The organism is Nocardioides sp. zg-1228 (assembly GCF_017086465.1).
Lineage (GTDB): Bacteria > Actinomycetota > Actinomycetes > Propionibacteriales > Nocardioidaceae > Nocardioides.
In genome coordinates this window covers 2,887,420-3,002,762 of record NZ_CP070961.1, presented here as the reverse complement: position 1 = coordinate 3,002,762, position 115,343 = coordinate 2,887,420, and the positions used below count along the sequence as shown (strand labels likewise).

The 115,343-nt window shown below is 70.4% G+C and carries 105 protein-coding genes, 1 other RNA gene, 2 pseudogenes and 1 riboswitch (2 of these 109 only partly in view); of the genes and pseudogenes, 74 read left to right on the top strand and 34 right to left on the bottom strand.

The genetic code is table 11. The features are described 5' to 3' along the window. On the top strand, positions 1-54 hold the final stretch of the coding sequence (gene pruA, locus JX575_RS14450; RefSeq protein ID WP_186340618.1) for an L-glutamate gamma-semialdehyde dehydrogenase. The gene continues 1,575 nt to the left of window position 1, outside the view; 54 of the gene's 1,629 nt are visible here — the last part of the coding sequence; the start codon falls outside the window, past its left edge; the stop codon is at positions 52-54. Between the two features lie 37 nt (positions 55-91). Further along, on the top strand, positions 92-343 hold the full coding sequence (locus JX575_RS14445) for a hypothetical protein (RefSeq protein WP_186340619.1): 252 nt from the start codon (positions 92-94) through the stop codon (positions 341-343). Here JX575_RS14445 and JX575_RS14440 read toward each other — a convergent pair. Then, positions 336-836, bottom strand: coding sequence for a hypothetical protein (locus tag JX575_RS14440; protein ID WP_241005173.1), 501 nt, complete (start codon positions 834-836; stop codon positions 336-338). The genes JX575_RS14445 and JX575_RS14440 overlap by 8 nt on opposite strands. Before the next feature lie 138 nt (positions 837-974). Then, positions 975-1,448, bottom strand: coding sequence for a DUF2505 domain-containing protein (locus tag JX575_RS14435; protein WP_186340620.1), 474 nt, complete (start codon positions 1,446-1,448; stop codon positions 975-977). Positions 1,449-1,629: 181 nt separating this feature from the next. On the opposite strand from JX575_RS14435, the gene JX575_RS14430 reads away from it, so the two are divergent. Next, on the top strand, positions 1,630-6,501 hold the full coding sequence (locus tag JX575_RS14430) for an NAD-glutamate dehydrogenase (protein WP_186340621.1): 4,872 nt from the start codon (positions 1,630-1,632) through the stop codon (positions 6,499-6,501). Positions 6,502-6,549: 48 nt separating this feature from the next. Here the strand turns inward: JX575_RS14430 and JX575_RS14425 are convergent, their stop codons facing one another. Further along, a complete protein-coding gene (locus tag JX575_RS14425; RefSeq protein WP_186340622.1) occupies positions 6,550-7,320 on the bottom strand; it encodes a sulfite exporter TauE/SafE family protein in 771 nt (256 codons plus the stop codon). Then, positions 7,317-8,024 (bottom strand): FCD domain-containing protein, encoded by a 708-nt coding sequence (locus JX575_RS14420; protein WP_186340623.1) that lies wholly within the window; start codon positions 8,022-8,024, stop codon positions 7,317-7,319. Before JX575_RS14420 ends, JX575_RS14425 begins: the two co-directional genes overlap by 4 nt. 121 nt (positions 8,025-8,145) lie before the next feature. On the opposite strand from JX575_RS14420, the gene JX575_RS14415 reads away from it, so the two are divergent. From JX575_RS14415 to JX575_RS14405, 3 genes are all read left to right on the top strand, one after another. Beyond that, positions 8,146-9,465: an SLC13 family permease gene (locus JX575_RS14415; protein ID WP_186340624.1), complete on the top strand. Its 1,320-nt coding sequence runs from the start codon at positions 8,146-8,148 to the stop codon at positions 9,463-9,465. Positions 9,466-9,473: 8 nt separating this feature from the next. Further along, positions 9,474-10,670, top strand: coding sequence for a CoA transferase (locus tag JX575_RS14410; RefSeq protein WP_186340625.1), 1,197 nt, complete (start codon positions 9,474-9,476; stop codon positions 10,668-10,670). A gap of 154 nt (positions 10,671-10,824) precedes the next feature. Continuing rightward, positions 10,825-11,724, top strand: a complete 900-nt coding sequence (locus JX575_RS14405; RefSeq protein WP_186340626.1) for an alpha/beta hydrolase — start codon at positions 10,825-10,827, stop codon at positions 11,722-11,724. Between the two features lie 44 nt (positions 11,725-11,768). Here JX575_RS14405 and JX575_RS14400 read toward each other — a convergent pair whose 3' ends face one another. After that, positions 11,769-12,755, bottom strand: a complete 987-nt coding sequence (locus tag JX575_RS14400; protein ID WP_186340627.1) for a Ku protein — start codon at positions 12,753-12,755, stop codon at positions 11,769-11,771. A 91-nt stretch (positions 12,756-12,846) separates the two neighbouring features. Between JX575_RS14400 and ligD (JX575_RS14395) the strand changes: the two genes are divergently transcribed. The 4 genes from ligD (JX575_RS14395) to JX575_RS14380 all read left to right on the top strand — a co-directional run bounded on the left by ligD (JX575_RS14395) (position 12,847) and on the right by JX575_RS14380 (position 16,315). Next, a complete protein-coding gene (gene ligD / locus JX575_RS14395) occupies positions 12,847-13,779 on the top strand; it encodes a non-homologous end-joining DNA ligase (RefSeq protein WP_186341213.1) in 933 nt (310 codons plus the stop codon). Continuing rightward, positions 13,776-14,678 carry a non-homologous end-joining DNA ligase gene (ligD, locus tag JX575_RS14390; protein ID WP_186340628.1) on the top strand — a complete coding sequence of 301 codons (903 nt, stop codon included), beginning with the start codon at positions 13,776-13,778 and terminating at the stop codon, positions 14,676-14,678. Before ligD (JX575_RS14395) ends, ligD (JX575_RS14390) begins: the two co-directional genes overlap by 4 nt. 76 nt (positions 14,679-14,754) lie before the next feature. Continuing rightward, positions 14,755-15,447 (top strand): response regulator transcription factor, encoded by a 693-nt coding sequence (locus JX575_RS14385; RefSeq protein ID WP_186340629.1) that lies wholly within the window; start codon positions 14,755-14,757, stop codon positions 15,445-15,447. Positions 15,448-15,469: 22 nt separating this feature from the next. Further along, positions 15,470-16,315, top strand: a complete 846-nt coding sequence (locus JX575_RS14380; RefSeq protein WP_186340630.1) for an FAD/NAD(P)-binding oxidoreductase — start codon at positions 15,470-15,472, stop codon at positions 16,313-16,315. A gap of 27 nt (positions 16,316-16,342) precedes the next feature. Here the strand turns inward: JX575_RS14380 and JX575_RS14375 are convergent, their stop codons facing one another. The 4 genes from JX575_RS14375 to JX575_RS14360 all read right to left on the bottom strand — a co-directional run bounded on the left by JX575_RS14375 (position 16,343) and on the right by JX575_RS14360 (position 18,233). Beyond that, complete coding sequence (locus JX575_RS14375) at positions 16,343-16,849, bottom strand: DUF1269 domain-containing protein (protein ID WP_186340631.1); 507 nt, start codon at positions 16,847-16,849, stop codon at positions 16,343-16,345. A 174-nt stretch (positions 16,850-17,023) separates the two neighbouring features. Then, positions 17,024-17,548: a DUF3995 domain-containing protein gene (locus JX575_RS14370; RefSeq protein ID WP_186340632.1), complete on the bottom strand. Its 525-nt coding sequence runs from the start codon at positions 17,546-17,548 to the stop codon at positions 17,024-17,026. Between the two features lie 70 nt (positions 17,549-17,618). Further along, on the bottom strand, positions 17,619-18,026 hold the full coding sequence (locus JX575_RS14365; protein ID WP_186340633.1) for a DUF3224 domain-containing protein: 408 nt from the start codon (positions 18,024-18,026) through the stop codon (positions 17,619-17,621). Between the two features lie 63 nt (positions 18,027-18,089). Then, positions 18,090-18,233 carry a hypothetical protein gene (locus JX575_RS14360; RefSeq protein WP_206054407.1) on the bottom strand — a complete coding sequence of 48 codons (144 nt, stop codon included), beginning with the start codon at positions 18,231-18,233 and terminating at the stop codon, positions 18,090-18,092. A gap of 194 nt (positions 18,234-18,427) precedes the next feature. Between JX575_RS14360 and JX575_RS14355 the strand changes: the two genes are divergently transcribed. The 3 genes from JX575_RS14355 (at position 18,428) to JX575_RS14345 (ending at position 20,402) form a co-directional block, all read left to right on the top strand. Beyond that, the gene (locus JX575_RS14355) at positions 18,428-18,784 is read left to right on the top strand and encodes a YciI family protein (RefSeq protein WP_186340634.1); all 357 of its coding nucleotides are present in this window, start codon (positions 18,428-18,430) and stop codon (positions 18,782-18,784) included. Continuing rightward, the gene (locus JX575_RS14350; RefSeq protein ID WP_186340635.1) at positions 18,781-20,034 is read left to right on the top strand and encodes a sigma-70 family RNA polymerase sigma factor; all 1,254 of its coding nucleotides are present in this window, start codon (positions 18,781-18,783) and stop codon (positions 20,032-20,034) included. The genes JX575_RS14355 and JX575_RS14350 overlap by 4 nt, the downstream gene beginning before the upstream one ends. Positions 20,035-20,147: 113 nt before the next feature. Next, a complete protein-coding gene (locus JX575_RS14345) occupies positions 20,148-20,402 on the top strand; it encodes a hypothetical protein (protein ID WP_186340636.1) in 255 nt (84 codons plus the stop codon). A gap of 53 nt (positions 20,403-20,455) precedes the next feature. Here the strand turns inward: JX575_RS14345 and JX575_RS14340 are convergent, their stop codons facing one another. The 3 genes from JX575_RS14340 to JX575_RS14330 are packed head-to-tail and all read right to left on the bottom strand — an operon-like array spanning position 20,456 to position 23,609. Next, positions 20,456-21,361 carry an NAD-dependent epimerase/dehydratase family protein gene (locus JX575_RS14340; RefSeq protein ID WP_186340637.1) on the bottom strand — a complete coding sequence of 302 codons (906 nt, stop codon included), beginning with the start codon at positions 21,359-21,361 and terminating at the stop codon, positions 20,456-20,458. Next, positions 21,358-22,302: a bile acid:sodium symporter family protein gene (locus JX575_RS14335; RefSeq protein WP_186340638.1), complete on the bottom strand. Its 945-nt coding sequence runs from the start codon at positions 22,300-22,302 to the stop codon at positions 21,358-21,360. The genes JX575_RS14340 and JX575_RS14335 overlap by 4 nt, the downstream gene beginning before the upstream one ends. After that, positions 22,299-23,609, bottom strand: a complete 1,311-nt coding sequence (locus tag JX575_RS14330) for an NAD(P)/FAD-dependent oxidoreductase (RefSeq protein ID WP_206054406.1) — start codon at positions 23,607-23,609, stop codon at positions 22,299-22,301. Before JX575_RS14330 ends, JX575_RS14335 begins: the two co-directional genes overlap by 4 nt. 180 nt (positions 23,610-23,789) lie before the next feature. Here JX575_RS14330 and JX575_RS14325 point away from each other — a divergent pair, with 180 nt between their 5' ends. The 6 genes from JX575_RS14325 to JX575_RS14300 all read left to right on the top strand — a co-directional run bounded on the left by JX575_RS14325 (position 23,790) and on the right by JX575_RS14300 (position 28,177). Then, entirely contained in the window at positions 23,790-24,131 is a 342-nt protein-coding gene (locus JX575_RS14325; protein WP_186340639.1) for a hypothetical protein, read from the top strand. 144 nt (positions 24,132-24,275) lie between these two features. Further along, on the top strand, positions 24,276-24,545 hold the full coding sequence (locus JX575_RS14320; RefSeq protein WP_186340640.1) for a hypothetical protein: 270 nt from the start codon (positions 24,276-24,278) through the stop codon (positions 24,543-24,545). A 65-nt stretch (positions 24,546-24,610) separates the two neighbouring features. Further along, entirely contained in the window at positions 24,611-25,660 is a 1,050-nt protein-coding gene (locus JX575_RS14315) for a hypothetical protein (RefSeq protein ID WP_186340641.1), read from the top strand. Positions 25,661-25,690: 30 nt separating this feature from the next. Then, complete coding sequence (locus tag JX575_RS14310) at positions 25,691-26,320, top strand: hypothetical protein (RefSeq protein ID WP_186340642.1); 630 nt, start codon at positions 25,691-25,693, stop codon at positions 26,318-26,320. A gap of 505 nt (positions 26,321-26,825) precedes the next feature. Then, a complete protein-coding gene (locus JX575_RS14305; protein WP_186340643.1) occupies positions 26,826-27,044 on the top strand; it encodes a hypothetical protein in 219 nt (72 codons plus the stop codon). Then, the gene (locus tag JX575_RS14300; protein WP_186340644.1) at positions 27,041-28,177 is read left to right on the top strand and encodes a hypothetical protein; all 1,137 of its coding nucleotides are present in this window, start codon (positions 27,041-27,043) and stop codon (positions 28,175-28,177) included. The genes JX575_RS14305 and JX575_RS14300 overlap by 4 nt, the downstream gene beginning before the upstream one ends. Positions 28,178-28,340: 163 nt before the next feature. Here the strand turns inward: JX575_RS14300 and JX575_RS14295 are convergent, their stop codons facing one another. Next, positions 28,341-28,637 carry a hypothetical protein gene (locus JX575_RS14295; RefSeq protein WP_186340645.1) on the bottom strand — a complete coding sequence of 99 codons (297 nt, stop codon included), beginning with the start codon at positions 28,635-28,637 and terminating at the stop codon, positions 28,341-28,343. Between the two features lie 250 nt (positions 28,638-28,887). Then, the gene (locus JX575_RS14290; RefSeq protein WP_186340646.1) at positions 28,888-29,586 is read right to left on the bottom strand and encodes a hypothetical protein; all 699 of its coding nucleotides are present in this window, start codon (positions 29,584-29,586) and stop codon (positions 28,888-28,890) included. A 744-nt stretch (positions 29,587-30,330) separates the two neighbouring features. Here JX575_RS14290 and JX575_RS14285 point away from each other — a divergent pair. After that, positions 30,331-31,534: pseudogene (locus JX575_RS14285) on the top strand (IS3 family transposase). Positions 31,535-31,619: 85 nt separating this feature from the next. On the opposite strand, the gene JX575_RS14280 reads toward JX575_RS14285, so the two are convergent. The 3 genes from JX575_RS14280 to JX575_RS14270 form a co-directional block, all read right to left on the bottom strand. After that, a complete protein-coding gene (locus JX575_RS14280; RefSeq protein ID WP_186340647.1) occupies positions 31,620-32,081 on the bottom strand; it encodes a hypothetical protein in 462 nt (153 codons plus the stop codon). 451 nt (positions 32,082-32,532) lie between these two features. Next, positions 32,533-33,888 (bottom strand): hypothetical protein, encoded by a 1,356-nt coding sequence (locus JX575_RS14275; protein WP_186340648.1) that lies wholly within the window; start codon positions 33,886-33,888, stop codon positions 32,533-32,535. Positions 33,889-34,573: 685 nt separating this feature from the next. Further along, positions 34,574-35,200, bottom strand: coding sequence for a hypothetical protein (locus tag JX575_RS14270; protein ID WP_186340649.1), 627 nt, complete (start codon positions 35,198-35,200; stop codon positions 34,574-34,576). 881 nt (positions 35,201-36,081) lie between these two features. Here JX575_RS14270 and JX575_RS14260 point away from each other — a divergent pair. Genes JX575_RS14260 through JX575_RS14230 form a run of 7 tightly spaced genes read left to right on the top strand, consistent with a single transcriptional unit; the run spans position 36,082 to position 39,919 of the window. Further along, positions 36,082-36,591, top strand: a complete 510-nt coding sequence (locus tag JX575_RS14260) for an ATPase, T2SS/T4P/T4SS family (RefSeq protein WP_241005172.1) — start codon at positions 36,082-36,084, stop codon at positions 36,589-36,591. Beyond that, a complete protein-coding gene (locus JX575_RS14255) occupies positions 36,591-37,445 on the top strand; it encodes a type II secretion system F family protein (RefSeq protein ID WP_186340650.1) in 855 nt (284 codons plus the stop codon). Before JX575_RS14260 ends, JX575_RS14255 begins: the two co-directional genes overlap by 1 nt. Beyond that, positions 37,442-38,383, top strand: a complete 942-nt coding sequence (locus JX575_RS14250; protein ID WP_186340651.1) for a type II secretion system F family protein — start codon at positions 37,442-37,444, stop codon at positions 38,381-38,383. The genes JX575_RS14255 and JX575_RS14250 overlap by 4 nt, the downstream gene beginning before the upstream one ends. Positions 38,384-38,406: 23 nt before the next feature. Continuing rightward, positions 38,407-38,613, top strand: a complete 207-nt coding sequence (locus tag JX575_RS14245; RefSeq protein WP_186340652.1) for a hypothetical protein — start codon at positions 38,407-38,409, stop codon at positions 38,611-38,613. Positions 38,614-38,620: 7 nt separating this feature from the next. Then, positions 38,621-39,016, top strand: coding sequence for a TadE/TadG family type IV pilus assembly protein (locus tag JX575_RS14240; protein WP_186340653.1), 396 nt, complete (start codon positions 38,621-38,623; stop codon positions 39,014-39,016). After that, the gene (locus tag JX575_RS14235) at positions 39,013-39,483 is read left to right on the top strand and encodes a hypothetical protein (protein WP_186340654.1); all 471 of its coding nucleotides are present in this window, start codon (positions 39,013-39,015) and stop codon (positions 39,481-39,483) included. Before JX575_RS14240 ends, JX575_RS14235 begins: the two co-directional genes overlap by 4 nt. Continuing rightward, a complete protein-coding gene (locus JX575_RS14230) occupies positions 39,476-39,919 on the top strand; it encodes a Tad domain-containing protein (RefSeq protein ID WP_186340655.1) in 444 nt (147 codons plus the stop codon). Before JX575_RS14235 ends, JX575_RS14230 begins: the two co-directional genes overlap by 8 nt. Before the next feature lie 30 nt (positions 39,920-39,949). On the opposite strand, the gene JX575_RS14225 is transcribed toward JX575_RS14230, so the two are convergent. After that, positions 39,950-40,600, bottom strand: coding sequence for a response regulator transcription factor (locus JX575_RS14225; RefSeq protein ID WP_206054650.1), 651 nt, complete (start codon positions 40,598-40,600; stop codon positions 39,950-39,952). Between the two features lie 2 nt (positions 40,601-40,602). Further along, positions 40,603-41,811, bottom strand: coding sequence for a histidine kinase (locus JX575_RS14220; protein ID WP_186340657.1), 1,209 nt, complete (start codon positions 41,809-41,811; stop codon positions 40,603-40,605). A 109-nt stretch (positions 41,812-41,920) separates the two neighbouring features. On the opposite strand from JX575_RS14220, the gene JX575_RS14215 reads away from it, so the two are divergent. The 13 genes from JX575_RS14215 to JX575_RS14155 all read left to right on the top strand — a co-directional run bounded on the left by JX575_RS14215 (position 41,921) and on the right by JX575_RS14155 (position 57,979). After that, positions 41,921-42,658, top strand: coding sequence for an ABC transporter ATP-binding protein (locus JX575_RS14215; RefSeq protein ID WP_186340658.1), 738 nt, complete (start codon positions 41,921-41,923; stop codon positions 42,656-42,658). Then, complete coding sequence (locus tag JX575_RS14210; RefSeq protein WP_186340659.1) at positions 42,655-44,586, top strand: FtsX-like permease family protein; 1,932 nt, start codon at positions 42,655-42,657, stop codon at positions 44,584-44,586. Before JX575_RS14215 ends, JX575_RS14210 begins: the two co-directional genes overlap by 4 nt. 199 nt (positions 44,587-44,785) lie before the next feature. Continuing rightward, positions 44,786-46,966: a glycogen debranching protein GlgX gene (gene glgX / locus JX575_RS14205; protein ID WP_222129517.1), complete on the top strand. Its 2,181-nt coding sequence runs from the start codon at positions 44,786-44,788 to the stop codon at positions 46,964-46,966. Next, a complete protein-coding gene (treY, locus tag JX575_RS14200) occupies positions 46,963-49,308 on the top strand; it encodes a malto-oligosyltrehalose synthase (protein ID WP_186340660.1) in 2,346 nt (781 codons plus the stop codon). Before glgX ends, treY begins: the two co-directional genes overlap by 4 nt. Before the next feature lies 1 nt (position 49,309). Then, positions 49,310-51,073, top strand: coding sequence for a malto-oligosyltrehalose trehalohydrolase (treZ, locus tag JX575_RS14195; RefSeq protein WP_186340661.1), 1,764 nt, complete (start codon positions 49,310-49,312; stop codon positions 51,071-51,073). 45 nt (positions 51,074-51,118) lie between these two features. Then, positions 51,119-51,895: a hypothetical protein gene (locus JX575_RS14190; RefSeq protein WP_186340662.1), complete on the top strand. Its 777-nt coding sequence runs from the start codon at positions 51,119-51,121 to the stop codon at positions 51,893-51,895. A gap of 123 nt (positions 51,896-52,018) precedes the next feature. Beyond that, positions 52,019-53,134, top strand: a complete 1,116-nt coding sequence (gene prfB, locus JX575_RS14185) for a peptide chain release factor 2 (RefSeq protein WP_186340663.1) — start codon at positions 52,019-52,021, stop codon at positions 53,132-53,134. A gap of 7 nt (positions 53,135-53,141) precedes the next feature. Continuing rightward, positions 53,142-53,444, top strand: coding sequence for a hypothetical protein (locus JX575_RS14180; protein ID WP_186340664.1), 303 nt, complete (start codon positions 53,142-53,144; stop codon positions 53,442-53,444). Between the two features lie 123 nt (positions 53,445-53,567). Further along, a complete protein-coding gene (gene ftsE, locus JX575_RS14175; RefSeq protein WP_186340665.1) occupies positions 53,568-54,257 on the top strand; it encodes a cell division ATP-binding protein FtsE in 690 nt (229 codons plus the stop codon). Positions 54,258-54,312: 55 nt separating this feature from the next. Continuing rightward, positions 54,313-55,221: a permease-like cell division protein FtsX gene (ftsX, locus tag JX575_RS14170; RefSeq protein WP_186340666.1), complete on the top strand. Its 909-nt coding sequence runs from the start codon at positions 54,313-54,315 to the stop codon at positions 55,219-55,221. 87 nt (positions 55,222-55,308) lie between these two features. Beyond that, entirely contained in the window at positions 55,309-56,574 is a 1,266-nt protein-coding gene (locus JX575_RS14165; RefSeq protein WP_186340667.1) for a M23 family metallopeptidase, read from the top strand. Positions 56,575-56,616: 42 nt separating this feature from the next. After that, a complete protein-coding gene (gene smpB / locus JX575_RS14160; protein WP_179617930.1) occupies positions 56,617-57,096 on the top strand; it encodes an SsrA-binding protein SmpB in 480 nt (159 codons plus the stop codon). A 7-nt stretch (positions 57,097-57,103) separates the two neighbouring features. Beyond that, positions 57,104-57,979 carry an amidohydrolase family protein gene (locus tag JX575_RS14155; protein ID WP_186340668.1) on the top strand — a complete coding sequence of 292 codons (876 nt, stop codon included), beginning with the start codon at positions 57,104-57,106 and terminating at the stop codon, positions 57,977-57,979. A gap of 7 nt (positions 57,980-57,986) precedes the next feature. Here the strand turns inward: JX575_RS14155 and crcB are convergent, their stop codons facing one another. The 3 genes from crcB to JX575_RS14140 all read right to left on the bottom strand — a co-directional run bounded on the left by crcB (position 57,987) and on the right by JX575_RS14140 (position 62,342). Beyond that, positions 57,987-58,367 carry a fluoride efflux transporter CrcB gene (gene crcB, locus JX575_RS14150; RefSeq protein ID WP_186340669.1) on the bottom strand — a complete coding sequence of 127 codons (381 nt, stop codon included), beginning with the start codon at positions 58,365-58,367 and terminating at the stop codon, positions 57,987-57,989. Continuing rightward, complete coding sequence (locus JX575_RS14145; RefSeq protein WP_186340670.1) at positions 58,364-58,807, bottom strand: CrcB family protein; 444 nt, start codon at positions 58,805-58,807, stop codon at positions 58,364-58,366. Before JX575_RS14145 ends, crcB begins: the two co-directional genes overlap by 4 nt. An 88-nt stretch (positions 58,808-58,895) precedes the next feature. Then, the gene (locus JX575_RS14140; RefSeq protein ID WP_186340671.1) at positions 58,896-62,342 is read right to left on the bottom strand and encodes an FUSC family protein; all 3,447 of its coding nucleotides are present in this window, start codon (positions 62,340-62,342) and stop codon (positions 58,896-58,898) included. Positions 62,343-62,527: 185 nt separating this feature from the next. Here JX575_RS14140 and JX575_RS14135 point away from each other — a divergent pair, with 185 nt between their 5' ends. From JX575_RS14135 to ssrA, 13 genes and pseudogenes are all read left to right on the top strand, one after another. Further along, complete coding sequence (locus JX575_RS14135) at positions 62,528-62,833, top strand: urease subunit gamma (protein WP_186340672.1); 306 nt, start codon at positions 62,528-62,530, stop codon at positions 62,831-62,833. Continuing rightward, complete coding sequence (locus tag JX575_RS14130; protein ID WP_186340673.1) at positions 62,830-63,723, top strand: cobalamin biosynthesis protein CbiX; 894 nt, start codon at positions 62,830-62,832, stop codon at positions 63,721-63,723. Before JX575_RS14135 ends, JX575_RS14130 begins: the two co-directional genes overlap by 4 nt. A gap of 128 nt (positions 63,724-63,851) precedes the next feature. Continuing rightward, positions 63,852-64,160, top strand: a pseudogene (locus JX575_RS14125) (urease subunit beta); the annotation flags it as partial. A 112-nt stretch (positions 64,161-64,272) separates the two neighbouring features. After that, complete coding sequence (ureC, locus tag JX575_RS14120; protein ID WP_186340675.1) at positions 64,273-65,997, top strand: urease subunit alpha; 1,725 nt, start codon at positions 64,273-64,275, stop codon at positions 65,995-65,997. Positions 65,998-66,004: 7 nt separating this feature from the next. Continuing rightward, the gene (locus JX575_RS14115; protein ID WP_186340676.1) at positions 66,005-66,703 is read left to right on the top strand and encodes an urease accessory UreF family protein; all 699 of its coding nucleotides are present in this window, start codon (positions 66,005-66,007) and stop codon (positions 66,701-66,703) included. Positions 66,704-66,807: 104 nt separating this feature from the next. Beyond that, entirely contained in the window at positions 66,808-67,443 is a 636-nt protein-coding gene (ureG, locus tag JX575_RS14110) for an urease accessory protein UreG (protein WP_186340677.1), read from the top strand. Beyond that, positions 67,440-68,453, top strand: coding sequence for an urease accessory protein UreD (locus JX575_RS14105; RefSeq protein ID WP_186340678.1), 1,014 nt, complete (start codon positions 67,440-67,442; stop codon positions 68,451-68,453). Before ureG ends, JX575_RS14105 begins: the two co-directional genes overlap by 4 nt. Before the next feature lie 77 nt (positions 68,454-68,530). Next, positions 68,531-69,463: an urea transporter gene (locus JX575_RS14100; protein ID WP_186340679.1), complete on the top strand. Its 933-nt coding sequence runs from the start codon at positions 68,531-68,533 to the stop codon at positions 69,461-69,463. A gap of 116 nt (positions 69,464-69,579) precedes the next feature. Beyond that, positions 69,580-70,395 carry a hypothetical protein gene (locus JX575_RS14095; RefSeq protein ID WP_186340680.1) on the top strand — a complete coding sequence of 272 codons (816 nt, stop codon included), beginning with the start codon at positions 69,580-69,582 and terminating at the stop codon, positions 70,393-70,395. Continuing rightward, entirely contained in the window at positions 70,392-72,485 is a 2,094-nt protein-coding gene (locus JX575_RS14090) for a YhgE/Pip domain-containing protein (RefSeq protein ID WP_186340681.1), read from the top strand. The genes JX575_RS14095 and JX575_RS14090 overlap by 4 nt, the downstream gene beginning before the upstream one ends. A 261-nt stretch (positions 72,486-72,746) precedes the next feature. Next, on the top strand, positions 72,747-73,682 hold the full coding sequence (locus JX575_RS14085; protein WP_241005171.1) for an ROK family protein: 936 nt from the start codon (positions 72,747-72,749) through the stop codon (positions 73,680-73,682). 74 nt (positions 73,683-73,756) lie between these two features. Next, a complete protein-coding gene (locus tag JX575_RS14080) occupies positions 73,757-75,160 on the top strand; it encodes a hemolysin family protein (protein WP_186340682.1) in 1,404 nt (467 codons plus the stop codon). Positions 75,161-75,229: 69 nt separating this feature from the next. Continuing rightward, positions 75,230-75,600, top strand: a transfer-messenger RNA (tmRNA) gene (gene ssrA / locus JX575_RS14075). A 142-nt stretch (positions 75,601-75,742) separates the two neighbouring features. Here the strand turns inward: ssrA and JX575_RS14070 are convergent. Both JX575_RS14070 and JX575_RS14065 read right to left on the bottom strand, forming a co-directional pair. Then, positions 75,743-77,659, bottom strand: a complete 1,917-nt coding sequence (locus tag JX575_RS14070) for a transposase (RefSeq protein WP_206054405.1) — start codon at positions 77,657-77,659, stop codon at positions 75,743-75,745. A gap of 92 nt (positions 77,660-77,751) precedes the next feature. After that, entirely contained in the window at positions 77,752-79,809 is a 2,058-nt protein-coding gene (locus JX575_RS14065) for a hypothetical protein (protein WP_186340684.1), read from the bottom strand. A gap of 181 nt (positions 79,810-79,990) precedes the next feature. Between JX575_RS14065 and JX575_RS14060 the strand changes: the two genes are divergently transcribed. The 8 genes from JX575_RS14060 to JX575_RS14025 all read left to right on the top strand — a co-directional run bounded on the left by JX575_RS14060 (position 79,991) and on the right by JX575_RS14025 (position 93,637). Next, complete coding sequence (locus JX575_RS14060) at positions 79,991-80,416, top strand: hypothetical protein (RefSeq protein WP_186340685.1); 426 nt, start codon at positions 79,991-79,993, stop codon at positions 80,414-80,416. A gap of 381 nt (positions 80,417-80,797) precedes the next feature. Next, positions 80,798-82,543, top strand: coding sequence for a class I SAM-dependent DNA methyltransferase (locus tag JX575_RS14055; protein WP_186340686.1), 1,746 nt, complete (start codon positions 80,798-80,800; stop codon positions 82,541-82,543). Between the two features lie 47 nt (positions 82,544-82,590). After that, positions 82,591-83,751 carry a restriction endonuclease subunit S gene (locus tag JX575_RS14050; RefSeq protein WP_186340687.1) on the top strand — a complete coding sequence of 387 codons (1,161 nt, stop codon included), beginning with the start codon at positions 82,591-82,593 and terminating at the stop codon, positions 83,749-83,751. 20 nt (positions 83,752-83,771) lie between these two features. Then, positions 83,772-86,876, top strand: a complete 3,105-nt coding sequence (locus tag JX575_RS14045) for a DEAD/DEAH box helicase family protein (RefSeq protein ID WP_241005170.1) — start codon at positions 83,772-83,774, stop codon at positions 86,874-86,876. Between the two features lie 238 nt (positions 86,877-87,114). Further along, positions 87,115-89,067, top strand: coding sequence for a hypothetical protein (locus JX575_RS14040; RefSeq protein ID WP_186340688.1), 1,953 nt, complete (start codon positions 87,115-87,117; stop codon positions 89,065-89,067). Further along, positions 89,021-89,566 carry a hypothetical protein gene (locus JX575_RS14035; RefSeq protein ID WP_186340689.1) on the top strand — a complete coding sequence of 182 codons (546 nt, stop codon included), beginning with the start codon at positions 89,021-89,023 and terminating at the stop codon, positions 89,564-89,566. The genes JX575_RS14040 and JX575_RS14035 overlap by 47 nt, the downstream gene beginning before the upstream one ends. 408 nt (positions 89,567-89,974) lie before the next feature. Continuing rightward, on the top strand, positions 89,975-91,123 hold the full coding sequence (locus tag JX575_RS14030) for an AbiH family protein (protein ID WP_186340690.1): 1,149 nt from the start codon (positions 89,975-89,977) through the stop codon (positions 91,121-91,123). A gap of 414 nt (positions 91,124-91,537) precedes the next feature. Then, positions 91,538-93,637, top strand: a complete 2,100-nt coding sequence (locus JX575_RS14025) for a DUF262 and DUF1524 domain-containing protein (RefSeq protein WP_186340691.1) — start codon at positions 91,538-91,540, stop codon at positions 93,635-93,637. A gap of 57 nt (positions 93,638-93,694) precedes the next feature. On the opposite strand, the gene JX575_RS14020 is transcribed toward JX575_RS14025, so the two are convergent. The 3 genes from JX575_RS14020 to JX575_RS14010 all read right to left on the bottom strand — a co-directional run bounded on the left by JX575_RS14020 (position 93,695) and on the right by JX575_RS14010 (position 98,622). Continuing rightward, positions 93,695-96,154, bottom strand: a complete 2,460-nt coding sequence (locus JX575_RS14020) for a preprotein translocase subunit SecA (RefSeq protein ID WP_186340692.1) — start codon at positions 96,152-96,154, stop codon at positions 93,695-93,697. 451 nt (positions 96,155-96,605) lie between these two features. Further along, the gene (locus JX575_RS14015; protein WP_186340693.1) at positions 96,606-97,325 is read right to left on the bottom strand and encodes a transporter substrate-binding domain-containing protein; all 720 of its coding nucleotides are present in this window, start codon (positions 97,323-97,325) and stop codon (positions 96,606-96,608) included. A 274-nt stretch (positions 97,326-97,599) separates the two neighbouring features. After that, positions 97,600-98,622: a WYL domain-containing protein gene (locus JX575_RS14010; RefSeq protein WP_186340694.1), complete on the bottom strand. Its 1,023-nt coding sequence runs from the start codon at positions 98,620-98,622 to the stop codon at positions 97,600-97,602. Between the two features lie 127 nt (positions 98,623-98,749). Here JX575_RS14010 and JX575_RS14005 point away from each other — a divergent pair, with 127 nt between their 5' ends. The 3 genes from JX575_RS14005 (at position 98,750) to JX575_RS13995 (ending at position 100,723) form a co-directional block, all read left to right on the top strand. Then, on the top strand, positions 98,750-99,145 hold the full coding sequence (locus JX575_RS14005) for a RidA family protein (protein ID WP_186341219.1): 396 nt from the start codon (positions 98,750-98,752) through the stop codon (positions 99,143-99,145). 114 nt (positions 99,146-99,259) lie between these two features. Continuing rightward, positions 99,260-99,934, top strand: coding sequence for a DUF6629 family protein (locus JX575_RS14000; protein WP_186340695.1), 675 nt, complete (start codon positions 99,260-99,262; stop codon positions 99,932-99,934). Between the two features lie 126 nt (positions 99,935-100,060). Beyond that, positions 100,061-100,723, top strand: a complete 663-nt coding sequence (locus JX575_RS13995) for a fasciclin domain-containing protein (protein WP_186340696.1) — start codon at positions 100,061-100,063, stop codon at positions 100,721-100,723. 125 nt (positions 100,724-100,848) lie between these two features. Here JX575_RS13995 and JX575_RS13990 read toward each other — a convergent pair whose 3' ends face one another. Continuing rightward, positions 100,849-101,298 carry a MarR family transcriptional regulator gene (locus tag JX575_RS13990; RefSeq protein ID WP_241005169.1) on the bottom strand — a complete coding sequence of 150 codons (450 nt, stop codon included), beginning with the start codon at positions 101,296-101,298 and terminating at the stop codon, positions 100,849-100,851. A 41-nt stretch (positions 101,299-101,339) separates the two neighbouring features. Here JX575_RS13990 and JX575_RS13985 point away from each other — a divergent pair, with 41 nt between their 5' ends. After that, complete coding sequence (locus JX575_RS13985; protein WP_206054404.1) at positions 101,340-101,768, top strand: organic hydroperoxide resistance protein; 429 nt, start codon at positions 101,340-101,342, stop codon at positions 101,766-101,768. Between the two features lie 23 nt (positions 101,769-101,791). Here the strand turns inward: JX575_RS13985 and JX575_RS13980 are convergent, their stop codons facing one another. The 3 genes from JX575_RS13980 to JX575_RS13970 all read right to left on the bottom strand — a co-directional run bounded on the left by JX575_RS13980 (position 101,792) and on the right by JX575_RS13970 (position 103,861). Continuing rightward, positions 101,792-102,307 (bottom strand): putative immunity protein, encoded by a 516-nt coding sequence (locus JX575_RS13980; RefSeq protein WP_186340698.1) that lies wholly within the window; start codon positions 102,305-102,307, stop codon positions 101,792-101,794. 14 nt (positions 102,308-102,321) lie between these two features. After that, positions 102,322-103,017, bottom strand: a complete 696-nt coding sequence (locus JX575_RS13975) for an excalibur calcium-binding domain-containing protein (protein WP_206054403.1) — start codon at positions 103,015-103,017, stop codon at positions 102,322-102,324. A 220-nt stretch (positions 103,018-103,237) separates the two neighbouring features. Then, on the bottom strand, positions 103,238-103,861 hold the full coding sequence (locus JX575_RS13970) for an MSMEG_6728 family protein (RefSeq protein WP_186340699.1): 624 nt from the start codon (positions 103,859-103,861) through the stop codon (positions 103,238-103,240). Between the two features lie 199 nt (positions 103,862-104,060). Here JX575_RS13970 and JX575_RS13965 point away from each other — a divergent pair, with 199 nt between their 5' ends. Next, complete coding sequence (locus JX575_RS13965) at positions 104,061-104,474, top strand: HIT family protein (RefSeq protein ID WP_186340700.1); 414 nt, start codon at positions 104,061-104,063, stop codon at positions 104,472-104,474. A 17-nt stretch (positions 104,475-104,491) separates the two neighbouring features. Here the strand turns inward: JX575_RS13965 and JX575_RS13960 are convergent, their stop codons facing one another. Beyond that, complete coding sequence (locus JX575_RS13960; protein WP_241005168.1) at positions 104,492-105,904, bottom strand: MFS transporter; 1,413 nt, start codon at positions 105,902-105,904, stop codon at positions 104,492-104,494. A 122-nt stretch (positions 105,905-106,026) separates the two neighbouring features. On the opposite strand from JX575_RS13960, the gene JX575_RS13955 reads away from it, so the two are divergent. Next, positions 106,027-106,437, top strand: coding sequence for a helix-turn-helix domain-containing protein (locus tag JX575_RS13955; protein ID WP_241005167.1), 411 nt, complete (start codon positions 106,027-106,029; stop codon positions 106,435-106,437). Positions 106,438-106,458: 21 nt separating this feature from the next. On the opposite strand, the gene JX575_RS13950 is transcribed toward JX575_RS13955, so the two are convergent. Continuing rightward, positions 106,459-107,511, bottom strand: coding sequence for a phosphatase PAP2 family protein (locus JX575_RS13950; RefSeq protein ID WP_186340702.1), 1,053 nt, complete (start codon positions 107,509-107,511; stop codon positions 106,459-106,461). 133 nt (positions 107,512-107,644) lie between these two features. On the opposite strand from JX575_RS13950, the gene fabG reads away from it, so the two are divergent. From fabG to JX575_RS13935, 3 genes are all read left to right on the top strand, one after another. Further along, a complete protein-coding gene (gene fabG / locus JX575_RS13945) occupies positions 107,645-108,412 on the top strand; it encodes a 3-oxoacyl-ACP reductase FabG (protein WP_186340703.1) in 768 nt (255 codons plus the stop codon). 108 nt (positions 108,413-108,520) lie between these two features. Then, positions 108,521-108,714, top strand: a riboswitch (cyclic di-AMP (ydaO/yuaA leader). Positions 108,715-108,717: 3 nt separating this feature from the next. Beyond that, positions 108,718-109,347 (top strand): C40 family peptidase, encoded by a 630-nt coding sequence (locus tag JX575_RS13940; protein ID WP_186340704.1) that lies wholly within the window; start codon positions 108,718-108,720, stop codon positions 109,345-109,347. 155 nt (positions 109,348-109,502) lie between these two features. Next, positions 109,503-110,525, top strand: a complete 1,023-nt coding sequence (locus tag JX575_RS13935) for a DUF3048 domain-containing protein (RefSeq protein ID WP_206054402.1) — start codon at positions 109,503-109,505, stop codon at positions 110,523-110,525. Here JX575_RS13935 and JX575_RS13930 read toward each other — a convergent pair. Continuing rightward, positions 110,509-111,159, bottom strand: coding sequence for a TetR/AcrR family transcriptional regulator (locus tag JX575_RS13930; protein ID WP_186340706.1), 651 nt, complete (start codon positions 111,157-111,159; stop codon positions 110,509-110,511). The genes JX575_RS13935 and JX575_RS13930 overlap by 17 nt on opposite strands. A 121-nt stretch (positions 111,160-111,280) precedes the next feature. On the opposite strand from JX575_RS13930, the gene JX575_RS13925 reads away from it, so the two are divergent. From JX575_RS13925 to JX575_RS13910, 4 genes are all read left to right on the top strand, one after another. Beyond that, positions 111,281-111,835 carry a YqgE/AlgH family protein gene (locus tag JX575_RS13925; RefSeq protein ID WP_186340707.1) on the top strand — a complete coding sequence of 185 codons (555 nt, stop codon included), beginning with the start codon at positions 111,281-111,283 and terminating at the stop codon, positions 111,833-111,835. Between the two features lie 116 nt (positions 111,836-111,951). Continuing rightward, complete coding sequence (locus tag JX575_RS13920) at positions 111,952-113,313, top strand: hypothetical protein (protein WP_186340708.1); 1,362 nt, start codon at positions 111,952-111,954, stop codon at positions 113,311-113,313. Positions 113,314-113,324: 11 nt separating this feature from the next. After that, positions 113,325-113,609 (top strand): DUF3039 domain-containing protein, encoded by a 285-nt coding sequence (locus JX575_RS13915; protein WP_186340709.1) that lies wholly within the window; start codon positions 113,325-113,327, stop codon positions 113,607-113,609. Positions 113,610-113,629: 20 nt separating this feature from the next. Continuing rightward, positions 113,630-115,343: the 5' portion of a DEAD/DEAH box helicase gene (locus JX575_RS13910; RefSeq protein WP_222129562.1), read on the top strand. Its footprint extends 41 nt past the window's final position; the window shows 1,714 of its 1,755 coding nt (coding positions 1-1,714); the start codon lies at positions 113,630-113,632; its stop codon lies off the right edge, out of view.

Genomic DNA, 115,343 nt, shown 5'->3' with positions numbered 1-115,343 from the left:
ATCAAGGAGACCTTCGTGCCTCCGACCGACCACCGCTACCCCCACCAGGGCTGACGTCCCGGCCCTCGGCCGGATGGGGGAGGATGGGGGCGTGCTCGTCCCCGTCCTCCCGCTCCGTCCCCTGTGGCACATGGGGGCGCTCCACCCCTACGAGCAGGCGCTGACGCTGCTGCTGGCGTTCGGCCCGTTCCTGCTGCTCGGCCTGGTGGTGTGGCGGCGGCGCCGCGAGGACGACCGGGCGAGCGCCCGGAGGTCCGAGGGGGTCGACGCCGAGGGTCCTGGGCCCGAGGCCCCCGCTCACCCCGAGTCGACCACCGCCGCGGCGGACGAGCGACTCAGCTGAAGACCGGGACGGCCAGTCCCGCCAGGTCCCGGTGCTCGGCGTCGCTCGGCTCGGCGCGCCCGGTGCCCACCAGGGCCACCCGCCGGTCCGACCAGTCCGGGAGCGCTCGGCCCAGGAGAGCCTCGACCACCCGTCGCACCTCCGCGAGGCCCGCGTCGGTGGGACCGGCGGCGTCGAGGTGCGCGACCAGGTCGGCGTGGTGCAGCGTCGCCTCGACCGCCAGGGTGCTCGCGAGGTCGTCGGCGCGCAGCGCGTGCCCCTGCGTCGCCAGCACCGTCGCGACCGGCAGGGAGCCGACGGCGCGCCGGGCTGCGGCCGCGGCCTCGAGGTAGCGCCCGCGCAGGTCGGCGAAGCCGTCCAGGCCGGCCTCGACCCGCGTGGCGCGCCGGCTGCGCTCGTCGGCCTCCGGGTCGGCTCCCCCACGACCGCCAGTAGCCGACCGCGTCGCAGTCGGGCGCGCGTCCCGCCGGTGTGTGGGCCGCGACGAGGCCACGCACGGCGTCGGCGTGCAGGTGCCACACCAGGTCGCGCACGGCCCATCCCCGGCATCCGGTCGGCGCCCAGCCGTCCTCCTCGCCCAACCCGCCGACGACGCCGGCCAGGGCGTCGTACGACTCGGCGAGCAGGTCGTTCACCGGGACGCGAGCCACTCGACGCCCGTGCGGTGCTCGGCGTCGAGCGCCTTGAGGAGCAGGTCGCCGACGAGCCCCTCGATCTTGCCGCCGACCAGCGGCAGGCGCACGGTGACCTCGAGGTCGACCCGCTGGGTGGTGCGCCCGCCCGACTCGGTGAGCGTCGCCGTGCCGGACATCTCGCCCGGCTTGCCCGGGATCGTGACCTCGATGTCGGCGCGCTCGGGGGAGCGCCAGGTCTCCACCTGCACGATGCGGATCTCGTCGCCGACCAGCTTGGTGGCGAACGACGGCAGGCCGGAGGCGGACTGCACCTGGTCGAGGGTCACCACCCCTCCCTCGACCACGACGCTGCCCCGCACGACCTTCATCCGCTCGAGCACCCGCTCGCGGAACGCCGGGTCGGTGAGCATCGCCCACACCTCGTCGAGCGGGGCGTCGTAGGTGATGTCCTTGACCACGCGCTTGCCCATCTGTGGGTCCTCCGGAGTGTTCGTGCGGGCGGTCGGGACGGGCGTCCCGACCGGTGACCCATCATGGCCGACCAGTCGCGACGCGGCGAGGACGGTGACGTCCGTGCCCGTGGAAGGCTCGCGAGTGCGGCGCCACGGACCCGTGTTGTGACGGTCACATCGCGCGTCCTAGGGTCGATGCGTGGCCACGCCTGAGGAGACCAAGGACCAGCAGCTCAAAGCGGCGACGGCGGACCGTCCGGAGTGGGGCGACCTGCTCCGGGCCTACTACCGCCACGTCGCTCCGGAGGAGGTCGCCGAGCGGTCCCCGGACGACCTGCTCGGCGCCGTGGCGTCGCACCGCGAGCTCGCCTCGGCGCGACCGCAGGGCACCGCCGCCGTGCGCGTGGTGACCCCCACGATCGCCGGCTCCGGCTGGTCGGCGTCGGGCCGCTCCGTCGTCGAGGTGGTCACCGACGACATGCCCTTCCTCGTGGACTCCGTGACGATGGAGCTCAACCGCCTCGGGCACACCGTGTACGCGGTGGTCCACCCCCAGCTGGCCGTCGAGCGCGACATCACCGGCGCGCTCCAGCACGTGCACGCCCACGAGCCCCGGGCCGCGAGCAGCGACACCACGGAGGCTCCCGAGGCCACCGAGTCGTGGATGCACCTCGAGATCGACCGCACCGACGACGAGGAGGCCGCCGAGATCACCGAGGCGCTGCAGCGGGTCCTCCGCGACGTGCGCGAGTCGGTCGAGGACTGGCAGAAGATGCACGCCCAGGCCCTCGCCGTGGTCACCGAGCTCGACCAGGCGCCGCCGCCGCTGCCCGCGGAGGAGCTGCGTCAGGGCCGCGACTTCCTCACCTGGCTGGCCGACGACCACTTCACCTTCCTGGGCTACCGGGAGTATCGGCTCGAGGCCGAGGAGGGCGCGCCCGAGGAATGCGGGCTCCGGGCCGTGCCGGGCTCCGGGCTGGGCATCCTGCGCCACGACCAGGACCTGTCGACGTCGTTCGCCAAGCTGCCCCCGCTGGTCAAGGCCAAGGCTAGGGAGAAGAGGCTGCTGGTGCTGGCGAAGGCCAACTCGCGCGCCACCGTGCACCGTCCGGCCTACCTCGACTACGTCGGGGTGAAGACGTTCGGCCCCGACGGCGAGGTGGTCGGCGAGCGCCGCTTCCTCGGCCTGTTCTCCAGCGCCGCCTACACCGAGTCGGTCACCCGCATCCCGGTGCTTCGCGAGAAGGTCACCGAGGTGATGCGCCACGCCGGCTTCGACCCGCGCAGCCACGCCGGCAAGGCGCTGATGGACACCTTGGAGAACTACCCCCGCGACGAGCTCTTCCACACCTCGCCCGACGAGCTGGCCCCGGTCGCGCAGGACGTGATGAGCGCCCGCGAGCGCCGCCAGCTGCGCGCGTTCGTGCGCCGCGACACCTACGGGCGCTACGTGTCGGTCCTCGTCTACCTCCCGCGCGACCGCTACAACACGGCCGTGCGGGAGCGGTTCTCCGAGATCCTGCGCGAGCAGCTCGGCGGCGAGCACGTCGAGTTCACCGCCCGGGTCAACGAGTCGACGACCGCGCGGGTGCACTTCGTGGTGCACCCGCCCAAGGGCGCGCAGGTGCCCGAGATCGACGTGCCCGACCTCGAGCGGCGGCTGATGGAGGCCTCGCGCTCGTGGCGCGACGACTTCGTGGCGGCCGTGGTCGCCGAGTACGGCGTCGACGAGGGGTCGACGCTGGCGCGGGCGTGGTCCGAGGCGTTCCCCGAGGCCTACAAGGAGGACTACCAGCCCCAGCGCGCCTCGGCCGACCTCGGGCGCATCGAGGCCATCCAGGGCGAGGAGGGCATCGACCTCGCGCTCTTCGACCAGGACGAGGTCCGCGGCACCTACCGGCGAGGCGAGTCGCGGCTCAAGGTCTTCCGCGTGGGCGAGCCCCTGTCGCTGAGCGCGATGCTGCCGATGCTCACCTCGATGGGCGTCGAGGTCGTCGACGAGCGGCCCTACGAGCTCAGCGGGCTCGCGCGCCCGTCGTTCATCTACGAGTTCGGCCTGCGCCACGGCCGGGTGCTGGCCCCCCGCGAGCGAGCGCTGTTCGCGGAGGCGCTGCGCGCGGTGTGGGACGGCTACAACGAGATCGACGGCTTCAACCGGCTCGTGCTCGCGGCCGGGCTGACCTGGCGCCAGGCCACCGTGCTGCGCGCCTACGCGAAGTACCTCAAGCAGGGCAACTCGCCCTTCGCGCTCGACTACATCGAGGAGGCGCTGCGCAGCAACGTCGACATCACCCGCCTGCTCGTCGAGCTCTTCGAGGCGCGCTTCGACCCCGGCCGCGACGGCCGGGCGCTCGAGCACGACGCGGAGGCGCGCGTGGCGAAGGTGGAGGCGGTGGAGGAGCGGCTGGCCAGGGCCCTCGACGACGTCGTCAGCCTCGACCACGACCGCATCCTGCGCTCCTACCGCACGCTGATCCGCGCGACGCTGCGCACCAACTTCTTCCAGCGCTCCGCCGACGGCGACGTGCACCCCTACATCTCGTTCAAGCTCGAGCCGTCGGCCATCCCCGAGCTGCCCGAGCCGCGACCGCGCTTCGAGATCTTCGTCTACAGCCCGCGCGTCGAGGGCTCCCACCTGCGCTTCGGCGCCGTCGCGCGCGGCGGCCTGCGCTGGTCGGACCGTCGCGACGACTTCCGCACCGAGGTGCTGGGCCTGGTCAAGGCGCAGATGGTGAAGAACACCGTGATCGTCCCGGTGGGGGCCAAGGGCGCGTTCTTCTGCAAGCAGCTCCCCGACCCCTCCGACCGCGACGCGTGGCTGGCCGAGGGCGTGGCCTGCTACCGCATGTTCATCTCGGGCCTGCTCGACATCACCGACAACCTCGTCGACGGCCGGCCCGTGCCGCCCCGCGAGGTGGTGCGCCACGACGGCGACGATTCCTACCTCGTCGTCGCGGCTGACAAGGGCACCGCGACGTTCTCCGACATCGCCAACGGCGTGGCCAAGGACTACGGCTTCTGGCTGGGCGACGCCTTCGCCTCCGGCGGGTCGGTGGGCTACGACCACAAGGCGATGGGCATCACCGCCCGCGGCGCGTGGGTCTCGGTCCAGCGCCACTTCCGCGAGATGGGCGTCGACTGCCAGACCGAGGACTTCACCGCGGTGGGCATCGGCGACATGTCCGGCGACGTCTTCGGCAACGGCATGCTCTGCTCCGAGCACACCCGGCTGGTGGCGGCGTTCGACCACCGCGACATCTTCATCGACCCCTCGCCCGACGCCGCGACGTCGTACGCCGAGCGGCGCCGGCTCTTCGAGCTGCCGCGGTCGAGCTGGCGCGACTACGACACCTCCCTCATCTCCGAGGGCGGCGGGGTGTGGCCCCGCTCGGCCAAGTCGATCCCGGTGTCGGCGCAGGTGCGCCAGGTGCTCGGGCTGGGCGCCGACGTCACCGCGCTCACCCCCGCCGAGCTGATGAAGGCGATCCTGCTCGCGCCGGTCGACCTGCTCTGGAACGGCGGCATCGGCACCTACGTGAAGTCCTCGGAGGAGACCAACGCCGACGCCGGCGACAAGGCCAACGACGCGATCCGCGTCAACGGCGAGGACCTGCGGGCCCGCTGCGTGGGGGAGGGCGGCAACCTCGGCTTCACCCAGCTCGGTCGCGTGGAGTACGCCCGGTTCGGCGTCAACGGCGACGGCGGGCGGATCAACACCGACTTCATCGACAACTCCGCCGGCGTCGACACCTCCGACCACGAGGTCAACATCAAGATCCTGCTCGACCGCGTGGTGCGCGCGGGTGCGATGGACGAGGACGCGCGCAACACGCTCCTCGCCGCGATGACCGACGAGGTCGGCGAGCTGGTCCTGCGCGACAACTACGAGCAGAACCTCGCGCTCGCCAACGCCCAGGCGCACGCGCCGTCGCTGCTGCACGTGCACGAGGAGTGGATGCGCGCGCTCGAGCGCCGCGGCGTGCTCAACCGCGAGCTCGAGGGGCTGCCCAGCACTCGTCAGGTCCGCCGCCGCCTCGACCGCAAGCAGGCGCTGTCGACGCCCGAGCTCTCGGTGCTGCTGGCGTGGACGAAGATCGTGCTGGCCGAGGAGCTCATCGACTCCGACCTGCCCGACGACCCCTACCTGCGCGAGGACCTGCTGGGCTACTTCCCGAGGCAGATGCTGCCCGACCTCGAGGCGGCCATCGAGGACCACCCCCTGCGGCGCGAGATCATCGTGACCCAGGTGGTCAACGACCTGGTCAACGGCGCCGGCATGACGTTCTGGCCGCGGCTCCAGGGCGAGACCGGCGCGAGCCCGGCCGACCTGACCCGTGCCAACTTCGTCGCGCGCGAGATCTTCGGCTCGCTGCCGCTGCGCCAGGAGATCGCGGCGCTCGACAACCAGGTGCCCGCCGAGCGGCAGACCCGGATGCGCATCGAGATGCGCACCCTCGTCGAGCGCGCGTCGCGCTGGCTGGTCACCAACCGGCGGCCCCCGCTCGACTCGAGGGCCACGGTCGAGTTCTTCCGCGAGCGCGTGCAGACGGTCATGGCCGCGCTGCCGGAGATCATGAGCGGGCGCGAGCTCGACGACTACCAGGCCCGGGAGAAGCGGCTGACCGACCAGGGCGTCCCCGCCGACCTGGCGTCCCGGGTGGCGGTGCTGGCCTCGGCCTACGCGCTGCTCGGCATCGTGGAGACCGCCGACCGGCTCGACCTCGACCCCGTCGAGGTGGCCCGGGTGCACTTCGCCCTGGGCGAGCGACTGGGGCTGCCGGCCATGGTGGAGCGGATCTTCGGCCTGCCTCGCGACGACCGGTGGCAGACGATGGCGCGGGCCGCGGTGCGCGACGACCTCTACGGTGTGCACCAGCAGCTCACGGCGCAGGTGCTGGAGTCGACCGACGCCGCCGACCCGGCGCCGGCCCGGGTGGCGGCGTGGGAGGAGGCCGACGCGCAGCTGGTCGGGCGGGCGGCCAAGACGCTCGAGGAGATCTGCCGCGAGGAGAGCGCCGAGCTGGCGCGCCTGTCCGTCGGCCTGCGGGTGGTGCGGGGCCTGCTGTCCTGAGGGGCGGCCCCGGGCCCGGCTGTGCGCCGGGCCCGGGCCGGCCAGGACTCAGAACAGCAGGAGCGCCGCCACCACGCCCGCCGCGACGACGGCACCACGGAAGACCGCGTCGGGCAGCTTGCGACCGATGCGCGCGCCGACGTAGCCGCCGACCAGCGAGCCGGCCGCGAGCAGCACCACGACGTCCCAGCGCGGGTCGGCCACGACGGCGAAGATGGCGCCCGCGACGATGTTGCCGACCATCAGCGACAGGGTCTTCAGCCCGTTGACGACGCGCAGCTCGAGGTCGGTGCCGATGCCGAGCACCGCGACCATCATCACCCCCGCGCCGGCGCCGAAGTATCCGCCGTAGACGCCCGTGATCGTGGCGAAGACGGTGGTCAGGGGCGACATGTGACGGCGCTCGGCCAGGGCGACGCCGTGGCGTGTCTCGTGGCGCGCCCGCAGCCAGGCGGCGATCCGCGGCTGGATGCCGACGAGCAGGCAGGTGAAGAGGATCAGGTAGGGCACGATCGCCTCGAAGACGCCGGGTGGCAGTCCGATCAGGAGCGCGGCGCCGAGGATCGCGCCGAGGCCGCAGACGACCATGATCACGTACGCCACGCGACCCGCCTCGCGCACCTCCTGCCGGTAGCCGACGACCCCGCCGAGCCCTCCGGGGATGAGCCCCATGGTGTTGGAGACGTTGGCGACGACCGGGGGCAGCCCGAGGCCGACGAGGACGGGGAAGCTGAGCAGCGACGCGACCCCGACGGTGGACGACAGGACGCCGGCGGCGAGCCCGGTCGCCACGACCAGGACCAGCTCCGCGGGACTCACTGCTGCTCGCGGAGGAGCGCGACGTCGCTGACCAGCGCCACGTGCGCGTGCATCGCCTCGGCCGCGCCGGCCGCGTCCTGCGCACGGATCGCCTCGGCGATCGCGCGGTGGCCGGCCAGCGAGTCCTGGGGGCGGCCCGGCTGGCCGAGCGACTCCAGCCGCGTCTCCTCGACCAGGTCGCCGATCTCGTCCATCAGCCGGGCCAGGAGCAGGGAGTGCGACGCGGCGGTGACCGCGCCGTGGAAGCGCTCGTCGCCCTCCACGCCGCGCCCGCCGGCCTCGATGTCGGCGGCCATCGCGTCGAGGGCGTCGTCGATGCGCGCGAGGTCGTCGTCGGTACGACGCACGGCGGCGAGCGCGGCGATCTTGGTCTCGAGGGCGTCGCGGGTCTCGATGATCTCGGGCAGCCGGTCGGCGTGGCTGCGGATCGCGTCGACGATGCGGCGCGTCGTGCGGTGCCCGGCGGTGACGACGGTGCCGTCGCCGTGGCGCACCTCGACCACGCCGATCACCTCCAGCGCGACGAGCGCCTGGCTGAGCGTGGCGCGGCTGACGCCGAGGCGCTGGGCCAGCTCGCGCTCGGGGGGCAGCCGGTCGCCCGCCGTCAGCCCGTTGTCGTCGATCCAGGCCGAGATCTGCCCGGCGACCTGCTCGTAGAGCCGCGTACGGAGCAGGCGCTGGGGGAAGGAGGACGACTCGGACATGTCTCCAGCCTATTGACGATCCGGCTCATTGTCCTATTGGCTAGGCCACTGCGCCGCGCTGTGACCAGGGCCACCCCCCGAGGCCCCGCCGTGCCGGCCCTCTACTCGGAAGGGGACCGCAATGGGTCCGGAATGGATTGCGATCATCGCGCTGGTCGCGTTGTTCGTGGTCGGCACGGTGCTGCCGATCAACATGGGCGCGCTGGCCTACGTGGCCGCGTGGTTCGTCGGCATGTACGCCCTCGACCTCGACGAGAAGGAGATCCTGGCCGGCGTCAGCGGCGACCTGATCCTGACGCTGATCGGCGTCACCTACCTGTTCGCCATCGCCCGCAACAACGGCACCGTCGACCTGATCGTGCGCACGGCCGTGCGCGCCGTCGGCGGACGCGTGGCGCTGATCCCGTGGGTGATGTTCGCCGTCACCGGCGTCCTCACCGGCATCGGCGCGGTCAGCCCCGCCGCGTGCGCGATCATCGGCCCGATCGCGCTGGGCTTCGCCGGGCGCTACGGCATCAGCCCGCTGATGATGGGCATGTTCGTCGTGCACGGCGCCCAGGCCGGCGGCTTCTCGCCGATCAGCATCTACGGCGTCATCACCAACTCGGTGATGGAGGACGCCGGCCTGCCCTCGAGCGAGATCACCGTCTTCCTCGCCAGCCTGGTCGTCAACACGGTGATGGCCGCGATCCTCTTCGTGGTCCTCGGCGGCCGCAAGCTGATGGCGCTGCGGATCGACCCGGACGACGACGACACGCTCGACGACGACCTGCACCGCGGCGGAGTCACGGTGCCGGCGCGGGGGATGGGCGCGACCGCCCCGGTCGGCACCCAGGCCCAGGGCGTGCGCCGCGACCAGGTGCTCACCCTGGTCGCGTTCGTCGGGGTGGCCCTGGTCGCCCTCGTCTTCGACAAGAACATCGGCTTCGTCGCCATCACGGCCGCGGTCATCCTCGCGATGCTCTCGCCCAACGAGCACAAGGACGCCATCCGCCAGGTGGCCTGGCCCACCGTGCTCCTCGTCGCCGGCGTCAGCACCTACGCCACGATCCTCACCACCGCCGGCTCGCCGGAGTTCGTCGGCAGCTGGGCCGCCGGCCTCGGTGCGGCCGCCATCGGTGCCCTCGTCCTCTGCTACGTCGGCGGCGTCGTGTCGGCGTTCGCCTCCTCGACCGCGCTGCTGCCGGTCATCATCCCGATCGCCGTGCCCCTCATCGCCGACGGCGGCATCAACGCGGCGATGTTCGTCGCGGCCCTCGCCGTCGCCTCGACCATCGTCGACGTCAGCCCGTTCTCGACCAACGGTGCGCTCATGCTCGCCAACAAGCCCGACACGATCGAGGAGCCGGTCTACTACAAGCAGATCCTGACCTACGCCGTGATCGTCACCCTGGCCGGGCCGCTGCTCGTCTGGGCCGCCCTCGTCCTCCCCGGATGGTGAACCCCGACATGACCGACGCGACCGCATCCCCGACCGGCCCGCTCTCCGACCTCCTGGTCGTCGACCTCACCCGCGCGCTCGCCGGCCCGCACGCCACCCAGATGCTCGGCGACCTCGGCGCGCGGGTGATCAAGGTCGAGGCGCCCGGCAGCGGCGACGACACCCGCGGCTGGGGACCGCCGTTCGTCGGCGAGCCCGACGCGCGCCAGTCGACCTACTTCCTCTGCACCAACCGCAACAAGGAGTCGATCGCGCTCGACCTCAAGGACGACGTCGACACGGACGTGCTGGTCGGCCTCGTCGAGCGCGCCGACGTGCTGGTCGAGAACTTCCGCACCGGCGTGCTGGAGCGCCTCGGCCTCGGCATCGAGGAGCTGATGCGCCGCAACCCGCGGCTCGTGGTGCTCTCCATCACCGGCTTCGGCCACGACGGTCCCGAGGGAGGTCGCGCCGGCTACGACCAGATCGCCCAGGGCGAGGCGGGCCTGATGTCGCTCACCGGGTCGGGTCCCGACGACCCGCAGCGCGTCGGCGTGCCCATCGCCGACCTGCTGTCGGGGATGTACGGCGCCTACGGCGTGCTCGCCGCGCTCCACGAGCGCGAGCGCACCGGCAAGGGCACGGTCGTGCGTACGTCGCTGCTCGCGTCGGTCGTGGGGGTGCACGCCTTCCAGGGCACCCGCTGGACCGTGGCCGGCGAGGTCGGGCGCGCCCAGGGCAACCACCACCCCTCGATCGCCCCCTACGGCCTGTTCCACTGCCGTGACGGCGCGGTGCAGATCGCGCTGGGCAGCGAGGGGCTGTGGAGGCGGTTCTGCGAGGGCTTCGGGCTCGACCCCGAGGCCGAGGGGATGGCCACCAACGGCGAGCGGGTCGCCCGCCGCGAGGAGGTCATCGAGGTGGTCGAGCGGGCCTTCGCCGACTGGGACGCCGAGCCCCTGCTCGCCCGCCTCGCCGAGGTCGGCGTGCCGGCGGGCAAGGTGCGCACGCTCGACGAGGTCTATGTGTGGGACCAGGTCGCCAGTCAGGGACTGCTCGTCGACGTCGAGCACCCCACGCTCGGCGACATCACCCTGCCCGGCCCGCCGCTGCGGTTCTTCGACGCCGAAGGCACCGAGGTCACCCGGCGCGACCACGTCGCCCCTCCGCTGCTCGACCAGCACGCCGACGAGATCCGCTCGTGGATCGGCGGGGGCGGCGCGTGACGCCGGACCCGTCGAGTGGGCGCGTCCTGACCACGCATCGGGGCCGAGTGGGCGCGTCCTGACCACGCATCGGGGCCGAGTGGGCGCGTCCTGACCACGCATCGGGGTCGAGTGGGCGCGTCCTGACCGCGGAGCACCTGTGCGACGATCCGGCATGACCTCCCCGGCTGAGCTGCTGACCCTGCCCGACGGGCGACGGCTGGAGTACCTCACCGGCGGCGCCCCCGACGGACTCGCGCTCGTCCACCACTCCGGCACCCCGAGTGCCGCGGTCGTCGACCCGTCCCTGTGGGACGCCGCCGGGCGAGCCGGCCTCCGGCTGGTCACGTGCTCACGCCCGGGATACGGCGCCTCCACCCCCCGGCCCGCGCCGGAGGGATGGCCGGTGCCGCTCGTCGCCGACGCCGACGACACCGCGGCCCTGCTCGACCACCTCGGGATCGACGAGTTCGTCACGCTCGGCCACTCCGGCGGCGGGCCGCGCGCCCTGGCGTGCGCGGCGACCATGCCGCAGCGGTGCCGGTCGGTGGCCCTCCTCGCGGGCGTCGCCCCGTTCGACGCCGCCGGGCTCGACTGGAGCGCCGGCATGGGTCCGGAGAACGTCCGCGACTTCGCGGCCGCGGCGTCCGGTCGCGAGGCCTACCTCCCGATCGCGACCGAGCAGGCCGCCGAGCTGGGCGCCGTGACGGCCGACGACATCGTCGCCGCCTTCGGTGGCCTGGTCGACGAGGTCGACGCCGCTGCCCTGACGGGCGGGTTCGCCGGGTACGTCGCCGCATCCTTCCGCCACGCCATGGCGCAGGGACCCGGTGGCATGGTGGAGGACACCCTGCAGATCGTGCGGCCGTGGGGCTTCGACGTCGCCGAGGTCACCGTGCCCACCTCGGTCTGGCAGGGCGCCCACGACAAGATGGTGCCCTTCGAGCACGGTCGCTGGCTCGCGGCCGCGATCCCCGGCGCACGGGCGCACCTGTTCGACGACGAGGGACACATCTCGCTGGTCGCGAGGTTCGAGGAGATCCTCGCCGACCTGCGCGACCTCGCGAGCGCCTGACGGCCCCGGCCCCTGACGGCCCGGCCCTCGGCCTGAGGGGAGGGTCAGCTGGCCTTCCTGGCCTGCTTCTTCGCCGCGGTCTTCTTGGTCGTGCTCTTCGTGGCGCTCGACTTCTTCGCCGCCGCCTTCTTGGCGGGCGCCTTCTTGGCCGAGGGCTTCTTCGCGGCGCTCTTCCTCGCCGGCTTCTCGTCCTCGTCGGCATCGGCGTCAGAGGAGTCGGAGTCGTCGGACGAGGCGGCGTCCTCGCCGCGGGCGCTCTTGGCGGCGGCGACCGACTTCTGCAGCGCGGCCAGGAGGTCGACGACCTCGCCGGAGGTCTTGGTGGAGGTCTCGGTGCGCTTGATCTCCCCACCCTCGATCTTCGACTTCACGAGCGCCTCGACGGCGCCGGCGTAGTCGTCCTCGAACTCGGTGGCGTCGAAGTCGCCCGACAGCGTCTCGACGAGCATGTGGGCCATCTTGACCTCCTGCGGCTTGGCGTCGTCGACCTCGACCTTGAAGTCGGGGGTGCGCACCTCGTCGGGCCACATCATCGTCTGGAGCACGATGACCTCCCCGGCCTCGGTCTCGCGCACCCGCAGCACCGCGATGGTGGTGCGCTGGCGCAGCGCGACGGTCACCACCGCCATCCGGTCGGCGTCCTTGAGGGCCTGGCGCAGCAGGGCGTAGGGCTTGGCGCCGGCGCCCTCGGGCTCGAGGTAGTAGGACTTCTCGAACAGCAGTGGGTCGATCTGCTCGCGGGGCACGAACTTCTCCACCGCGATCTCCCGCGACGACGTCGAGGGCAGCTCGGCCATGTCGTCGTCGGTGAGGATGACCATCTCGCCGTCCTCGGTCTCGTAGCCCTTGGCGATGTCGGCGTAGGCCACCTCCTCGCCGTCGAGGGAGCAGACCCGCTGGTACTTGATCCGGCCGCCGTCCTTGGCGTGCACCTGCCGGAAGGACACGTCGTGGCTCTCCGTGGCGGCGTAGAGCTTGACCGGGACACTGACCAGGCCGAAGGAGACGGCACCCTTCCAGATCGCACGCATGCACCGACGATAGCCGCCGCCACGGACGGTCGTCTCCCCTCGCGGGGTGCCGCCCGCGCGCCCTGGTGCCAGACTGCACCCCGTGCGCCCGATGCTCGCCAGCAAGACCGACCGCGTGCCCGTGGGGGCCGAGTGGCTGCACGAGGTCAAGTGGGACGGCGTACGCGTGCTCGTCGACGTCCGCGACGGCGGCGTGCGGATGACCAGCCGCAACGACAACGACGTCACCCCGGCCTGGCCCGACCTGGCCGTCTCGCCGCTCGGCGACCGCGACGTCCTCGTAGACGGCGAGGTGATCGCCCTCAACGAGCGCGGCGTCCCCGACTTCCGGGTGCTCCAGCACCGCATGCACGTGCGCAACAGCCGGGAGGTGGCCCGCCTCGTCACGGCGGTGCCGGCCACGCTGATGGTCTTCGACCTCCTGCGCCTCGACGGCGACGACCTCACCTCCCGGCCGCTGGAGGAGAGGCGGGCACTGCTCGAGGGGCTGCCGCTGGCCGACTCGGCGTGGCAGGTCCCGGCGTCGTACGACGACGGCGACATGCTCTTCGAGGCCACCCTGCAGCAGGGCCTGGAGGGGGTGGTGAGCAAGCGGCGCTCGTCGCGCTACCGCTTCGGCGCCCGCAGCGAGGACTGGCGCAAGCTCGCCCACCGCCACCGTGGCTCGTTCGTCGTCGGTGGCTGGCGCCCCCAGGTCGGCACGACCGACCGACTCGCGGCCCTGCTCGTCGGCGAGCAGACGCCCGACGGCCTGCTCTACCGCGGACGGGTGGGCAGCGGCATCGCCGGCGCCACCAGCGCTCGGCTCGCCGGACTGCTCGCCCCGCTCGCGACCGGGACGTCGCCGTTCGCCGACGAGGTGCCGCGGGTCGACGCGGCCGGCACGTTCTGGGTGGAGCCGCGGGTCGTGGTGGACGTCGACACCCACGGGCTGGGCTACGACCGGCTGCGCCAGCCGTCGTTCCAGGGCGTGCGCGACGACGTGACGCCCGAGGACCTCGCCCGAGGGGAGCGGCAGGCGTGAGCGAGGTGCAGGTCGACGTGGAGGGCCGCACGCTCACCATCAGCAACCTCGACAAGGTGCTCTACCCGCGCACCGGCACGACGAAGGGGGAGGTGCTCAACTACTACGCGCAGGTCTCCCCGGTCCTGCTGCCGCACCTGCGCGACCGCGCCGTCACCCGCATCCGCTGGCCGCACGGCGTCGAGGGATCGAGCTTCTTCGAGAAGAACGCGCCCTCCCGCACGCCGTCGTGGGTGCGCACGCACGAGGTGCCGACCACGGGCTCGCGCTCGGGCAAGGGCGACGGCACCATCCGCTTCCCGATCTGCGACGACCTCGCCACCCTCACCTGGCTGGCCAACCTCGCCGCCCTCGAGCTGCACGTCCACCAGTGGACCGTCGACGCGAGGGGCCGGCCGCGCAACCCCGACCGGCTCGTCATCGACCTCGACCCCGGCGAGCCCGCAGGGCTCCACGAGTGCGCGCAGGTGGCGCTGCTGGTGCGCGACGCGCTGGCCGAGCGCGACCTCGGCTGCACGCCCGTCCTCAGCGGGAGCAAAGGGCTGCACCTCTACGCCCCGCTGCCCACCGGCCGCGGCAGTCTCGACAGCGACGGCACGACGGCCCTGGCCAAGGAGGTCGCCGAGGAGCTGATGAGGGAGCACCCCGGGCAGGTCACGAGCGTGATGACCAAGGCCAAGCGGCCGGGCAAGGTGTTCCTCGACTGGTCGCAGAACTCCGGCTCCAAGACGACCATCTCCCCCTACTCGCTGCGCGGCCGGGAGCGACCCACCGTCGCGGCGCCGCTGACCTGGGCGGAGGTCGAGGAGGGGGCCGCCGACGACCTCGCGCTCGAGCAGCTCTCGATGGACGAGGTGCTCCGCCGGGTCGCCGAGCTGGGCGACGTCTTCGAGGCCTGACACCCCCAGGGGTGAGGCGGACCACGGCCGTCCGATTCGCCCCACCGTTTGCTGGAAGCGCCTCTATGCTCTCGCCATGGCTCACGACGTGCTGGTGGTGGAGGACGAGGAAGACATCGCCGTCCCCCTCATGCGCACGCTCGAGCGTGAGGGCTACGAGGTCAACCGGGTGTCCGTGGGCTCCGAGGCCGTGTCGTTCGCGGTGGGCGCGGGTCCGGCGCTCGTGATCCTCGACCTGGGCCTGCCCGACATGGACGGCATCGACGTATGCCGCCAGATGCGCTCGGGCGGCTACCTCGGCGGCATCATCATGGTGACCGCCCGCGCCGGCGAGCTCGACCGCGTCGTCGGGCTCGACGTCGGTGCCGACGACTACCTCGCCAAGCCGTTCGGCCTCGCCGAGCTCCTCGCGCGGGTGCGGGCCCTGCTGCGCCGCAGCGGCGGCGCGCCGGCGCACGACGCCACGACCGTCACCACGTCCTCGGGCCTGCGCATCGACGCGGGCTCGCGCCGCGTGCACCTGGGCGAGCGCGAGATCGCGCTGACCGCCAAGGAGTTCGACGTCCTCGCCGTCCTCGCCACCCACCACGACAAGGTCGTGTCGCGGGAGACGCTGATGACCGAGGTGTGGGACCAGAACTGGTACGGCTCGACCAAGACCCTCGACGTCACGATCGGGCGCCTGCGCAGCAAGCTGGAGGCCGCCGCGGCCGGCGAGAAGGTCGTCGCGATCCGCGGGGTCGGCTTCCGCCTCGAGACCGGCACCTGACACCCCGGGCTAGCGTGGCAGGGTGCCCGACACCCCCCAGCACCACGACGTCCTGATCGTCGGCGGCGGCAACGCCGGCATCTCGCTCGCCGCCCGCCTGCTGCGTGACGGGGCCCCCGACGTCGCCGTGGTCGAGTCCCGCCCGGTGCACCGCTACCGCCCGCTCCTCAACTACGTCGGCGGTGGCGAGGCGACCATGGCGTCGCTCTCCCGCCCGGCGGATCGGGTCGTGCCCGAGGGTTGCACGGCGCTGCGCGACGAGGTCGTCGCGGTCGACCCGTCCGGGCCGTCGGTGGAGACCCGCTCGGGTCGCCGCCTCACCGGCACGACGCTGGTGGTGTGCCCCGGTCTCGACGAGGACTGGGACGCGACCCCCGGCCTGCGCGAGGCGTACGCCAGCGGGTGGGCGGCCTCGACGTTCGACGACGACACCGCCGCGGGGGTCTGGCCGGCGCTGCGCGGGGTGCGGTCGGGGCGCGTCGTGTTCACGGTCCCGCCCGAGCCGGCGCCGTGTGGCGCGACCGCGCTCAAGCCGCTCTTCATGGCCTGCGACCACTGGCGCCGCGTGGGCGTGCTGCCCTACGTCGACGTCTCGGGGGGAGCCCTGCGCAAGCAGGTCGCCGTGCTGGCGCCCAACCTCCTCGCCGCCCGCACCGGGGGGCCGATGGCGCACTACGACGGCTACACCGTCATGCCGATCACGACCGCGCGGCGCCGGCTCATGCTCGTCGAGGTGGACCGCGACGGCCGACCGCGGCCGAGCGTGCCGTTCCCCGACCTCACCGTGCCGCGGGCGGTGACCTGGTGGGTGGACCGGTACGCCCTTCCGCAGGTCTACTGGCGCCGCATCCTGCGCGGCCGCGTCTGAGGCGACGCGGCCGCGTGCCCGGGTCGCTCAGGCGTCCTGGTGGTCGTCCTCGACCGCCGCGCGGAGCTTGGCCTCCTCCTCGGCGGACAGGTTGGTCTCGATCAGCTCGCCGCGGATGCCCTCCTCGCGCAGGGAGCTGTGGACGCGGTCGATCACGGCGTCCGAGCTGAGCACGAAGAGCGCCGAGGTGCCCGGCGTGACCTTGGAGCGGACGTCCTTGATGAACTTGTCGTCGATGCCGATGTCGGTCAGGGCGCCGATGAGGGCGCCGGTGGCGGCGCCGACGGCGAGGCCGATCAGCGGGATGAAGAAGATGATCCCGAAGAGCAGGCCCCAGAACATCCCGCCCAACAGTCCCGGGCCCCACAGGTCGTTGGCCTGGCGCGTGCGGGGGCGCTTCTTCCCCTCGGGCCACGACACGGTGGCGGCGTCGAGCACCGTGATGAGCTCCTGGCGTTGGAGCTTGAACAACGCCTTCTCCGCCTGCTCGGCGCCTTCCGGGGTGTCGAACTTCCACACGGTCAAGGTGGCCATGTCTGCTCCTCCGAGTTCGGTCCAGTGAGTCGGCCACGGGTCGTGGTCGCGATCCCGACGCTATGTGCGGCCGACGGGGGGGAACAGGGGCCAACGACACGGGTCCCCGCGCGCTCGTGCGGAGGCGGTGCCGGTCGGGTGGCGTACGCGTCCCGGGGGCTGGTCGGGCCGGTGTCAGCCGGTGTCGGTGGACGGGCGCGGCCGGCGCCCGGCACGGGCCGGGCCGGCGGTGCGAGCGGCGTGCGCGCACAGCAGGCCGCCGATGACGAACCACGGCTCGACGGCGACCAGGAGGTAGGGCGGCATGGGCCCGTCGGGCACCAGCAGGAGCAGGGACAGCAGCCCGATCGCGCCTCGGACGAGCAGCAGGACGGCCGTGACCTGCAGGACGCGGCGCCAGCCGGGGACGTGCGTACGAGGTCGCAGCGCGAGCCAGCCGCACAGGAGGGCGCCGAGCACCGAGGCGACGGTGACGCCCCAGTTGTAGGCGGAGAACCAGGTCGTCCCGAGCGCGGCGTCGGCGGCCCCGCTCTCGGCGCCGAGACCGCCACGGCCCCCGAACGCCCAGTAGAGGTGCGGCGCGGCGAACAGCAGCGCCCACAGCGCCAGCGCGCCGTGGGCCGTGCGGGCGGCCCGCTCGTCGACCGGCTGCGGGGCGGCGCCGGACCCGGCCGGTGTCGCGATGGGCTTCCTCGTCACTCGACCATGATCGCGACGGGGGTGCTCGCAGACCATCGATATTGCAGCCGCGGGGTCGGGGGCGGCGTCGCTAGCCCAGATCGTAGGACAGCCAGATGCGGTGCACCCCGGTGTCGTCCACGGTGATCCCGCCGGTCCCCGAGATCGCGCTGAGCTCGCCCGAGCCGCTGGACGGCACGATGGCGAGGTGCTCGGCGGTGCGGTCGGTGCCGGAGGTGCTGGCGGAGTGGACGAAGTTGAAGGCCCCGCTCCGCTCGCCCAGCGATCCCTCGAACGCCTCGACCGCGACGTAGGTGCCGACACCGGTCGTGTCGTCGAACACCGAGGTGAAGACGGTGGCGGAGCGGCCGGAGAGCTCACCGGCGAACTCCTTCAGCATCACCGCCACACCGATGGGCAGCCGCGCGGTGATCGCCGGCTCCGGACTGATCGAGGCGGGCTGGAACTCCGCCACCGTGAAGGTCGCTTCGGCACGCATCGCGCGAGACTAGTGCCGTGGCTGCCGGGCACGCACCTGCTTTCCGGGGGCTGGTGCGACGGGTCACCGCGATGCGGCGCCCCGCTGGACGACACGCCACCACCGGCGACGGGCGAGCCTCGTTCGTTCGGCGTGCTCGGCTGCGCGGATGTGGTCCTGCGCGATGGCGAGGAACATCTCGGGATAGGCATCTCGGAACGGCGGCATCAGGGGTACTCCTTCGGGTCGTCCGGATCCGCTGTCGCCGGAACCGGGTCTACTCGTCCGACGAGGACCGAGGCGCCACCATCGACAGACCGGTCGACGACCTGCCGATCCCACCCGGGTCCTGTCGATCGTGGCGCCGGCGGTTCGTCGTAGGAGTAGACAGACCCCGGAGAGAGCACGAGAGGACGCGCGCGATGGCGAAGTACATGATCCTGATCTACGGCGACCAGCAGCAGTGGGACGAGATGACGCCCGAGGGGCAAGAGGCTCTCTACGCGGCGCACGCGGCCTTCGCGGCGTCAGCGGGGCCCCGGATCCTCGACAGTGCCGAGCTCCAGCCCCCACCCATGTCGACGACGGTGCGCTCGGATGCCGGCGGTCGGATCGTCACGACGGACGGGCCCTTCCTCGAGACCAAGGAGGTCCTCGGCGGCTACTACGTCCTCGAGGCCGCCGACCTCGACGAGGTGCTCGCGCTGGTCCCCGGGCTGCACGAGGTGCATGCCCACCACAGCGGCGTCGAGATCCGCCCGCTGGTGGACCACGGATGAGCGGTGAGGTCCTCGCTGCGCTCGCTGACGCGCACCGCACCGACTGGGCCCGGATCCTCGCGACCACGGCCCGGGTGACGGGGGACCTCGGCCTCGCGGAGGAGTGCACGCAGGACGCCTACGCCCGCGCGCTGGAGACGTGGTCGCAGTCGGGCGTTCCGTCGCGGCCGGCCGCCTGGCTGACGCAGGTCGCCCGCAACCGGGCGCTCGACATCGTGCGGCGCGACTCCGTGTGGCGGCGTTCGCTGCCGCAGCTGGTGCAGAGCGCGTCGGTGCCGGGCCCGGAGGACGGTCTCGACGACGACCGGCTGCGGCTCATCTTCACCTGCTGCCACCCTGCGCTCGCTCGGGAGGCCCAGGTCGCGCTGACGCTGCGGCTGGTCTGCGGGATGTCCACCGTCGAGGTGGCCCGGGCCTTCCTCGTGCAGGAGTCGACGATGGCCGCACGGATCACGCGGGCGAAGAAGAAGATCGCGGTGGCCGCGATCCCCTACCGGGTGCCGACCCCCGACCACCTGCCCGAACGCGTCGGAGCCGTCCTCGAGGTGGTGCACCTGATCTTCACCACCGGGCACACAGCACCCGTCGGGACCCAGCTCGTGCGTCACGACCTGGTCGACAACGCCATCGGTCTCGCCAGGTTGCTGCGCACGCTCATGCCGAACGACCCGGACGCCGCCGCCCTGCTCGCCCTCTTCCTCGTCAACGACGCGCGGCGTGCGACACGGGTGGGACCCGAGGGCCGGCTCCGCGTCCTGTCCGAGCAGGATCGGTCGCAGTGGGACCGGGCCGCGATCGCGGAGGGCACGCGCCTGCTGAGCGCGGCGCTCCGGAGCGGCCCCCCGTCCCGCTACGCCCTGGAGGCAGCCGTGGCGGCGGTCCACGCCGAGGCGCCGACGTGGGAGGCGACGGACTGGGGGGAGATCGTCGACCTCTACGACGTCATGCTCCGCCGCTTCCCCTCCGCCGTCGTCGCGCTGAACCGTGCCGTGGCCGTCGGCCTCCGGGACGGCCCGCGAGCCGGGCTCGAGGCGCTCCGGCCGCTGATGGACGAGCCGGCACTGGCGACGTACGGCGGATACCTCAGCGCCGCGCGGGCCCACTTCCTCCTGAGCCTCGGCAGCCACCGGAAGGCGCTCGAGGCGTACGAGGAGGCGTTGGCGCTCACCGACAACGAGGCGGAGCGTCGATTCCTCGCCGGGCGGCTCGAGGAGGCGCGGCACGGCCCCACGACCGCGCAGGACCGGTGACGACCCGGTCCGCGACGACCTTTCGGGCCGCGGTCAAGTCATAGGGTTCGTCAGCAGACGCCGATGAGTTCCACAGCGGCGAGCCGATCCTGGTCGTGGCGTGCATGGCGTGGGTGAACGCCGGACCGGGCAACGACCTCGTCATCGCCGAGGCCGAGTCCGGCGACCGCGACGGCGCTGAGATGGGCACCCCGGAGTGCGGCACGTACCGCGCGGTCGTGAACGGCGGCCGGGGCGACGACACGATCAAGGGCACCCCGGGGGACGACCACCTGGACGGCGACCGCGGCCGCGACGCCACCGACGGCCGCGGCGGGCGCGACACCTGCGACGCCGAGCGCCGGGTGCGATGCGACCGTCGCACCTGACTGGCACGGCCCTCTGCCCGTACGCAGCCAGGGACGCTGTGCGGACCGGGTGGTCAGGATGACCGCCGAGCGGCCCTCCATTCGTCGAACGCCTCGCGCGACGTCCTGGTCGGGGTGTACCCGAACACCGCCTTCAGGCGCGTGTTGTCGAGCACCGGGCGATACTGCAGGAACCGCGTCTGCTCCGGTCCGTACGGGGAGAGGCCGACTCGCGACGCCACGGCGAGCGCGCCCCGCAGGACCGGCTCGGGGACGGTCAGCACCGGCTTGCCGAGCAGTCCGGCGATCTCGGTGATCGTCAGCGCGCCGTCGCCCGCGACGTTGAAGACGCCGGTGACCGACCCGGTCACGGCCCGCTGGATGATCGCGACGACGTCCTCGTCCCAGATGAACACGAACGGCGACTCCGACCCGCGGATCCGCAGCAGCCGCCTGCGCTCGAACAGCGCGGTGATCTGGTTGTCGACCGACCGCCCGAGGATGGTGCCGATGCGCAGCACGACCTGCTCCAGGGAGGGGTAGGACGCGAGCATCTCCTCGACCAGCCGCTTGTGGTGGCTGTAGGCGAACTCCTCGTTGCCGCGGACGGGCTGGTCCTCGGTGATCCAGGCCGGGTTGTCCGCGTGGTAGCCGTACGCGGCCCCGCTGGAGGAGACGACCACGCGCCGCACCCCGGCGGCGACACAGGCGTCGAGGACGTGGCGCGTCCCGGTGACGTCGACGGCGTGCTCGAGCTCGCGGGTGGAGCCCGGGCCGGGGGTGACGATCGACGCGAGGTGGACGACCACCTCCGGCCGCTCGGCCGAGATGACCTGCGAGACCTGCTCCGCCGAGGTCACGTCCATGACCACGCTCGGTGGCCGCAGGTCGGTGCTCACCACCTCGTGTCCGGCCGCGGCCAGCCCGCGCACGACCGACGAGCCGAGGAACCCGCCGCCTCCGGTGACCAGGACCTTCATGCGGTCACCTCCGCCGAGGTCGTGGCGGGTGCCGTGCCGCGGACCCGCCGCCAGGCGACGGCGACGGTGAGCCCGGCGATGATGTCCCAGATGCCCCACCAGGCCGCGACCAGCGCCATGCCCCCGAGGCCGTCGAAGTAGGTGAACACCAGCAGCAGACCGAGCCCGGCGTTGCGGATGCCGACCTCGAAGGTCATCGCCCGGACGCTGCCGTCGGGCAGGCGGGCGCCCTTGCCGACGGCGTACCCGAGCGCCAGGGCGAGCGCGTCGTGCAGGAACACCGCGATCAGCACGACCCCGATGTAGTCGACGAAGACGTCCCAGTTGTTGGCGACGCCGATGACGATGATCCCGGCGAGCGCGACGTAGGACAGCGGTCCGACGATGCGGTGCCCGACCGCCGCGATCCGGGGCCACAGCCGGGCGATGGTGATGCCGAGGGCGAAGGGGACCCCGATGACCAGCCCCACCTCGACGAGCATGTCGCTCGCCGAGAGCGAGATGTCCTCGAGGATCGCCTTGCCCGTGGGGTGCAGGCCGCCCCAGAACGCGACGTTGAGCGGCATCAGGAAGATCGCGAGCACGTTGCCGACCGCGGTCATCGACACCGACAGCGCGACGTCGCCGCCGGAGCGGTGGGTGAGGATGTTCGAGACGTTCCCCGGCGGGCAGCAGGCCACGAGGATCAGCCCGAGTGCGAGTGAGGCGCGCAGGTCGAGCACCAGCGTGAGCAGGAAGGTGATCGCCGGCAGTGCGAGGAACTGGACGAGCACGCCGACGGTGATAGCGAACGGGCGCCTGAGCGCGACCGCGAAGTCCTCGAGCCTCGTGTCCAGCGCGATACCGAAGAGGATCGCGCCGATGACGATCTTCAACGTCGTCAGCGAGCCCTCCTCGAAGACGATCCTGATGGTGTCGACGTCGGTGGCCATGGGGGTCATGCCTGGAGCCTCTCGATCTCGGCGCGCACCGCGGAGCGGTAGGCGTCCTTGTTGACGTAGTAGGACATCCGCTCCAGTCCGAGGTAGCGGTATCCGCCCGAGAGGTCCGGCCGGGGCCCGCCGACGCGGGCCTCGAAGTCGCGTGCGGCGGCCGGGTTGTCGCTGCGCGCGCGCAGGTACGCCGCCACGAGCTCGGCCTGCTCGTAGCGTCCCTGCCAGCCGATGCCGGAGGCCTCGATCATGCCGAGCACGAAGAGGTCGGGGTCCTCCTGCGTGAAGATGTTGAGGTAGAGGTCCGGCGCGCTCCCTCGGCCCTCCCAGCGCAGCAGCGCGGGGTCCAGGAACGGGTAGTGCAGGTGGTAGCCGGTGGCCAGCACGATCACGTCGTACGCGCTCGTGCTGCCGTCGACGAACTCGACCTCCCCTCCGGCGAACCGGCGGACGTCCGGCCGGACGGCCAGGTCGCCGTGGCCGAGGTGGTGCAGCACCAGCGAGTTCACGATCGGGTGCGACTCGTAGATCTTGTAGTCGGGCCTGGGGAAGCCGAACTTCACCGGGTCACCGGTGAACAGCTTGAGCACGCGGGAGTCGATCGCCTGCTTGATCCGCGGCGGCAGCGGCCTGCCCTGGTTGAGGGTGTCCGCGGGCTTGCCGAACAGGTACTTCGGGACGAAGTAGTAGCCGCGCCGCACCGACATGTCCACCGAGGCCGCGTGGTGGACCGCGTCGACGGCGATGTCGCACCCGGAGTTGCCGGCGCCGATGATCAGCACCCGCTTGCCCGCGAGCACCGTAGGCGACTTGTAGGCGCTGGTGTGGAACATCTCGCCGTCGAAGGATCCCGCGAACGCCGGCACCGACGGCTCGCTGAGCGTCCCGTTGGCGGCGATCACGCCGGCGTGGCGGCGTTCGACGGTCCCCGCCGGACCCGTGGAGACCACCGTCCAGGAGCCGTCGCCGGTCGGCCGCGCGGAGACGACCTCGGTGCCGAACGCGAAGCCGTCGGTCAGCGAGTAGGTCTCGGCGAAGTTGCGGAAGTAGCCGAGCAGCTCGCGGTGCGAGGGGTAGTCGGCGACGTCGGCGCGCATCGGGTGCTCGGCGAACTGCGTGGTGGTCTTCGACGAGATCAGGTGCGCGGACTCGTAGACGGTGCTCCGCGGCCCGCCGATGTCCCAGAGTCCGCCGACGCCGGACGCCAGCTCGTAGCCCGACCAGGGGATGCCGGCCTTCTGGAGGTTACGGGCGGCGGCCAGGCCCGAAGGGCCGGCCCCGATCACGGCGTAGGTGTCGCGGGTGTCGTGGGTCACGCCGGGCATGATGTCGGCATGCGCCCCGTGCTCGCCACTCCGGGGCGACACGCGCACCCTCCACGCCGACAGCCCGCGTGAGGGCTGCTCTCCACAGATTGGTCCAGACCTCTGTTTTGCGCCCGCTCGGTGCGGGTAGTTTCCGAGTGCCGGCAACCTTCTCGGGATGGGGGCACCACCATGACGCTGGCGCGTCCAGACACCGCAGACAACAGCATGGTCGAGGCCCTCGACGCCCGCGTGCGCGAGCAGGTGCGGCGCGAGGGTGTCGACCCGCAGCGCGAGCCGGCCGTCGTGCGCCGCATCGCCGAGGACGTGGTGCGCGCCCACGACGAGCTCAGCCTCACCGGAGCGGTGGCCCCGATCGCCGACGACGGTGCGGTGGTCGGCGAGCTGGTCGCCCGGCTCTCCGGCTTCGGCCCGCTCCAGCCCTATCTCGACGACCCCGAGGTGGAGGAGGTGTGGATCAACGACCCGACAATGATCCGTAACAGGTGGCCTCATGTTGCTCGACTGGGCTAGCCCGGGTCACGGATCCGTGCTGCATCGTGCTGCAGCGGTGATGACTTCTGCGGCATCGTGCGGGAACTTTGCGGCGACCCTCCCGCCGACGCCGAGCGGCGTGCTCACCTTGCTCCATCGAACCGCAACCGAAGGAGCCACGCCATGACCATCATCGCCGCCGTACCCACCGCCACTGTCACCACCACTGGACCCGCCGAGGCCGTCGCCGCGGTGCCCAAGATGGCCGGTTACCTCACGCTGGCTGCGGCCGCTGAGCGGACCGGCCGCACGCCCTGGGCCGTTCGCGAGCTCGTTGAGGGCGGCCAGCTCGCCGTGGCCGCCTTCAACGGCCGCCCCTACGTCGAGGGACAGGCGCTTGATCGGGTCAGCGGCGGGGTGTCGCGGCTCAACGGGAAGCGCGTAGGGCCGTAGGCTGCCTCGCACGAGGATGCTCAGCCCACGGGGAGTCGGCTGACGTCCGCAGACCGGGGGAACTCATGCCGACCAACTCGTTTCGCCTGTTCGTTGTCAGCCTGCACGACGACCGCATCGGCGACAGGCAGCCATTCCGTGCCGCGCAAGAGCGGCCGACCAAGGAGGAGATCCCTGAGGATGAGCGCAAGGGGCGTACGAAGTACAAGATGGTGACCCCGGACAAGGTCGACTATCTGCAGGTCGCCATGGACGAGGTCAACGATCACCCCCAGGACAAGGCGTTCGTCTTCGGGAAGAAGACCTCGGACGAGGGCGACGATCTCGAGGACGGTTCCGAGGCCGCCACCGTCGTGGGGCACGCGCTGCGTTGGACTCAGGCGACCGGCATGTCGACCCTCAGGTTGTGGTTTGAAGCAGGGCCGACCAGTGAGGACGGGGTTGTGGTCGACCTGAGCGGCGAGACCAGTGACCTTGAGCTGAAGGGCCGCGCAACCCTTCATCCCTACCGTGCGGTTCTCGTCGCGCCAGACGACGACGACGCACGCTTCGCCCTCTTGGCGGTCGAGAAGCGTGGGCGTAGTTGCCCGAAGGACCAGGTCATCCGCGCCCTGCACGAGACAGGAGGGAGCGCGTGGCGGCTGCGGGTGATCGCCGGGGCGGCCGAGCGTGCGTCCGTGCTGGAGTACATCGATCGTTCCGGTGTTCGCGCGGTCACCTTCACAGAGTTCGGGTACAAGAAGGACGGCCAGAAGGCTCCTCCGACGCTCAAGAAGCTTCGGGTCGCCGAGATCGACGACGGCTTCGTCGAGGAGATCAAGGACACCGTCCGCGAGTGGGTCATGTCGACTTGGAGTGGTGGCGGGGCGGCTGCAGCCGGCAACTTGAAGTCAGTCATCATCACCGAAGAGGTAGACATCGCGTTCAACGACGTCACTGTCGAATTCGATGATGACCAGCTGCAGCGCTCCTACAAGCCCACCTCAGACTTCGATCAGTTCAGCTACTGGCTGGGCAAGGACGTGGTAGCCGATACCGCATTCTTCAGCAAGGCCGAGAAGGCCGCTGCCGATCTCTTGCCGGAGCTGCCTGGCGTGATCGACGATGGCGAGTAGGCTGACGCTCTAGCGGAGGGGTGGACCAGAATGCTCGATCGGTTCGATGTACGCACGGTGATGCAAGACCACTCCCGCTCGATGACCAACTACAACACTGGCCGTGTTGACGTCGCGGCCAAGGTCGTCCTGTGGGGTCTGCCGATCCTTGTCGGCGTACTCGCGGTCTACAACGACTACCGACTCGAGAACCCCACGGCCTTCGTGCCCGCCACTAGCCTGTTGGCCGGCATTCTGTTCGGTGCCGTCGGGCAGTTGATCTCAATCCGCGCACGGATCGCCGACTCGGTTACCTTGTCGCAAAACACGCGACTCAGGTCTCACTTCCGCGAATCCGTCAGCGGGATGCTGCTTGCTGCCCTCTCCGCGATGATCGTCTCGCTCTTGTTGGGGGCCCTCATCCTGATGCCAGCGACCTCGGCCGCTCATCCTGTGGCGTGGCCGCGCGCCGGGATCGCGGTGACGGCGATCGTTGCGACCATGGGGACGTACATGGTGCTGCTGTTCATCATCAGCACTCGTCGTCTCTACGCCAGCTACCTCGAGGCCTTCGAGAACGGTCGTGCCCTACCAAAGCGCTCTGCTATGCCCCCCGTCGTGTCGACTACCGACGTGCCGGCAGCGGTGGAGCAGCCCAAGCGAGCCCGCGCGGCTGGGTGACAGGCCCTAAATCCTCCCACTCCGGCGCACGGCGTCAGCTCGCTTCACGAGCTCCATGTGGTCGCGTCGGAACCATCGCCGACCATGGTGTAGTTCGTTGGGTAGTTTGCCGGCGTGAACGCGGTAGTCCACGCCCGATCGCCCTAGGCCGAGCACCGCGGCCGCCTCGTCGGAGTTGAGCCACTCGTGCTCCTGGTCCGGCGGCTGGGGCACCTTCCGCGGCTTCGGCAAAGGCGGGGCCTTAGGCAACCTGGGGGCTGCCCGACGGTCGCGAAGCGCTTCGACCTCGGTGCGGCTCAGGGACGGCCGGCGGCCCTGGCGAGGGGTGAGGTCGCCCCGCCGCACCATCTTCGGGATGGCCGAGACGTGCACCCCGAGGATCTGCGCGGCCTCGCGCCCGGTGATCCACTCCGACATGGGCGGCACGCTAGCGCGGAACGCACCGACGGTGGACCTGTGGATAACCCCTGCCGACGTGTCGGAGGTTGCCTGTACGGTCCGCCTCATGAGCGACCACACAGCCCCCAGCGGCAAGCCCCCGAACCTCTCCATAAGCCTCGACGTCGACGGCTCCCTCACATGGGCTGAGCTCTTCTGGTTCGTCGACCAGGCCCGCAAGGCCGGCGTGGACCCGTCCGACGACGTGATGTTCCGCTACGACGACCACCAGGAGTTCGCAGGCTTCGAGTGCTTCATCTTTCCTGAGGGCCTCGCCAGCTCATGAGGTCCCAGCAGCTCGAAGCCCGAGTGCTGCACCTTGTGGAGCAGGTACTTGCTGGGAGTCGGGTTGAAGACGACCGCGTCGAGTGCAAAGGGGTTTGGCCAACGGACCACAGAAAGGCCGCACGCCAGATTGCAGGTCTTGCGAACGCGGCTGCGGGTGAGGCGATCCTCTGGATCGTGGGTCTAGATGAAGACTCGTCCCGCCTCGTCGAATCGGGCTCCGTGGAACCGTCGTCATGGTGGGGCCAGGTGTTCAAGGTTTTCGCCGGAGTTGCCCCGGAGCCCCGTTGGTTGCACGTCCCCGTAGCGGAGCACGGCTCGGTGACCGCCGTGCTGTTCGACACCTCGCGCGCGCCGTATGTGGTCACTACCGACGGCCGCGGCGGAGTTCATCGCGAGATCCCTTGGAGGACTTCAGGCTCAACGCGGAGCGCGCACCGGAGCGAGATCCTGCGAGCTGTCGTCGGAGAGGCACAGGTGCCCCAGATCGAGCCGATCTCGGGGCACTGCAGGATCACGCACGAAGCGCTCAAACACGACGGATCGATGAAGGCGGAGCTCAGTATCAACCTGAAGGTCGAGGCGTACGTCGAAGCGAGTCAGTCCGTCACGTTGCCCGAACATCGTTGGGACCTCCGTGTCCGGGTTGGAGGCCACAAACTCCCGTTAGAAGGGGAGATCCAGGGCCCGCGGGAGTACCTAGGCCGCGGCGAAGGATTTCTAGAACGGATCTCCGGTGGTCGGTACGGCCCTATCGGGTCAATCGTTGCGATCCCGGGCTCAGGCCTCACGGTCGCTGGATCTGAGCGTATAACTATGCAGCTCCACTCGCGTTTCATGTGCGACGACCCTGACCTTCTAGCGACAATCCAGCGTGCGCAGCGGCTTCATGTGGAGGCCGACTTCCCGATTGCGTTGTCTGGCCGCGGCGCCAGGTTCAGCCAGTCGTTGCGCCGAGCAAGCCGCAGTGCGATGGACGGCGGTCGTCCTCTTGACGTCGACATTCGGATAGGCGAGTTCACGCACGACGGAACCGAGCACCCAGAGACCTACTACGGCACGTATCGGAGCAACGTGGCTGGGTACCAGAAGCCGGAGCCAGGGGAGGACCCTCGCGCGCTTCTCGATAAGTAACCTTGACGGTTCACACGGGCGCCAAGCGGCGCTGCTGCTGGGTGGCGGTGCATCGACGGCCACTAGGGCGGCCCGGATCGTCTTGGCCACCCCAGACGGTTCAGGCTGGGCAGTGGGGGAGATGTGGGTGAGTCACGAATGCTGGCGCCCGTCTAGGGTCGGGCTATGCCGTCGTCTGGGCCGACGTGGCGGCGTCGTGGATCAGCCCAGCGCCCTTGATGAGGTCGCGCTCGAGGTCGGACCTACCGCACAGCTCGACAAAGTCGCACGAGATGAGGCCGGCGCTCACCGCGATCAGCTTGTCGATGCCAGCACTGAAGTCGCCGTTCACGCGCGCGGTGCAGTCCTTGACGGCCTCCTTCTGCAGAGCCATCAGCCTGTCGAGGAACTGTCGGAACTGCGCTGACTCGTCGATGACCGCCGACTCCAGCTCGGACGCGATCGCGTCGGCGCGCTCCATGGTCGACTGGCAGGCGGTCGACTCGACCGGCGTGGGGTCCGCTGTCGGCTCAGCACTCGCTGACTCCTGGCTGGCGGCGTTGGGGGCGCTCGAGCTGCAGCCGACTAGGAGCACCGAGGCAGCGAGGAATCCGATGCCCCGCATGATCCCCGTCATGACTCCGAGCACAGGCGGCGAAACTGCTTCCGATGGCGGATCGTCGACGCGAAACGGCTGAGTTCGGCGGGGCCGCCTTGCCTTCGCGTCGACCTCAGCGGAACCGGATGACGCGGGAGGTCGATCCAGTGCGGTCGCTGTTGCCAGTCGTGACGGCACGCACGGCGGTCCGGCGCCCCGAGTACCGGGCCTTCACTACGACCTTGCCCGAGTCGTTGGTCATCGTGGAGTCGAGCGTGCGCCAAGAGCCGTTCCGCTTCGCCTGCAGCTTCACGTCCGCGTAGGTGGTGCCGAAGTAGCCAGCAGGGCGCTCGTCCTGGGAGGTAATGACGAAGCGCACGACCTGCCCCTTTGCCGGCCGCCTCGGCTTCGCCTTCAATCGCGTGCGCGTCTGGGGCAGGCGGAACGTGACGGTCGACTGCATCGCGGAGATCGGTACGTATGTGTAATCCGGGCCTCTCATCTCGCCCGAGCCTCGTAGCGTGTAGGTGCCGGGCAGGTTGGGTGAGTCGCACAAAAGGATTGAGCCGACGCCGGTGCGCGACTCTCCGTAGATGTACGCGCTGGAGGTGACGTTGCCGTCGGGTCCGACGAGCTCGACGTCCATGTTCCAGTAGGGGCCGTAGCCAGCTGGCAGGGCAGCTGAGTACGTGAAGTCGTGGGTGGCGCAGGAGTCGTAGAGGACCCCGCCTGCCATCGTTAGGGTCACCTCGTTGGCGGCGTGAGCTGGCGTCGCGGCGGCCAAGGGTGCAAGCAAGACAGCGAGAGCGGAACCGAGAACTGTGTAGCGCATGCGCCAACGCTACGTTGGGCGGCCCACGACGCAACCCAAGATCAGCAGGACCAACGCCGTGCGCTCCCATACGGGGCGCTCGATCCACCCTGTGAAGCTTCTTTTCTCGGCCATGTCCGGACCCTAGACCTCGCGAGACGGCGCCGGTGGCTTCCGCTGGCCTTTCCGACCGTCCATTCGCGCCTGAGTAGTCCGTGCACCTGCGGTCAGGGTGCCGTCGGGTCGCGGTAGGTCATAGCGGGTTCCTCCTTCGGGTTGGGATGCTGGGTGAGTTGTTCGTGAGGTCTCGGAGGAGATCGCGAGGGTCGGGTTCGTCCGGTCGGCGGCCGTCCGGTTCAAGCCCATGGGCCAGGCGGGCGGTCACGATCGCTTCGTGCTGCTCGCGCCAGCCGTAGAGCCGACGCGCCGCGAACCACGCGCGCCGAGCCACGCGGGCGCCCGGATCGAGGAGCGTGAGTGGCATGACGTCGCCGGCACCATCGATGCGGGTGCGGCGCCTAGCCACGACCGGCCGCCTTCACCCGGTGCGGCCGCCAACGCGCTTCCGCTGCTCGCCGGGCCCTGGCCTCGGTGAGCGATGGGAGGGTCTCGCCGGTCTCGTCGGGCAGCGCCAGTTGGGAGAGAAGTCGCCCCAGCACGACCTGTTGCTGCCGGAGCTCGACCAGCGCAGGATGGGGGACTGCTGCACGGATAGGTGACATCTGATCTGTGGTGCCGAGGGGTGCCGCTGGAAGGATGTGCGCTGTGCCGAAGCCGTACCCCAAAGAGTTCCGCGACGACGTCGTCCGCGTCGCCAGGAACCGTGAGCCGGGTGTCCACCTCAAGCAGATCGCAGCCGACTTCGGCATCAGCGAGTCGTGCTTGGCGAATTGGATGAAGACCGCCGACGTCGAGGACGGGGTCAAGTCGGGCGCTACTGCAGCGCAGTCGACAACCGAGCGGGAGCTGCGCAAGCGGGTCCGGCTGCTCGAGCAGGAGAACGAGGTCCTGCGTCGCGCTGCTGCCTATCTCTCTCAGGCCAACCTTCCGGGAAAATGATGTACCCGCTCGTCCGCGAGCTGGCCGCCAAGGACGCCCCCATCAGGGTTCCTGTGACGGTGACGTGCCGGGTCCTCAAGATCGCTCGCCAGCCCTACTACCGCTGGCTGAACGCACCGGTCACTGATGCCGAGCTTGTCGAGGCCTACCGCGCGACGCACTGTTCGACGCCCACCGTGACGACCCCGAGTTCGGCTACCGCTTCCTGGTCGACGAGGCACGCGACGCTGGCGAGTCGATGGCCGAGCGGACAGCGTGGCGGATCTGCTCACAACTTGGCTGGTGGTCAGCTTTCGGGAGGCCCAAGCGGGGCAAGGCGAAGAAGCCCGGCTCGCCGGTCCACGACGACCTGTGCGCCGTCGTCGACAAGCACGGCGTGATCCGCCACGAGTTCAAGGCTAATGCTCCGAACGAGTTGTGGCTCTCCGACATTACGGAGCACCGCACGAGCGAAGGCAAGCTCTACGTCTGCGCGGTCAAGGACGTCTACTCCAACCGGATCGTGGGCTACTCGATCGACTCCCGGATGAAGTCGCGGCTGGCAGTGGCGGCACTGAACAACGCCGTCGCAAGACGTGGCGTGGTCGCCGGTTGCGTGGTCCACACGGATAGAGGATCGCAATTTCGAAGCAGGAGATTCGTCCGCGCCCTCAACCGTCACGACATGGTCGGATCCATGGGCCGCGTCGGCGCAGCGCGCGACAACGCCGCCATGGAGAGCTTCTTCGCGCTGTTGCAGAAGAACGTCCTGAACCGCCGTACCTGGACCACCCGTGAGGAACTCCGGATCGCGATCGTGACCTGGATCGAACGGACCTACCACCGACGCCGGCGGCAGGCAGGCCTCGGACGATTGACCCCTATCGAGTTCGAGACCATCATGACCACGCCAGCCACTCAGACTGCGTGACCCAACCTGTCACCCGATCGTGCAGCAGTCCCGAACTCGTACCAGATCGCCTGACTCGAGCACGCAATCCGCGGACCGCGACCGCTCAGATGCCTACTTGCTGACGAATGAGTGCGGCCGTGATGTCGGCGAGGACCTCTGAGGGCACGCCGCGCAGCAGGCGGCCCGCCTTTCGAAGTGCGCCGGCGTCGTCCTCGTCGCCCACTCGTTCCGCGGCTTGAGCAAGCAGGTCCACCAAGGCGTCCGCACTTGACTCCTCGTCCGGCCACAGGCCTGTCTTGCGCCGCCCACGCTCGGTCAGGCCGGTGACCCAAATGGTGGGGTCGCCGGCCAGCGGCGCCGAACCTTGCGTCTCGATATACCCAGCCTGCTCCAAGCCAATGAGGGCCCGCACCAGCTCCCGCTCGCTCAAGCCCGCGGCCTCTTGGAACTCTTCGAGCTGGGTGTCGGCGTCCTCCGGCGAGTCGCTCTCCAGAATGCGCGCCGCAGCTAGCAGGGCTGGGAAATCCCGATCGTTCCAGCGGTCCGGCAGCAGCTCATGGGTCATGTGCCGACGGTAGCTGTTGATGCTGCAAGCGTGGCTGGCCGCAACGTGACAACCGCCAACTGCCCTAATGGCGGTGACACGCCGACCGAGGGGGCCGCCGATCTGGGCACGGCCCTCATCGCGTACGCCGACGCGCGAGCGCACCGGATGCAGACCGAAGGAGATAGATAGTTCCGCCCGCCAGGCGGCACTCCCGGGCGGGCCCACGACCGTGCTGCGTCTAGCGCGCCTTGTGGGCCATCCGGAGTACCGCGTCCTGGCGTCGCTTCGTTGTCGGGATCTTCGACAGCGCCGTCATCCGGCCACTCTCGGCCGACCGCACCACGTACCTGGCGGCCCCAGGGCGCGCCGAACTGATGGCCTTCGCGACCCAACGGCCCGACTTTGACTTCGCCATGGTGACCCCCTCGTGGATCTAGTGTGCTCCCTTTGCCGGGCTTTGCAAGGGAGGCTACGACTCGCCACCGACAGGGCGCATGAGACCGAGCCAGAACAGGATTGCGGCTTGGACTGTTGCTAGCGCGCCCAGGCCGGTGGAGAGGACATCCTCGTTCGGGTTCCATGCGACCAGGACTCCGGCGCACCAAAGAGAGACGGCGGAACAGAAACTGGCGAGGCGGGGAGCCATGAGAACCCGCGAGACCAGCTGGTGCTCGCTGCTGCGGGCGAGCAGCGCCATGAAGAGTGCAGGGAAGCTGAAGACGAGGCCGGCCAGCGTGCCGCTGCCACCGTCCTGGCTCAATCGGTCGCTGAGCGGTGCGGCTGCAAAACTCGCTCCGACAAGCAGTGCGATGCCAAGCAGCACCCCGAGCGTCACCTGGTTAAGCAGTCCCGCAGTGGTGGGAGCGAACCGCACCTGCGCTTGTGCTTGCCACCAAAGGTGCTCGAACCTCCCGTTGATGTGAGAGGTCGAGTCGCTGGGAGCTGCCTCGCTCTCGCGAACAACCTGCTCGGACGCCGAATCCCAGATGGCCGCCCGGAGTCGGCTGATCGTCAGGTTCGCTGGAGCGTGCAACTCGAGGTGCCATGAAGCGGCGCCCGCGGAACCTCGCGCATCGACGATGAGCGTCGTCCGCCCTACCCACGGGTCGATACGCTCAGATGACGTCGAAACCCGGTCATCGTCGTAACTCACCTTCACGACTGTTCGCTCACCAACCCAGGCGCGCGGAATCTCGACGACGAGCAAGAAGCCTTCGGCAAGACTCTTGGCCAACGCCGCGACAGCCTCGGCCTCATCTGCGGCGTTCGGGTCAGCGTCATGATTGAACGCATCACTTGCCAGTAGCTCGTCCAGTTCGGCTTGGACGTGTTCAGCCGACTCAGCGAAGACGATTGTCCGCACCAGTTCCCGAACCCGGGCGGAGGCGGGAGCGCCGCCCAGCGTGCTTAGGCCGGCAAGCATCAGTTCCGCCGCCAGGTTTCCGTTGCGCTCGGTTTCCCACACAACGAGCGACTCGTCCGCCGGCCCTGTCACATCCAGACGTTTGATCGGTCGCTTGTGTAGCGTCGTCAGCGGAAGCGCCACCCGCTCGCCGGTGATTGCGATCGCCCACTCTTGCGGTGGCGTCAAGTCCCAGCTGATGCGCCGACGCGTCTCGCCAGTGGGCTGGAAAGCCAACGACTCGACCCGCCGGTGAATCCAGACCTGGGGGAGAAGCAGGGCTCGGAGCGCCCGTGCGCCCACCGTGAGCCCATCATCGAGCGGCACCGCATCCGCCAGTCCTCGGCTTTCGGCTGAATCGCCTCGGTCAACGTGCCGGCACACGCGTCCCCCAGTGATCGACTCAAACCAGGCGTGCACCATCGTCCCCCTTCTTGCGCCGCCGCTGCGGGCAGCAGTGTCTCAGTAACGCCCCGTTACCGGGGGGAACGTGCGGCTTACTGAGGAGACGTGCGGCAGTGGTTTATCGAGTTGCGGTCAACATCCGCGAGTTCAGTCCTGCTGCTGGCTGCGAGGCCGACTAGGGGCACCGAGCACTAGCGCCCGTCGCCTCCGGACCGGCGCGTGTTCCTCGTTGGTGGGCAGCCGCCGAAGTCCCGTCTCTCGCTCCGCCACGTTGATCGGCGGGGGGTCTTGGTGACTTGCAGCAAGTCATTCGCTGGTCGGCGCGGGTTCGAGCATTCGGCGATCTGCCCGAGGCCGATGAGGCGTGGCCCAGCTCGACGACGGAGCAGACACGCCCGCGACGAGCAGCAGCCGCGCTGGCCCCGGTCTACGACGATGACGGCTACGACACTGACCTCTTGGGGGCCAGCGCGTAGACGTTCGCCCGTCGCCTGCGAAGGCTGACCCACGCCGGCAACACCGAGTCCCCGACGCGGTCACGCGTCGGGGGCCTCCGTCGTTCTCGGTGAGGCACTGGCGTTTACCAGGTGACGCCTGCGTGGTCGGAGAGTGTCAGGGGGACCCGCAGCCGTCGGGTCCTCTCGGTGAGCGCCCTAGATAGGTCTGGAGAGCGAGGCACTTACGGGGTCGTGGACCAAGGCGCCTACCGAAGACGAAACGGCTTCGATGTCGTTGCCTCAGTGAACTTCGCAGCGTCGCGCGGTACCAGAACTCGATACAGCGTGTCAGTTGCGCTCACCGACCTCGGAAGCCGCCATACGATTTTTCCTGCGCTGTTCGTGGGGCCGCCGGTACGTGTAGTGCGCCACCGACCGTCGACGCGCTTCTGTAGTTTCGCCCACCAGTTGGCCCGCGGAAGTTCGTTGCGGGTCAACGTAGCGACGACCTTGGTTCCGTTCGATCGCGTCCGAGCGGTGCGCACTTCCACGTCGGCCGTCGCGCGCCGGGCGTAATCGAAGGTCACTGGGATTGGAGTGGTCCGATAGGCGTCGACCGGGAACCCCATCTCGTCCACTCCGCTGTAGACAGTGAGCCAGGCGTCGTACGTGCCGAGTGGGTAGTCGGCACGGCATACGTCGTTCGACGATGCAGAGATCGTCGTTGGGCCGACACTACCGTCGAAACTCGTCGCGATCTCTGTGTCCTCAATCCACACTTCACGGGTCGCATCGGCGATCGAAACCTTGACGTGGAACTCGACGGTGGGAACGTCGACCTCCCACATGATCCTCCCGCACTTCTCGTTACCCAACAGATGCAAGTCGGTCACGCGCAACGCGTACTCGGTTGGGGTGGAGGAGGTTACTCCAGCGAGAGCAGCCTCTACTGGAACAGGTGCAGCGGCGAGTACAAGTGCAAGAGCAGTGGACTGTAAGACCGAGGAGAATATAGGCACCGCGGGAGTCTCCCAGAAGGCCAAGGTGGCGTCTGGCGTTTGAACTACGCAGAGCGAACTATGAGGTCCCATGCAACCCCGGGCTCGGACGCAGTCGCGGGCCGCCGCTGCAACTACCGCCAGATGCAACTACGACCACGACTCGGAAGCGGGGAGAGTGAACTGCCGCCAACGACTCCATCATCGACGAGTCGAACCTGTCACGGCGCCTGGCGTCAGCGTCTGTACTGGACCCGCTCCGCTCAGATGATCGCCTTCCGGGGACAGCCAGAACTGCCCGTTGGCGGCGTCGTAGACGTACGGCCCGGTGCAGGTGATGAGAGCGATCCGGTTGGGCCCGTTGGGTCGAACAGCCTTAGCGGCAGTGGGTGGCGGGGGTGCTTGGTGACCTTCGAGACGGCGTACGTGGCGACCTTCCGCGCCAGGTGACCTGAATCTGTGCGCCTTCGGGAGCGTCTCCGCCTTGTGCAGCGGGGACGTGTGGGGGTTTAACGATCGCCCGTCAACATCCGCAAGTTCCTGCTGCGCGCCCACCGGCTCTCCGACCTCGTGGCGCTCGCCAGCCTCACCCCGCAGGCCGCCCGCTTCCTCGAGGCGTCGGTGCGTGCGGGGATGAACATCCTCGTCGCCGGCGGCACCCAGGCCGGCAAGACGACCATGCTCAACTGCCTGGCCGCCGCGGTGCCCGGCGGCGAGCGGGTCTCAGCGCGGAGGAGGTCTTCGAGCTGCGCTTCAGCCACCCCGACTGGGTCGCGATGCAGACCCGGCAGGCGGGGCTCGAGCAGACGGGCGAGATCGTGCTGCGCGACCTGGTCAAGGAGGCGCTGCGGATGCGCCCGAGCCGGATCCTGGTCGGCGAGGTGCGCGCGGCCGAGTGCCTCGACCTGCTCCTCGCGCTCAACTCGGGGTTGCCCGGCATGTGCACCCTCCACGCCAACAGCGCCCGTGAGGCGTTGGTCAAGATGTGCACCCTGCCGCTGCTCGCGGGCGACAACATCTCGGCCCGCTTCGTGGTGCCGACGGTGGCGAGCAGCGTCGACATCGTGGTGCACCTCGGCCTGGGCGCCGACGGCGTACGCCGGGTCAACGAGGTCGTGTCGGTGCCGGGGCGGGTGGAGGCCGACATCATCGAGGTCGAGCCGATCTTCGTGCGGCACGGCGGCGAGCTGCGCCGCACCGGCGGAGTGCCGGCCCGGGTCGAGCGCTACGAACGGGTGGGCATCGACGTCCACCAGGTGCTCGCGTCCGAGGAGGTCGGTCGCTGATGGGCGCGCTCGTCGGGCTGGGGGTGGGCGTCGGCCTGCTCCTGATCTGGTCGGCGTTCGTCCTGCCGCGGCGGCCGAGGTCCGGGGCGCCGACCTCGACGGCGCTCGGCCGGCTCCTTGGTCGTGCCGGGCTCTCCGACGTCACCCCGGCGAGCGTCCTGACGCTCTGTGCGGTGCTCCTCGCGGTCGCCTTCGCGCTCGTGCAGGCCGTCTCGCGCACCCCACCGGTCGCGTTCACCTTCGCCCTCATGGCCGCCTACCTGCCCATCGCCGTCCTCCGCCAGCGCGCGACCCGGCGGCTGCGCGAGTTCGCCGAGGTGTGGCCCGAGGCCGTCGACAACCTCGCCAGCGCCGTGCGGGCCGGCCTCTCCCTGCCCGATGCCGTCGCCGCCCTCGGCACCAACGGGCCGGAGGCGCTGCGCGCCGACTTCTCCCGGTTCGCCCTCGACTACCAGGTCACCGGGCGGTTCCTCGAGTGCCTCGACCGCCTCAAGGACAGGCTCGCCGACCCCGTCGGCGACCGGGTGGTCGAGGGCCTGCGGCTTGCCCGCGAGGTCGGCGGCGGAGACCTCGGCCGCCTCCTGCGCAACCTCTCGGGGTTCCTGCGCGACGACGCGCGCACCCGCTCCGAGCTCGAGTCGCGGCAGGCCTGGACCGTCAACGGCGCCCGGCTGGCCGTGTCCGCGCCGTGGATCGTGCTGCTCCTGATGTCGTTCCAGACGACCGCCATCCGGCAGTACGCCTCACCCGGCGGCGTGCTGGTGCTCGGCATCGGCTTCGGCGTGTGCGTGCTCGCCTACGCCGCGATGATGCGGATCGGCCGGCTGCCCATCGAGAAGCGGATCCTGTCGTGAGCACCGCGGTGTGGGGCGCGTTCCTCGGCGGCACCGCCGGGGCCGGGCTGTTGCTCGTCCTGACGCGGGTCGCGGTGCTGCGGCGCCCGCTGCTCTCGGTGCGGGTGCTGCCCTACCTGCGCGACGTGCCACGCCTCGACGAGACCGCCGTCCTGCGGCCCGTGGTGTCGACGCCGACCTCGGCGGCCGCGCGGATCTTCGGGCCATCACTGCGCCGGGCGGCCGACGTGGTCGAGCGGGTGCTCGGCGGGAGCGCGTCGGTGCGCCGTCGGCTCCAGCGCGCCGGGCTCGACCGGACCGTCCAGGACTTCCGCACCGAGCAGGTCGTGTGGGGCCTCGTCGGCTTCGCGGCCGCCGCTGCGGTCGTCCTGCTGCGCGCGCTCGGCGGGGTGGGCGGCGTCGCGTCCGGCCTGGTCTTCTGCCTGCTCGGCTTCGCGGGCGGCGTCTTCCTGCGCGACAACCGGCTCAGCACGCAGGTGAAGGAGCGCGAGCGCCAGATCCTCGTCGAGTTCCCCACGGTCGCCGAGCTGCTGGCCCTGTCCGTGGCGGCCGGGGAGAGTCCCGTGGCGGCGCTCGACCGGGTCGTGCGCCGCAGCAACGGTGCCCTGTCTGACGACCTTGCCCAGGTGCTCGCCCGGATCCGCACCGGCGAGCCCGTCGGCGCCGCGTTCGAGTCGTTCGCGCGCTCCACCGGCCTGCCCATCGTGGCCCGGTTCGCGACGGGCATCACCGTGGCGATGGAGCGTGGCACCCCGCTGGCCGACGTGCTGCACGCCCAGGCCGCCGACGTACGCGAGGCGGGCCGGCGCCTGCTCATCGAGACGGCGGCGCGCAAGGAGATCGCGATGATGGCTCCGGTCGTGTTCTTCGTGCTGCCGGTGACCATCCTGTTCGCCTTCTACCCGGGCGTGCTCGGCCTGCGCCTCACCACCCCCTGATGCCTCCAACGAAAGGACACGCCATGTCTCCACCCCTCTCGAGACCCCTGCTCCACCTCCACCTCGTGCACCTCGACCTCGCAGGCCGCCGCCGCGACGACCGGGGCGACGTGCCGGGGTGGGTGATGGTCACGCTGATGACCGCCATCGTCGTGGCAGCGCTCACGCCCTTCGTCAGCGACGAGCTGCGCTCCCTGCTGTCGCGGGCGTTCTCGATGGTCAGCGGCTAGGCCGGACGTGCTCCGCGGCACCCGCCCCGGCGAGCGAGGGGCAGCGGTCGTCGACTTCGTCCTCGTCCTGCTGGTCCTGCTGCCGCTGGTCATCGGCATCCTCCAGCTCGCGCTGGTGCTGCACGTCCGCAACACCCTCGCCTCGGCCGCGGCCGAGGGCGCCCGGCACGCCGCGGTCGCCGGGTCGTCCGCACTGGCCGGCCAGGCGAAGGTGCACGAGCTCGTGGACGGCGCGCTCTCGCGCGACTTCGTCCACACCGTCACCGTCCGACCCGCCCTCGTCGGGGGCGCGCCCGGCTACGTGGCCGTCGTCGAGGCCGACGTCGGCCTGCTGGGGCTCGGTCACACCGGGGTCCCGATCCGCGTCACGGGCCATGCCGTGGCGGAGGTGCCGACCCCGTGAGCCTGCCAGTGGTCCGGCGCCGCGACGAGCAGGGCTCGGCGCTGGTCGAGGTCAGCTGGCTGGCGATCATCCTGCTGGTGCCCCTGGTGTGGATCGTGATCTCGGTCTTCGAGGTCCAGCAGGGTGCGTTCGCCACCAGCGCCGCCGCGCGTGCGGCCGGTCGGGCCTACGCACTCGCTCCCGACGACGCGACCGGTGAGCGCCGAGCCGAGGCCGTGGTCAGCCAGGTCCTCGCCGACCAGGGCGCGCCGGGCCAGCGCGCCCGGGTGACGGTCACGTGCGACGCGCCGGCGGGCGACTGCCACGTCGGCACCTCGGTCATCACCGTGCGCGTCGCCTCGGGTGTCCGGCTGCCGTTCTTCCCCGCGATCCTCGGCAGGGGGTCGGCGAGCTTCTCCCTCGACGCGACGCACACCATCCCGATCGGCCAGTACGTCGAGTCCGGGCCGGACGAGCCCGATGGGTGAGCGCGACGAGCAGGGCCAGGTCACCCTGCTGATCATCGGCTTCGCGAGCATCCTGCTCATGGCGATCGTGGTGGTCATCGACGCGTCGGCCGCCTACCTCCAGCGCCAGGGCCTCGACAACCTCGCCGACGGCGCCGCCCTCTACGGCGCCGACCTCGGCTCGGCCGGCATCTACGAGCAGGGCCTCGACGGCGAGCGGCTCACCCAGCAGGAGGCCGCGGTCGAGGCCGGGGTCCGCGACTACCTCGCCCGCGCCGGCGCAGGCGCGAAGTACCCCGGCATCCGGGTCGGCGTACGCGTCGACCCCGTCGGGCGCTCGGTGACCGTCCGCCTCAGCGCGCCGCTCGACCTCCCGCTGACGATCCCGGGATCGCCGGCCAGCCCGCTCGTCGGCGCGAGCAGCACCGCTGCCGTGACCGTGGTGCCGGGCGGGTGACGGCAGGCTCGCGCACTCGGTCGGCGCAGGTCAGGAGCCCGGTCCCTGCAGGTAGGCGAGCACGGCCATCACGCGACGGTTGTGGTCGTCGTCGGGCGGCAGGTCGAGCTTCATGAGGATGTTGCCGACGTGCTTCACCACGGCGAACTCGCTGACGAAGAGGCGCGAGGCGATGGCCTGGTTGGAGAGCCCCTCGGCGAGGAGGGCGAGGACCTCGCGCTCCCGCGGGGTCAGGCGGGTCAGCGGATGGGTGGTGGTCCGGAGCAGCTGGGTGACGACCAACGGGTCCAGCGCGGTGCCGCCCGCGTGCACGCGGTGGATGGTCGCGAGGAACTCGGCCACCTGGGTGACCCGATCCTTCAGCAGGTAGCCGAAGCCCGCACCCGACGCGGAGTCGAGCAGGTCGGTGACATAGCTGCGCTCGACGTACTGGCTCAGCACGATCACCGGCAGGTCGGGACGACGTTCGCGGAGCCGGGTGGCGGCGCGCAGGCCGTCCGCCCCGAGGTGCGGCGGCATGCGTACGTCGGTGATCAGGATGTCGGGCCGGTGCCGCTCGGCCGACGCGGTGAGCGCGTCCGCGTCGGCGACGGTGTCGACGACGTCGAGCTCACCCATGCTCAGGATCGCCTTGAGCCCTTCGCGGAGCAGGGCGTTGTCCTCGGCGAGCACGACGCGCAGGGTCATGGCCGGTCCCCGATCGGTGCGGTGATCCTCGCGCGGGTCGGACCGCCGCCGGGGGAGTGGAGCTCGAGGCGGGCGTCGATGGCCGCCAGCCTGTCGCTGACCCCGGTGAGTCCCGCGCCGGTCGGGTCGGCGCCCCCGCGGCCGTCGTCGGAGACGGTGATCACCACGCTGCCGTCCTGCCTGACGACGCTGATCCCGACGCGGCCGGCGTCGGCGTGCTTCGTGACGTTGCTGAGGAGCTCGGCGGTGGCGAAGTAGAGGGACGCCTCGAGGTGCGGGGGCAGGCGCCCGCCGAGCCTGTCGTCGATGGTGACGGGCATGGGTGCCCCGCTCGCGAGCTCTCCCAGGGCAGCGGTCAGGCCGTGGTCGTCGAGCACCTGGGGATGGATGCCGCGCACGAAGCGGCGCAGGGTCTCGAGCACCGACAGGGACTCGCGTTGCGCCTGCGCCACGAGGGGCCGGGCGGAGTCGTCCTCGGGGATGACGGCCAGGGCGAGGCCCAGGGTCATGGACACGCGCAGCAGCTCGGGCTGCACGCCGTCGTGGAGGTCGCGCTCGATGCGTCGGCGCTCGAGGTCGAAGGCATCGAGGATCCGGGCCCGGGACGTGGTCGCGGCGGCGAGGTCCTGCTCCAGCCGCTCCTCGCGGCCGAGGAGCACGGCGTGCGCCAGGCGGGAGTCGAGCGCCGCGAGCCGCGGCGCACCCACCAGGAGTGCGGTCAGGCAGCCGAGACCGATGAGGGCGACGACGATCGCCGGGCCCTGGTCGTCGATCCGCCAGGGGCCGAAGTCGACCCGGTCACCGCGCGAGACCAGCAACGGCGCGAGCGCCGCCACCGCGGAGACGAGGGTGACGACGAGGACGAGTGCCGTGACCGCGGACCTGACGGTGAGCGTGGTGGCGAGCCAGGCGAGGGACGGACCGTCCAGCCAACCCCTCGGTCGAGCCGGCGCCCTCGTCCGGAGACGACGCCGCGACCGTGCGGCCAGGGGACGGGCCGTGGCGAGGGCCAGCAGGCCGGAGAGCACCAGTGCGGCCAGCAGGAGGGACGCGCCGGCGATGCGATCCGGGCCGAGGAAGGCCTGCTGCGCCCCGAGGACGCCGGGGATGAGGCCCAGCGTCATGACGAACCACACCGCCAGGACCTCCAGCGCGCTCGCGGCGAGACGCAGCACGGCGAGCACGGCACCTGGTCGACCGGGCATGGCGGCCATCCTAGGAGGAACAGGACGCCCGGACGGTATGGCTGGCCCTACCCTCGACGCGGCAGCTGGCGCCAGTGAGCACGGACCGGATCCGCGGTGGACTGGAGCCATGAACACCTCAGACGTCCTCACGATCCGCGACGTGAGCCGTCGCTTCGGCACACGTGACAACGTCGTGCACGCGCTGCGGGGTGTCTCACTCGCCTGCGCCCCGGGCACGTGGACCACGGTCATGGGGCCGTCGGGATCGGGCAAGTCCACGCTCCTGCAGTGTGCGGCGGGACTCGACCGCCCCACCGAGGGACAGGTGGCCCTCGCCGGGCACGACCTGTCGGCGCTGGACGACGACGAGCTGACCCAGCTGCGGCGTACGACGATCGGGTTCATCTTCCAGGGCTTCAACCTCATCCCCGCGCTCACGGCCGAGCAGAACGTCACGCTGCCGATGCGCCTCGCCGGGCGCCGGGTGGACACGGCTGCCGTCCGCCGCGTGCTCGCCGACCTGGGGCTCGGCGAACGTGCCACCCACCGTCCGCGGGAGCTCTCCGGCGGCCAGCAGCAACGGGTGGCGATCGCGCGCGCGGTCATCACCCGGCCGGCCGTGCTGTTCGCCGACGAGCCGACCGGAGCACTCGACACCGCCTCGGCCGCCACCGTCCTCGACCTCGTGCGCGCCCTGGTCGACAGGCACGACCAGACGGTCCTGATGGTCACCCACGATCCGACGGTGGCCGCCCGTTCGGACCGCGTGGTGTTCATGCGCGACGGACTGGTGGTCGACCAGGCGAGCGGTGAGACGTCGGCGCAGATCGCGGCCCGTCTCGGCGGGCTGGAGCAGGTGCGATGATCGTCCTCACAGTGCGGGTGCTCCGCGACCGCTGGCACCTCCTGCTGGGCACCTTCTGCGCCATCGCGATCGGCGTCGCGCTCGTCCATGCCGGGCTGGGCATCGCCAGCACCGTCGCGTCCGCGTCGCCACCGGCCGGCCTGTCCGCCGCGGAGCAGGCCGCCTACGAGGCGCGGCTCAGCGGCGCCAACACGCTCAACGGCCTGGCGAGCATCCTCGGCGTCTTCCTGACGATCTTCGTGGTGCGCTCCACCGTCGACTTCGCGATCACCGAACGACGACGAGAGCTCGCGCTGCTGCGGCTCGCCGGGCTCAAGCGGCGCCAGCTCCGGCTGCTGCTCCTCGGGGAGGCCGCCCTGCTCGGGGCGGCGGGTGCCCTGGCGGGGGCGGTCCTCGGCGTGGTCGTCGCTGCGGTCCAGGTCAGGATCTTCGTGGGCATGGGGGTCCTGCCCGACGACGTGCACGTGGAGTGGAGCACCGCCCACCTGGTCGCCGACGCGGCGGTCGGCATCGGAGTCGCGGTCGCGGGTGCGCGCGCGGCGAGCAGACGGGCCACCCGGATCACGCCGCTCGAGGCGCTGCAACGTCGCGGCGCCGAGGGCTCGGCGATGACGCGGTCCCGCTGGATCTGGGGCACGCTCGGCGCCCTCGTCACCCTCGCCCAGATGGCCGCGGCGGTGGCCGTGGGGGGCATCCTCGGCCCCCTCCTGCTCGCGCTGGGGATCATCATCACCGGCTCGATCGCCATGAGTCAGCTCAGCCCGCTGCTGGTCCCGCTCCTCGCCTGGGCCATCGGCCCGGCGGTCCGTGACCCGCTCGGCCGGCTCGCCCTCGCGAAGATCCGTGGCGACGCCCGCCGTGCCGCCCAGGTCGCCGCGCCCCTGATCGTCCTCGTCGGGCTCGTCGTGGGCCTCCAGGGCCTGCTCGACACCCAGACGAAGGCCGGCGAGCTCGAGATCACCACGCTCACCCGCGCGGACCTCCTCGTGCGCACCCACGGCGACCCGTCGCGGCGGGTCGCGGCCGTGGACGGCGTCGCCAGCGCCGACACGGAGGTCCAGGTCCCGGCGCGGGTCGAGATCACCCGGGGTGACGCCGTCCGCGCGCTCCGGGGGACGGTCCTGGCCGTCGAGCCCTCCCGGTTCGGCGTCGTCCATCCCCACCCTCCGCGCAGCGGCAGCACCGCTGCGCTCGATGCCGGTCACATCGTCTTCGGGCCGGGTGTGGAGGATGCCCGGATCGCCGGCCGCATCCGACGCATCACGCTCACCGTGGGCGGCCGGACCCGGGTCCTGCGGGAGGCCGCCCGCACGGGCGAGGGCCTGGCGGCCGCCGACTGCTGCTACGTCGCGCGACAGGCGGTCCCGGACCGGATCCTCGCCGGCTCGCCCTCGACCGTGCTCGTGACCCTCGAGCGCGGAGCTGCCCCCGACGAGGTCCGCAGCGCCATCGAGGCGCTCGCCCTGGGCGAGGTGACCAGCCAGGAGGAGGAGGTCGCGGAGCTCACGGCGGCGAAGGCCGACGACAACCGGGCGGTGATGACGGCCCTCGTCGGTGTGGGCAGCGTCTATGCGCTCATCAGCCTGTTGAGCACCCTCGCGATCGCCATCACCCAGCGTCGCTCCGAGCTCGCCGTGGACCGCCTCGCCGGCATCACCCGCCGGCAGGTCGTCCGGGTGGTCCTCACCGAGACGGCGGCCATCCTGCTCATCGGCCTCGTCCTCGGGACCGTGGTCTCCGTCGCCGCCCTGGTCGGGCTGTGGGTCGGGACGTGGCGCCACCTCGGGTCGCCGGCCGTCGCCGTTCCCTGGCAGCTGCTCGGCGGCGTGAGCGTCACCGTCGCCCTGCTGGCCGCGGGGACGGCGACGGTGGCCGCACTCGTCGCGACCAGGCGCCCTCCCGTCCATGACATCGCCACCCAGGAGTGACCCAGGAGTGACCCAGGAGTGACCCAGGAGTGACCCAGGAGTGACCCGGGAGCCGCACCAGGGCCGCCACCGCTGTCGTCGTCGCGACGCCGACCGGGGGAGCCCCGGCTGGGACACGCGTCACCCTCGACGGGACGGCCCCACCCCATCGAATGGGTCGGGGGAGGGACTAGCGGCGCGTCGCCGGTACGTTCGTCGCATGATCGAGACCTGGCCCGGCACTGCCTATCCCCTGGGAGCCACGTTCGACGGCACCGGCACCAACTTCGCGCTCTTCAGCGAGGTCGCCGAGCGCGTCGAGCTGTGCCTGTTCGACCCCGACCCGGACGCCCCCGGCGGCTTCGTCGAGACCCGGCTCGAGGTCACCGAGGTCGACGCCTACGTGTGGCACTGCTACATCCCGACGGTGCAGCCCGGCCAGCGCTACGGCTACCGCGTGCACGGGCCGTGGGACCCGTCCCGCGGGCTGCGCTGCAACCCCAACAAGCTGCTGCTCGACCCGTACGCCAAGGCGACCGCGGGCGAGATCGACTGGGACCAGTCGCTGTTCGCCTACAACTTCGGCGACGAGGACTCGCGCAACGACGACGACTCGGCCGCGCACATGACCCACGGCGTGGTGATCAACCCGTTCTTCGACTGGGAGGGCGACCGGCGCCTGGACATCCCCTACAACGAGTCGTTCATCTACGAGGCGCACGTCAAGGGCCTCACCCAGCTGCACCCCGACGTCCCGGAGGAGCAGCGCGGCACGTACGCCGGGCTGGCGCACCCGTCGATCACCGCCCACCTGCAGAAGCTCGGCGTCACCGCGATCGAGCTGATGCCGGTGCACCAGTTCGTGCAGGACTCCACCCTGCTCGAGAAGGGCCTGCGCAACTACTGGGGCTACAACACCCTGGCCTTCCTGGCCCCGCACGCCGACTACGCGTCGAGCAAGCAGGGCCAGCAGGTGCAGGAGTTCAAGGCGATGGTCAAGGCGATGCACGCCGCCGGCATCGAGGTCATCCTCGACGTCGTCTACAACCACACCGCCGAGGGCAACCACCTCGGCCCGACGCTGAGCTTCAAGGGCATCGACAACGCGGCCTACTACCGCCTCGTCGACGACGACCAGCGCTACTACATGGACTACACCGGCACCGGCAACACCCTCAACGTGCGCCACCCGCACTCGGTGCAGCTGATCATGGACTCGCTGCGCTACTGGGTCACCGAGATGCACGTCGACGGCTTCCGCTTCGACCTCGCCGCGACCCTGGCCCGCGAGTTCTACGACGTCGACAAGCTGGCGACGTTCTTCGAGATGGTGCAGCAGGACCCGGTCGTCAGCCAGGTCAAGCTCATCGCCGAGCCGTGGGACATCGGGCCCGGCGGCTACCAGGTCGGCGGCTTCCCGCCGCAGTGGACGGAGTGGAACGGCGCCTACCGCGACACCGTGCGCGACTTCTGGCGCGGTGAGCCGTCGCTGGGCGAGTTCGCCTCGCGGCTCGCCGGCTCCTCCGACCTCTACGAGCACTCCGGCCGGCGGCCCTTCGCCAGCATCAACTTCGTCACCGCCCACGACGGCTTCACGCTGCGCGACCTCGTGTCCTACAACGAGAAGCACAACGAGGCCAACGGCGAGGACAACAACGACGGCGAGAGCCACAACCGCTCGTGGAACCACGGTGTGGAGGGACCGACCGACGACCCGGAGATCCTGCAGGCGCGAGCGCGCGAGCAGCGCAACTTCATCGCGACCCTGCTGCTGAGCCAGGGCGTGCCGATGCTGCTGCACGGCGACGAGCTGAGCCGCACCCAGCACGGCAACAACAACACCTACGCCCAGGACAGCGAGATCAGCTGGGTGCACTGGGACGAGGCCGACCGGCCGCTGATCGAGTTCACCGCGGCGGTGGCCGGGCTGCGCGCCGACCACCCGACGTTCCACCGCAAGCGCTTCTTCACCGGCAACACCGTGCGCACCGGCGATGGCGAGCGCCTCAACGACATCGTGTGGCTCGACCTCGACGGCGCCCCGATGGAGGACGACGACTGGGAGGGCGGCAAGGCCATCGGGATGTACCTCAACGGCAACGGCATCGCCGGCAAGGACGCCCGGGGCGCCACGATCACCGACGACCACTTCCTGCTCTACTTCAACGCCGACGGCCCGGCGCAGGTCACCCTGCCGCCGGAGGAGTACGCCGCCGCGTGGGACGTGGTGATCGACACCAGCGGCGACGCCGACGCCGGCCCGACGCTGAAGGCGGGCGGCACGTTCGACCTCGACACGCACTGCGTCGTGGTGCTCCGCGAGCACTCCGACGAGGAGAGCAGCTCCGACCACTCGGTGGCGGCATCACTGGCGGCCCGCTCGGGTACAGACGCCTCGTGACCGACGCCCCCACCCCCAGCCGGCCCGAGCGGCGTACGCCGCACAGCACCTACCGCCTCCAGATCAGCCCCGACTTCACGCTGCACGACGCGGCCCGGGTGCTGCCCTACCTCCACGACCTCGGTGTCGACTGGGTCTACCTGTCGCCGCTGCTGGCCTCCGAGCCCGGCAGCACGCACGGCTACGACGTCGTCGCCTTCGACCACGTCGACCCCGAGCGCGGCGGCGCCGAGGGCCTGGCCGCGCTGTCGGCCGAGGCCCGGCGCCTCGGCATGGGCGTGCTGGTCGACATCGTGCCCAACCACGTGGGGGTCGCCACCCCGGCGGAGGGCCCGTGGTGGTGGGACGTGCTCAGGCTGGGGCGCGGGTCCGAGTACGCGTCGGCGTTCGACGTCGACTGGGCCGCCGGCGACGGCCGCATCCTGATCCCCGTGGTCGGCGACGACGACGAGGACGCGATCCACCTCGCGGTGTCGGAGGCGGGGGAGGGCGAGGTGCGCTACCACGACCACCGCTTCCCGCTCGCCCCCGGCACGTCCACGCTGGAGGAGCAGCACTACGAGCTGGTCAGCTGGCGCGCGGCCGACGACGACCTCAACTACCGCCGGTTCTTCGCCGTCAACACCCTCGCCGCGGTGCGGGTGGAGGACCCCGAGGTCTTCGCCGAGACCCACGCCGAGGTGAAGCGGTGGTTCGACGAGGGCCTGGTCGACGGCCTGCGGGTCGACCACCCCGACGGCCTCCGCGACCCCAAGCGCTACCTCGACGACCTCGCCGCCCTCACCGGCGGCGCCTACGTGCTGGTGGAGAAGATCCTCGAGCCCGGCGAGCACCTGCCCGCCGACTGGGCGACCGCCGGCACCACCGGCTACGACGCGCTCGCGCTGATCGACCGCCTGCTGACCGACCCGGCCGGCGAGGCGCCGCTGACCGCGTTGGAGGACCGGCTGCGCGGCACCAGCGTCGACTGGGCGCAGATGGTCCACGACAACAAGCGCGCCGTCGCCGACGGGATCCTGCGCGCGGAGGTCCTGCGGATCACCCGCGAGGTCGAGCGCGTGCTGGAGTCGCGCGAGGAGCAGGCCGGGCCTGGTGCCGACTCCGACTCGGTGGCCGACGCGGTCGCCGAGCTGCTCGCCTGCTTCCCGGTCTACCGCTCCTACCTCCCCGAGGGCCGCGAGCACCTCGACCAGGCGTTCGCCGCCGCGCGTGCGCACCGCCCCGACCTCGCGGCGACGTACGACGTGCTGGAGCCGCTGCTCAACGACGAGTGGGGCCAGCCGGCACGCCGCTTCCAGCAGACCTCGGGCATGGTGATGGCCAAGGGTGTGGAGGACTGCTCGTTCTACCGGTGGTCGCGGCTGACGTCGCTCAACGAGGTCGGCGGCGACCCGTCGATCTTCTCCGTCGGCGTCGAGGAGTGGCACGACGCGATGGCCGCCCGCCAGCGCGACTGGCCCGACGCGATGGTCACGCTCTCGACCCACGACACCAAGCGCGGCGAGGACGTCCGCGCCCGCATCACCGTGCTCGCCGAGGAGCCCGGCCACTGGGAGCGGGCGCTCGACGAGCTGCTGCGGCTCGCGCCGGTCCCCGACCCGGGCTTCGGCTCACTGCTGTGGCAGGCGGTGCTCGGCGCAGCCTGGACCTGGGAGACGCCCGACCACCTGCCCGACCTGCGCGAGCGGCTCCACGGCTACGCCGAGAAGGCGATGCGGGAGGCCGGCGACCGCACCACCTGGACCGAGCCCGACGAGGCGTACGAGAAGCAGGTGCACGCGGCGGTCGATGCGATCTTCGACTCCGAGGAGGTGCGCGCGGTGCTCCTCGACCTCGCCGCGCGGATCGACGCACCCGCCCAGGCCAACTCGCTGTCGGCCAAGCTGCTCGCGATCACGATGCCGGGCGTGCCCGACGTCTACCAGGGCAGCGAGCTGTGGGAGACGTCGCTGGTCGACCCCGACAACCGCCGCCGGGTCGACTTCGACCACCGGGTCGCGGTGCTGGCCGGCACCGCCGAGGACGACGCGGCGACCAAGCTGCACGTCACCTGCACCGCCCTGACGCTGCGCCGCGACCGTCCCGAGCTGTTCACCGGCTACGCCCCGGTGGGCGCGACCGGCGCCGCGGCCGACCACGTCGTCGCCTACGACCGCGGCGGCGCGATCGCCGTCGCCACCCGGCTGCCCGTCGGGCTCGCCGCCGCCGGCGGCTGGGGCGACACCGTGCTGGAGCTCCCCGACGGCCGGTGGCACGACGTGCTCACCGGTCTCGACGCCGACGGCCGGCTCGCCGACCTGCTCGCCGTCCACCCCGTCGCCCTCCTCGTGAAGGTGGGCTGACGTGCGCGGCCCGTTCGACGTCTGGGCGCCGCGGCCCGGTCGCGTGCGCCTGCACGTCGCCGGCGAGGTGGTGGAGATGACCCGCGCCGACGACGGCTGGTGGAGTCCTACCGGGCCGGTGCCGCCGGTGGGTGACGCCGTCGACTACGGCTACCTCCTCGACGACGACCCCGACCCGCGGCCCGACCCGCGCTCGCGTCGCCAGCCCGACGGGGTGCACGGCCTGTCGCGGCGCGACGTCGACACCCACGAGTGGCAGGACTCGGCGTGGACCGGCCGCCAGCTCGCGGGGGCGGTGATCTACGAGCTGCACGTGGGCACGTTCACCCCGGAGGGCACGTTCGCCGCGGCTGCCGGGCGACTCGACCACCTGGTCGACCTCGGCGTCGACTTCGTCGAGCTGATGCCGGTCAACGCCTTCAACGGCACCCACAACTGGGGCTACGACGGCGTCGGCTGGTTCGCCGTGCACGAGGGGTACGGCGGCCCCGACGGCTACCGCCGCCTCGTCGACGCCTGCCACGCCAAGGGCCTCGGCGTCGTGCAGGACGTCGTCCACAACCACCTCGGCCCCTCGGGCAACTACCTGCCGCTGTTCGGGCCCTACCTCAAGGACGGCCGCAACACCTGGGGCGACCTGGTCAACCTCGACGGCGAGGGGTCGGCCGAGGTGCGCCGCTACATCCTCGACAACGTGCGGATGTGGTTCGAGGACTACCACGTCGACGCGCTGCGCCTCGACGCCGTGCACGCGCTCAGCGACACCTCCGAGGTGCACCTGCTCGAGGAGATGGCGATCGAGACCGCCGCCTGGTCCGCCCACGTGCGCCGCCCGCTGACGCTGATCGCCGAGTCCGACCTCAACGACACGCTGCTCGTGCGCCCGCGCGAGGCAGGCGGCTACGGGCTCGACGCCCAGTGGAGCGACGACTTCCACCACGCCGTGCACGTCGCGCTGAGCGGCGAGACCACCGGCTACTACGCCGACTTCGCGCCGCTCGAGGCGCTGGCCAAGGTGTGCGAGCGGGGCTTCTTCCACGACGGCACGTTCTCGTCGTTCCGCGAGCGCGACCACGGGGCGCCCGTCGACACCGCGCACATGCCGACCTGGCGCCTGGTCGTCGCCAACCAGAACCACGACCAGGTCGGCAACCGCGCCCGCGGCGACCGGCTCGCCGAGCACCTCGACGACGACCAGCTCGCCTGCGCGGCGCTGCTGACGCTGGCCGGGCCCTTCACCCCGATGCTCTTCATGGGCGAGGAGTGGGCCGCCTCGACGCCGTTCGCGTTCTTCACCTCCCACCCCGAGCCCGAGCTCGGCACGGCGACCGCCGAGGGCCGGATCGCCGAGTTCGAGAGGATGGGCTGGGACCGCGACGAGGTGCTCGACCCGCAGGACGTCGCCACCTTCCACGGCTCCCGGCTCGACTGGGACGAGCGGACCGAGGGGCGGCACGCGGTGCTGCTCGACTGCTACCAGCGCCTCGGCCGGCTGCGGCGCGACCTGCCCCAGCTCACTGACCCGTCGTTCGGCTCGGTCTCGTGCATGGTCGAGGGCCTGGTGTTCACCATGGCCCGCGGCGACCTGCTCGTCGTGGTCAACACCGGCGACGAGCCCGCCCGGGTCGAGGTGGGGGAGCGCGACGTGCTCTTCGAGACACCGGCGGGCGTCGACCTGGGCGACGGCACGTTGAGCGTGCCGGGCCACGCCGGGGCGCTGCTCGGTCCGGCCACAACTTTCGCCGGACCCGCCGCGTCTCCCTGAGTGAACGGCCCGTCATCCGGGCCCACACACGACGGGGAACGAACCATGAACCGCATCACCGCACTCGCCGCCACCGTGGCCCTCGCCGCGGGCTCGCTGGCGCTCTCCGCGCCGGCGCAGGCCGCGCCCGCCGCGGCCTACAAGGTCACCGCCAAGGCCAACATCGAGGTCGCCGTCGCCAAGGAGGACACGGTCAAGGTCCGCGGCCGCGTGACGCCGAAGGCCGCCGGCCAGAAGGTCGTGCTCCAGCAGCGCGTGGGCAAGAAGAAGACGTGGAAGGTGACCGGCAACGTCAAGGTCAAGAACAACGGCACCTACCTCCTCAAGGACACGCCCTCGACCCCGGGCCCTCGCGAGTACCGCGTGCTCAAGCCCGCCTCGAACGGGATCGCGAAGGGCTTCAGCAAGCCCGTCGCCGTCGAGGTCTACAAGTGGGAGAAGCTCGCCTACCGCACCAGTGGCCCCCGCGTGAACCTCGACGCGACCGGCGTCCTCATCGGCGCCGACTACTTCGGCCAGAGCCTGGCGACCACGACCTCCGGTGAGCCGGCGTCGGTGGAGTACACCCTCGGCCGCAAGTGCACCGCCCTGCGCGCGACGTACGCCCTCACCGACAGCTCGGCCACCGGCTCGAGCGGCGCGGTGACCGTGAGCGCCGACGGCGCCGTCCTGGCCACGCACCCGCTGGCGGTCGGCACGGTCGTGGCCGACGAGGTCCTCGACCTCTCCGGCGTCTTCCGCCTCAAGATCGACCTGTCCACCACCGCGACGCCCGTCGCGGTCGCCGCGGTGGCGACGCCCGAGGTGCTCTGCACGCGCTGACGCGCACCCGATCCGGCAGCGGCGCGCACGACCGGGGTCACAGGCCCGGGAGTGCGCGCCGCTGCTGCGCGTCCGGAGCCGCGATCAGGCCCCGACTGGCGTTTGGCCGTAGGGTTGGCTCTCGTGGCAGGCATCGACTACGACGCAGAGATCAAGCAGCTCCGGGCGACCATGAAGACCATCGGTCAGGTCCTCGACCTCGACAAGATGCGCGGCGAGATCGCCGACCTGGGCGAGCAGGTCGCCGCCCCCGACCTCTGGGACGACGTGGCGAGCGCCACCCGCATCACCGGCCGGCTCTCCGCCCTGCAGGGGGAGCTCGACCGCTTCACCGGCCTCGAGGCACGCATCGAGGACCTCGCGCTCATGGTCGAGATGGCGCAGGAGGAGGGCGACGCCGACTCGCTCGCCGACTCGGAGGCCGAGCTCGCCCGCATCAAGAAGTCGGTCGAGTCGCTCGAGATCCGCACCCTGCTGTCGGGGGAGTACGACGAGCGGGAGGCGATCGTCACGATCCGCTCGGGCGCCGGCGGCGTCGACGCGGCCGACTTCGCCGAGATGCTCATGCGGATGTACACGCGCTGGGCCGAGCAGCACAAGTACGGCGTCGAGGTCTACGACGTGTCCTACGCCGAGGAGGCGGGCATCAAGTCCGCCGAGTTCGCCATCCACGCGCCCTACGCCTACGGCACCCTGTCGGTCGAGGCCGGCACCCACCGCCTCGTGCGGATCAGCCCGTTCGACAACCAGGGCCGCCGGCAGACGTCGTTCGCCGCCGTCGAGGTGGTGCCGGTCCTCGAGCAGACCGACGAGATCGAGGTCGACGAGAACGACATCCGCACCGACGTCTTCCGCTCGGGCGGCCCGGGCGGCCAGTCGGTCAACACCACCGACTCCGCGGTCCGCCTGACCCACATCCCCACCGGCATCGTCGTGTCCTGCCAGAACGAGAAGTCGCAGCTGCAGAACAAGGCCTCCGCCATGGTGGTCCTCAAGGCCAAGCTGCTGGCGAAGAAGAAGGCCGAGGAGGCCGCGCTCAAGAAGGACCTCAAGGGCGACGTCGCCGCCAGCTGGGGCGACCAGATGCGCAACTACGTGCTCAACCCCTACCAGATCGTCAAGGACCTGCGCACCGGCCACGAGTCGGGCAACCCCAGCGCCGTCTTCGACGGTGACCTCGACGACTTCATGGAGGCCGGCATCCGCTGGCGCCGCGGGGCCGAGAAGGTCGACGCCTGAGGCCACGATGGGACTCTTCAGCAGGCCCGAGGTGATCGGCCCGGGCGTTGGGAGCGATGCGGACCGCGCCCGGATCGCGGAGCTCGAGCGACGCGTCGCCTCGCTCGAGGCACAGCTGGCCCAGCTGGCCCGGGCCGCGTCGCCCGCAGGCGTGGCCCCGCTGACGGCGTCCGCGACCGAGCCCTGGCTGGCCGAGGTGCAGGCGCTCCGCCGCGCCGGCAAGACGATCCACGCCATCAAGGTCTATCGCGAGCACACCGGCGCCAGCCTCACGCAGGCCAAGGACGCCGTCGAGGCGCTGCCGGTCTGAGTGCCCGCTCCGCGGCGGCACCGGAGGCGCTGGTGACCCACCCCACAGGCCCCGCCGCGTCGACCTGGGGCCCTGCGGCGCGCGTTTGCCGGACCTGCGTACCCCTCACGTAGCCTCGATGCCGTGATTCGCTTCGAGAAGGTCACCAAGAGCTACCCCGGCCACCCCCACCCCGCGCTCGACAACGTGTCCGTCGACGTCGAGAAGGGGGAGTTCGTCTTCCTGGTGGGCTCCTCCGGCTCGGGCAAGTCGACCTTCCTGCGCCTGGTGCTGCGCGAGTACCGACCCACCTCCGGGCGGGTCTACGTCGCCGGCAAGGAGATCAACCGGCTGGCCAGCTGGAAGGTGCCGCGGCTGCGCCGCGACATCGGCACCGTCTTCCAGGACTTCCGGCTGCTGCCCAACAAGACGGTGACGGAGAACGTCGCCTTCGCCCTCCAGGTGATCGGCAAGTCCCGCAAGGAGATCAAGGACGTCGTGCCGGAGACGCTCGAGCTGGTCGGGCTGAGCGGCAAGGGCGACCGGATGCCCGACGAGCTCTCGGGCGGCGAGCAGCAGCGCGTCGCGGTCGCGCGGGCGTTCGTCAACCGCCCGATGATCCTCATCGCCGACGAGCCCACCGGCAACCTCGACCCGACGACCTCCGTGGGCATCATGAAGCTCCTCGACCGCATCAACCGCACCGGCACGACCGTGGTGATGGCCACCCACGACGCCGGCATCGTCGACCAGATGCGCAAGCGCGTCATCGAGCTCGAGAACGGCCACGTCGTGCGCGACCAGGCGCAGGGCGTCTACGGCCACCAGAACTAGAGCGGCGCCCCCGCCCGATCCGCACCCCCCCCGAACGAATCGAGATCCTTCCTCCATGCAGCTGCGCTACGTCTTCTCCGAGCTCGGCCAGGGCCTGCGACGCAACCTGACGATGCACCTCGCGGTGATCCTCACCCTCGTCGTGTCGCTGACGCTCGTCGGCATCGGCCTGCTGTTCCAGCAGCAGGCGACGCGGGCGGCCGAGCACTTCGGCAACCAGCTCCAGATCACCGTCTACCTGTGCCGGCTCAACGACTCCAACCCGGTGTGCCCCAACCCGGTGACCGAGGCACAGAAGGCCGAGATCGAGGCGGTCGTGGAGGCCAACCCCGAGGTCGCGAGCCATCGCTTCGAGTCCGGCGAGGTGGCCCTGGAGAAGGCCAAGGAGCTCTACGGCGAGGAGCTGTTCTCCGGCGACAACCCGGCGCTGACCGCCGAGGACATGCCGGAGACGATCTGGATCACCCTCGAGGATCCGCAGGAGTATGAGGGCATCATCAGCGCGGTGCAGGGCCTCGACGGGGTGTCGCGCGTGCGTGACCTGCGCGAGCAGGTGGGCCCGATCCTCACCACGATCACCAAGATGCGCACGTACGCCCTCGGCACCGCCGGCCTGCTGGTGCTGGCCGCGCTGCTGCTCGTCGCCAACACGATCCGCCTCGCCGCCTTCGCGCGCCGCAAGGAGATCGGCATCATGCGCCTGGTCGGGGCCTCGACGCTCTACATCGCGCTGCCGTTCCTCCTCGAGGCGCTGGTGACGGCCCTGATCAGCGTCGCACTCGCCGGGGGAGCGCTGGCGGCGTTCCTGCACTTCGCGATCGGCGACCTCGCCGCCAACCTGAGGTTCGTGCCGTGGATCGGGTGGAGCGAGTACTGGGTGGCCGCCGGAGCCATCGGGATCCTCGGCCCGGTGCTCACCTTGCTCCCGACACTCGTGTTGACGCGCAAATACCTCAAAGTCTGAGTCGCGGGGGTTAGCGTCTAGGCGTCTCGCCCGGCGCCAGTCGGGAGTGGCACCCTTCCCCGCTTCCCCGACGCAAAGGCTTCCCCGGTGCGTACCTTCCCCCGTGCCGCTCAACGACGCCTGGCCGCAGCACTTGTCGCGGTCATGGCCCTGAGCGTGTCCGCGGCCCATGCCGACGACCTCAAGGACAAGAAGAACAAGGTCGAGCGCGAGCTCAAGGGCGCCCACCAGGACCTCGACGCGTCCAGCGCCCAGCTGCGCAAGGCCACGGCCCGGCTCGCGGCAGCCCAGCGGCAGCTCCGGGTCGCCAAGACCCGGCTCGCCACCGCGCGCGGCAAGGTGGAGGTGGCCCACGAGCGCGACGCGCGGATGCAGGCCGCGCTCGAGGTCGCGGAGGCCGAGCTGGCCGCCGCCGAGGCGGCCCTGGCCCAGGGCCGGGTCGACCGCGACACCCAGCGGCAGAAGGTCGCGAGCACCGTCGCCGACATGTACTCCGAGGGCGACCCCGAGCTCCTCGCGTTCTCGTCGCTGCTCGGCGCCGAGTCGACCGAGGAGCTCACCCGCCGCGACGGCGTCCGCGACGTCGTCGTCGGCCAGGAGGCGCGCGAGTACGACGAGCTCAAGGCCTCCGAGGTGCTGCTCGAGGTGCGCGAGGACCAGGTCGCCGAGGCCCGTGACGACGTGGCCGTCAAGCGCGAGGCTGCCGCCGAGCACCTCGAGGTGATGCAGGCCCTCGAGGCCGAGGAGCGGGCCGCCAAGGACGCGGTGGTCGAGCTCGTCGTCGAGCGCCGCGACGCCCGCGTCGGCGCGCGCCAGGCCCGCGCGAAGGACCTCGCCAAGCTCCGCAAGCTCGAGAAGGAGCAGCAGCGGATCGAGGAGATGCTCCGCAAGCGAGCGCTCGCCGCGCTCCGCCGCCAGCGGGCCCAGGCCCGCTCCCAGGCGGCGCCCAGCCCGGGCTCGGGGATCCTCGCCTCCCCCGTCGACGGCTACGTCACCTCGCCGTTCGGCTACCGCTCGCACCCGATCTACCACTACTGGGGCCTGCACGACGGCGTCGACTTCGCCGGCGGCTGCGGCACGCCGCTGCGCGCCGCGGCGCCGGGCCGGGTGGTGTCGTCCTACTACAGCGGGGTCTACGGCAACCGCCTCGTGATCGACCACGGCGTGCTCGGCGGACGTGGCATCGCCACGATCTACAACCACGCCAGCGGCTACAACGTCGGCGTGGGCGACCGGGTCGAGGTGGGGCAGGTGATCGGGTTCGAGGGCAGCACGGGCTGGTCGACCGGGTGCCACCTGCACTTCACCGTGATGGCCAACGGCCAGGCCGTGGACCCGATGAACTGGCTGTAACGCGCTGGACAGGCGTTGGTGACGCTCTGGGAGGATGGGCCCATGGCGAAGGAGCAGGGCCAGAAGATGGTCGCGCAGAACAAGAAGGCGCGCCACGACTACCACATCGAGGACACGTGGGAGGCCGGCCTGGTCCTCATGGGCACCGAGGTGAAGTCGCTGCGGCAGGGCCGGGCCTCGCTGGTCGACGGGTTCGCCGAGATCGACAACGGCGAGGCGTGGCTGCTGGGGGTGCACATCCCGGAGTACAGCCAGGGCACCTGGACCAACCACTCCGCCCGGCGGCGCCGCAAGCTGCTGCTCAACCGCTCGGAGATCGACAAGATCGAGCGCAAGATCACCGACAAGGGCTACACGATCGTCCCGCTCGCGCTCTACTTCAAGGACGGCCGCGCCAAGGTCGAGATCGCGCTCGCCAAGGGCAAGAAGGCCTACGACAAGCGCCACACCCTCGCCGAGCGGCAGGCCAACCGGGAGAAGGTCGACGCGGTCCAGCGGCGGCTCAAGGGTCACCGGGACTGAGCCCGGGGTGACCGATCCCGTCGCGTTCGCCCGTGCCCTCGGCCTGCCCGGCCTGCAGGACCTGCACACCCACTTCCTCCCGCCGCGGGTGATGGCCAAGGTCCGTGCGCAGTTCGACGCGGCCGGTCCGCTCATCGGCCGGCCGTGGCCGCTCCACTACCGCGACGCCGACGACGTCCTGGTGGAGACGCTGCGCTCCTTCGGCGTGCGTCGCTTCACCGCGCTGCCCTACGCCCACCGGGTCGGCATGGCGGAGTTCCTCAACGACTGGGCCGCCGGGTTCGCGCGGCGCGTGCCGGAGGCGGCGGTCTGCGGCACGTTCTTCCCCGAGCCCGGCGTCGCGGCGTACGTCGCCGCCCGGTCCGCGGCCCCCGAGCCGGTCGAGGTCTGGAAGGTGCACGTGCAGGTCGGCGCCTTCGACGTCACCGACCCCCTCCTCGACGAGGCGTGGGGCGTGGTCTCCGAGACCGGCGCCCCCGTCGTCCTCCACGCCGGCAGCGGTCCCGTCGCGACCGAGCACACCGGCCCGGCCCCGGTCGCCGCGCTGCTCGCCCGCCACCCGCGGCTGCGGCTGGTCATCGCCCACGCCGGCGCCCCGGAGTACGCCGACTTCCTCGGACTCGCCGAGCAGCACGAGCGGGTGGCCCTCGACACGACGATGGCGTTCACGCCGTTCTTCGAGGAGATGGGCGGCGCCTACCCCGACGACCTGCTGCCCCGGCTGCGCGACCTCGGCCTCGCCGGCCGGGTGCACCTCGGCAGCGACTTCCCCCACATCCCCTACCCCTACGGCGTGCAGCTCGAGTCGCTCGAGCGGCTCGGGCTCGGTGACGAGTGGCTGCGTGCCGTCTGCTGGGACAGCACGGCCACCCTGCTGGGCTGAGCGCCGCCTACAGGTGCGAGCCCCAGTAGTAGCCGCCGAACGCCAGGGCGACGCTGAGCACCAGCACCCCGACGCCGTAGGCCGCCGCCAGGCCGTAGCGCTTCTCGCGCACCAGCTGGACGGTCTCGTAGCTGGCGGTGCTGAAGGTCGTGTAGCCGCCCAGGAACCCGGTGCCCACGATGGCGCTCACGTCGGTCGAGGCGAGGTGGCTGGCGACCAGGCCGGTGAGGAACCCGAGCGCCGGCGAGCCGGTGAGGTTGATGATCGCCGTCGACCACGGGAAGGCCGACCCCTTCGTCCGGGCCTTGATCCAGGCATCGACGAGGTAGCGCACGCTGGCGCCCACCCCGCCGGCGACGACGAGCAGTGCGAAGAGTCCCGGCGTCATCGGCTGGCTCCTTCGCCGCGGGGGGACTGCGTGTGCCGGCTCGCCGCGAGGGCGATGCCCGCCAGGGTGGCCAGGCCGCCGACGACGAGCGTGCCGAGGGCGTAGACCGCAGCCACCCCCACGCGGGAGTCGTCGAGCAGCACGGCTGTGTCGGTCGCCAGCGAGCTGTAGGTGGTGAGACCCCCGCAGAACCCGGTGCCGATGAGCAGCTTGAGCCGCGACGTGAGCTGGGGCGGCGTCTCGTCGCGGGTGAGTGCCTCGTAGAGGAACCCCAGGACGAACGCCCCGAGCACGTTGACGACCGGCACCACGATGGGGATGCCGTCGGCGTTGGGCACGGCGAGCATGAATCCCTCACGCGCCCCGACGCCCACGATGCCCCCGGCCAGGACCAGCAGGACCGAGGTGAGTCGCGAGTCGTGCTGCGTCGCCGCGCTCATCGGCGCGTCCGATCCGGGGGCACGGTGATGCGTCCCCCGCGTGTGGCCCCTCCGGGACCAGTGCCCATGTCGTCCACTGTGTGCCTCCTCATGCAGTCGTCGGTTCAGCGGCGGGCTCGGCGGCGCCGACCGCCCCGGGGGAGACGGCCTCGAGGAGGGCCAGCAGGGTCTGGTTGACCAGGCTGACCTCCAGGAGGACCGCGTCGATGGTGCGTTGGGGCGCGTCCACGTCCGCCCCGTCGCCGACCGAGTCGTCGATCGCGCCCGGCAGCCGGCCGGACAGCGCCGTCGTGAGCGCAGCGACGTTCTCGCTGGTGGCCCGGCTCAGGGCGCCCCAGTCCAGGCTCGGGTCGACGCCCGGGTCGACACCCTCGGTGATCGCCCCCTCGACCGCCCCCACCAGCTGCCGGGTGTGGAAGACCAGGGACCAGGCCGCCGTGAGCTGGCTCTCCACGCCCCCGGGCTCGAGGGCCCCGGCCGAGCGGCGCAGCGGGTCCGCGGCGGTCGCGATGGAGCGCACGTGCCGGTCGGCGTCGAGGAGGCGTTGGCGCACCGCCGTCTGCGAGATCGCGTGGTCACCGGCCAGTCGCGACAGGCTCGCGGTGACGATCACGTCGACGTCCTCGACCAGCGCGGCGAGGTTGGCGTGGTAGTGGGTGCGGGTGTGGCGCGGCAGCACCAGCGCGGCGACGGCGAGCGCCACCAGCGCGCCGAAGACCGTCTCCAGCACCCGCTCCTCCAGCGCGAGGCTGGTCAGCCGCCCGAGGTACTCGTAGAGCATCGCGAAGATCATCGTCGTCCACAGCGCGGTGAGGGCCGGCGACACCTGGCGGTAGTAGGCGGAGGCGAAGACCGCCACGGCGAGGACCGGCAGCACCACCGCGGGGTCCGACCCGCTCTCCAGTGCGATCGCGAAGCCGATCGCCGCGCCCCCGACGGTGCCGGCGAGGCGTTGGGCGCCCTTGACCAGGGTCTCGCCGTCGGTCCCGCCCAACACCTGGTAGGCCGCGAGCACCGCCCAGTACTGGTGGCTCGAGGACACCAGCTCCCCGACCGCCAGCGCGAGGCCGGTCGCGACCGCGGCCTGGATCGCCTGGCGCGTCGACGGCGCGAGGGAACGCCCCGCCGGGGGAGCGTCCTCGGCGGCCTGGCGCGCGCCGGGCGCCACCAGCGCGTCGGCCCCCACCTCGCCCTGCTCGGCCAGGGGCACGGTGTAGGCGACCTCCGGGTCAAGAGCCGCGTCGACCGCGTCCCGCAGCTTCTCCGAGACGCGTTGCAGCTCGTCGATCGCCGCGTGCAGCGCACGCGCCTGGCGGGGCCAGTCCTGCGGCGGCTCCTCCTCCGTCCAGGGCGGCAGTGCCGCGAGGTCGGGACGCAGGTGGGCATCGGGCGTCGCCAACGCGGTCGTGCGGGCGAGATGGACCTGGAGCAGCTCGAGCCGACCGGCCAGCCGCGCCCGCAGCTCCAGCGACAAGGTGGTGCCGGTGACGTCGCGTGCGGCGGAGGCGAGGTTCTTGACGGCGAGCTCGGTGTCGAACAACCGCAGGCGCAGCGCCGCCGCGCGCTCGGGGGAGACGCCGATCGTCTCCTCGTCGCCGGTCATGCATCCTCCGATGAATGCACCGGCCCGGCGCAGCTGGCGCAGCTCGAGGTCGGCCCGCTTGCGCACGTCGCCGCTCCAGCGGGCCCACGAGATGGCGTCGACCAGGGTGTCCATCGCCGAGACCAGCTGGGCAGTGAATCCCTCGATGCCCTCGCGCAGCTCCTTGCGCGGGCGGGCGGGCAGCAGCACGTAGCACACGAGCAGCGCCCACAGCACGCCCACCGCGGCCGCGCCGAGGAACCACGGAGCGTCGCTGGGCTGCAGCCGGAGGATCAGCGCGAAGTAGTAGGCCATGAACGACACCCGGCCGATGGCGGCCCAGCGGGCGCCGAAGTGGCCCACCCACGTGCCGACCAGGGCCACGACGGCCAGCAGGACACCGGTGAGCGGTGTCGAGTCCGACACCAGCGCGCCGAGGAACACCACGACACCGATCGGCACGAGCTGCAGCACGCTGGTGAGCACCTGCCCGCGCTGCGACCTCTCGACGGCGACGCCCGTGCTCGTCATCGCGACGAAGCCGCCGAAGACGGCCGGCTGGATCGCGGCGCGGTCGGTGGCCGCATCGAGGAGGACGTAGAGCGAGGCCACGGCGAGGACGGCCGCGACGACGGAGCGCATCGCGGTGCGCAGCCGCGCGTAGCCGGGGTCGACCTGCGCGAGGTCGCGCTGCGCGAACCTCCGCCAGCGCGGCAGAGGGGTGAGGGTGGACCGAGCGCCGGCGGCCGTCGGGTCGCCCACCGGCGGCGGCTGCCCGCGCAGCACCATCTGCGCGGCGACGGTGGTGGTGTCGTCGAGGGCCGCGACGGGCCGGTCGCCGACGATCACGGGCTGGTAGTCGAGGTCGTCGCTGACCCCGAGCGTCAGCTGCTCGCTCCGGTAGGCGAAGGGCAGCCACCGGCTGTAGCGGGTGTGGGAGTCGTGCAGGTCGGCGAGCGGCTCCGTGCCGACCAGCCTCGCCATCGCGGTCTCGAGTTGCACGAAGCGCGGGACCCACTGGTCGGCGGGCGCCTGCTCGCCCAGGGCCTGGGCCCGGAACGTCTCGAAGCCGACCACCTCGGGGACGGGGCGCTCACCGAGGTGCACCGACTGCTCGAGCTGCTCGCCGAACTCGAGGAACTGGAAGGTGAGGGGCACCAGGCCCGGGAGGGTCGAGGCGGGGTGGCCCGACGGCAGGCCCCAGCGCAGGGCGCCGATCGTCCCACCGAGCATCCGCACCGCGTAGGGGAGGGCGAAGTGGTCGCGACCGCTCTGGAAGTAGTAGGCGGCGTGGTGCAGCCGCAGGCCGTCGGTGTAGGACGCGAACGACTCGGCGATGCCGTCGAGGTGGCCGTCGAGCCCGGACTGCTGGCCCCCCTGGAAGAACGGGGCGAGGCTGTCGACGGGGGAGCCCGCCCCGCGCTCCGCGGTGAAGAAGTGGCGGCAGAGCGCGTTGAGGTCGCTGATCACCGAGTAGACGCCGAGCAGGAAGGTGAGGATCAGCGAGATCAGCACGACGCCGCTCAGCGTCTCGGTGATGCTGAGGAAGCGCAGCACGTCGGTCTCGGCGGTGAGCGCCGAGCCACCGACCGTCGAGAGCTGGGCGGCGCTGAAGTACATGGCGTCGAAGAAGTCCAGGCTCGACCCCCGCCCGGAGACGGAGAACGACGTCGGGGTCATCAGCCCGCGGTAGATCAGCCCGAATCCGAGGATGACCCCGAAGACCCACACCAGGATCCCGATCACGACCTGCAGACCGGTCACCTGGCGCAGGGCGTACGGGCGCCACCGGCGAGGGAGCCGGCGGGTGACGCGGCGCAGCAGGTGCCACTGCCCGCGAGCGACCGGTCCGGAGAGGAATCCGGCCTCGTCGTAGTTGAGGACCGTGAGGAAGACGTCGGCGAGGGTCGCGGCGAGAACCGCGGCGCCGAGGACTAACCAGACGGTCTCCACCTCTGCAGGCTAACCGCATTTCCGGGCCGCAAAGCCAGGCCCGGCAAGGCTCATACCGATGGCACGGGCCGAACCTCCTGGGCCCTTGTGAAGGCGCACGGACGTGGATGAAGGTGAGGAATGCGCCCGGGGGAGACCCGCCTGGGACGACCCACCACCAGCCCGCCCTCAGGAGGTCGACACAGATGCAACTGACTCCGCGTGAGATCGACAAGCTCTACATCTACCAGGTCGCCGAGCTCGCCCGACGTCGGCGAGAGCGGGGGACCAAGATCAACCTCACCGAGGCCCAGGCGCTCATCTCGGAGGCGATCATCGAGGGAGCGCGCGACGGCAAGTCGGTCGCCGAGTGCATGGAGCTGGGCAAGCACGTCGTCACCGAGGCCGACTGCATGCCGGGGGTGCGCGAGCGGCTCTCCCTGCTCCAGGTGGAGGCGACCTTCGTCGACGGCAGCAAGCTCGTGTCCTGCCACGATCCCGTGGCGGCGTGAGGGAGATGTCCTCGGTCATGTCCGGGCGGACCAGGACCGTCCTGGTCGCAGGGCATGAGAGCGACGGGGGCGCCGCCCTGGCGCCGATCGCCGACACCCTGGGCGCCGTCGTCACCACCTCGGGCCGGCCGTTGCACGACGTCGTGACGGCACTGCTCACCGAGGGGGAGGGCCGCGTCGTGGTCGTCCCGATGACCTGGGGCCGTGACCCCGTCATGGTGGCCGACACGGCGAAGACGCTGCGGTGGATCAGTGCGACGGCGGGAGCGGGACGGGTCGCGCAGAGTGCCGACTTCGGCACCGTCGACCACCTGGTCGCGTGGCTGCGTCGCGCGGCCGAGCGGGTCTCGACCCGACCGGGCACCACCCTGGTCGTCACGGCACCGTCGGGCGACCCGTTCGACGACGCCGACCTCCACCGGGTCGCGCACCTGGCGCGCACCCACGGCGCGGGGGTGCCGGTCGAGGTCGCGTGCGTCGCCGAGCCCGGCGACCTGGCCGAGGTCGTACGCCGGGCGAGGCTGCTGGGAGCCGACCGAGTCGTGGTCGTCCCGGCCGGCTTCGCCCGCACCCCGCCAGCGGGCCTGCCCGAGGACGCGTCGTTCTTCGGCCCCCTGCTCTCCGAGGAGGCGGTCCTGGAGGTCATCCGGCGGCGCGTGGCCGCGGCGGAGCACGACCTCCGGCACGGGCACGACGGCATCGCGGCGGGTCTGCTGGCCGACCACGGTCACGGCTACGCCCACTCCCACGCCTTCGAGCACGGCGGCGAGGGGGACTCGCACGGTCACTCCCACGGCCACTCCGACGGTGCGACCCACCGGCACTCCCACCCCCCGTCACCGCCTGACCTCGAGGCGGTCGGCGCGGCCGGCTCGCTGCCCCGCGGGTAGGGACGGCACGCCACCCCGCCACGAGACGCCCCCAGTGCGCGGCGTCCCCCAGACCGGGCCATCCCGGTCGAACCCCGGAGTCCCGGGCGACGCGCGTTCGCTCGTGCCCACCATGAAAGGACATCCCCATGCTCGGCAGCCCCAAGTACGACCACAACGAGAACGAGATCGAGATCAACGCCGGTCGCGAGAGCGTCACCCTCACTGTCAGCAACACCGGCGACAGAGCGATCCAGATCGGGTCCCACTTCCACTTCTTCGAGGTCAACCGCGCCCTGCAGTTCGAGCGTGAGAGGGCCTACGGGATGCACCTCGACATCCCGGCGGGGACCGGGGTCCGGATCGAGCCGGGCGAGACCAGAGACGTCACCCTCACGGCCTACGCCGGCAGCAGGTACGTCTACGGGTTCAACGGTCTCGTCAACGGCGGCCTCGACGCCGGGCAGACCCGGATTGATGCCCTCGCCCGGATGACCGAGCGGCAGTTCAAGGACGGCGCCCCCGCGGCGAAGAACCGTGGGGCCAACAAGCAGGGAAAGAAGAACTGACATGGCCATCATCTCGCGCAAGCAGTACACCGACCTCTTCGGACCGACGACCGGCGACAAGGTGCAGCTCGCCGACACCAACCTGGTCATCGAGATCGAGAAGGACTACAACGAAGGGCACTACGGCGACGAGGTCGTCTACGGCGGCGGAAAGACCGCTCGCGACGGGATGGCGGCGGACCCGCAGGCGACCAGCGCCCAGGGCGTGCTCGACCTCGTCATCACCAACGCGATCGTCCTCGATCCGGTCCTGGGTGTCGTGAAGGGGGACATCGGCGTCAAGGACGGCCGCATCGTCGGCGTCGGCAAGTCGGGCAACCCCCACCTGCAGAGCGGCGTCGACCCGCGCCTCGTCGTCGGGCCGGGCACCGAGCTGCTTGCGGGGGAGCACTGCATCGCGACCGCCGGTGCCATCGACTCCCACGTGCACTACATCTCGCCGCAGCAGGCGGAGGCAGCCCTGTCGAACGGGATCACCACGCTCTTCGGCGGTGGCACCGGACCCACGGACGGGACCAACGGCGTCACCACGACTCCGGGTGTCTGGAACCTCCACCGGATGATCCAGGCCGCCGAGGACGTGGGGGTCAACATGGGCTTCCACGGCAAGGGCAACGGCTCCATGAGGGAGGCCCTGGTCGAGCAGATCAAGGCCGGGGCCTCGTCGTTGAAGGTGCACGAGGACTACGGGACGACCCCCGCGGCGATCGACAGCGCGCTGCGGGTGGCCGACGAGTTCGACGTCCAGATCTCGATCCACACCGACAGCCTCAACGAGTCCGGATTCGTGGAGGACACCATCTCCGCGATCAACGGCCGCACCATCCACACCTACCACACCGAGGGGGCCGGCGGCGGTCACGCGCCGGACATCATGAAGGTCGCGAGCCTGCCCAACGTGCTGCCCTCCTCGACCAACCCGACCCTGCCCTACACGGTCAACTCCGTCGACGAGCTGCTCGACATGGTGATGGTCTGCCACCACCTCTCCCACGACATCCCCGAGGACGTCGCCTTCGCTGACTCGCGGGTGCGCGCGGAGACGATCTCGGCCGAGACGGTGCTCCACGACGAGGGCGTGCTGTCGATGTTCTCCTCGGACTCCCAGGCGATGGGACGCATCGGCGAGTCGGTGACGCGGGCCTTCCAGACCGCCCATCACAACAAGGACCAGCGCGGGGCGCTGCCCGAGGACGCCGAGGGCAACGACAACTTCCGGGTGCTGCGCTACCTGGCCAAGGTGACCATCAACCCCGCGATCACCCAAGGGGTCTCGGACCACATCGGATCGCTCGAGGACGGCAAGCTCGCCGACATCGTGATCTGGCCGGTGGACTCGTTCGGGGTCAAGCCGCGGATGGTCATCAAGGGCGGGCTGACCAGCTGGGCGCAGATGGGAGATCCCAACGCGTCCCTGCCGACGCCGCAGCCGGTGTACTACCGGCCGATGTTCGGCGCCTACGGCAGGGCCCGGCAGAAGACCCGGGTGACCTTCATGTCCCAGGCCGCGATCGACCTCGGTGTCCCCGAGCAGCTCGGGCTGGAGAGCCAGGTGCTGCCGGTGCGGCGCTGCCGGGGGATCGGCAAGGAGCACATGGTGCGCAACGACCGCACCCCGCTCGTCGAGGTGGACCCCGAGACCTACAAGGTCACCTTCGACGGCAAGCCGGCCCACATCGACCCGGCGGAGTCCCTGCCGCTCAACCAGCTCTTCTTCCTGGCGTGAGGACGAGATGACCTCGACGACCGCGGTCCCGGAGCTGCTGGTGAGCCTGCAGCTCTCGGACTCCGCCTTCCCCAGCGGCTTCTACACGATGTCGCACGGGCTGGAGGGCTTCAGCCAGGCCCGCGCGGTCGACCAGGACGGTCTCGAGGGACTGTTGCGAGGCTTGCTCCTCCACTCCGTGGGCCCGGGCGACGCCACCGCGCTCGCCCGGGCCCACGAGGCGGTCGCGCAGGGCGACTGGGCCCGCGTACGCCACGTCGACCGGCTGCTGTTCGCAGCCAAGCTCAACGCCGAGCTCCGACGGGTGACGGTGCGCAGTGGCCACCAGGTCACCGACGTGGCGGTCGCCGCGATCGGCGGGCCGCTGCTGGAGGAGTGGCAGCGCGCCCTCGCGGCCAAGGAGACACCGGGGTGCCAGCCGGTCGCGACCGCGGTGGCCTACGCCGCCGCGGGCGTGCCGGCGGCCCAGGCCGTCGCGTCCGACCTCTCCGCCTTCGCGGTGAGCTTCCTCGGGGCGGCCCTGCGGCTCGGGCTCACCGAGTACAAGCACCTGCAGGTGGTGCTGCACGCCCTGGGACCGGTCATCGAGCAGGTGTGTGCCGAGGCGATCGATCGGGACCTCGCGGACATGGGCGGATGTGCGCCGATGACCGACGTGATGTCTGCGCGGCACGAGCACTCCGACGCACGACTGTTCGCCAGCTGAGGACCCTCCTCGGCCGGCACGACGACGACAACCACGACGACAACCACGACGACAACCACGACGACAACCACGACGACAACCACGACGACAAACAAGGCGGACGTATGAGCGAGAACGTGTTGCGGATCGGCATCGGCGGCCCGGTGGGCTCGGGCAAGACGGCCCTGGCGGAGGCGCTCGTGCCCCGGCTCCTGGCCGCGGGCCGGCAGCCCGCGGTCATCACCAACGACATCTACACGCAGGAGGACGCCCACCACGTGCGGCGCGAGCTCGCCGGGGTGCTCGATCCCGACCGGGTGGTGGGCGTCGAGACCGGGGCCTGTCCCCACACCGCGGTCCGCGACGACCCGACGATGAACCTGGCCGCGGGCGCCGAGATGCTCGAGCGCCACCCCGATGTCGACACGCTCATCTACGAGTCCGGCGGCGACAACCTGACGCTGACCTTCTCGCCGTCGCTGGCGGACGTCTTCGTCTTCGTCCTCGACACCTCGGAGGGCGAGAAGATGCCCCGCAAGCGCGGCCCCGGGATCACCGACTCCGACATCCTGGTCATCAACAAGATCGACATCGCCCAGTACGTGCGGACCGACCTGTCGATCATGGAGTCCGACGCCCACCGGGTCCGCGACGGCAAGCCGGTCGTCCTCACCAACTCCCTGACCGGCGAGGGGGTCGACGCGCTCCAGGACCTGATCCTCGCCGCCTGGGACAGGCGTCCGGTGGCGTCCTCGCGATGACCACCTCGCTCCTGCGCGAGCGGGACCCGGTCCCCTCCAGCACCGTCCCAGTGCCGACGACGCGCTACGGCGGGCCGCGCCTCGACCCGGCCTACTACGAGCCCGACCGCGTGCCCGACATCATCGAGCGCTACGCCGGACCGATCGACACCCTGCCCCCCGGCAGCCCCGGCAAGGTCGGCCTGCTGGAGCTGGAGTTCGGGCGCACACCGCGAGGGACCGAGCTCGTGCAGCACTACCAGAAGGCGCCGCTGCAGATCATGCGCCCGCTCTACTACGACCCGGCGCGCCCGGACATGCCCTACACCTACCTGATGTCGACCGGCGCCGGCGTCATGCAGGGCGATCGGCTGCGCACCGACCTCGTCTTCGGGCCGGGCACGTCCGCGCACGTGACGACCTCGGCCTGGACCAAGGTGCTGCGCATGCACCACGACTACGCGGTCGCGCAGGTCAACATCTCGGTGGGCGAGGACGCCTTCCTGGAGTACCTGCCCGACCCGGTGATCCTGTTCGCCGAGGCCCGGCTCTACCAGCGCACCCGGCTCACGCTGCCGCCGTCGGCGAGCGTCGTCGTGGGCGAGACTCTCGTGGCCGGGCGGCTCGCCCACCACGACGAGCGTCACCTCTACTCGGCGCTCGCCGCCGACTTCGAGGTCTGCCGGCCCGACGGGACGGTCGTGGCACTCGACCGGGTGCGCCTCACGCCCGCGGACGGAGCGACAGGGGACCTCGCCGTCCTCGACGACCACGACGTCCTGTCCATGCTCTACGTCCTCACCTCGCAGGCTTCGGTGGCCGAGGTCACCGAGCTGCTCCACAGCGCGCTGGCCCCGTCGACCACGGGTGGGGTGATCTTCGGGGTCAGCGCCCTCCCCGATGACGCGGGCGTCTGGGTGCGCCTCCTCGGCGACGACACCCGGTCGGTCGGCGCCGCGATGACGCTCGCCTGGCAGTCCGTGCGGCGACTGCTGACAGGCGGCACCGCCCCGACCATCCGCAAGACCTGACCCACTCCCGACGCGCAGAGCGCGCCCGGGCGACCCGCTCCACCCGACGTACGACCACCACGGACAAGGGAGCTGAGATGACAACATCGCGAACGGCCGCCACGGCGGCGCCCAGCACGTGGCTCACCTGGGAGGTCGTGCCGCGCGGGGTCTCGGAGATCTTCTTCCAGAGCAACACCTGGACCGGCCTGCTGATCCTCGCCGCGTTCGTGGTGGCCGACTGGCAGATGGCCCTGCTCGCCCTGATCGGGGCGATCTGCTCGACGCTCGCCGGCGTGCTCATGCGGGTGAAGACCGACGACATCACGATGGGCATGGCGGGCTTCAACGGCACCCTGGTGGGCGCTGCCCTCTTCGTCGAGCTCGGCGGCGGCAAGGTCTGGACCTATGTGCTCACCGTCGTCGGCGCCCTCGTCTGCGGCCCGGTCACCTGGTTCTTCAACTGGCTCTTCGCGACGCCCGCCCTGTCGCGCTTCGGCCTGCCGTCGACCACGGCGCCGTTCTGCTCGGTGACCGGCGTCATCTACGTCCTCACGACGAGCCTGCACGTCGAGTCGTCGTCGCACCACGCCTTCGACGAGTCGGCCGGCTCGCTGCTGCGCTCGCTGCTGACCAACGTGTCGGAGGTGGTGCTCATCAACAACGTGTGGTCGGGGGCGCTGATCCTGGTCGGGCTGTTCGTCGCGTCGTGGAAGGTGGGACTGGCCGCGGCGATGGGCAGCGTCATCGGCACCCTGTGCGCGCTCGCGATGGGGGAGAGCGCGGAGACGATCGTGGAGGGTCTCGCCGGCTACTCCGGCGTGCTGACCGCCATCGCGCTGTCGGTGGTGTTCCTGCGCAGCACCGTCGGGTCCTGGATCTACGCCGCCGTGGGCGCCGCGATCACCGCGGTCGTCACGGTCGCGATGACCGACGCCTACGGCGGCCCGCACTTCACCTGGCCCTACATCCTCACCACGTGGGTGCTGCTCGTCATCGCGACCTTCATCCCCGCACTGAAGCGACCGTGAGCAGCTCCGACGACCTGGCCTCTCCCGACCCGGACCGAGGCGTGCCACCCCAGACCCGACCCCCCACCCATCCCCAGCCCCACTCCCACCGCAGGGCTGATCACCCCGGGCAGACGATGCGCGTCGAGCTCGACCAGGTGCACGTGATGGGCCGCCGGGACCGCCTGCTCGAGATCGACCACCTCGCCCTCAGCACCGGCGAGTGCGTCCTCGTGGCCGGCGAGCCGGGGCAGGGCCACTCCGCGCTCGCGCTGGCCACCACCGGCCGCCTCGCGCCCACCGGCGGCTCCGTCCGGCTGGTCGCCGACGACGGCACCGTGAGCGACGACATGGCACAGCTGCGGCGGGTCACTGCCGTGGTCGACCTGCCCGGCGTCTCCGAGCCCGACGACGTGATGCCCGTCGAGACCGTCGCCGCCGAGGACCTCGCCCTGGCCGGTCACGACTCCACGCCCGGTGCGGTGCACACGTGGCTGGAGCAGCACGCGCTCGAGGGGTTCGAGGACCACCGGGTCGACGCCGTCGAGGGGGTCGTCCGCACGGCGTTGCTCACCGGGCTCGCGGCGGAGCGTCCCGACGTCCGGTTCCTGGTGATGACGCTGCCCGACCGGCACGGCGGCGAGGCGTACGGATGGTGGCACCTCGCGACGTCCTACGCCGCGCTGGGCTACGGCGTGCTCGTGCAGTGCACCAGGTCGTCCGCGCGCGACCTCGGCGCCGACCTCCCCCCGGCGCGCGGGGGCCACGCCCACCGGATCACGCCCGTCGAGGCGCTGCGCCTGATGCCGTCGGCCGGCACCGCCGGCGAGCTGGGCGACACCCGCACGGTGGTCTCCGACGACCCGACCGAGACACGCGTGCTTGAGGGCACCCCACCGCCCGATCCGGGTGAGCCACCACCCCCACCGCAGGAGAGGAACGAAGGCCGGTGATCGCTCTCCGTCTGGCCATCACCGAGCTGCGGCGCATCAGCGCCGGCACGCTCCCCAAGCTGGCCGTCCTCGCCCTCATCGTGATCCCCACGCTCTACGCCGGCCTCTACGTCTTCGCCAACAAGGACCCCTACGGCTCGCTCGACCGGGTGCCCGCCGCGCTGGTGGTGGAGGACCAGGGCGCCACCCTGACCGACCCGGTCACCGGCAGCTCGGAGGAGGTCAACTACGGCCACCGGATCGCCGAGCGCCTCGTCGACGGCGACGGCGGGTTCGGCTGGGTCGAGACGAGCGCGAAGGAGGCGGACGAGGGGGTGCGGTCGGGCCGCTACGACGCCGCGCTCTACGTCGGCAGCGACTTCTCCGAGGACCTGACCTCCGTGGCCCGCTACGAGCCCCACCGGGCGAGCCTGCGCCTGGTGACCAACGACGCCAACAACTACATGGCCACCACCTTGGCCAAGACGGTCGTCGGCGACGTGCGCAACGAGATCGCCCGGGAGGTCGGCGTCACCTCGGCGAGCACGTTCATCCGCGGTCTCGACGAGGTGCACGTCGACCTGCAGAAGGGACTCAAGGGCGCGCGCAAGCTGGTGGCCGGCACCAAGCGGCTCGGCAAGGGCACCGACCGGCTCGTCAGCGGCACCGGCCGGCTCGCGTCCGGAGCCGCCCGGACGGCGCGCGGTGCCAATCGGCTCGCCTCCGGGGCGAGCCAGGGGGCGCGGGGCAGCGCCCAGCTCGCGAGCGGTGCCACGCAGCTGGCGGGCGGGCTGCGCACCCTGCGCCAGCGCACGTCCGCGCTGCCCGCCGACACCCAGCGGCTCGCCGCCGGTGCCCGGGAGGTGGCCGCCGGCAACGCGAAGGTGGCTGCCATCGGCCGGGACGCCGCCGGCGCGGCCCGCGCGATCGCCCGCCAGCTCGCCGTGGCCCGCGGCGACGTGACGGCGATCGTGCGGCAGCTCGTGCGGCAGGGGCGGCTGACGCCCGCCGAGGCGGCCCGGCTGACGCGGGTCCTCGACGTCGCGCGAGCCGGTGTCGACGACGCCGTACGCACCGCCGAGGGCGCGGCGGGCAAGCTCGGGCGGCTGAGCTCGGGCGCCAAGCAGGTGGCAGCCGGCGCCGGCAGGCTCGCCGGCGCTGCGCCGGCCCTCGCGCGCGGTGTGGCCACCGCGGCCGCCGGCGGCGACCGCGTCGCCTCCGGCAGCACGCGGCTCGCGGCCGGCTCGCGCACGCTGGCGAGCGGCGCCTCGACCCTCTCCTCCGGGACCGGCCAGGTCTCGGCCGGCGCCAACCGGCTGGCGAAGTCGAGCACCACGCTCCGCCAGGGCGCCCAGCGGCTGGGGTCGGGCACGACCCGGCTCAAGGACGGCCTGCGCCGCGGGCTGAAGAAGGTGCCCGACCTCGACCAGGCGACCGGCCGCGACACGGCGCGCACGATCGCCGATCCCGTCGCGCTGGACGACGACACGCTGGCCCAGGCGGGGTCGTACGGCGCCGGGCTCGCACCGTTCTTCATGTCCCTCGGGCTCTGGATCGGCGCCTACGTCCTGTTCCTGCTCGTGCGGCCGCTGTCGGCCCGCGCCCTCGCCGCCAACGGTCCCCCCCTGCGCACCGCGCTCGGCGGGCTGCTCCCACCGGTGACCGTCGGGATCTTCCAGGTCGCGGTGATGCTGCTCGTCGTCCGCTTCGGCCTGCGCATCGTGCCCGACGAGCTGCTCGGCACGATCGCGCTGCTGCTGGTGGCGTCCATTGCGTTCGTGGCGATCATCCAGGCGCTCAACGCGTGGTTCGGCACCGTCGGCGAGTTCGCCGGGTTGGTGCTGATGCTGGTCCAGCTCGTCACGGCCGGCGGCACCTTCCCGTGGGAGACGATCCCCGAGCCGCTGCGCTCGCTGCACTGGCTGCTGCCGATGACCTACGCCGTCAACGGCCTGCGCCAGACCCTCTACGGCGGCGAGGACTCCCTCCTCGCGCGCGACCTCGCGGTGCTGGCCGGGGTCGGCCTGGTCGCCATGGCGGCGACGGCGTGGGCCGCCCACCGCCAGCGGGTGTGGACCCCCGAGCGGCTGCAGCCCGAGCTGGTCCTCTGAGCGGCGGGGACCGGCGGGGCTGGGCGGGCAGGGCTGGGCGGGCAGGGCTGGGCGGGCAGGGCTGGGCAGGCAGGCAGGGCAAGAAGGTCGAGTCGGCGCGTCCTGACGCGCCCAGCCCGTCGAGTCGGCGCGTCCTGACCCCGTGTCGTCTTGACGGGCGCGGGCCGGGTGCGCTGACCTACGCGAGGTGACCGCTCGCGCCCCCGCACCGTCCACGAGACGGCGCCGCGAGGCGGGCGCCGGGAGGACCGGGTGGACACGGTGAGCACGCGGGCGGGCACGGACGTGGGCGCGGCGGCGACCCGCGCCGTTGGCCTCGACGTCGGCGGCACCAAGACGCATGGCGTGGTGCTCGCCGAGGACGGATCGATCCTCGCCGAGGCCCGGGAGCCCACGCGGCCCGGAGCCGACGGCGTGGTCGCGACCGCCGCGGAGGTGTACGACGCCCTCGCGCGCGAGGTCGGTGGGCCGCCCGGCCGCGTCGGGGTCGGCGTACCCGGCCTGGTGGACGCCGAGCGAGGGGTGGTGCGGCACGCGGTCAACCTCGGCGTCGACGGCGCCGACCTGCCGCTGCGGGACCTGCTCGCCGCCCGGCTCGGGGTGGAGGTGGCCGTCGAGAACGACGTCAACGCGGCCGCCCTGGCCGCGGGCGCGCTCGCAGGGGTCGACGACGTCGTCTACCTCAGCGTCGGCACCGGGCTCGCGGCGGGCGTGGTGATCGACGGCCGGCTGCGTCGCGGCGCGCAGGCGGCGGCGGGCGAGGTCGGCCACCTGCCGGTCGATCCCGCCGGTGCCCGGTGCGGCTGCGGCCAGACCGGCTGCCTGGAGACCATCGCGTCCGGTCGTGCGCTCGCCCGCGCCTGGCCGACGCCCGACGGCTCGCCGGCCACGGCGGTCTTCACGGCGGCGGCCGCGGGCGACCCAGCGGCCGTGGCCGTACGCGACCGCTTCTGTCGGGGCGTGGCGAGCGCCGTGCGCATCCTGGGCCTGACGATCGACCCCGAGCGGATCGTGCTGGGCGGCGGCGTGGCCGAGCTGGGGGAGCCGCTGCGCGAGCAGGTGGTCCGTCAGCTGCACGTGCTGGGGGAGGGGTCGCCGTTCCTCGCCTCGCTCGGCCTCGCCGACCGGCTCACCCTCGTGCCGTCCGGCCACCCCGTCGCGGCCGTCGGCGCTGCCATCCTGGGCGGGTCGCCGTAGCCGAGGCGGGCGCGGACGTCGTACGAGGCGCCACGGGCTCTGCAGCGTCACGGGCGGCTCGGTAGGTTGTGGCCGTGGAACCCGGCACCTGGATCGATGTCCTGCTCGTCCTCGCCTTCATCCTGGTGGGGGGTGTCTTCGCGGCCACCGAGATCGCGCTGGTGTCCCTGCGCTCCGGGCAGGTCGAGCGCCTGGAGACGCAGGGCGGCCGCGGGCACGCCGTCGCCTCCCTGGCCCGTGACCCCAACCGGTTCCTGTCGGCGGTGCAGATCGGCGTGACCGTGGCGGGGTTCTTCTCCGCCGCCTTCGGCGCCTCGACGCTGGCGCCGTCGTTCGCGCCGGCCTTCGAGAGCCTCGGCGCCCCGGCGCCCGACACGGTGTCGCTGGTGGTCACCACGCTGGTGGTGTCCTACCTCTCCCTGGTGCTGGGCGAGCTGGTGCCCAAGCGCCTCGCGCTGCAGCGCTCGGTGGGGGTGGCCAAGCTGTTCGCGCCGCCGCTGGGCCGGTTCGCGACCGTGATGACCCCGGTCATCTGGCTGCTCTCGCTCTCCACCAACCTCCTCGTCCGGCTCCTCGGCGGCAACCCCGACGCGGCCGGCGACGAGGTCGACGAGGAGGAGCTGCGGATGATGATCTCCGGCCACGAGGACATCCCCGAGGGCGAACGCCGCCTCGTCCACGATGTCTTCGAGGCGGGCGACCGCTCGCTCAGCGAGGTGATGAAGCCGCGCGGCGACGTCGTCTTCCTCGCCGGCGACCTCACCCTCGCCGAGGCGGTGGCCGTGATCGTCGGCCAGCCCTACACCCGCTACCCGGTGACCGGCACGTCGTTCGACGAGGTGCTGGGCTACCTCCACCTGCGCGACGTGCTCGGCCGCGCCGACGACCGCTCCACCAAGGTGGCCGACATCGCGCGCGAGCTGCCGGTGCTGCCGCGCACCAACCGGGTGCTGCCCTCCATCGACCAGCTCCGCAACCTCGGCGCGCACATCGCCCTGGTCGTCGACGAGTACGGCGGCACCGACGGCATCGTCACCCTCGAGGACCTCATGGAGGAGCTCGTCGGGGAGATCCACGACGAGTACGACACCGACGCCGCCATCGCCGCGTCCGCCGACCCGGCCACCCTCGACGCGGGCATGACGATCGAGGAGTTCCGCGAGCGGACCGGGCTCGAGCTCGAGGACGGGCCCTACGAGACGGTCGCCGGCTACCTGCTGCACCGCCTGGCGCGGATGAGCGAGGTGGGCGACTCCGTCCTCGTCGACGGCCGCCCGCTGGAGGTCGTCGAGGTCGACGGCCACCGCATCACGCGGGTGCGCCTACACGCCGCGCCCGACCCGCACCAGGACACCGCCGCGGACTCGGCAGCGTCGCCGGAGGAGTCCGGCAAGCCGCGTCCGGACGGGCACACGGACGCCTCCACGGACGCCTTCGCCGACGCCTCCGGCGACGCCGAGGGCCGCCGGGCGGAATAGCGTTCGCACGCTGTCGGTTGTGACCAGTAGGCTGGGCCCGCGGGCTCGGGCCTGCTTGACAACACAAGAGGGGCTGATCGGTTTCGACTTGGGACGTTAGTTCCAGGGGAAGCGGGTCGAGAAGCCAGCGTCATCTCGTAAACGACCGCTGGAAAACCATAGTTGCCAACACCAATCGCAACGACTTCGCTCTCGCTGCCTGAGCAGTGATCGAAGGGTCTGACCGGGCACCCGTCTCCGTCCCGGATCCAGGCCTCATCTAGGAGACTTGCTGGTCACTCTCTGTCAGGAGGGGTGACCGGGACTCAATCCTGACTGGGCCTGTCGGCGACGTGTCTGTGCGAGCGCCGGGGCCGAGAAAAGCGATCTCACTGACTGCACCCGGAGAAGACCTGGATCGACGCTCGAGGACCGGGGTTCGATTCCCCGCAGCTCCACTGAGAGGGCTTTCCCGAAATGGGCCCGAACAGTTTCCCGAAATGGGAGACGGTTCGGGAGGCCCTCACCAGCCCCCTCTAGCTACAGCAGGGCCCCCACCACGTTCGTGGTGGGGGCCCTGCTTGGCTCTTCAAGCGGGTGTTCTCATGCGGCGGTTCGCTCGAGGTGCTCGAAGACGTCGTCACCGCGGAGCACGAGGCTCTCGATGATCTCTCCCTCGAGGGGATGGTTCATCAGCGGACTGTTGAACTGCTCGCCTGACTCGCGGCCGTGCTTCTCCAGGATGCGGATGTTGTAGCAGGCGGCTGCTGCAACGACGGCAAGCGTCACGAGCGGCAGTCCGACGACCTGGACGAACCCCCGTCGGACGTCCTCGGTGCCGCGGTTCTTGATGTTGCCGAAGACGGCCTCGACGGCCGAGCGCAGGGCGTAGGCGAGCTCCCACTGCTCGCTGCCCCAGTAGTCCTCCTGCAGGTACTTCATCGGGGTACCGGCCTCGATCTGGATCGTCTGCTGGGTGCAGCAGGCAGGCAGCTGCTCCCCGGCCTCAGCCTGGGGAGGGTTGGGAACCACGGGAGTTCCGACCTGTCGCGCCAAGGCGACGGTGCCCTGACGCAGGGGGCAGCCCACGGTGCCGGCGACCGCAGGGCACTGCCAGCGGGTGACACCCACCTTGGGGTCGTCCTCACCCGCGGCCGTCTTCGTGGGCGATGCCAGGGGACCCTTGACCATACGTAGGGCGAACTTCTCCCGGTAGGCGACCTGGTTCCGGAACTCAACCTGCTCCGTGGGGTCGTCTGAGGGAGTCAACGCCTCGAGGTGGGGCGCCATGCCGGGGCAGTGCGGGCGGCCGTCGATCACCTTCGAGCCGTACTGGTCCATGGCGCCGGGCTTGTCGACGCGCAGGTCGAGGACCTGGTGGACCCGGCGCCGCCAGAGCTCCATGGCCCACCGGTCGTACCGCTTGTAGCCGTAGTGACGGTCACCGACAAGACGGACGAAGGGTGCCCGCTCCCGGATCTGGTCCACCAGTCGCAGAGACACGTCGACGATGTCGGCGTTCGCGGGGGTGAGCTCGAGCGCCTGAATCAGGACGGGCAGCGGGGCCTTGCGGGCGGGGTCGTTGGTGTTCACGATGACGTGGGCCTTGTAGCCGTAGATCCCGACCTGGGCCCCGCTCTTGGCGGTCTTCCCGCCCCATGCGGCGTCGGGGCAGAGCCAGGATGCCGGGTTGCGTCGCGCGGCCTCTTCCTCGGCCGCGGTGAGGACCGGTGCCGCCTGGGCGTTCGGTTCATGGGCGGAGGCGTCGTGCGGGGGCGTCTGGGTGTTGTCTTCATCGGCGAGCGGGCGGTCCTGGCCGCCTTCCTGGTGTCTAGTGCCACCGGGGGCCTTGGACCATGCCCAGATGCTGGTGTCGTCGATGGCGTATGTACCGTGCTCGACGTCGATGAGATGCGTCCCCGTCAACAACCGAGTGACGATGGCGTTCACTACCGCGTGCCGCTCGGCCTGCCGCTCGCGAAGGAGCGCTTTCTGGTCCTCGTCGGGGAGGCTTCGCTCCGCGTTGGTGAGACAGTCGGTGGTGTAGGACAGGTTCTTCCCGAGACCTTCGGTCATCGTGTAAAGCTGCTTGCGGGTGAGCTCGCGGACCTTCTTCTTGTTCTCGTAGACCACGATCCCGAACTTCACCCGGGTGTCGAGGGGGAGGGAGTGCGCGATGACGTACATCTGCTCGACCGTTGCCTGCCCGGTGGTGAAGACCGCGGTCAGCTGGAGGGCGTAGTAGAGGGCACCGTCCAGTCCCTGCTTCTTGCGGCCGCGGTTCGAGCTGCGGCAGTGGCGGTCCAGGAGCTCACCGACGCCGGTGGACTCCACGAGCCAGTGGTGGCGGAGGAAGGCCGCGTCGAGCTGGGCAAGCAGGTTGGGGTGGAGACGAACCTTGGCGGAGATCGTGCCGGAGATCTTGGCCTCCTCGGTGTCGTGCGTCGCGATGAGCGGCGCGAGGTCGGGGTGAATTCCCTCTGCGAGGTTCGAGTCGGGGCTGGGGGTCGTGCTGGACACGGGTGCGATTCCTGTCGTCTTGGTTGAAGGACGACCGGGACCGTGAGGACCGGTGATGCGGATGCCAATCGCCGCACCCACCGGGCCAGCCGTCAGCGGAGAGCCGCTGCGTCCGCGCCCTTCGGCAGGTGTTCCAGGAGCTCGACGAGGGTCCGGGCTGTCGTCAGGCCGGCTGCCTGCAGCAGGACGTTGAGGGGAGTGGTGCGCTGCAGGTGCGTGGCCAGCCACGTGGAACGGAGACGCGCCTGCGCGAGCTCCGGCACCTCCTTGCTCAGCACGGCACGGGCAAAGACGCTGGCGGCCACGTTGGCGCGTTCCGCGTCCCGGCCGAGCAGGAGATGTCCTCGTCTGGCTCCCTCGAGTCCGATGCGGACCATGTCCTCGTACTCGCGCAGGACCCACACGGTGCGGTGAGTGCGCTTCTCGGTGTTGTCCTTGCTGCGGCGGAGGTTGGTGACGTGGACCTCGATGCCCTTGTCCGGGCCGTGGTCTGTCACATCGCTGTCCCGCAAGCGCTTGATGTCGGTGGAGTCGATGCCTGCGCCTGCGCCGAGGCCGACCAGCAAGCACAACTGCCGCACCAGCTGCCTCGTGGGCTGCACCTGTGCCACCCGTCGGATGACCGCCATCTCCGACAGGCTGTACGGCGCGGCGACGCTGCGGTGAGCCAGCGGCGGGCCCTTGACCGGTGCATCGTCGGGGTGGATCTGGTCAGCCATCGCCATCAAGCGGGAACGCCGGGTCTGGCGCGTCGAACCGCCAGCGTCCACCAACACTTCGCTGTCGTAACGGCCGACGTTCGTGCGGGTGAGGGTCGAGGACTCCAGCGGGAGCGCGACGGTGCGTGCCCAGTGGAAGAAGTAGGCCAGGTGGGTCACGTGCTTGCGCATGCTGTCTTCCCCACGCACCGACGAGGCAGCCAACGTGGCCTCGACGGCACCCTTGAGCTCGTCCCAGTGCGGGCGGACGGCCGCCTCGAGAGGGATGTAGACCTCGCGGATGTAGGTCCGCATGGAATCCGGCATGGAGTCCGTCCTGGTCTCACGCTCGGCGTTGGCCGCGGCGAGGGCCAAGCGCATCTGGCGGGCCGAGGGCTTCCGGCGGCGGCGCGCCGGGGCGGGTGGCTGGCTGGCGGTCTCAGCCTGGGTGCTCTGAGGTGACGCGTAGTGCGGGATGGTGGACACGGTGAACGAGCCTCCGGGTGCGGGGTGGGCGGGTGCCTCGTCCTCTGTCGTGGCGTCGAGGCGGCCGTCACGGTGCTCGGGTGACGCCGTGGTGCAGTCGCCGAGGAGGCCGGTTTCACTGTGAGGTTCGGCTGCGGGTCCCGCTCCTTCGCGCAAGATCTCGCGGCATACCGCGTCACCGACCGTCGGCAACAGCGACGCCGCTTCCGTAGCGGTACGACGAGTTGCGCCGAGGTCGCGGAGCACCTCGGACAGCGAACCCCGCATCGGGTGGCTCAGTGCGCGCACGTGCTGCGTGCGCGCTACCTGTGCCTTCGTCAGGTTGACACCCAGTTGAATGGCGGCGGCTCGCGCGTGCGCCCACGCGGAGGCGCTCATGTCGTCCGGCTTGTTGAGGGCTCGAGCGAGGAGGGCGTCGTCCTGGGCGGCTGCCACCAGCAGGGACCAGATCTCCTCGCTGTAGCCCTGTGAGGAGGCGTCGGTCGGTGCCTGCTCCTTCGAGCTGCTCGACTGGGAATCCTCGGTTTCGGACGCTCGAAGAGCGGTCGTTGCCTCGTCAGCGGTGGACGCGGCGTCCAGCCCAGCACGCGCCTTCAGGACGCGCCGTACCCGCCCGCGGACGTTGCCGAGGGCACCGTCACCCAGACCGGTGGGGTTCGCTCGGAGGAACCGCTGGAGCGAGTCCTCCGACAGGGCTTGGTCCAAGTCGTTGACCAGCGGCATGGCCCACGCCAGCAGCTCGAGGACGGCGCTGGCGATGCGTCGTGCTTCGGTGACTCCTGCTGCGGGGGCGGCTGAGATCCGGGGTTCGAGCTCGGCGCGGTGCGCCTTCCAGACGGCCGCTGCGCGCTCGCTGCTCGGGCTGTAGCCATCGGCCCAGGTGCAGAGGTCACCGGCCGCCCGGCTGTGCCAGGCGTTCGCGGCCTGGGTGGTAGGGACGTTCTGAGTGTTCTGCGAGTTGGTCACGCGGCGGACGGTCCCGACCGAGCGGCATCGCGCCAACCGCTGCAAACCGTCCTGCAGCGGGCCGATCACCGGGAGGAGCCGCTCGCGCCTTGGCAGGCGAGATCTAGCGCTGACTGGTGAGGTCGGGTCACAAGCGATTCAGACCCCCGCAGACGTCGGGGCAATGGGTCCCGATGCTGCGGTGAGCCAGCTGGAGCCACATGATGAAGACCAGCCGTCACAGCTCGTCCTCACGGGCGTGACCAACACCGGCCCCGTCAGGGGCGCCGTCCGGTCGTTCGCCGCGGAGGTGGTCCTGATCCGCAACTGGGTGGAGATCATCCGGCAGTGCGCGATGGTCACCGCCCACGGCACGCTCGGGGGCAAGCTGCCCGGATGCGAGGAGCTCTTGGAGCTGCTCGAAGCCACCGAGACAGCGATCCTCACCGGTGTCCACGAGGGGGCTGACCTCCTCGACCGGATGGCCGCGTGGGAGGCGTCCCTGCTGCACGTGGCCCCGCACGTGCCGCCGACGCACTGCCTGATCTGCCAACGCGCCAAGTCGATCCCCGACGCGATGCCCACCGAGTACGCGTGGGCGATGCGGGTGATCGCCGAGGCGTCGTGAGCTAGACACGAGGGGTCGGAGAACCATTGGTTCTCCGACCCCTCAACGCGTGCGCCCGGGTCTTGGCGGCAGGGACTGCGCTTCAGACCACGCGACGGACGGTGATGCTCGCCGCCGGGCATGCGTAGCAGTCAGATCCCGAGTCGGCAGGCATCTTGGCAACTCAACAGAGCACGCAGCCTCGTGAAGTCACGAGCGAGCGGGGCAGGCGATCAGAAGGAGGTGAGACGTCGTCGCCTGTCCGGCTCCGTCTCGGCTTCACCTGCCAGCACCGCGGGGCATGGGCCAAGATGAACCCATGCCGATTCGGGGACACGTCAGCGCAACGCGGTCAGAGAAACATCACCAGACACTCAGCGACACCCGTAGCGAGGCAGCCCGGTGAGCACGCTCGGCAGCTTCATCTGGTCGATCGCCGACCAGCTTCGCGGCCCGTACCGCCCCAACCAGTACGGCACCGTGATCCTCCCATTCACGATCCTGCGACGCCTCGACTGCATCCTCGAACCCGACCGCGGCACCGTGCGGGAGCTGGCTGCGAAGTTCGACAACCCGAACCGACTCAAGGTCGAGGTCACCAAGGCCACCGGCCGACCCTTCTACAACACCTCGAACTACGGGTTTGCCAACCTCTTGGCCGACGCCGACGGGCTCGCGGACAACCTCACCGACTACGTCGACCGCTTCTCCGCCGACGTCGACGTGTTCGAGTACTTCGACTTCAAGAAGGAAATCCTCGCCCTCGAGAAGGCAGGCCTTCTGCGCGAGATCGTCAAGTCCTTCGGCGCCGTCGACCTCCACCCGGAGAAGGTGTCGAACTCCGACATGGGCGACGCCTTCGAGTACATCATCCGCAAGTTCAACGAAGCCGCGAACGAGACCTCTGGTGATCACTACACACCACGCGACGCGATCAAGCTCTTGGTGGACCTCCTCTTCGCGGAGAAGGACGCCGACCTGACCGAAGCCGGCATCGTCCGCACTCTCTACGACCCCACCGCCGGTACGGGTGGGATGCTTTCGCTCGCAGAGGAGCACCTGCTCGCCCAGAACCCTGATGCGCGGCTCACCCTCTACGGCCAGGAGTACAACCCGCAGTCGTACGCGATCTGCAAGTCCGACCTGCTCGCCAAGGGCCACGACGCCACCAACATCACCTTCGGCAACACCCTGACCGACGACGCGTTCACCAGCCGCCGCTTCGATTTCTCCATGTCCAACCCGCCCTACGGAGTCGACTGGAAGCAGTACGCCAAGGCCATCACCAAGGAACGCGACGAAGCCGGCCCCTACGGCCGCTTCGCCCCCGGTCTGCCGGCCACCTCCGACGGCCAGATGCTCTTCCTGCTCCACCTCGCCCACAAGATGCGCGCCCCCGAAGACGGCGGCGGCCGGGTCGGCATCGTCATGAATGGCTCCCCGCTCTTCAACGGAGGCGCCGGATCCGGGCCCTCCAACATCCGCCAGTGGCTGCTGGAGAACGACCTCGTCGAGGCCATCGTCGCGTTGCCGACCAACATGTTCTTCAACACCGGGATCGCCACCTACATCTGGATCCTCGACAACAGCAAGCACCCCGACCGCAAGGGTCTGGTGCAGCTCATCGACGGCACCTCGTTCTGGACCAAGATGCGCAAGAACCTCGGCTCCAAGGGCCGCGAGATCAGCGACACCGACCGCGCCCAGGTCCTCCGGCTGTACGACGACTTCACCGACGCCGACCCCGACTACTCCAAGGTCCTGTCCAACGACGAGTTCGGCTACTGGACCATTACCGTCGAACGGCCCCTCCTCGACGAGGACGGCAACCCGGTCGTCGACCGCAAGGGCAAGCCCAAGGCCGACAGCAAGAAGCGCGACACCGAGAACGTGCCCTTCACCTACGGCCGCTCCACCGCTGGCGCGGCCGGCAAGATGGAGGTCATCCAGGCCTACTTCGACACCGAGGTGAAGCCACACGTCCCCGACGCCTGGATCGACTGGACCAAGACCAAGACCGGCTACGAGATCCCCTTCACCCGCCACTTCTACAAGTACGTCCCACCCCGTCCTCTTACCGAGATCGACGCCGACCTAGAGAAGCAGGTCGCCAAGATCCTCGACCTGCTGCGGGAGGTCGAGAAGTGAGCACGACGGCCTCGCCCAAGGCCTGGACGTCGACTCGGCTCGGGTGGTTGTTCCAGCCGATCTCTGACCGGGGCCATGAAGACGCGCTGGTGCTGAGCGTCTACCGGGATCACGGCGTGATTCCGAAGGAAAGCCGGACAGACAACTTCAACCGCACTCCCGAAAACCTGGGCAACTACCAGCTCGTGCAGCCCGGTGACCTCGTCGTGAACCGGATGAAGGCATGGCAGGGATCTCTTGGTGTCTCAGAGCACCGGGGCATCGTCAGCCCCGACTATGAAGTTCTCCGCCCGACGGACCCTGCCTACGACCGGCGCTTTCTGCACTCGCTGCTCCGCTCACGTCCTCTCATCGACCAGTACGCGCTGCGTTCCACCGGCATCCGGCCGTCCCAGTGGCGGCTCTACTGGGACGAGATGAAGACGATCGAGGTCTCCCTGCCCCCGGCGGCGGAGCAGCGAGCCATCGCCGACTACCTCGACCGCGAGACCGCCCGCATTGACAACCTCATCGAGGAGCAGCAGAGCCTCGTCCTGTTGCTCCGCGAACGGAGAGTGGCGACTGTCGTAGAGGCACTGGAGGGATACGAAGAGATCCCCCTACGGCGACTCGTTGATCGCCGGCGTCCGATGACGTACGGAATCCTGCAAGCAGGGGAGCCCGTTGAGGGTGGTGTTCCCTACATCGGTCCGTCAGACATCACGGGCGAAGGAATTTCTCCCGAGAGGGAAGCTCTGCGAACGACGACGCCCGAGATTGCGAGCGCGTATCGCCGTTCTGTCTTGGCTGGCGGAGATCTCGTCGTCTCGATCGGTCCCGCGTACGGGAAGGTGGCTGTCGTTTCTGATGATCTGGCAGGGGCGAACCTGACGCAGGACACGGTGCGCGTAGCGCTGGTGCCGGATGTGGCCGACAAAAAGTTCGTGGTTTGGTCATTGCTTTCGCGTCAGACAGCCGATCACTGGGACTACCAGATCATGGGCGCGACGTTCCGTCGTCTAAACCTCGGTACCCTCGCGCGGACGCCGATCCCGCTTGTGCCGCTGGAGGAACAGCGCCGTATCGCGGCCTACCTGGATGAGCGAACCGCAAAGATCGACGCACTACTCGCGGAAACCGAACTTTTCATAGATCTGTCGAAGGAGCGTCGGTCGGCGCTGATCACGGCGGCAGTGACGGGTCAGATCGACGTACGGACGGCGGCATGATGGCTGACCATAACGAGGTCGTGTTCGAGACTGAGATCTGCGACCACCTCGCGGCCCACGGGTGGCTGTACTCGGCCAAGGACGTGGGCTACGACCGCGAGCGGGCGCTCTTCCCGGAGGACCTGTTTGCGTGGCTGGAGGCGACTCAACCGACGGCGTACGAGAAGGCGTTGAAGGCGGCCGGCTCGCCCGCGAAGTTCCTCGATGTGCTGACGACGGCGCTGGACAAGCCGCTGGAGCACGGCGGCGGGACGCTGAACATCCTGCGTAGCGGGGTGCAGTACATCGGCGGAGGCCGTCTCAAGATGGCCCAGTTCCGCCCTGAGACCACGCTGAACGAGACCACGAACGTCCACTACGCGGCAATGCGGGTGCGGGTGATGCGGCAGGTGCACTTCTCCACCGCCGACCAGCGCAGCATCGACCTGGTGTTCTTCGTCAACGGGCTCCCGGTGGCGACGGTGGAGTTGAAGACGCACTTCACCCAGTCGCTGGACGAGGCGATCCAGCAGTACCGCAAGGACCGCCACCCGATGACCAACGGCCGACCGGAGCCGTTGTTGTCGTTCGGACACCGGGCGCTGGTGCACTTTGCGGTCTCCAACGACCTGGCGGCGATGACCACGAAGTTGGAGGGCGACAAGACCCACTTCCTCCCGTTCAACACAGGCTACGACGCAGGTGCCGGCAACCCACCCGGCGCGGACGGACGGTCGGCGACCGCGTACCTGTGGGAGCAGGTGTGGGAGAAGGACGCCTGGCTCACCATCATCGGCCGGCTGATGCTCGTGGAGACCAAGGAGGAGTGGGACGTCGCCACCGGCACCTCGGTGCGCCGCACCAGCATGCTGTTCCCCCGGTTCCACCAGTGGGAGGCGGTAACGGACATCGTGTCCGCGGTCGCCGAGGAGGGGGTCGGGCAGCGGTATCTCATCGAGCATTCAGCCGGTTCGGGGAAGACCAACACGATCGCCTGGACCGCGCACCGGCTGGCCCGGCTGCACGTGGACAACAAGAAGGTCTTCGACTCCGTCATCGTGGTCGTGGACCGCACCGTGCTCGACGGGCAGCTCCAGGACGCCATCCGTCAGCTTGACGGCAACAAGATCGTGGCCACCATCAGCCCCGAGGACGTCCGCAAGGCCGGCGCGAAGTCGAAGTCCAGCCTGCTCGCCACGGCGTTGAAGAACGGCGAGCTGATCATCGCGGTGACGGTGCAGACGTTCCCGTACGCGTTGGAGGAGATCCGGGCCGACGCCGGGCTGAAGGGCAAGAAGTTCGCCGTCATCGCGGACGAGGCGCACTCATCGCAGTCCGGGCAGATCTCCTCCAAGCTGAAGCAGGTCCTGACCGCGGAGGAGGTCAAGGAGATCGAAGAAGGAGGCGAGATCGACGTCGAGACGATCCTGGCCGCGGAGATGAGCGAGCGGGCCGAGTCGCCCAACATTTCCTACCTCGCCTTCACCGCCACCCCGAAGAACAAGACCCTCGAGCTGTTCGGCCGCAAGGGGTCCGACGGCAAGCCGCGCGAGTTCCACCTGTACTCGATGAAGCAGGCGATCGAGGAGGGCTACATCCTCGACGTCCTCAAGGGCTACCAGGCGTACGAGACCGCCTTGAAGATCGCCGGCAACGCCGGGAGCGAGGGCGAGGTCGAAGAGGGTGCGGCACGCAAGGGCCTGATGCGGTGGGTGCGGCTGCACCCGACCAACATCAGCGAGAAGGTGCGGATCATCGTCGAGCACTTCCACACCAACGTCGCCCACCTGCTGGAGGGCAAGGCCAAGGCGATGGTCGTGACCGACTCCCGCAAGGCCGCGGTGAAGTACAAGAGGGCGATCGACGCCTACATCGCCAAGCGCGCGGCCGCGGATGCCTCGTACAACTACCGGACCCTGGTCGCGTTCTCCGGTGGGGTGCGTATGAACGAGGACGAGGTCTGGGCATCCGATTGGGGCCCGGCGCCGGACAAGGACGACGAGTTCACCGAGGCCAACATGAACCCCGGCGCCGGGGCCGATCTCGCGGCGGCGTTCAAGGGCGACACCTACAAGATCATGCTGGTCGCCAACAAGTTCCAGACAGGGTTTGACCAGCCGCTGCTTTCGGCGATGTACGTCGACAAGAGGCTGTCGGGAGTGACCGCGGTGCAGACGCTGTCGCGGCTCAACCGCACCCACCGCACCGCCAGCGGGGAGCAGAAGCGCAAGACGTTCGTCATCGACTTCGTCAACGAGCCCGAGGACATCAAGGCCGCGTTCGAGCCGTACTTCAAGAACGCCACCTTGGAGACCGAAACCGACCCTTACGTGGTTGTGCACCTGGCGACCAAGCTCGCCCAGGCCGGCATCTACGCCGAGGACGACGTCCGCAAGGTCGCGGAGCTGTGGGTCACCCGCAAGGGCAACAACGCGCTGTCCGCGGCCATCAGCCCGGCCCAGCACGACTTCGCCCGCCGATACGCCCGAGCCCTGGAGGAGGACGACAAGGTCACCCTCAACGAGCTCGACCTGTTCCGCAAGGACGTCTCCACCTACGTGCGGCTCTACGACTTCATGAGCCAGATCGTCGACTACGGCGACCCCTACCTGGAGATGCTCTCCATCTACCTGCGGCTGCTGGAGCGGGTCATCTCCGAATCAACCGTGTTCGCTGAGGTCGACCTCTCAGATGTCGTCCTGGTCGGCGTCAAGCACACCAAGAGCACCCGGGTCGACATCTCGCTCACTGGCGACGGTCAGCTCAAGGGCATCAGCGCCGCCGGCACCGGCACCAAGAAGGAACCGAAGTACGTCGCCCTGCAAGTCGTCATCGACAAGATGAACGACCTGTTCGGCGCCGAGTCGTTCACCGAATCCCAGATCCGCGAGTTCGTCAACGGGTTGGTCCAGCGGCTGCTGGCCTACCCAGACTTGGTCAAGCAGACCAAGGTGAACTCAAGGAAGCAGTTCCTGGAATCCCAGGACTTCCAATCCGCCGTCACCGAAGCAGTCATCGACAACCAAGGCGCCCACAACACCATGGCGGACTACTTCTTCAGTGACGGCCCCGGGATCAACGGCGTCGTTCTCGCACTGGCGGACGCGTTCTACGAAGCAGCGATCGACGAGTCGGCACGGCTCTAACGCGCGCGGTTCCCTACTTGCGATGGACGAGGCGTGTCGCAGCGCTAGCTCCCGAGAAGACAGACCGAGCCCCGTGGGCCTTGGCGGGGCGTCATCCGGCCTGCTAGAGAAGGGGAGTCGGCCGGTCTTCCCTGAACTTGACCCGCGGACCCGTCGGTGAGGCCCGCGGTGTCCCCAATCGACGTCTGCGCGCGCCGTTGCGGCAGCGGTGGCTCAGGTAGTGCGGCAAGATCTCCACATGCAGGTGGAGAATCGGTACATCGAGAGATTTCGGCGCCAGCTCTCGAGGGGTGAGGTCATCCTGTTCACAGGAGCGGGGTTCTCGTACGACGCCATCGCCCGCGACGGTCGCCCTGTTGCTCAGGTCGATGACTTGAAGGAGGAATTGGCGCGGATTGCTTTCCCGAGCACTCCAACAGCGGCGGGGGAGTCTTCCATCGCGGATCTGTACGAAGTCGCAGTCGCGCGCGGCGAGGGCAGAGTCAAACAAGTTTTCGAGGATCGCCTACACGTCGACTCTAGGAAGACGCCTGAGCGGTTTGACCGGTGGTTTGCAATGCCGTGGAAGCGGCATTACACCGTCAATGTGGACGACCTCGACGAGGTGGTTCGGGGGCGTGCCTCGATGGCCCGATCCCTTAGACCCGTTTCCGCCCTCAGCCACGTCGCCGTCCAAACGAACGAGTTACTCAGCATCCACCTGAACGGAAGGTTGAACGACTTTCCTCAGGTCACGTTCGCTGCGCGGCAGTACGCACAGAGGGCTGGCATGCCGGACCCTTGGTACGAGATGCTCACGGCGGACCTGTTGACGAGCCCCGTTCTGTTCATCGGAACGATCGTGAACGAGCCCGGACTATGGCAGCACCTCGAGATGCGAAACACGCGAGGTCAGGGCGACGTTGAACTGCGACCCCCCTCCTACCTGGTGTCGCCATCGCTGCCTCCCGCTCGCGCAGCGTTGCTCAAGCGCTACAACGTGGACTGGCTGCAAGTTACCGAGAAGGAGTTCTATGAGCAGGTGCTAGTGGGCGCCAGTACCGAAGCGGTGACGGGGCATCAGGCTATTCAGAGGAGACATCATCCGACGACCGCCGGTAGTTCCCTCCGTTCTGTCTCGCAGTTGCGGAGCGAGAAGAGCAACGCTGACCCTGCGCTCTATCTTCATGGGCGTGAGCCCGTCTGGTCAGACGTCGAGCCGAGCGGATTCGCGGTTGTGCGGGACTTCGAGGCGAATCTCCTTGATCGCGCGAAGAATGGTCGCGAGAAGGTTCTTCTCCTCACTGGAACAGCTGCGTCAGGAAAGAGCACCACCGGTATGCGGCTCACGCTCGGGCTCGAAAGCGAGGGAGCTCGGGCGTTCTCCTACGACACGGCCACCGGGTCCCTCTCGGTCTCGCAGGTGCTTCGAGCGGCTCGAGCGCACAAGCCCGAAGTGATCTTCATTGACGATGTCGACGTGTTTGGCGAGGCCGCAGGTCGTTTGTTGCGGGACCTAGCGGAACTTCCTCGAACTCAGCGCGTGATCGCTACGATCCGCAACAGTCGACTCCAGGGTCTTCCGGTCGAGTCGGAGCTCGCGACGGTGGCGTGGTCCGAGCATGCGATCCCGCCGCTTCACGACGAGGACATCGACGCCGTGATCGCATCTCTGGAGCGAGCTGGACTGCTGGGCCTGATGGCTGGTCTCAGCCAGGAAGAGCGTCGCCGGATCTTCCGTGAGCAGGCGGGCCGCCACCTCCTCGTCGCGATGTACTTCGCAACGTCGGGCGAACAACTCGAAGACAAGGTGCGAAGCGAATGCGAAGACCTGAGCGGCGCCTCTCGGATGGCCTACGGGATGGCTGCGCTCGCTACTACTGACCGTCAGTGGGTCTCGAAGGCGGAACTACTTCTAGGACTGGGCAACCTCGGGTTCACGAGAGACGGCAACCAGATCCTCAACGAAATCGAAAACCTTGTGCAGCGTCAACTCCTGGTCAGTTCATCCGGAGGACTCTCAGTGCGCCACCGCTGGATCGCGGAGAAAGTCTGTCGACTTCTTCACGGCCAACGGCCTGATGCACCGAGTGATCGGCGCCTTGGCATTCGCGTTGGCGTCCGAGGTGGATCCGCAAACCAGCCCGCATACGCGCGAGCGCCGAATGTTGCGCCGGCTCATCAACCACGACCGCATACAGCGGCTTGTTGATGACCTCGATGACTGTCGCGACATCTACTCGCGCCTTCAAGACCGCCTGGGATGGGACTACCACTACTGGCTGCAGCGGGGGAGCCTCGAAGTAGAGAAGGGAGACCTAGGACAAGCGAAGACCTACCTGGAATCGGCTCGGAGCCTCGTAGATGGTGTCGACCACATCGTCGAGAACGAGTACGCGTACCTCCGGTTGAAGAGAGCGTCGGCTGATCCGTTGGCGACCTCAGCACTAGACGAAGCGAACGCCGCACTAGCGGATCTTGAAGAAGCGATGCGCTCACGCGGTCGCACGGATTCCTACCCGTTCCACGTGTACGGGGCTCAAGGTCTCCGGTGGGCGAGAAGAGCGCCCTTGGGACCCGAAGAGAAGCGAGTGCTGCTTGGGCGCCTACTCGATGCGGTTCGTGAGGGTCGCAAACACCATCCGAAGCGGGATGATCTTCGACAGTTGGAAGGCGACTTGGAGCGCGAGTACCTGCTCTCGGCGACCTAGCGATGGAGCAAACTGCGAACCACTCGGGTCTGCTGCACGGAGAAGGTGAATTGATCTGAGCCGGTTGATCTGCGTCGTGTCCATGGTGGTCGACGCAGTCATCGGTAGATCAAGAGACCTAGCGCGAGCAGTCCAGCGCACGGCTCTCGCGCACCCTCGGCATCCAGGCCATTGCCGGTTGGGTGTCAAGCGCCATCGGCGTCGGGACGTGTGGCTGTGCAGGTCATCCCGGCTAGAGGGCTGCATCGAATCATCGCCAGCGGTCGGGAGTCCGCATTGTGTCGGAGTTGCCGTTCCCGCTTGTCTCTGCTTACGCCTGTGGTAGCACCCTCCTAGGATCACCCGCACGACCGCCGACACGTACGAGACGCGCGACGACTCTGGCGCGATGGATGAATAGGACCAGTCATGGGGTATCGCACCTTCACAAAGGCCGAGTACGAGGAGCTGAGGCGCCAGCACAACATCATGGTCCTGGTCGGCAATGGCTTCGACATTCAAGTCGCTCGCCGCTATGGGTCTCGGTTCTCTCCCCGCTACCCGGCCTTCTACCACTATCTTCTCTCGCGCGACTTCGACTCCTCGAACCTCGTTGTCCAGCAGATGGCAGTTGCCAAGGAGCGCGGTCAGGAGAACTGGAGTGACGTCGAAGCTGCCATCGGAGACCTCATCACACCTGCGGGCGGCTGGCACCCAGCCAGCGCCGTCTACGAGGCAACTCTCGCCATTCAGGCAGCGTTCTCGGAGTACCTGGAACTCGTCGCGCCGCCTGAACTGCTCACTCGTGTCGGGAAGGACTCCGCTGAAGGCTCATTGGCCGTCAGGTCGATGGCGGACTTCATCGGGGACGTCGCGACTGGTTCGCAGACTTTCGGCTCATTCGGTTTCCCCAAGGAAACCAACCACTACCACCTCTTCAACTACCTCTTCGTCAACTTCAACTACACGCCGTTGCTTGACGACTACGTTTTCCGCGACGCTCGGCAGTTCCTCCCGCAAGCGCACACGGTTGCTGACCGGAACTTCCAGTTCCATCCCAACCCAACTAGTCATCCGGACGGCGACTATAACCGCGAGACCGGTTGGTCCAGCTACCTCCGCAGCGAGGTCATCCATCCTCACGGGCAGCAGCCGATTCCGCGGTCGCTACTGTTCGGAATCGACGCTCCCGACAACTTCGACGCAGGCAGGAACCCCCACCGGCAGCTCATGAAGCCGTACTGGGCCATGAACCGCATCGAGTACGGCCATCTGTTCTCCGACACGCGGCTGTTCATCATCTTCGGGTGCTCCCTCGGCAAGACCGACGGCTGGTGGTGGCGCCGCGTGTACGACGCCCTCAACGGCCCGACTGGCGACGGAGCATCTCCGAGCGAGCTCATCATTTACTGGTGGAGTCCTATCGCGGGCTCCGTCACCAGGGAAGCAGTCCTCGACACCTTCTTCGCCGGCGTCGCAGGGAACGGGTATCCGCCGGATCGGGCGAGGGTGGAGCACCAGATCCAGGTCGTCGTCTACACCGATGACACCCCGCCGACCTTCCTGGCCACACCGTAGGGGTCTGCGCTCCGCTCTGAAGAGTTCCTCGGCGAGGGGCCCTCGGAGCAACCAGCTGGCCGGCCCGTCCCAGATTGCCTTGTACTCGTCGGCGACACGCCGACATGCCTTCTCGACGGTGTCCTCGACGCTGTCGATCCCTTCCATCAGTGCTCTCATGACGCCTGACCGTCAGGGATCTGGATGTGCACCTCGGCCACGCGAAGGACCTCGGGTTCGAGGTTACCTGGCGCACGGTCGGTCCTCGGACAAGACATCGAACTGCTCACTCGAGCCGGTGGCAGACGCCGACATACGGGCCGAACGGCCATCGAGTTATCGAGCGGGTCGCCGAACGCGCTTGCAGCCTGGCTTAGACGAGTAGATTCCGGTCAAGACACGGACTGCCGTTGCAACGACCGCGGGGGAGCACAAGTGAAAGCGTCAGAGACCAAGTTGCTGGACCTTCTTGCCAAGGGCAGCCAGTTCGTGATCCCCATCTATCAGCGGACCTACTCATGGACCCAGGCTGAGTGTGCTCAGCTTTGGAGCGACGTCCTGCGGGCCGGCACCAATAGTTCGCTGAACGCGCACTTCATCGGCTCCATCGTGCACGTCGAGAAGGGACTGTCCAACCTCACGTCACAGGAACCGAATCTGGTCATTGACGGCCAGCAACGGTTGACCACAGCCACGCTGCTCATCGCCGCGTTGGCACGAGCGCTGGAGCAGTTGCCTGAGGATCAACGGGAGCCCCTCGATGGCTTCTCGCCGAGGAAGCTACGGAATCGCTACCTGGTGAACAACGACGAGGACGGCGAGCGCTACTTCAAGTTGTTGCTGTCGCAGACCGACAAGGAGACGCTGAAGGCTGTCGTGGGGGGCACCGAATCTCCGTCGCAGAAGTCGGAACGCGTGGAGGAGAACTTCGGTTACTTCGAGGATCAGCTGGCCAAGCTCAGCGACGATCTGGGAACAGTGTGCCGCGGCCTCGCGAAGCTCGTGGTCGTCGACATTCGCCTCGATAGGACGCATGACAACCCTCAGCTCATCTTCGAGTCGATGAACTCGACCGGTCGAAAGCTGTCGCAGGCTGACCTGATTCGGAACTTCGTGTTGATGGGCCTGGAGCCGAGCACGCAGGACCGGTTGTATGCGCAGTACTGGCGGCCGATGGAAACCGACTTCGGTCAGGCGGCATACGAGGCCCAGTTCGACGACTTCGTCCGGCACTACCTCACGGTGGTCACCGGAGACATCCCTCGCCTGGGAGACATCTACGAAGCGTTCAAGGCACATGACCGGGCTCGACGCGACCGCGGGGAGTCCGTGGAGGCGCTGGTCAGCGAGTTGCGTGACTACGCGCGGCGCTATTGCGCGGTCGCGTTGGGGCATGAGCGGGACAGGCGCCTGAACGCAGCCTTCCAGGACCTCCGCGAGATCAAGGCCGACGTTGTCTACCCGTTCCTCCTTGAGGTCTACACGGACTACGAGCTGGGCACCCTCAGCAGTACGGAACTGACCGAGATCGTCGACATGGTGACGTCGTACATCTTCCGTAGGGCGGTCTGCCGTGTGCCCACCAACTCGCTCAACACCACCTTCGCCACGTTCGCCAAGGCGTTGCGCAAGGACCGGTACGTCGACAGCGTCAGGGCGCACTTCCTCAGCATGAGGAGCTACCGCGCCTTCCCGACTGACGAGGAGTTCTCTGAGTCGCTCACGTCCACCGACCTCTACCACTTCAAGCGACGGTCGTACTTCCTGCGACACCTCGAGAACCACGACCGCAAGGAGCACGTCGCGATCGAGGACTACACCATCGAGCACATCTTGCCGCAGAACGAGGACCTCTCTCCAGCCTGGCGGCAGGCGCTGGGGGAGGACTGGGCGGAGGTGCAAGCGCGATACCTTCACACGCTGGGGAATCTCACCCTCACCGGCTACAACTCCGAGTACAGCGACCATCCATTCGCCGTGAAGCGCGACATGGAGGGTGGCTTCAAGGACAGTCCGCTTCGGCTCAACAGGGGCCTCGGGCAGTTGGACGAGTGGAACGCCAAGCGCATCGAGGAACGAGCCGAACGGTTGGCTGAGAACGCAATCAAGATCTGGACTAGGCCCAGCCTCCCGGCCGCCACACTGGCTGAGTTTCATGAGCCTCGCCCTGACACGGGTTTCACGATCGAGGACCACCCGAACTTGCTCCCGGCCCCTCGACGCGCTCTCTTCGAGAAGTTCCGCGCTGAGGTCCTAGCGCTGGACCCGGGGGTCAGCGAGCAGTTCCTCAAGTTGTACGTCGCGTACAAGGTCGAGACCAACTTCGTCGATGTCGTGCCTCAGGTCGCACGGCTGCGCCTGAGCCTGAACCTGCCGTTCGAGGCGCTGCACGACGAGCGAAGGCTCGCGTGGGATGTCACAGGGCGCGGGCACTGGGGTAACGGAAACGTCGAAGTAGGACTGGACGAAAACTCGGACTTCACCTATGTCATGGGACTAGTCCGGCAGGCGTACGAGTATCAGCTGGCCGAGTGATGACCGCGCAAGTCTGAGTTGGGCTCAACTGCATCAGTCATGCATCCTGCGGATCGGTCAGCGGGAGCCCGATCGCTTCTTCGCCTTCGGGTGTTCATTGGACGTCCAGGCCTCAGCGGGCTGCAACGCCTTGGCCTTCGATTTCAGCGCATCGTCAAGCTCGCCGCTGTGATCGTCAAACCACACGCCGATCAGATCCCGCGTAGCTTCGCTGTACTCCAAGACGACACCCCGAGACAGTCCCCACTGGTGCTTCTTCACCCGCAGGTAGTCACGCGCATCCTGCTCAGCCGCTGCTGGAATGAACCCCGGTGGTCGAGTCATCCACACCACGAGCCAACCGTCGGCACGGTCACTGGACTGCGGCAACGGCATTGCTTGCATACGCCGTCGGCGCCCTCCCGCGAACGGGTTATGCAGCAAATCAACCGGAATCTTCGCCATTTGCGACTGCGCGGCCTCAGAACCCGCTAGCAGGGTCGCGCAGATGCTGAGCCAGGCATAGTCCTTCCGAGCGCGTAGTTGATCCAGCAGCGGCCGCAGCTCCGTGTGAGCCATAGCCGGCTTGGGCACGCTTCCCTGCCCAGCAAGTTGGGCGTAGTGCCAGTGGTCAAGGGCGTCCGTGCGGCTCGTCAGGTACACCGGCCGCTGGCGCTCGTACCGACGGCGCTCCGCCGTTCTCACCTCGCCCATCCATGGGTAGGTCTCTCGGAGGGCATGCGGGTCTTCCTCGACGTAGAGACCGGCCGAGAAGAAGTGTAGGAACAGGTCGAGCTCATCGGGTGCCGTGTACATCACGGTCGACTCCAGCGCTCGACGCCGCCGCAGATACAGCAGCAACTCGGCCGGGTGGTCGATCAACTCCGCGATGAGGTCAAGGTCGAGGATGGACACAGTCCACGGGATGTTGTCGGGAGGGATGATCCCCGCTATGGCCAGCTGTGCGGTCGCCGTCGAGACTCCCATCAGGTCCTCAATGCTTACCGCCACCGTGTGGATCTCACGGATGTGAGTGAGATCGATCCACCCCTCACCATGCACCTGGATACCGCCATCGACGAGGATGCGTTCACGAAGTCGGCCTGCCTGATCGGCCGCCTTCGTCACGATCCCGGTCAGGTCGCGCCGAAGCCGTCGCGTTTCACCTTCGCGCGAGCCCGGCGAGATCGCCACCGCCTTGTCTTCAATGATGATTGCGACGTCGTCCTGGACGACCAGATGATCCCCCTCCACACGTTTTGTGTAAGTGGAGGGAGATCTGCCCTCCTCATCCGGCGAGGCCGGCACGTAGTACTCGAACCCCTCGCGATACGACGCATCCGGGAGTACCTTCGCCAGGGCGCCGTGACTTCGCTGCTCAAGCAGCTCGCCCCGGTGCTTCGCATAGCGCTCCCAGGAACTTGTGGTCTTCAGGTGTTCCTCGAACGCTTCTCGAACAGCGGCGAGCAGGTCAGCGTTATGAACGAGCATGAAGCCGTCCGACAAAGCCAAGACTGGGTGCACGCGCAGCGGGTTCGCCCCGCTGGTGAACTCATGAACGACATCAAGCGCCGTGGCTGATCTCGTATCGAGGCTGAAGAAGTCCAGCACCGACTGAACGGTCTGCGGCGGCAGTCCGATTGTGTCGGCGATCTCGGCCGCTCCAACAACGACCTGGGCCGTTGGCGGCTCCCATGCTGCAGTCCAAGCCGCCTTCGCCACGGCTAGAGCATTGGGGTTGGGTGTGCCTCCTCTGGGGGTGGAACTCATCGCCACGGTGCTCGCAACCCGCATGGCGATCATCCGATCGTTCAGGCGTCCCACCTGAACATCGTGGAGACCGCCCAGGACACTGTGCGCCTGTCGCGCATCAAACCCAAGGGTGTCAATGAGAGCCTGTCGGACTGCTGGCTCAGAGAAGAGCTCCATGTAGAGGTCCTCGACACGATCCGGGTACGAGGAACTACGAATCCATACCTGAGCACCGCGCATGTAGGCGGCGATGACTGCCAACTGGTCTGAGAAGTCAGCCTGTGCCATTTCGCGTAGCTGCGCTAGGTGGAACAAGCGGTCCACGGCCGGCAGCAACCGACCGTGAACCAGGTCCGTCAGAGGCTGAACCCCAGGAGCAGGGTCGCCAGCATCATTCGGCCCGCTCGATGACCCATCGTGGACCGCCGCAGTGATCGCTATCAAGGCCATGAGCTCAGCTCTGGACGGAGCCGAATCCGCGTCCTCTCGAACCTCGCCTTCGGGCGCCCAAGGCAGGCACGCCAGACGCACGACCTCGATCAACCGTGCCGGCTCGACCTCGTTGATGGCAGCCGTGAACTCTTCGACGGCAGTGGCGAGCGCATCGCCTATCGCCGCCGCGGGGTCGTCCGCGTCGGCGTACTCGGCCATCAGGTTGACGATGGCCTCAGTCTGTGCGGTTGCGACGCGCACGTGCGGGTCGAGCGGCTCCGCACGCCCCGTCGTAGTGCGCCCCCTCTTCTTACGCGCGTTCTTGCGCTTTGTCTTAGATGCCATCGCGCTCACTACATCACGCTGCCCAGGGCGATCGGCCCTTCCCCCGCAGGTGCCGCGCCGGCGTCTGCCTCACGATGGGCAGACGTCCGGCCTGCCGAGACCAAGATCGATGCACGCGTCTTCCTCGCGACAGACAAGATGACCGCAAGGACTTCGTCTCCATGAGTTGGCGACGATCGCGCTTATCATGGCCACGCGTGTGCAAACTGCGTCGCTGACGTGTGCAACCCGAGTCTCGACAGGCTGTAACGATGCCCGTCTACGCGGAAAGCTTCATTTCGGGGAAGCCCTCACTGAGAGGTCTTCGCAGAATAACGCGGAGACTTCGCAGAATTACCGGTCCCGGTGGGTCACCCCATCGAGAGCCAGCCCTCTTGAACGAGAGCCGCTCCGACACCCGTCGGTGCGGCTCTCGTGCGTGGCCTGCCAGTCCGTCACAAGCAATCCGTCTGCGCCGACCTCACGCGGCGGGCGGGGCGACTGTCGCGTCGTGTCTACCTGATCGGATGAGCGCCTCGGCGATGAAGCCGGTGACTTTCAGGTCCTCGACGAAGGTACGCAGGAATCCGACCGTCTGGGGGCTCCGGGTCCGCGTGGTGCCCACGGCCTGCTGGATCTCCATGAAGCACGGCTCGAGCAGCCGAGTCCCGGGATGGGTTGCGACGAAGTCGACGACCGGCTGCCTGATGCCCGCGGCGACCTCCAGTTGCTGCTCAGTGAACGTCGCGGTGCCCTCGCTGCCACGCACCACCTCTGCGTGAGCCAGGGTGCGGGTGAGGAACAGGTCGTAGGCGGACCCCTTCTTGACCCCGACCCGGACGCCCGGGCGGTCCACGTCGGTGGCAGAGGTGAGAGGCGAGTCGTCGCGGACCGCGAAGACCCCCTCGATGAGGGCGTACGGCGCGGTGAAGGCGACTGTCTCTTCGCGGGCAGGGTCGACGGCGAGGAAGCAGATGTCGGCCCGACCAGCGGCCATCGCCTCGAACGAGTCGCGCGCGGCGTCGAAACAGATCAGCTCGACCGGGATCCCGAGCCGAGAGCCGAGCTCCCGGGCAATGTCGACCGTGACGCCGGCGGGAGCGTCGGGTGTGCCCTGGGCGAGCACGGGGTTGCCGAGGTTGATCGACGCACGCAGGGTGCCGGACGGAGCTAGATCGTTGGTGATGTCCACGAGCCGCATGGTGCCAGCCGTGTCGCTCGTGGCAGCGGGCGACGTTCCGGTCCCGGTGGGGTCACCCCGCTGAGAGCCAGCCCTCGTGAACGTGAGCCGCTCCGACACCCGTCCCCTGCGTGTGAGCTCATACCGATCTGGATCCGCCTGTCACACGCCTCCCATCAGGTTCGGATGCGAGCGCACCGGTGGGTGCTGAATCTGTTGTCGGAGGGTGCAGATTGGCGGAGCAGTTCGCGGAATGCGACTGCTACGAGCTGCGCGATGGCGGCCAACTTCGACCTCACGCCCGGACTGGGCGGGCAGGGATGGACTGGCCTTGGAACGGGTCGGGCTCAGCTGAGTCCCGGTAGCGGTTGGCGACTGCGTCTGCCCGAGCGTGCAGGGAGACGCGCAGCTCACGCGGGGCGATCGCTTCAGCGTTGATACCGAGCTGCCACAGCGCCCACTCTGCGTGCCAGAGATCTTGGAAGGTGACTTCGAGCCGCAGCCAGCCGTCTGGTTCGGCCTCCTCGACGCGAACCGCTTCGGCCATGTCGAGGAGGTCATCCCGCCGCGCCGCGCTCACCCGTACCTGGACGGGGACGTGACCCTCGGACAGGAACTCCGCGCACCGCTGTGCCCAGACGTGCTCGAGGTCGACCTGCTCGGGTCGCTGAGCCGGTTCGGCAAGCTCTTCGGCGGCGCGGATGCGCGATAGTCGAAGGGTCCGGTCGGTGCCGGACTCGGTGACCAGGAGGTAGCCCGTGTCTCGCACGGTGACCAGGCCGATCGGGTCCACTGTGCGCCACTGGGGTGTCTGGCCTCGCGAGGCGTAGTGGATCCGCAACCTGCGGCCGGCGAGGACCGCGCGTCGCACCACCGTCAACGTGGCGTCGGGCAGCGCGTCTCGGCTCAGGCGACGGGAAAGGAGGTCGGTCTCGGGGTTGACCAGGAATCGCTGTGCCGCGTTGCTCGCGGCGACCTGATGGCTTTCGGGCAGCGCGTCAACGATCTTCCGCATCGCTGAGGCGAGAGCCGTTCGGAGTCCCAGAATCTGCTCGCCTGAACCCGAGTCCGCGGTGAGCAGCGCGAGCGCTTCCTCGTGGTTGAGGCCCGTGAGCTCGGTGCGGAACCCCGGCAGCAGCGAGTAGCCACCGTGCCTGCCGCGTTCGGCATAGACGGGGACGCCAGCCGCAGAAAGGGCTTCGATGTCGCGCATGACGGTGCGCGTGGAGACCTCGAGCTCCTTGGCCAAGGCAGTCGCGGTCAGCTGGCCGCGCTGACGCAGCAGAAGGACCAAGGACACCAGCCGATCAGCGCGCACCACGAAGACGCTACCGAATACCTGACACAAGGTGTCGTGATTCAGCGTCAGGGTGGTGACGCGGGGCCGACCGCGGCCCGCGAACGGGGGAGACTCCGGATGCAATCTGATGGGAGCTGATGTGGCGATCGAACGAGTGGCCGTCAACCCCGTGGGGTGGTCGGTGGAGATGGGGTTCAACCAGGGCGAAGTGGTCACCGGCCACACCCGGACGTTGTACTGCTCTGGGCAGACCGCGATGGGGGCCGACGGAACTCCCCGTCATGAGGGAGACATGGCAGCACAGGTGAGGTTGAGCCTGGACAACCTGGAGGCGGTGCTCGCCGCGGCCGGCATGACGCTGGCCGATCTCGTGCGGCTCAACGTCTACACGACCGACGTCGACCTGCTCTTCGAGCACTACGGGGTGCTGGCGTCGCGGCTGGGAGCAGCCCAGGTGGCGCCGACCACCACGATGCTCGGCGTGGCTCGGCTGGCGATCCCCGGGCAGATGATCGAACTGGAAGGGACGGCAGTCGCCTGAGCGGCTGTCGCTGCTGCCGCACCGAGCCCCGCCCGGCCTGGCCTCCTGCCCGCGCCATCCGGCATGGGCACTGTGGCCCGTCCGCAGACCGGCCGGCCGCGTTACCGTCCACGGGTGTGCTTCTCGGTGGGCGCCGATCTGACGGCGGGCGTGGTCCTCCTCCCCGTCGGCGTGTTCTGCCTGAGCGAGGTGCGCACGCTGCGTGAGGTGCCGTTCGCCTCGCTGCCGCTGCTCTTCGCGCTCCACCAGCTGACCGAGGCCCTCGTCTGGCACAGCGCGTCCGACATCTTCTCGCCCGGGGTCCAGCACGCCGCAGCGATGGCCTACGTCCTCTTCGCGTTCCCAGTGCTTCCGATCCTGGTGCCACTCGCGGTGCTGCTCCTCGAGCCGAAGGGGCGCCGCCGGCGGGTGACCCCGTTCGTCGCGCTCGGCGCGGTGGTCGCGGCCTACCTGCTCTGGGCGGTGCTCAGCGGCCCGCTCGAGGTCCGGGAGGAGCCGCACGCGCTGGTCTACGACGTCGGCCTGACCTTCGGGCCGATGTGGGCCGTGCTCTACGTCGTCGCGGTGATCGGTCCGTCGGTGCTCTCGGGCTACCCCTCCATCGTCGCCTTCGGGCTGCTCAACCTCGTCGGGCTCACGGTCGTCGCCATCGTCTACGTCCAGGCGTTCGCGTCGCTGTGGTGCGTGTACGCCGCGCTGACGTCCGCGCTGATCACCGTGCACATGGTGCTGCGCCGCCGGCTGTCCGACCTCCACCGCCTCGAGGGTCAGGCACTGGCGCCCGCCTGAGGCGGCGCCGACGCGGGGGAGAGGGAAATTCCTCGGATCCGGCCGGTCGCCGGTGCATCCAGTGGGCGGTGTGGTGCGGAGAAGGAGGTGACCGCAGATCGCGGTCACCCACGAGAGGACATGCCAATGAACGTGTTCCGCCGCACCACCGCAACTCTCGCTCTCGCCCTCACCACGGCACTGGTCGCCCCAGCTGCCGCCCACGCTGCCGGCTCCGGATCGGGGGGCGCCGGCGCCACGGGGACGAACAGCCTGGCGTCGGTGCTCACCGCCGACGGCAACCAGTTCGACCGCGACTGGTACGACTACGACATCGTCACCGAGGCGGTGCTGGCCGTCATCGCCGCCGACTCCGACGCCAACAGCCCGGTGCGCCTGCTCGCCGACGGGTCGGTGGCGCTGACCGCGTTCCTCCCCAACGACCGCGCGTTCCAGGTGCTCGTCAAGGACCTGACCGGGCGGTGGGTGCGCTCGGAGGCGGACGTGTTCGCCGCAGTCGCGAGCCTGGGCATCGACACGGTCGAGAACGTCCTGCTCTACCACGTCGTCCCGGGCGCCACCATCACGGCCCGCGACGCGCTCCGGTCGAACGGCGCCCAGCTGACCACGGCGCTCGGGCCCACGATCGGCGTCAAGGTGCCCTCGCGGTTCCTGCCGATCATCATCCTTCGGGACCAGGACCCCAACGACGTCGACCCGATCGTCAACCCGCTCGCTCTCGACATCAATCGGGGCAACGCGCAGATCGCCCACGGCATCACCTTCGTCCTGCGCCCGGCCGACCTGTGATGTGACAGGCCAGGCGTAGTCGAGCACGAGGGCCTCCGGCGGGACGGGTCTCCCCCACCCCATCGCCGGAGGACCTCGTCGCTACGCCTCGGACCGCGCCGGTCCGGTGCGCGGTGGCAGCCGGCCTACTTCGGGGCGCCGGCCTCGAGCTCGCCCAGCAGTCGGTCGAGCAGGCGGCGAAGCGTACGGGCCTCGTCCTCGCTCAGGTCGATGCCCTCCACCAGCCCTGCCGGCACGCCGGCCACGTCGGCGCGGAGGGCCAGACCGCGCTCGGTGGGGGCGACCAGCACCCGCCGCTCGTCGGCGCGGTCGCGGGTGCGGGTGACCAGGCCGGCCTGCTCCATCCGCTTGAGCAGCGGCGTCAGGGTGCCCGAGTCGAGGTGGACCCGGCCGCCCAGCTCGCCGACCGTCAGCGGACCGTCGGCGTCCCAGAGCGCGAGCAGGCAGAGGTACTGCGGGTAGGTCAGGCCGACGCCGGCCAGCAGCTCGCCGTAGCGCCGGGTGAGGGCCCGCGACGTCGCGTAGAGCGGCAGGCAGATCTGCTCGTCGAGCGCGAGCTGCGGGTAGTCGTCCACGACGTGGATGATACTGGTTGTGCAATTAAATTGTGCGCAATATGATCGAGCACATGGAAACTGTCTACACCGCAAGCGCCGTCGCCACGGGCGAGGGCCGCAACGGCCACGTCGAGTCCACCGACGGCCTGCTCGCCGTCGACGTCCGCATCCCGAAGGAGATGGGAGGCCCCGGCGGGGCGACCAACCCCGAGCAGCTGTTCGCGGCCGGCTACGCCGCGTGCTTCCACTCCGCGCTCCACGCCGTGGCCCGGGGCTCGGACGCGGACGTGTCGGAGTCCGAGGTCGTGGCCGACGTCTCGATCGGCGACAACGGCAAGGGCGGGTTCGGCCTGGCCGTCGCCCTCGAGGTCACCCTTCCCCGTGTCGAGCGCTCGCTCGCCGAGGAGCTGGTCGAGAAGGCGCACCAGGTGTGCCCCTACTCCAACGCCACCCGCGGCAACATCGAGGTCCGGCTCACCGTCGCCTGACGGAGCGAGCGGCCGGCGTCGGGCTAGACGTCGAAGACGTTCCAGCAGATCGGGTTGCGACGTCGTTGGTCCTCGAGCACCAGCTCGCGGACCTCGCGGGGGAGCCGGGCGTGCTGCCACCGACACTCGGCCGCACGCGCGGCCTCCTGGCGCTCGGTCCCCGCGGCGGCCATGGCCGCCTTGATGGCGTAGGCCGCGGCGCCGAGGTCGTGCTCGGGCACGTGCGCGACCACCGCGGCCTGCCCGGCGGCGTACGCAGCGAAGCGCGGCGCACCCGCGAGATCGCGAGCGGCTCCCATCGCGTGGCCGCCCGCGGCCCGCGTGCGCATCATCGGCAGCTCTCCCCGGACCCACGCGCGGACGGCCTCGATCGCCTCCCGCGGCCGGGGGTCGTCCCCCCGAGCCTGTTCGAAAAGAGCCAGCACGTGCTCCGCGCACGTGGCGGCCCAGAGGGCGAGCCGGTGATGGTCCTCGTCGCGCAAGGTCCCTCCGCGCCGGATCGTCACCAGGCGCGGGTCACGGACCTGCGGCAGGATCACGGGCCGACGCTACGTCACCAGCAGGACGCCCAGGCGCCGCGGGCGTGGGTGCGGGCGTGGTCGATCGCGCGGACGTACTCCCGGTGCCGCGCCACCGGCTTGCCGCCGAACACGTACGGCCGGGTGTGGCCGTCCCACGCTTGGCGGAACGACAGGTCGCCGTAGCCGCCCTTGCGGCCGACGTAGCGCAGCAGCCGGCCGTAGCGGTCCTTCGCCGCCTGGGTGCGGTCGGAGACGAGGGTGACCGTCGAGCCGACCGGCGCGAGCCGGCGCAGGTTGGCGGTCGCGGCGTCCGCGCCGCACCGGCCGCGCTCGGGGGTGTCGATGCCGAGCATGCGCACCGAGACGTGGGCACCGCTGCGCAGCCGCACGCGCAGCGTGTCGCCGTCGGTGATGCGTACGACGTCGCCCGTCTCGCGGTACGTCCGCGGGCCTTGCTGCTGGCTGTTGCCGGCGTGCTGCTGCGGCGAGGTCGTGCCCCGCCCGATGCACGGGCACGGGTTGGACTCGCACGCGACGCCGTCGCCGTCGTCGTCGAGGCGGTGCGGGTCGCCCGCGCCGGCTCCGAGGAAGAAGTGCTGAGCGGCGGCCTGGCTGGCGAAGTCGCCGCAGTCGCGGTCGACGACGGCGGACGCCAGCGCCGGCGCGGTGGCGCTCAGGCCGAGCGCCACCACGGCCAGCGCAAGCGCGCGGACGATCGTGTCGAGCATGGTCCCCCCACGGGATCGGGTGTGCTGAGGGGCAAGCCTCACACCGCCGCGCCCGGCGCGTGGCCGGAACGGGAAAGCCGAGGCGGCGCATCCTGACCGCCAGATCGGGTCGAGGCGGCGCACCCTGACCGCCGGATGGGGTCGAGTCGGCGCATCCTGTGCCAAGATGCGCCGACTCGACGGGCTGGGCGCGTCAAGACGCGCCGACTCGACCGCTTGGTCAGCCGGCGTCCTCGGTGGAGGCTTGTCGCCGCGTGCGCCAGCCCTTCTTCGCGGCCCGGCTGCGGCGCCGGCGGGCCCGTTCGGCCTCCTCCACGAGTCGTTCGGCCGCCCGCTGCTCGCGCCGCGCGGCGGTCTCTTCCCGGCGGCGCTCGGCCTCGAGCACGGCGGGGGAGCGGACCGGCCAGGCGTAGGGCAGGTCGTCGGGGACGCCGGGAAACCGCTCGCGGTAGAGGTCAGGATCCTTGCGCACCAGCGCCGAGCGGTGGCTCAGGTGGAGAGCCGGGTCGCCCAGCCACGCCGGGAGTGCGCCGGCCGCGGCGAGCTCGGGCTGCGTACGCACGCTCGTGATCCCGGCCTCGGCCAGGTCGGCGGCGATCGTCGCCGCGCACGTGTCGCCGAAGCCGAGCTCGAGCCACACCACGCAGCAGGTGAGGCCGTAGCGCCCGAGCGCCTCCTCGTGGCCCTTCCACATCAGCGTCGCCGGGTGGTTGGCCCAGCCGTAGCCCGGCACGGTCAGCGCCCGCACCACCTGGATGGTCTCCACCCGTTGCTTGCCCAGCCGCTTCTGGTCCAGCGCCCGCGCCGACGCCTCGAAGTCGGGGTAGGGGAGGAAGGTCTGCACCCGTTCGAGGCTAGGTGGCGCTCCGGGGGCCACGCCCCACCCCGACGGCCGATCGGGGATTCCTCGGAACGTCCTCGAGCCGCCTGCCGTCCCGGCCGCATCTCGGGTCAGGACGGGCCGACTGGACGGGCTGGGCGGGTCAGGACGCGCCGACTCGACGGGCTGGGCGGGTCAGGACGCGTCTGGCAGCATCCGCGGGGTGGACGGATGCGTGTTCTGCCAGATCATCGCCGGCGAGCTGCCCGGGCACCTGGTGCTGGAGACCGACGACCTGGTCGCCTTCCTGGACACCCGGCCGGTGTTCAAGGGCCACGTGCTGCTCGTGCCGCGTGCCCACCTCGAGACGCTGCCCGACCTGCCGGCCGACCAGCGCGACGGGTTCCTGGCCGCGGCCCAGCGGCTCGCGACCGCGGTGGTGGACGCCCTCGGTGCGCAGGGGTCGTTCGTCGCGATCAACAACACGGTCAGCCAGTCGGTGCCGCACCTGCACCTGCACGTGGTGCCGCGGACCAAGGGCGACGGGCTGCGCGGCTTCTTCTGGCCGCGCACGAAGTACGCCGAGGGCGAGGCGGCGGCGTACGCCGAGCGGTTGCGGGCTGCCCTCGACTCCTAGCCGGACGGGACGCCACCTCACCCCGGCGACGTCGTACGCTCCCGACGCCGCACCACCGCCAGCACGCCGACGACCGCGGCTGCGACCGCGGCCAGCGTGGGCACGACGAGCGCCCGCTGGTAGTCGCCGAGGGCGGCCCCGTCGGCGTGGCCTGCGCCCAGCGCGACCGTGACGCCCGCCAGGCCGAGCGCCCCGCCGAACTGGAACGCGGTGTAGACGACGCCACCGGCGGAGCCCTGCTCGGCCTCCGGCACCCCCTCGGCGGCCAGCGAGGTCAGCGGTCCGTAGACCAGGGCGAACGCCGCGGCGACCAGCAGCAGGCTCGGCAGGAAGTCCACGTAGGACCAGTCGTTCCCGAGCCCGAGCAGGCGGCCGAACGCGACGGCGGCCGCGACGAGGCCGGCGGTCATCACCCGGGCGGCGCCGAAGCGGCGGACCAGCGACGGCGTCAGCAGCGGCGCGGCCACCAGGTCCAGGCCCATGATCGCGAAGGTGAGACCCGCCTCGAGCGGGCTCCAGCCCCGCAGGTCCTGGAGGTAGAGGGTGACGGCGAACTGGAAGCCGAAGAAGGCGCCCATGAAGAGCAGGCCGGCGAGGCTCGCGTGCAGGAGGAGGCCCTCGCGCAGCATCCCCAAGCGGAGCAGTGGCGAGGAGTGGCGGGACTCGATCGCGACGAAGGCCCCGAGGAGCACCACCGCCGCGCCGACGACGAGGACCGCGGCGCCGAGCGCGCCGCCCTCGCCGACGGTGATCACCGCGTAGACGACAGCCACCATCCCGGCGGTCGCGGTGAGGGCCCCCGCCACGTCGAAGCCTCCGGGTGGGCCGTCGTGCTCGTCGGGCCGGATCAGCCTCGCGCCGGCGACCAGCAGGACCAGGCCGAGGACGGCCGGGCCGAAGAAGACCAGCCGCCAGCTCGCCGACGCCAGTACGCCGCCCGCGACCGTGCCGAGCACGAAACCCGCCGCCCCGACCGAGCCGTAGACGACCAGCGCTCGGTCGCGCAGCGGCCCCTCGGGGAAGGTGGTGACGACGATGCCGAACCCGGCGGGCGTCAGGAAACCGGCGGACACACCGGTCGCGAACCGAGCCAGGACCAGCACCCAGTCCGCCGTCGCCAGGCCCCCGAGCACCGAGAAGGCGACGAAGATGACCAGCGCGAGCAGGAACACGCGGCGCCGGCCGGCGAGGTCGGCGGTCCGTCCGCCGAGCAGCATGAACCCGGCATAGCCGAGCACGTAGGCGCTGATCACCCAGTGCGCCGTGCCGGCGGTCAGCCCGACGTCGGCCGCGATGACCGGCACCGCAACGTTCAGCATGGCGATGTCGATGCCCTCGAGGAACAGTGCCCCGCAGACGACCATCAGCAGGCCCCAGGACCGGAGCGTGCTCGCTCGGTCGGCCCCCGTCTCCATGGCCCGGTCGGTCACGATGCCTCCAGTTCCGATTCGTGTCTCGGTTACCACTTGTAACCATGTCTCATCGTGAGGACGATGGACTGATGACGGAAGTAGGCACTTCGAAGTCACCTAGTTCCCGTGAGGTGACCACGGTGGACGAGGCCGCCGAGTGCGGCTGCCCGGACGCCTTCCAGTGGGACGTGCGCGAGGGATGCGAGGTGCGGCAGATCCTCGACCGGATCGCCGACAAGTGGTCGCTGCTCGTGATCGCGCTGCTGGAGCGGCGCACGATGCGCTTCAACGAGTTGCGCAGGGAGATCGACGGGATCAGCCAGCGCATGCTGACCGTCACGCTGCGCCACCTCGAGCGCGACGGGCTCGTCGGGCGCACCGTGCACCCGGAGGTGCCGCCCCGCGTCGAGTACCGGCTGACCGCGCTGGGGTGCACGCTGCTCGAGATCATCCAGTCCCTGGTGCACTGGACCGAGCTGCATCAGCACCAGATCGCCCACGCCCGAGAGAAGTTCGACGAGCGCACCGCTCGCGAGGGGCGGTCCGCCTAGTCTGCGGGACGCTCTCCGCGCCTAGGAGGCCATCGCCTCGTCGGCGCGGTCGCGGGCCGAGGCGCGCGACCACGGCCGCTCCCGCCGACGCAGCGGGTGGCCGGTCACCCAGGCCGCGAGCACCAGCGCGAGCGTGCCGACCAGCGCCCCGCCGATCACGTCGACGAAGAAGTGCCACCCGAGGTAGACCGTGGACAGGCAGGTGAGCCCGGCGAAGACCCACCCGGCCACCCGCACCGGGCGCGGCAGCCGCAACAGCTCCATCACCAGGCAGGTGGTCACCGTGATGGCCACGTGCAGGGACGCGAACGCCGCCACCGTCTGCACGGCGCGGGTGTCCCAGGCTCCGGCCAGCACGGCGACGCGGTCGCTGAGCAGCAGGTCCTGCACGTCGGTGTTGAAGGTGTGGGGCAGGTCGGCGAACTGCTGGGGCCGCGAGTAGACCGGGCCGAGCGAGGGGACCAGGTAGTAGACCGCCACGCCGAGCATCCAGTTGAACGACACCGCCGTGACGTAGAGCGCGCCCGCGGCCGAGCGCCGGGTCCACACCAGCGCGATCGCCAGCGCCGCCGGCACCAGCCCGATCCACAGCACGTAGACGCCGGACAGCACCCACGCCGCCCACCCGGTGCCGAGCACGTCGTGCAGCACGCCGGCGGGGTCGTGACCCAGCCAGAGCAGCCGGTCGAGGCGCGCCAGCTCGGTGTCCCACAGCCGGTCGTCGACGAAGGGGAGATAGCCCTTGAGGTTGCGGAAGGCGACGTAGGAGACGTACCAGGCCGCGAGGCCGCTCACCGTGAACCACACCTGGTCGCGGGTCCAGCGGTCGCGGAGCACGGTGCGCAGGGCCGTCCACGCCCCCGGGCGGGGCGTGGCCCGCGCACCGGCCACCCACCGCGGCACCGCGTCGAGCAGGACGGCGAGGAGCACGATGAGCGGCAGCCGCACCCACGTCGGGACCGAGACGCCGTCGGGGTCGCGCACCGGCAGGTCGTGGGTGGCGGCGACCGCCCACGTGGCGACCGCCATCGCGGCCGCGACGCCCATCGCGCCGCGGAAGTCGCCCCGTGCCATGGCTGGCAGGCTAGGGCACCGGACGACGGCGCGCGAGCGAGATGCACCGGATCTCCCCACCGCGGGGGAGCCCCGCCCCGGCCCACGCACTACCCTCACGACAGACAGCCGCCCAGTCCTGAGGAGTCACGAGATGGGTCGATTCGACCGCCGCGTAGCCGTCATCACCGGAGCCGCCCGAGGCATCGGGTTCGGCATCGCGCAGCGCCTGGCGAGCGAGGGCGCCTCGATCGCGATCCTCGACCTCGACGAGTCCGCCGCCCAGGAGGCCGCCGGCCGCCTCGACCTCGCCGAGGGTGCGCGCGCCGTCGGCATCGGCTGCGACGTCGTCGACTCGGCCGCCGCCGAGGCCGCCGTGCAGCGGGTCGTCGACGAGCTCGGCGGCATCCACGTGCTGGTCAACAACGCCGGCGTCACCCGCGACAACCTGCTCTTCAAGATGACCGAGGACGACTGGGACATCGTGATGAACGTCCACCTCAAGGGCGTCTTCAACATGACCAAGGCCGCGCAGTCGCGGTTCGTGGAGCAGAAGTACGGCAAGATCCTCAACCTCTCCAGCGTCTCGGCGCTGGGCAACCGCGGCCAGGCCAACTACTCGGCCGCCAAGATGGGCATCCAGGGCCTCACCCGCACGCTGGGCATCGAGCTCGGCCCCTTCGGCATCACCGCCAACGCCATCGCACCGGGATTCATCGTCACCGAGATGACCGACGCCACCGCCCGCCGGCTCAAGATGGAGCCCGAGGAGCTGCAGCGGCTCAACGCCGAGGCCACCCCGGTGCGGCGCGTGGGCCAGCCCGAGGACATCGCCGCGGCCGCGGCGTTCCTCTGCAGCGACGAGGCGTCGTTCATCACCGGTCAGACGTTGTACGTCGACGGGGGCCGCAAGCTGGGCTGAGCCCCTCCTCCGCGTGAGATCGGCCACGATCCCTGCCTCAGGGGTCGTGGCCGGTTTGGATCTGCCCGGTCGTCCTGTCACGTTGGAGGAGGTCGAGAGACCCAACCGTCCCGGAGTACGCCGAGTCCTGCCCGGCCGGGACGACACCCCCGACAGCACCAGGGCAGGAGTGGGGGACCCACAGGTTCCAGCGCCGGTCGTCGACCGGCTCGGGGCGAAGCCACCGGACTCCCTCGGAGGACGGGGCGGGGCACCTTCCTGCCCTAGCCCGACAGCTCACCTCACAGGCGTGGAAAGGAACAACCATGCCTACGACCACTCGTGTGGCGCGAGCCTGCGCGCTCGCCCTCGCCGGGCTCGGCCTCGCCGGATCGACGATGAGCGCCCTGCCCGCCACGGCCGCCCCGGGCGCCGGCCAGTCCGACCGCACCACCAGCACGCGCACCACCAGCGACGACATGAACCGGAGTCCCCAGGACCGGAGCTCCCACGACCGGAGCGCCAAGCGGACCCCGCGCAAGCACGCGCGCACGTCGGCGCGCCTCAGCGCCAAGCGCCGCGTCGACAGCCGGGTGCTGGCCGCCCGCAACATCGCCATGCGCCAGCGCGGTGACGCCTACGCGTACGGCGCCGCCGGGCCGGACCGCTTCGACTGCTCCGGGCTGATCCGCTACAGCTACAGCCGTGCCGGCTTCGCCGTGCCCCGCACCTCGCGCGCCCAGGCGGCCCACGCCCGCCGCATCGCGAAGGGCAGCATGCGCTCCGGCGACCTGATGTTCTTCTACGGCGGCGGCGGGGTCTACCACGCTGCGATCTTCCTCCGCTGGGTCGGCGGGAAGGCCCAGATGCTGCACGCCCCCGGCACCGGCCAGCGGGTCCGGGTCGCCACGGCCTGGACGCCGAGCTGGTTCGGCGGCACCCTGCGACGCGCCTGAGCGGGCCGCCACCCGGGCGACAGGCTCGGATTGGTAGGCAGTTCCTGCTGATCTACCCTGTGGCGCGCCTTCCCCGATCAGGGAGGGCGCGCCTCCAGACTTTCCAGATGCCCCCGCGGGCCCAGGCCCGGCACCCCCGTTCGATCGGAGTCACCGTGCGTCACCGTCGTCCCACCTCGTCCTTCCGGGCCGTCGTCGCCACGCTCGCAGCGAGCGTGCTGGTCCTCACCGCGTGCAGCGGCGGCGACGACGAGCCGACGAGCGGATCGGCCTCGGCCGAGCCGAGCCCGTCGGAGACCACCGAGGCCCCGCCGGAGCCGAGCTACTGGCCCCTCACCGGCCTGGAGCGCAAGGGCGACGCGCCCAAGCACCCGGTCCTCGTCACCAAGGTCGACAACACGTCCTCGAGCGCCCCGCAGGTCGGGCTCGGCTCCGCCGACCTGGTCGTCGAGGAGCTCGTCGAGGGCGGCTACACCCGGCTGGCGGCGTTCTACTACTCCCAGGTGCCCGGCTCCATCGGACCGGTGCGCTCGATGCGCGCGAGCGACATCGGGATCGTGCCCGAGGGCGCCACCGTGGTGACCAGCGGTGCCGCAGCCGTCACCATCAAGCGCATCAACGGTGCCGGGATCCCGTGGATCACCGAGGGCGACGCCGGGGTCTACCGGGACACCTCCCGCTCGGCCCCCTACAACCTCTTCGCCCGGCTGGGCGAGATCGCCAAGCGCGTCAAGGCCGACGAGGAGCCGCCGCCCTACCTGCCGTGGGGCGACGCGGCCGACCTGCCGAAGGGCGCCAAGGCCCGCACGCTGACCGCCGACTTCGGCGCCCACTCGACCAGCTGGCAGTTCCAGCGCGGCCGCTACGTCAACACCGACTCCTACGCCGCCGAGGGCGACCACTTCCCGGCCGAGTCGGTGCTCGTGCTGCGGGTGGAGGTCGGCGACGCCGGCTACCGCGACCCCGCGGGCTACCCGGTGCCCGAGACCAAGCTCGAGGGCAAGGGCACCGCGCTGCTCTTCCACGGCGGCCGCGTGGTGAAGGGCACCTGGCGCAAGGACGGCCTCAACGGCGCGATCGAGCTCTCCACCAAGCGGGGCGACCTCACGGTGCCCGCCGGTCGCGTGTGGATCGAGCTGGTGCCGGCCGTCAACGGCGAGGTCACCTTCGCCAAGTAGCGCCGGGGTCGGTCGCCCCGTCCCCACCGGCGGTGTCCTCCAGCAGGCGCCGCAGGCCCGTGACGATGGCGCCGATCGCCGCCTCCGCTCGGACCGCCGCGGCCGCGGGGTCCTCGCTCGTGGCCACCGAGCCGCCGGCGGCCGACACCGCGCCGAAGACGACCCGGGCGGACGTGTCGAGCAGCGCGTCGTCGGGGGACCGGTCGAGGCCCGTGAGCGCCGAGCGGACGAGCTCGGCGACGACGGCGTAGGTCGACCGCTCGTGCTCGCGGTGGCGCGCGGGGCCGAGCACCGAGGGGCCGTCGGAGACGACGATCTGGCGGTAGTCGGGCTCCTGCGCGACCCGGAGGAACGCCCGCAGACCGGCCTGTCCCTGCTCCCACGGGTCGGCGTGCTGCGCGCTGGCGTGGACGATCGTGGCGCTCGCGCGGGCCTGCACGAGCTCGAGGGCGGCTTCGAAGACGGCCTGCTTGCCGCTGAAGTGGTGGTAGAGCGCGCCCTTGGTGAGCTGGGCGGCCTCGGCGATCGCCTCCAGCGAGGCGGCCGGGTAGCCGTGGACGGTGAACAGCTCCCGCGCCGCGTCGACGAGCGCCTGCCTCGTGGCGTCGGAGGAGCGCGGCCGGCGGGTCTCCATGGCTCGCAGCCTAGGTGACCCGTGCCCCCGTGGGGGTGTGCCCGAGGCGCCCTCACGAATCGTCGGGAGCCCTTCCGGGGGATGATGTGCGGCCGGGAGGGCGCGGTCCATAGTGGAAGCCATGCAGCCCGCATCGGGAATGCTCCTGGTCGCCACGCCGGCGCTGCAGGACCCCAACTTCGCCGACACCGTGGTCCTCCTGCTCGACGTCACGGAGGAGGGTGCCCTCGGCGTGGTGCTCAACCGGCCCTCCCAGGTGCCCGTCGCCGACGTCCTCGAGCCGTGGCGCGACGTCGTGGTCGAGCCCGAGGTGCTGTTCCGCGGCGGGCCGGTCGGCACGGACGGCGCCCTCGCTGTCGCAGCGCTGCGCGATCCGCAGGACCCGCCGGTGGGCTGGCGCCCGGTGGCCGGCCTGCTCGGCATGGTCGACCTCGACACCCCGACCGAGCTGGTCGACGGCGCGCTGACCGGGATGCGCGTCTTCGCCGGCTACGCCGGGTGGGGCGTCGGACAGCTCGAGGGGGAGGTCGAGGAGGGCAGCTGGTACGTCGTCACCAGTGAGACGGCCGACGCGTTCCGCGACGACCCGAGCGAGCTGCGTCGCGAGGTCATGCGCCGCCAGCCCGGGACGCTGGCCTGGCACGTCAACCGGCCCGTCGACCCCGACCTCAACTGATCCGCTCGTCGCGCAACCGGAAGCACCGGGCGCGCGTCTCCCCCCACATGACGACGACCACGGGGGCAGCACGGGGCGGGGCACGACGCGGGTTCAGCGGTGGGTTCCGCGGTGGGGTGGCCGCCCTGGCGGCTGCGGCGGCGTGGGGCCTGGTGGCCGTGCCGCCCGGGGGCGCGGTCGGTGCGGCCGGTGCGCCACCCGTCGCCCCCGCGGTGCGGACCGCCGGCACGGCTGCTGAGCAGCCCGCCCGCAACCGGGTCGTCGACACCGTGCTGCGGGGGGAGCGCTACGACTACCAGCGCAAGAACTGGCGCGTGCAGGACGCGGACCGCCTGCCGCGGTGGCTGCGGCTGCGCGGGGGTCGCCTCACCGGCACGGCGCCGCGGCTGGGGACCTGGCGGATCGGCCTCGTCGAGCGCGGGGTGCGCACGCAGCGGGGCGAGACGCGGCGCACGACGCTCGTCCTGAAGGCCGTGACGCCGCGCGCCGCCCCCGGAACGGTCCTGGTGACGCGCGGCCTGGACGGCCGTCCGGCCAACGGGTGGAGCGGCGACGTCACCGTGTCGGGCGACGGCGGGACCGTGGTGTTCTCCTCCGCCGCCACCAACCTCGTCGCGGGCACCCGCCGCGGCGTCGAGCGGCTCTACGTCTGGGAGGCGTCGTCCCGGCGGGTGTCGCTCCTCCACCCGGACGCCTGGACAAGGGTCGAGGGGCTGAGCCACGACGGCCGGCGCGTGCTGCTCGACCTCGATCCCGGGCTCGTCCTCCTCGACCGCACCGACGGATCGCTGACCGAGGTCGCCCCACGCGCGTCCGGGGCGGCGCTGACCGCGGACGGCGCCCGGGTGGTCTACCGGGACCGCTACCCGGTGATGAACGCGCCCGCGCCCCAGCTGCTGGAGTGGACCGCCGCCACGGGCACGACCCGGACCGTCGTGCCCGACCTCGGGTCGCAGGTGTTCGCCGGGATGTCGGACGACGCCCGCCACGTCGTCCTCGTCGACGCCGACCGCAGCCGGATGCTCGACACGACCGACGGCTCCGTGCGCGACCTCGGCCGCCTCGGCGTCGAGTCCGGCAGCACGCGCCGGGTGGCGGTGTCGAACGACGGGCGGCTGGTGTCGGTGACGGGGGCGGGCATCCCCGCCTGCTGCGGCGACGGCGGGCGTCCGGTGGGCGGCGTCCACGACACCCTCCTCGGGTCGTCGCTGGGGCCGTCGCGTGACAACCTCGGCGCCGCCGTCACCGCCGACGGTGCCCACTACACGGTGGCCACGTCACGACGTCCGCTGCGCCTGGTCGCGACCGCCACGGCCGAGCGCTCCGCGGCCTTCGTGGGGCGGCCCGCCGGCACGCAGGAGAGCGTCTCGCTGAGTGACGACGCCTCGCGGGTGGCGTACGCAAGCGACGCCCACGACGTGCTGCGCGGCACCCGGCGCGGCGTCGCCAACGTCTTCATCTGGGTGCGTGGGCGTTAGGCTTGCCCATCATGAGCACCATCGGATTCTCCCCGGGCAGCCAGACGATCGAAGAGCGTCAGACCGTCCCGACGGACGAGGGTGACCACGAGCGCTTCTCGCACTACGTCCCCAAGGACAAGCTCACCGAGGCCATGGTGATGGGCACCCCGGTGATCGCGCTGTGCGGCAAGGTCTGGGTGCCCTCCCGCTCCCCGGAGAAGTACCCCGTGTGCCCGGAGTGCAAGGAGATCTGGGACTCGATGAACCCGGGCAAGCCCGGCGACGGCTCCGACGGCTCGGGCCCCGAGGCGTGACGGGGCGGCCTGACGCGCCGCTGCCTCCCGCGTGGCCCGACCGGGCCGCCTGGGGCACCGCGCCCTCCCTCCGTGCCTGGCAGCAGGCGGCGATGGACGTCTACCTGTCCCGCCAGCCCCGCGACTTCCTCGCGGTCGCCACGCCCGGCGCCGGCAAGACGACATTCGCGCTGACCGTCGCGGCCGACCTGCTGAGCCGGCGGCTGGTCGACCGGATCACCGTCGTCGCGCCCACCGAGCACCTCAAGACGCAGTGGGCCGAGGCCGCGGCCCGCGCCGGGATCCCGATCGACCCCACCTACTCGGCGGGCAAGGGCAGGACCTCCGACGACTACGTCGGCATCGCGGTGACCTACGCCGGGGTGGCGGTCAACCCGCTCGCCATGCGCATCCGCACCGAGCGCTTCAAGACGCTGGTGATCCTCGACGAGATCCACCACGCCGGCGACGCGCTGTCGTGGGGTGAGGGCGTGCGCGAGGCGTTCGACCCGGCGACCCGCCGGCTGGCGCTGACCGGCACCCCGTTCCGCTCCGACATCAACCCGATCCCGTTCGTCACCTACGCCCCCGGCGAGGACGGGATCCCGGTCTCGGCCGCCGACTACACCTACGGCTACGCCCACGCCCTGGCCGACCACGTCGTGCGCCCGGTGATCTTCATGGCCTACTCCGGTGAGATGCAGTGGCGCACCCGGGCCGGTGACGAGGTCGTCGCCCGGCTGGGCGAGCCGCTCACCAAGGACATGCACGCCCAGGCGCTGCGCACGGCCCTCGACCCGAAGGGATCGTGGATCCCGGCGGTGCTGGAGGCGGCCGACACGCGCCTGTCGGAGGTACGCCGCCACGTGCCCGACGCCGGCGGGCTGGTGATCGCCGGCGACCAGGAGACGGCGCGCGCCTACGCCGGGCTGCTGAAGAAGATCACCGGCGAGTCGCCCACCGTCGTGCTGTCCGACGAGAAGGGCTCGTCGAAGAAGATCGCGAAGTTCACCGCCTCCGACGACCGCTGGATGGTGGCCGTCCGGATGGTCTCCGAGGGCGTCGACGTGCCGCGCCTGGCGGTCGGGGTCTGGGCGACCACCGTCTCCACGCCGCTGTTCTTCGCCCAGGCGGTCGGCCGCTTCGTCCGCGCCCGCTCGCGCGGCGAGACCGCGTCGGTGTTCCTGCCGTCGGTGCCGCACCTGCTGGAGTTCGCCTCCGACATGGAGGCCCAGCGCGACCACGTGCTGGGGCGCCGGGTCACCGACGAGGACGACATCTTCGCCGCGGAGGAGGGGCTGCTCGCCGAGGCGCAGCAGGGGGAGTCCGCCTCCGACGAGCTCGAGATGTCGTGGGAGGCGCTGGGCTCCACCGCGTCCTTCGACCACGTGCTCTACGAGGGTGCGCAGTTCGGCCACTCCGGCGAGGTCAACGTGGGCTCGGAGGAGGAGATGGACTTCCTCGGCATCCCCGGCCTGCTCGAGCCCGACCAGGTCCGCGAGCTGTTGCACTCGCGCCAGAGCGAGCGCGCGCGCAAGCAGCGCGCCGACGGCGCCGGGGACCGGGTGGTCGACTCGGTGCAGGAGCTCAGCACGCACCAGCAGCTCGGCGTGCTCCGGCGCGAGCTCAACGGGCTGGTCGCCGCCTGGCACCACCGCACGGGCCAGGCGCACGGCATCACCCACAACGCGCTGCGCAAGGAGTGCGGCGGCCCGCCGGCGGCGGTCGCCAACGCCGAGCAGCTGCACGAGCGGA

What these genes read in the sequence shown, in the direction of transcription:
- JX575_RS14035 (WP_186340689.1), top strand. Translation starts at nt 89,021, where the DNA reads ATGTTGCGCCGGCTCATCAACCACGACCGCATACAGCGGCTTGTTGAT.
- JX575_RS13925 (WP_186340707.1), top strand. Translation starts at nt 111,281, where the DNA reads ATGCAGCCCGCATCGGGAATGCTCCTGGTCGCCACGCCGGCGCTGCAG.
- JX575_RS13975 (WP_206054403.1), bottom strand. Translation starts at nt 103,017, where the DNA reads ATGCTCGACACGATCGTCCGCGCGCTTGCGCTGGCCGTGGTGGCGCTC.
- JX575_RS13915 (WP_186340709.1), top strand. Translation starts at nt 113,325, where the DNA reads ATGAGCACCATCGGATTCTCCCCGGGCAGCCAGACGATCGAAGAGCGT.
- JX575_RS14230 (WP_186340655.1), top strand. Translation starts at nt 39,476, where the DNA reads ATGGGTGAGCGCGACGAGCAGGGCCAGGTCACCCTGCTGATCATCGGC.
- glgX (WP_222129517.1), top strand. Translation starts at nt 44,786, where the DNA reads ATGATCGAGACCTGGCCCGGCACTGCCTATCCCCTGGGAGCCACGTTC.
- JX575_RS14355 (WP_186340634.1), top strand. Translation starts at nt 18,428, where the DNA reads ATGGCGAAGTACATGATCCTGATCTACGGCGACCAGCAGCAGTGGGAC.
- ureG (WP_186340677.1), top strand. Translation starts at nt 66,808, where the DNA reads ATGAGCGAGAACGTGTTGCGGATCGGCATCGGCGGCCCGGTGGGCTCG.
- JX575_RS13930 (WP_186340706.1), bottom strand. Translation starts at nt 111,159, where the DNA reads ATGGAGACCCGCCGGCCGCGCTCCTCCGACGCCACGAGGCAGGCGCTC.
- JX575_RS14105 (WP_186340678.1), top strand. Translation starts at nt 67,440, where the DNA reads ATGACCACCTCGCTCCTGCGCGAGCGGGACCCGGTCCCCTCCAGCACC.
- JX575_RS13950 (WP_186340702.1), bottom strand. Translation starts at nt 107,511, where the DNA reads ATGGCACGGGGCGACTTCCGCGGCGCGATGGGCGTCGCGGCCGCGATG.
- JX575_RS14415 (WP_186340624.1), top strand. Translation starts at nt 8,146, where the DNA reads ATGGGTCCGGAATGGATTGCGATCATCGCGCTGGTCGCGTTGTTCGTG.
- JX575_RS13985 (WP_206054404.1), top strand. Translation starts at nt 101,340, where the DNA reads ATGATCGAGCACATGGAAACTGTCTACACCGCAAGCGCCGTCGCCACG.
- JX575_RS14030 (WP_186340690.1), top strand. Translation starts at nt 89,975, where the DNA reads ATGGGGTATCGCACCTTCACAAAGGCCGAGTACGAGGAGCTGAGGCGC.
- JX575_RS14275 (WP_186340648.1), bottom strand. Translation starts at nt 33,888, where the DNA reads ATGGTGCACGCCTGGTTTGAGTCGATCACTGGGGGACGCGTGTGCCGG.
- JX575_RS14335 (WP_186340638.1), bottom strand. Translation starts at nt 22,302, where the DNA reads ATGACCCCCATGGCCACCGACGTCGACACCATCAGGATCGTCTTCGAG.
- JX575_RS14305 (WP_186340643.1), top strand. Translation starts at nt 26,826, where the DNA reads ATGAGCGACCACACAGCCCCCAGCGGCAAGCCCCCGAACCTCTCCATA.
- JX575_RS14215 (WP_186340658.1), top strand. Translation starts at nt 41,921, where the DNA reads ATGAACACCTCAGACGTCCTCACGATCCGCGACGTGAGCCGTCGCTTC.
- JX575_RS13995 (WP_186340696.1), top strand. Translation starts at nt 100,061, where the DNA reads ATGAACGTGTTCCGCCGCACCACCGCAACTCTCGCTCTCGCCCTCACC.
- JX575_RS14315 (WP_186340641.1), top strand. Translation starts at nt 24,611, where the DNA reads ATGCCGACCAACTCGTTTCGCCTGTTCGTTGTCAGCCTGCACGACGAC.
- crcB (WP_186340669.1), bottom strand. Translation starts at nt 58,367, where the DNA reads ATGACGCCGGGACTCTTCGCACTGCTCGTCGTCGCCGGCGGGGTGGGC.
- JX575_RS14290 (WP_186340646.1), bottom strand. Translation starts at nt 29,586, where the DNA reads ATGCGCTACACAGTTCTCGGTTCCGCTCTCGCTGTCTTGCTTGCACCC.
- JX575_RS14095 (WP_186340680.1), top strand. Translation starts at nt 69,580, where the DNA reads ATGCGCGTCGAGCTCGACCAGGTGCACGTGATGGGCCGCCGGGACCGC.
- JX575_RS14100 (WP_186340679.1), top strand. Translation starts at nt 68,531, where the DNA reads ATGACAACATCGCGAACGGCCGCCACGGCGGCGCCCAGCACGTGGCTC.
- JX575_RS14180 (WP_186340664.1), top strand. Translation starts at nt 53,142, where the DNA reads ATGGGACTCTTCAGCAGGCCCGAGGTGATCGGCCCGGGCGTTGGGAGC.
- JX575_RS14015 (WP_186340693.1), bottom strand. Translation starts at nt 97,325, where the DNA reads ATGCGGCTCGTGGACATCACCAACGATCTAGCTCCGTCCGGCACCCTG.
- JX575_RS14255 (WP_186340650.1), top strand. Translation starts at nt 36,591, where the DNA reads ATGGGCGCGCTCGTCGGGCTGGGGGTGGGCGTCGGCCTGCTCCTGATC.
- JX575_RS13940 (WP_186340704.1), top strand. Translation starts at nt 108,718, where the DNA reads ATGCCTACGACCACTCGTGTGGCGCGAGCCTGCGCGCTCGCCCTCGCC.
- JX575_RS14295 (WP_186340645.1), bottom strand. Translation starts at nt 28,637, where the DNA reads ATGGAGCGCGCCGACGCGATCGCGTCCGAGCTGGAGTCGGCGGTCATC.
- JX575_RS14135 (WP_186340672.1), top strand. Translation starts at nt 62,528, where the DNA reads ATGCAACTGACTCCGCGTGAGATCGACAAGCTCTACATCTACCAGGTC.
- JX575_RS14405 (WP_186340626.1), top strand. Translation starts at nt 10,825, where the DNA reads ATGACCTCCCCGGCTGAGCTGCTGACCCTGCCCGACGGGCGACGGCTG.
- JX575_RS14220 (WP_186340657.1), bottom strand. Translation starts at nt 41,811, where the DNA reads ATGCCCGGTCGACCAGGTGCCGTGCTCGCCGTGCTGCGTCTCGCCGCG.
- JX575_RS14280 (WP_186340647.1), bottom strand. Translation starts at nt 32,081, where the DNA reads ATGACCCATGAGCTGCTGCCGGACCGCTGGAACGATCGGGATTTCCCA.
- smpB (WP_179617930.1), top strand. Translation starts at nt 56,617, where the DNA reads ATGGCGAAGGAGCAGGGCCAGAAGATGGTCGCGCAGAACAAGAAGGCG.
- JX575_RS14260 (WP_241005172.1), top strand. Translation starts at nt 36,082, where the DNA reads ATGCAGACCCGGCAGGCGGGGCTCGAGCAGACGGGCGAGATCGTGCTG.
- JX575_RS14385 (WP_186340629.1), top strand. Translation starts at nt 14,755, where the DNA reads ATGGCTCACGACGTGCTGGTGGTGGAGGACGAGGAAGACATCGCCGTC.
- ftsX (WP_186340666.1), top strand. Translation starts at nt 54,313, where the DNA reads ATGCAGCTGCGCTACGTCTTCTCCGAGCTCGGCCAGGGCCTGCGACGC.
- JX575_RS14410 (WP_186340625.1), top strand. Translation starts at nt 9,474, where the DNA reads ATGACCGACGCGACCGCATCCCCGACCGGCCCGCTCTCCGACCTCCTG.
- ligD (WP_186341213.1), top strand. Translation starts at nt 12,847, where the DNA reads ATGCTCGCCAGCAAGACCGACCGCGTGCCCGTGGGGGCCGAGTGGCTG.
- JX575_RS14310 (WP_186340642.1), top strand. Translation starts at nt 25,691, where the DNA reads ATGCTCGATCGGTTCGATGTACGCACGGTGATGCAAGACCACTCCCGC.
- JX575_RS14375 (WP_186340631.1), bottom strand. Translation starts at nt 16,849, where the DNA reads ATGGCCACCTTGACCGTGTGGAAGTTCGACACCCCGGAAGGCGCCGAG.
- JX575_RS14115 (WP_186340676.1), top strand. Translation starts at nt 66,005, where the DNA reads ATGACCTCGACGACCGCGGTCCCGGAGCTGCTGGTGAGCCTGCAGCTC.
- JX575_RS14400 (WP_186340627.1), bottom strand. Translation starts at nt 12,755, where the DNA reads ATGCGTGCGATCTGGAAGGGTGCCGTCTCCTTCGGCCTGGTCAGTGTC.
- JX575_RS14300 (WP_186340644.1), top strand. Translation starts at nt 27,041, where the DNA reads ATGAGGTCCCAGCAGCTCGAAGCCCGAGTGCTGCACCTTGTGGAGCAG.
- JX575_RS14325 (WP_186340639.1), top strand. Translation starts at nt 23,790, where the DNA reads ATGACGCTGGCGCGTCCAGACACCGCAGACAACAGCATGGTCGAGGCC.
- JX575_RS14040 (WP_186340688.1), top strand. Translation starts at nt 87,115, where the DNA reads ATGCAGGTGGAGAATCGGTACATCGAGAGATTTCGGCGCCAGCTCTCG.
- JX575_RS14145 (WP_186340670.1), bottom strand. Translation starts at nt 58,807, where the DNA reads ATGAGCGCGGCGACGCAGCACGACTCGCGACTCACCTCGGTCCTGCTG.
- JX575_RS14320 (WP_186340640.1), top strand. Translation starts at nt 24,276, where the DNA reads ATGACCATCATCGCCGCCGTACCCACCGCCACTGTCACCACCACTGGA.
- JX575_RS14360 (WP_206054407.1), bottom strand. Translation starts at nt 18,233, where the DNA reads ATGCCGCCGTTCCGAGATGCCTATCCCGAGATGTTCCTCGCCATCGCG.
- JX575_RS14245 (WP_186340652.1), top strand. Translation starts at nt 38,407, where the DNA reads ATGTCTCCACCCCTCTCGAGACCCCTGCTCCACCTCCACCTCGTGCAC.
- JX575_RS14365 (WP_186340633.1), bottom strand. Translation starts at nt 18,026, where the DNA reads ATGCGTGCCGAAGCGACCTTCACGGTGGCGGAGTTCCAGCCCGCCTCG.
- JX575_RS14350 (WP_186340635.1), top strand. Translation starts at nt 18,781, where the DNA reads ATGAGCGGTGAGGTCCTCGCTGCGCTCGCTGACGCGCACCGCACCGAC.
- fabG (WP_186340703.1), top strand. Translation starts at nt 107,645, where the DNA reads ATGGGTCGATTCGACCGCCGCGTAGCCGTCATCACCGGAGCCGCCCGA.
- JX575_RS14340 (WP_186340637.1), bottom strand. Translation starts at nt 21,361, where the DNA reads ATGAAGGTCCTGGTCACCGGAGGCGGCGGGTTCCTCGGCTCGTCGGTC.
- JX575_RS14420 (WP_186340623.1), bottom strand. Translation starts at nt 8,024, where the DNA reads ATGTCCGAGTCGTCCTCCTTCCCCCAGCGCCTGCTCCGTACGCGGCTC.
- JX575_RS14190 (WP_186340662.1), top strand. Translation starts at nt 51,119, where the DNA reads ATGAACCGCATCACCGCACTCGCCGCCACCGTGGCCCTCGCCGCGGGC.
- JX575_RS14435 (WP_186340620.1), bottom strand. Translation starts at nt 1,448, where the DNA reads ATGGGCAAGCGCGTGGTCAAGGACATCACCTACGACGCCCCGCTCGAC.
- JX575_RS14210 (WP_186340659.1), top strand. Translation starts at nt 42,655, where the DNA reads ATGATCGTCCTCACAGTGCGGGTGCTCCGCGACCGCTGGCACCTCCTG.
- ureC (WP_186340675.1), top strand. Translation starts at nt 64,273, where the DNA reads ATGGCCATCATCTCGCGCAAGCAGTACACCGACCTCTTCGGACCGACG.